This window comes from Flavobacterium sp. DSR2-3-3 (assembly GCF_049896585.1).
Classification (GTDB): domain Bacteria; phylum Bacteroidota; class Bacteroidia; order Flavobacteriales; family Flavobacteriaceae; genus Flavobacterium.
Genome location: NZ_JAFCUP010000003.1, coordinates 230,686 through 346,028, shown reverse-complemented (window position 1 = coordinate 346,028; position 115,343 = coordinate 230,686). Strand labels below are relative to the sequence as shown.

General features: G+C 34.3%; 96 protein-coding genes, 1 other RNA gene and 2 pseudogenes (2 of these 99 only partly in view). 49 read left to right on the top strand and 50 right to left on the bottom strand.

What is annotated here, in order from left to right; all coding sequences use genetic code 11:
* The 6 genes from ACP7AQ_RS06310 to ACP7AQ_RS06285 all read left to right on the top strand — a co-directional run.
* Positions 1 to 1,153, top strand: the 3' portion of a protein-coding gene (locus tag ACP7AQ_RS06310) for an MFS transporter (RefSeq protein WP_426094833.1). Its footprint begins 17 nt before the window's first position; 1,153 of the gene's 1,170 nt are visible here — the last part of the coding sequence; the start codon falls outside the window, past its left edge; the stop codon is at positions 1,151 to 1,153.
* A 479-nt stretch (positions 1,154 to 1,632) separates the two neighbouring features.
* Entirely contained in the window at positions 1,633 to 2,262 is a 630-nt protein-coding gene (locus ACP7AQ_RS06305; RefSeq protein ID WP_426094832.1) for a PIG-L deacetylase family protein, read from the top strand.
* A gap of 16 nt (positions 2,263 to 2,278) precedes the next feature.
* Positions 2,279 to 3,424 (top strand): glycosyltransferase family 4 protein, encoded by a 1,146-nt coding sequence (locus ACP7AQ_RS06300; protein ID WP_426094831.1) that lies wholly within the window; start codon positions 2,279 to 2,281, stop codon positions 3,422 to 3,424.
* Complete coding sequence (locus ACP7AQ_RS06295; RefSeq protein ID WP_426094830.1) at positions 3,421 to 4,650, top strand: glycoside hydrolase 100 family protein; 1,230 nt, start codon at positions 3,421 to 3,423, stop codon at positions 4,648 to 4,650. Before ACP7AQ_RS06300 ends, ACP7AQ_RS06295 begins: the two co-directional genes overlap by 4 nt.
* Positions 4,651 to 4,782, top strand: a complete 132-nt coding sequence (locus tag ACP7AQ_RS06290; RefSeq protein ID WP_426094829.1) for a hypothetical protein — start codon at positions 4,651 to 4,653, stop codon at positions 4,780 to 4,782.
* Positions 4,783 to 4,810: 28 nt separating this feature from the next.
* Positions 4,811 to 5,152 carry an alpha/beta fold hydrolase gene (locus ACP7AQ_RS06285; RefSeq protein ID WP_426094859.1) on the top strand — a complete coding sequence of 114 codons (342 nt, stop codon included), beginning with the start codon at positions 4,811 to 4,813 and terminating at the stop codon, positions 5,150 to 5,152.
* Between the two features lie 223 nt (positions 5,153 to 5,375).
* On the opposite strand, the gene ACP7AQ_RS06280 is transcribed toward ACP7AQ_RS06285, so the two are convergent.
* The 6 genes from ACP7AQ_RS06280 to kdpB all read right to left on the bottom strand — a co-directional run bounded on the left by ACP7AQ_RS06280 (position 5,376) and on the right by kdpB (position 12,635).
* Positions 5,376 to 5,588, bottom strand: a complete 213-nt coding sequence (locus tag ACP7AQ_RS06280) for a hypothetical protein (protein ID WP_426094828.1) — start codon at positions 5,586 to 5,588, stop codon at positions 5,376 to 5,378.
* A gap of 179 nt (positions 5,589 to 5,767) precedes the next feature.
* Entirely contained in the window at positions 5,768 to 7,492 is a 1,725-nt protein-coding gene (locus tag ACP7AQ_RS06275) for an ATP-binding protein (RefSeq protein WP_426094827.1), read from the bottom strand.
* A 1-nt stretch (position 7,493) separates the two neighbouring features.
* Positions 7,494 to 8,621 carry a sensor protein KdpD gene (locus ACP7AQ_RS06270; protein ID WP_426094826.1) on the bottom strand — a complete coding sequence of 376 codons (1,128 nt, stop codon included), beginning with the start codon at positions 8,619 to 8,621 and terminating at the stop codon, positions 7,494 to 7,496.
* A gap of 24 nt (positions 8,622 to 8,645) precedes the next feature.
* Complete coding sequence (locus ACP7AQ_RS06265) at positions 8,646 to 9,728, bottom strand: porin (RefSeq protein ID WP_426094825.1); 1,083 nt, start codon at positions 9,726 to 9,728, stop codon at positions 8,646 to 8,648.
* A gap of 191 nt (positions 9,729 to 9,919) precedes the next feature.
* Positions 9,920 to 10,474 carry a K(+)-transporting ATPase subunit C gene (locus ACP7AQ_RS06260; RefSeq protein ID WP_426094824.1) on the bottom strand — a complete coding sequence of 185 codons (555 nt, stop codon included), beginning with the start codon at positions 10,472 to 10,474 and terminating at the stop codon, positions 9,920 to 9,922.
* Positions 10,475 to 10,577: 103 nt separating this feature from the next.
* Positions 10,578 to 12,635 (bottom strand): potassium-transporting ATPase subunit KdpB, encoded by a 2,058-nt coding sequence (gene kdpB / locus ACP7AQ_RS06255; RefSeq protein ID WP_426094823.1) that lies wholly within the window; start codon positions 12,633 to 12,635, stop codon positions 10,578 to 10,580.
* A gap of 86 nt (positions 12,636 to 12,721) precedes the next feature.
* On the opposite strand from kdpB, the gene ACP7AQ_RS06250 reads away from it, so the two are divergent.
* Positions 12,722 to 13,081 carry a four helix bundle protein gene (locus ACP7AQ_RS06250; RefSeq protein WP_426094822.1) on the top strand — a complete coding sequence of 120 codons (360 nt, stop codon included), beginning with the start codon at positions 12,722 to 12,724 and terminating at the stop codon, positions 13,079 to 13,081.
* Between the two features lie 85 nt (positions 13,082 to 13,166).
* On the opposite strand, the gene kdpA is transcribed toward ACP7AQ_RS06250, so the two are convergent.
* From kdpA to ACP7AQ_RS06230, 4 genes are all read right to left on the bottom strand, one after another.
* Positions 13,167 to 14,885, bottom strand: a complete 1,719-nt coding sequence (kdpA, locus tag ACP7AQ_RS06245) for a potassium-transporting ATPase subunit KdpA (protein WP_426094821.1) — start codon at positions 14,883 to 14,885, stop codon at positions 13,167 to 13,169.
* 104 nt (positions 14,886 to 14,989) lie between these two features.
* A complete protein-coding gene (gene kdpF / locus ACP7AQ_RS06240) occupies positions 14,990 to 15,067 on the bottom strand; it encodes a K(+)-transporting ATPase subunit F (protein ID WP_426064039.1) in 78 nt (25 codons plus the stop codon).
* A gap of 106 nt (positions 15,068 to 15,173) precedes the next feature.
* Positions 15,174 to 15,455 carry a DUF7674 family protein gene (locus tag ACP7AQ_RS06235; RefSeq protein WP_426094820.1) on the bottom strand — a complete coding sequence of 94 codons (282 nt, stop codon included), beginning with the start codon at positions 15,453 to 15,455 and terminating at the stop codon, positions 15,174 to 15,176.
* Between the two features lie 162 nt (positions 15,456 to 15,617).
* The gene (locus ACP7AQ_RS06230; protein ID WP_426094858.1) at positions 15,618 to 16,961 is read right to left on the bottom strand and encodes a sigma-54-dependent transcriptional regulator; all 1,344 of its coding nucleotides are present in this window, start codon (positions 16,959 to 16,961) and stop codon (positions 15,618 to 15,620) included.
* Between the two features lie 496 nt (positions 16,962 to 17,457).
* Between ACP7AQ_RS06230 and ACP7AQ_RS06225 the strand changes: the two genes are divergently transcribed.
* Positions 17,458 to 18,642 carry a PAS domain-containing sensor histidine kinase gene (locus ACP7AQ_RS06225; RefSeq protein ID WP_426094819.1) on the top strand — a complete coding sequence of 395 codons (1,185 nt, stop codon included), beginning with the start codon at positions 17,458 to 17,460 and terminating at the stop codon, positions 18,640 to 18,642.
* Between the two features lie 526 nt (positions 18,643 to 19,168).
* Here ACP7AQ_RS06225 and ACP7AQ_RS06220 read toward each other — a convergent pair.
* The 6 genes from ACP7AQ_RS06220 to ACP7AQ_RS06195 all read right to left on the bottom strand — a co-directional run bounded on the left by ACP7AQ_RS06220 (position 19,169) and on the right by ACP7AQ_RS06195 (position 27,703).
* Positions 19,169 to 20,080, bottom strand: a complete 912-nt coding sequence (locus tag ACP7AQ_RS06220) for a DUF6268 family outer membrane beta-barrel protein (protein WP_426094818.1) — start codon at positions 20,078 to 20,080, stop codon at positions 19,169 to 19,171.
* Positions 20,081 to 20,293: 213 nt separating this feature from the next.
* Positions 20,294 to 22,927, bottom strand: a complete 2,634-nt coding sequence (cphA, locus tag ACP7AQ_RS06215) for a cyanophycin synthetase (RefSeq protein ID WP_426094817.1) — start codon at positions 22,925 to 22,927, stop codon at positions 20,294 to 20,296.
* A 142-nt stretch (positions 22,928 to 23,069) separates the two neighbouring features.
* Positions 23,070 to 23,636: a DUF72 domain-containing protein gene (locus ACP7AQ_RS06210; protein WP_426094816.1), complete on the bottom strand. Its 567-nt coding sequence runs from the start codon at positions 23,634 to 23,636 to the stop codon at positions 23,070 to 23,072.
* A 187-nt stretch (positions 23,637 to 23,823) separates the two neighbouring features.
* On the bottom strand, positions 23,824 to 24,444 hold the full coding sequence (locus ACP7AQ_RS06205) for a ferritin-like domain-containing protein (protein ID WP_426094815.1): 621 nt from the start codon (positions 24,442 to 24,444) through the stop codon (positions 23,824 to 23,826).
* 2,195 nt (positions 24,445 to 26,639) lie between these two features.
* Positions 26,640 to 27,194, bottom strand: a complete 555-nt coding sequence (locus ACP7AQ_RS06200) for a hypothetical protein (protein ID WP_426063995.1) — start codon at positions 27,192 to 27,194, stop codon at positions 26,640 to 26,642.
* A gap of 47 nt (positions 27,195 to 27,241) precedes the next feature.
* Complete coding sequence (locus ACP7AQ_RS06195; RefSeq protein WP_426094814.1) at positions 27,242 to 27,703, bottom strand: DUF6799 domain-containing protein; 462 nt, start codon at positions 27,701 to 27,703, stop codon at positions 27,242 to 27,244.
* Between the two features lie 1,458 nt (positions 27,704 to 29,161).
* Here ACP7AQ_RS06195 and ACP7AQ_RS06190 point away from each other — a divergent pair.
* The 4 genes from ACP7AQ_RS06190 (at position 29,162) to ACP7AQ_RS06175 (ending at position 34,194) form a co-directional block, all read left to right on the top strand.
* A complete protein-coding gene (locus tag ACP7AQ_RS06190) occupies positions 29,162 to 29,443 on the top strand; it encodes an ATP-binding protein (RefSeq protein WP_426094857.1) in 282 nt (93 codons plus the stop codon).
* Between the two features lie 413 nt (positions 29,444 to 29,856).
* Positions 29,857 to 30,252 carry a hypothetical protein gene (locus ACP7AQ_RS06185; protein WP_426094813.1) on the top strand — a complete coding sequence of 132 codons (396 nt, stop codon included), beginning with the start codon at positions 29,857 to 29,859 and terminating at the stop codon, positions 30,250 to 30,252.
* A gap of 408 nt (positions 30,253 to 30,660) precedes the next feature.
* Positions 30,661 to 32,130, top strand: coding sequence for a glycoside hydrolase family 130 protein (locus ACP7AQ_RS06180; RefSeq protein ID WP_426063991.1), 1,470 nt, complete (start codon positions 30,661 to 30,663; stop codon positions 32,128 to 32,130).
* A gap of 873 nt (positions 32,131 to 33,003) precedes the next feature.
* Entirely contained in the window at positions 33,004 to 34,194 is a 1,191-nt protein-coding gene (locus ACP7AQ_RS06175) for an NAD(P)/FAD-dependent oxidoreductase (RefSeq protein ID WP_426094812.1), read from the top strand.
* Positions 34,195 to 34,272: 78 nt separating this feature from the next.
* Here ACP7AQ_RS06175 and ACP7AQ_RS06170 read toward each other — a convergent pair whose 3' ends face one another.
* From ACP7AQ_RS06170 to ACP7AQ_RS06160, 3 genes are all read right to left on the bottom strand, one after another.
* The gene (locus tag ACP7AQ_RS06170) at positions 34,273 to 34,656 is read right to left on the bottom strand and encodes a DUF3037 domain-containing protein (RefSeq protein ID WP_426094811.1); all 384 of its coding nucleotides are present in this window, start codon (positions 34,654 to 34,656) and stop codon (positions 34,273 to 34,275) included.
* Positions 34,634 to 35,428 (bottom strand): HipA family kinase, encoded by a 795-nt coding sequence (locus tag ACP7AQ_RS06165; protein WP_426091461.1) that lies wholly within the window; start codon positions 35,426 to 35,428, stop codon positions 34,634 to 34,636. Before ACP7AQ_RS06165 ends, ACP7AQ_RS06170 begins: the two co-directional genes overlap by 23 nt.
* A gap of 77 nt (positions 35,429 to 35,505) precedes the next feature.
* Positions 35,506 to 36,360: an NAD(P)H-hydrate dehydratase gene (locus ACP7AQ_RS06160; RefSeq protein WP_426094810.1), complete on the bottom strand. Its 855-nt coding sequence runs from the start codon at positions 36,358 to 36,360 to the stop codon at positions 35,506 to 35,508.
* A gap of 284 nt (positions 36,361 to 36,644) precedes the next feature.
* Between ACP7AQ_RS06160 and gcvT the strand changes: the two genes are divergently transcribed.
* From gcvT to ACP7AQ_RS06135, 5 genes are all read left to right on the top strand, one after another.
* Positions 36,645 to 37,727, top strand: coding sequence for a glycine cleavage system aminomethyltransferase GcvT (gene gcvT / locus ACP7AQ_RS06155; protein ID WP_426094809.1), 1,083 nt, complete (start codon positions 36,645 to 36,647; stop codon positions 37,725 to 37,727).
* 6 nt (positions 37,728 to 37,733) lie between these two features.
* Positions 37,734 to 39,776 carry a carboxy terminal-processing peptidase gene (locus tag ACP7AQ_RS06150; protein WP_426094808.1) on the top strand — a complete coding sequence of 681 codons (2,043 nt, stop codon included), beginning with the start codon at positions 37,734 to 37,736 and terminating at the stop codon, positions 39,774 to 39,776.
* A gap of 15 nt (positions 39,777 to 39,791) precedes the next feature.
* The gene (locus ACP7AQ_RS06145) at positions 39,792 to 40,826 is read left to right on the top strand and encodes a hypothetical protein (protein WP_426094807.1); all 1,035 of its coding nucleotides are present in this window, start codon (positions 39,792 to 39,794) and stop codon (positions 40,824 to 40,826) included.
* A gap of 61 nt (positions 40,827 to 40,887) precedes the next feature.
* Positions 40,888 to 41,601, top strand: a complete 714-nt coding sequence (locus tag ACP7AQ_RS06140) for a YebC/PmpR family DNA-binding transcriptional regulator (RefSeq protein WP_426063982.1) — start codon at positions 40,888 to 40,890, stop codon at positions 41,599 to 41,601.
* A gap of 623 nt (positions 41,602 to 42,224) precedes the next feature.
* On the top strand, positions 42,225 to 44,297 hold the full coding sequence (locus tag ACP7AQ_RS06135; RefSeq protein WP_426094806.1) for a hypothetical protein: 2,073 nt from the start codon (positions 42,225 to 42,227) through the stop codon (positions 44,295 to 44,297).
* An 87-nt stretch (positions 44,298 to 44,384) separates the two neighbouring features.
* On the opposite strand, the gene ACP7AQ_RS06130 is transcribed toward ACP7AQ_RS06135, so the two are convergent.
* Entirely contained in the window at positions 44,385 to 45,425 is a 1,041-nt protein-coding gene (locus tag ACP7AQ_RS06130; protein ID WP_426094805.1) for a PLP-dependent cysteine synthase family protein, read from the bottom strand.
* Between the two features lie 70 nt (positions 45,426 to 45,495).
* Positions 45,496 to 47,631, bottom strand: coding sequence for a S9 family peptidase (locus tag ACP7AQ_RS06125; protein WP_426094804.1), 2,136 nt, complete (start codon positions 47,629 to 47,631; stop codon positions 45,496 to 45,498).
* A gap of 70 nt (positions 47,632 to 47,701) precedes the next feature.
* Between ACP7AQ_RS06125 and ACP7AQ_RS06120 the strand changes: the two genes are divergently transcribed.
* Entirely contained in the window at positions 47,702 to 48,022 is a 321-nt protein-coding gene (locus ACP7AQ_RS06120) for a YbaB/EbfC family nucleoid-associated protein (protein WP_426063978.1), read from the top strand.
* A 66-nt stretch (positions 48,023 to 48,088) separates the two neighbouring features.
* Here ACP7AQ_RS06120 and ACP7AQ_RS06115 read toward each other — a convergent pair whose 3' ends face one another.
* Positions 48,089 to 49,111: a threonine aldolase family protein gene (locus ACP7AQ_RS06115; RefSeq protein WP_426091452.1), complete on the bottom strand. Its 1,023-nt coding sequence runs from the start codon at positions 49,109 to 49,111 to the stop codon at positions 48,089 to 48,091.
* A gap of 190 nt (positions 49,112 to 49,301) precedes the next feature.
* Here ACP7AQ_RS06115 and prfB point away from each other — a divergent pair.
* The 6 genes from prfB (at position 49,302) to ACP7AQ_RS06085 (ending at position 57,347) form a co-directional block, all read left to right on the top strand.
* Positions 49,302 to 50,400 (top strand): peptide chain release factor 2 gene (gene prfB / locus ACP7AQ_RS06110; protein ID WP_426094803.1). Its coding sequence is split into 2 segments (ribosomal slippage): positions 49,302 to 49,364 and positions 49,366 to 50,400, totalling 1,098 coding nucleotides; the frame shifts between segments, so codons are not numbered across the junction.
* A gap of 663 nt (positions 50,401 to 51,063) precedes the next feature.
* Positions 51,064 to 52,446, top strand: a complete 1,383-nt coding sequence (locus tag ACP7AQ_RS06105; protein ID WP_426094802.1) for an NAD-dependent succinate-semialdehyde dehydrogenase — start codon at positions 51,064 to 51,066, stop codon at positions 52,444 to 52,446.
* A 113-nt stretch (positions 52,447 to 52,559) separates the two neighbouring features.
* Positions 52,560 to 53,558 carry an NADP-dependent oxidoreductase gene (locus ACP7AQ_RS06100; RefSeq protein ID WP_426094801.1) on the top strand — a complete coding sequence of 333 codons (999 nt, stop codon included), beginning with the start codon at positions 52,560 to 52,562 and terminating at the stop codon, positions 53,556 to 53,558.
* A gap of 214 nt (positions 53,559 to 53,772) precedes the next feature.
* A complete protein-coding gene (lpxD, locus tag ACP7AQ_RS06095) occupies positions 53,773 to 54,771 on the top strand; it encodes a UDP-3-O-(3-hydroxymyristoyl)glucosamine N-acyltransferase (protein ID WP_426094800.1) in 999 nt (332 codons plus the stop codon).
* Positions 54,772 to 54,936: 165 nt separating this feature from the next.
* The gene (locus tag ACP7AQ_RS06090; RefSeq protein WP_426094799.1) at positions 54,937 to 56,565 is read left to right on the top strand and encodes an acyl-CoA carboxylase subunit beta; all 1,629 of its coding nucleotides are present in this window, start codon (positions 54,937 to 54,939) and stop codon (positions 56,563 to 56,565) included.
* A 149-nt stretch (positions 56,566 to 56,714) separates the two neighbouring features.
* Entirely contained in the window at positions 56,715 to 57,347 is a 633-nt protein-coding gene (locus tag ACP7AQ_RS06085; protein ID WP_426094798.1) for a hypothetical protein, read from the top strand.
* Positions 57,348 to 57,840: 493 nt separating this feature from the next.
* Here the strand turns inward: ACP7AQ_RS06085 and ACP7AQ_RS06080 are convergent, their stop codons facing one another.
* Both ACP7AQ_RS06080 and ACP7AQ_RS06075 read right to left on the bottom strand, forming a co-directional pair.
* Complete coding sequence (locus tag ACP7AQ_RS06080) at positions 57,841 to 58,890, bottom strand: AMP-binding protein (protein WP_426094797.1); 1,050 nt, start codon at positions 58,888 to 58,890, stop codon at positions 57,841 to 57,843.
* Between the two features lie 37 nt (positions 58,891 to 58,927).
* Complete coding sequence (locus ACP7AQ_RS06075) at positions 58,928 to 59,839, bottom strand: CPBP family intramembrane glutamic endopeptidase (RefSeq protein ID WP_426094796.1); 912 nt, start codon at positions 59,837 to 59,839, stop codon at positions 58,928 to 58,930.
* A gap of 97 nt (positions 59,840 to 59,936) precedes the next feature.
* Here ACP7AQ_RS06075 and ACP7AQ_RS06070 point away from each other — a divergent pair, with 97 nt between their 5' ends.
* Positions 59,937 to 60,281 carry an arsenate reductase family protein gene (locus ACP7AQ_RS06070; RefSeq protein ID WP_426094795.1) on the top strand — a complete coding sequence of 115 codons (345 nt, stop codon included), beginning with the start codon at positions 59,937 to 59,939 and terminating at the stop codon, positions 60,279 to 60,281.
* A gap of 96 nt (positions 60,282 to 60,377) precedes the next feature.
* A complete protein-coding gene (locus ACP7AQ_RS06065; RefSeq protein WP_426094794.1) occupies positions 60,378 to 62,831 on the top strand; it encodes a TonB-dependent receptor domain-containing protein in 2,454 nt (817 codons plus the stop codon).
* A 124-nt stretch (positions 62,832 to 62,955) separates the two neighbouring features.
* Here ACP7AQ_RS06065 and ACP7AQ_RS06060 read toward each other — a convergent pair whose 3' ends face one another.
* Positions 62,956 to 63,210 (bottom strand): hypothetical protein, encoded by a 255-nt coding sequence (locus tag ACP7AQ_RS06060; protein WP_426091505.1) that lies wholly within the window; start codon positions 63,208 to 63,210, stop codon positions 62,956 to 62,958.
* 165 nt (positions 63,211 to 63,375) lie between these two features.
* Between ACP7AQ_RS06060 and fumC the strand changes: the two genes are divergently transcribed.
* On the top strand, positions 63,376 to 64,773 hold the full coding sequence (fumC, locus tag ACP7AQ_RS06055) for a class II fumarate hydratase (RefSeq protein ID WP_426094793.1): 1,398 nt from the start codon (positions 63,376 to 63,378) through the stop codon (positions 64,771 to 64,773).
* A 161-nt stretch (positions 64,774 to 64,934) separates the two neighbouring features.
* On the opposite strand, the gene ACP7AQ_RS06050 is transcribed toward fumC, so the two are convergent.
* Both ACP7AQ_RS06050 and ACP7AQ_RS06045 read right to left on the bottom strand, forming a co-directional pair.
* Positions 64,935 to 65,942 (bottom strand): LLM class flavin-dependent oxidoreductase, encoded by a 1,008-nt coding sequence (locus ACP7AQ_RS06050; protein WP_426094792.1) that lies wholly within the window; start codon positions 65,940 to 65,942, stop codon positions 64,935 to 64,937.
* 171 nt (positions 65,943 to 66,113) lie between these two features.
* Positions 66,114 to 67,316 carry an NAD(P)-dependent oxidoreductase gene (locus ACP7AQ_RS06045; protein WP_426094791.1) on the bottom strand — a complete coding sequence of 401 codons (1,203 nt, stop codon included), beginning with the start codon at positions 67,314 to 67,316 and terminating at the stop codon, positions 66,114 to 66,116.
* Positions 67,317 to 67,566: 250 nt separating this feature from the next.
* Here ACP7AQ_RS06045 and ACP7AQ_RS06040 point away from each other — a divergent pair, with 250 nt between their 5' ends.
* Positions 67,567 to 68,766 carry a serine hydrolase domain-containing protein gene (locus ACP7AQ_RS06040; protein ID WP_426094790.1) on the top strand — a complete coding sequence of 400 codons (1,200 nt, stop codon included), beginning with the start codon at positions 67,567 to 67,569 and terminating at the stop codon, positions 68,764 to 68,766.
* A 108-nt stretch (positions 68,767 to 68,874) separates the two neighbouring features.
* Positions 68,875 to 69,271, top strand: a transfer-messenger RNA (tmRNA) gene (ssrA, locus tag ACP7AQ_RS06035).
* Here the strand turns inward: ssrA and ACP7AQ_RS06030 are convergent.
* On the bottom strand, positions 69,226 to 70,782 hold the full coding sequence (locus ACP7AQ_RS06030; RefSeq protein ID WP_426094789.1) for a recombinase family protein: 1,557 nt from the start codon (positions 70,780 to 70,782) through the stop codon (positions 69,226 to 69,228). The two genes, ssrA and ACP7AQ_RS06030, sit on opposite strands and share 46 nt — an antisense overlap.
* 1,075 nt (positions 70,783 to 71,857) lie before the next feature.
* On the opposite strand from ACP7AQ_RS06030, the pseudogene ACP7AQ_RS06025 reads away from it, so the two are divergent.
* Both ACP7AQ_RS06025 and ACP7AQ_RS06020 read left to right on the top strand, forming a co-directional pair.
* Positions 71,858 to 72,249 (top strand): annotated as a pseudogene (locus tag ACP7AQ_RS06025) (single-stranded DNA-binding protein).
* Between the two features lie 44 nt (positions 72,250 to 72,293).
* Positions 72,294 to 73,361: a DUF932 domain-containing protein gene (locus ACP7AQ_RS06020; RefSeq protein WP_426094788.1), complete on the top strand. Its 1,068-nt coding sequence runs from the start codon at positions 72,294 to 72,296 to the stop codon at positions 73,359 to 73,361.
* 75 nt (positions 73,362 to 73,436) lie between these two features.
* Here the strand turns inward: ACP7AQ_RS06020 and ACP7AQ_RS06015 are convergent, their stop codons facing one another.
* The 10 genes from ACP7AQ_RS06015 to ACP7AQ_RS05970 form a co-directional block, all read right to left on the bottom strand.
* Entirely contained in the window at positions 73,437 to 73,610 is a 174-nt protein-coding gene (locus ACP7AQ_RS06015) for a hypothetical protein (protein WP_426094787.1), read from the bottom strand.
* A 74-nt stretch (positions 73,611 to 73,684) separates the two neighbouring features.
* Complete coding sequence (locus ACP7AQ_RS06010; RefSeq protein WP_426094786.1) at positions 73,685 to 73,960, bottom strand: molybdenum ABC transporter permease; 276 nt, start codon at positions 73,958 to 73,960, stop codon at positions 73,685 to 73,687.
* Positions 73,961 to 74,124: 164 nt separating this feature from the next.
* Entirely contained in the window at positions 74,125 to 75,036 is a 912-nt protein-coding gene (gene traN, locus ACP7AQ_RS06005; protein WP_426094785.1) for a conjugative transposon protein TraN, read from the bottom strand.
* A gap of 25 nt (positions 75,037 to 75,061) precedes the next feature.
* Positions 75,062 to 76,321, bottom strand: a complete 1,260-nt coding sequence (traM, locus tag ACP7AQ_RS06000; protein WP_426094784.1) for a conjugative transposon protein TraM — start codon at positions 76,319 to 76,321, stop codon at positions 75,062 to 75,064.
* Positions 76,322 to 76,547: 226 nt separating this feature from the next.
* Positions 76,548 to 77,171: a conjugative transposon protein TraK gene (gene traK / locus ACP7AQ_RS05995; protein ID WP_426094783.1), complete on the bottom strand. Its 624-nt coding sequence runs from the start codon at positions 77,169 to 77,171 to the stop codon at positions 76,548 to 76,550.
* A gap of 20 nt (positions 77,172 to 77,191) precedes the next feature.
* Complete coding sequence (gene traJ, locus ACP7AQ_RS05990) at positions 77,192 to 78,184, bottom strand: conjugative transposon protein TraJ (protein WP_426094782.1); 993 nt, start codon at positions 78,182 to 78,184, stop codon at positions 77,192 to 77,194.
* Positions 78,185 to 78,186: 2 nt separating this feature from the next.
* Positions 78,187 to 78,801: a DUF4141 domain-containing protein gene (locus ACP7AQ_RS05985; protein WP_426094856.1), complete on the bottom strand. Its 615-nt coding sequence runs from the start codon at positions 78,799 to 78,801 to the stop codon at positions 78,187 to 78,189.
* Between the two features lie 42 nt (positions 78,802 to 78,843).
* Positions 78,844 to 81,348 carry a TraG family conjugative transposon ATPase gene (locus ACP7AQ_RS05980; protein ID WP_426094781.1) on the bottom strand — a complete coding sequence of 835 codons (2,505 nt, stop codon included), beginning with the start codon at positions 81,346 to 81,348 and terminating at the stop codon, positions 78,844 to 78,846.
* Positions 81,345 to 81,677 carry a DUF4133 domain-containing protein gene (locus tag ACP7AQ_RS05975; protein WP_426094780.1) on the bottom strand — a complete coding sequence of 111 codons (333 nt, stop codon included), beginning with the start codon at positions 81,675 to 81,677 and terminating at the stop codon, positions 81,345 to 81,347. Before ACP7AQ_RS05975 ends, ACP7AQ_RS05980 begins: the two co-directional genes overlap by 4 nt.
* Positions 81,678 to 81,688: 11 nt before the next feature.
* The gene (locus ACP7AQ_RS05970) at positions 81,689 to 81,991 is read right to left on the bottom strand and encodes a DUF4134 domain-containing protein (RefSeq protein ID WP_426094779.1); all 303 of its coding nucleotides are present in this window, start codon (positions 81,989 to 81,991) and stop codon (positions 81,689 to 81,691) included.
* A 721-nt stretch (positions 81,992 to 82,712) separates the two neighbouring features.
* On the opposite strand from ACP7AQ_RS05970, the gene ACP7AQ_RS05965 reads away from it, so the two are divergent.
* From ACP7AQ_RS05965 to ACP7AQ_RS05945, 5 genes are read left to right on the top strand one after another with little or no spacing between them, the layout of a single operon-like run.
* The gene (locus ACP7AQ_RS05965; RefSeq protein ID WP_426094778.1) at positions 82,713 to 83,858 is read left to right on the top strand and encodes a hypothetical protein; all 1,146 of its coding nucleotides are present in this window, start codon (positions 82,713 to 82,715) and stop codon (positions 83,856 to 83,858) included.
* Positions 83,855 to 84,907 carry a GTPase-associated system all-helical protein GASH gene (locus ACP7AQ_RS05960; RefSeq protein WP_426094777.1) on the top strand — a complete coding sequence of 351 codons (1,053 nt, stop codon included), beginning with the start codon at positions 83,855 to 83,857 and terminating at the stop codon, positions 84,905 to 84,907. Before ACP7AQ_RS05965 ends, ACP7AQ_RS05960 begins: the two co-directional genes overlap by 4 nt.
* Before the next feature lies 1 nt (position 84,908).
* Entirely contained in the window at positions 84,909 to 85,928 is a 1,020-nt protein-coding gene (locus ACP7AQ_RS05955; protein ID WP_426094776.1) for a TRAFAC clade GTPase domain-containing protein, read from the top strand.
* Positions 85,918 to 86,772, top strand: coding sequence for a TRAFAC clade GTPase domain-containing protein (locus ACP7AQ_RS05950; RefSeq protein ID WP_426094775.1), 855 nt, complete (start codon positions 85,918 to 85,920; stop codon positions 86,770 to 86,772). The genes ACP7AQ_RS05955 and ACP7AQ_RS05950 overlap by 11 nt, the downstream gene beginning before the upstream one ends.
* On the top strand, positions 86,756 to 88,837 hold the full coding sequence (locus ACP7AQ_RS05945; RefSeq protein WP_426094774.1) for a hypothetical protein: 2,082 nt from the start codon (positions 86,756 to 86,758) through the stop codon (positions 88,835 to 88,837). The genes ACP7AQ_RS05950 and ACP7AQ_RS05945 overlap by 17 nt, the downstream gene beginning before the upstream one ends.
* Before the next feature lie 372 nt (positions 88,838 to 89,209).
* Here the strand turns inward: ACP7AQ_RS05945 and ACP7AQ_RS05940 are convergent, their stop codons facing one another.
* The 3 genes from ACP7AQ_RS05940 to ACP7AQ_RS05930 are packed head-to-tail and all read right to left on the bottom strand — an operon-like array spanning position 89,210 to position 91,049.
* On the bottom strand, positions 89,210 to 89,842 hold the full coding sequence (locus ACP7AQ_RS05940) for a conjugal transfer protein TraD (RefSeq protein WP_426094773.1): 633 nt from the start codon (positions 89,840 to 89,842) through the stop codon (positions 89,210 to 89,212).
* 22 nt (positions 89,843 to 89,864) lie between these two features.
* Entirely contained in the window at positions 89,865 to 90,269 is a 405-nt protein-coding gene (locus ACP7AQ_RS05935; protein WP_426094772.1) for a DUF3408 domain-containing protein, read from the bottom strand.
* A 12-nt stretch (positions 90,270 to 90,281) separates the two neighbouring features.
* Complete coding sequence (locus ACP7AQ_RS05930) at positions 90,282 to 91,049, bottom strand: ParA family protein (RefSeq protein WP_426094771.1); 768 nt, start codon at positions 91,047 to 91,049, stop codon at positions 90,282 to 90,284.
* Between the two features lie 709 nt (positions 91,050 to 91,758).
* Between ACP7AQ_RS05930 and mobA the strand changes: the two genes are divergently transcribed.
* The 8 genes from mobA (at position 91,759) to ACP7AQ_RS05890 (ending at position 100,727) form a co-directional block, all read left to right on the top strand.
* Positions 91,759 to 92,205: a conjugal transfer protein MobA gene (mobA, locus tag ACP7AQ_RS05925; protein ID WP_426094770.1), complete on the top strand. Its 447-nt coding sequence runs from the start codon at positions 91,759 to 91,761 to the stop codon at positions 92,203 to 92,205.
* On the top strand, positions 92,202 to 93,518 hold the full coding sequence (gene mobB, locus ACP7AQ_RS05920) for a conjugal transfer protein MobB (protein WP_426094769.1): 1,317 nt from the start codon (positions 92,202 to 92,204) through the stop codon (positions 93,516 to 93,518). Before mobA ends, mobB begins: the two co-directional genes overlap by 4 nt.
* A gap of 104 nt (positions 93,519 to 93,622) precedes the next feature.
* The gene (gene mobC / locus ACP7AQ_RS05915; RefSeq protein ID WP_426094768.1) at positions 93,623 to 95,623 is read left to right on the top strand and encodes a conjugal transfer protein MobC; all 2,001 of its coding nucleotides are present in this window, start codon (positions 93,623 to 93,625) and stop codon (positions 95,621 to 95,623) included.
* Positions 95,624 to 95,716: 93 nt separating this feature from the next.
* Positions 95,717 to 96,007 (top strand): helix-turn-helix domain-containing protein, encoded by a 291-nt coding sequence (locus ACP7AQ_RS05910; RefSeq protein ID WP_426094767.1) that lies wholly within the window; start codon positions 95,717 to 95,719, stop codon positions 96,005 to 96,007.
* A 97-nt stretch (positions 96,008 to 96,104) separates the two neighbouring features.
* Complete coding sequence (locus ACP7AQ_RS05905; RefSeq protein ID WP_426094766.1) at positions 96,105 to 97,307, top strand: type II toxin-antitoxin system HipA family toxin; 1,203 nt, start codon at positions 96,105 to 96,107, stop codon at positions 97,305 to 97,307.
* Positions 97,308 to 97,474: 167 nt separating this feature from the next.
* The gene (locus ACP7AQ_RS05900; protein ID WP_426094765.1) at positions 97,475 to 97,912 is read left to right on the top strand and encodes a type I restriction endonuclease; all 438 of its coding nucleotides are present in this window, start codon (positions 97,475 to 97,477) and stop codon (positions 97,910 to 97,912) included.
* 6 nt (positions 97,913 to 97,918) lie between these two features.
* Positions 97,919 to 100,477 carry a type I restriction endonuclease subunit R gene (locus ACP7AQ_RS05895; RefSeq protein ID WP_426094764.1) on the top strand — a complete coding sequence of 853 codons (2,559 nt, stop codon included), beginning with the start codon at positions 97,919 to 97,921 and terminating at the stop codon, positions 100,475 to 100,477.
* On the top strand, positions 100,470 to 100,727 hold the full coding sequence (locus tag ACP7AQ_RS05890) for a hypothetical protein (protein WP_426094763.1): 258 nt from the start codon (positions 100,470 to 100,472) through the stop codon (positions 100,725 to 100,727). Before ACP7AQ_RS05895 ends, ACP7AQ_RS05890 begins: the two co-directional genes overlap by 8 nt.
* Before the next feature lies 1 nt (position 100,728).
* Here the strand turns inward: ACP7AQ_RS05890 and ACP7AQ_RS05885 are convergent, their stop codons facing one another.
* From ACP7AQ_RS05885 to ACP7AQ_RS05875, 3 genes are read right to left on the bottom strand one after another with little or no spacing between them, the layout of a single operon-like run.
* Positions 100,729 to 101,607: an IS3 family transposase gene (locus tag ACP7AQ_RS05885; RefSeq protein ID WP_426094742.1), complete on the bottom strand. Its 879-nt coding sequence runs from the start codon at positions 101,605 to 101,607 to the stop codon at positions 100,729 to 100,731.
* Positions 101,604 to 101,903 (bottom strand): transposase, encoded by a 300-nt coding sequence (locus tag ACP7AQ_RS05880; protein ID WP_426094741.1) that lies wholly within the window; start codon positions 101,901 to 101,903, stop codon positions 101,604 to 101,606. The genes ACP7AQ_RS05885 and ACP7AQ_RS05880 overlap by 4 nt, the downstream gene beginning before the upstream one ends.
* A gap of 44 nt (positions 101,904 to 101,947) precedes the next feature.
* Complete coding sequence (locus ACP7AQ_RS05875; protein ID WP_426094762.1) at positions 101,948 to 104,347, bottom strand: SusC/RagA family TonB-linked outer membrane protein; 2,400 nt, start codon at positions 104,345 to 104,347, stop codon at positions 101,948 to 101,950.
* A gap of 1,681 nt (positions 104,348 to 106,028) precedes the next feature.
* On the opposite strand from ACP7AQ_RS05875, the gene ACP7AQ_RS05870 reads away from it, so the two are divergent.
* Positions 106,029 to 106,208 (top strand): hypothetical protein, encoded by a 180-nt coding sequence (locus ACP7AQ_RS05870; protein WP_426094761.1) that lies wholly within the window; start codon positions 106,029 to 106,031, stop codon positions 106,206 to 106,208.
* A 273-nt stretch (positions 106,209 to 106,481) separates the two neighbouring features.
* Here ACP7AQ_RS05870 and ACP7AQ_RS05865 read toward each other — a convergent pair.
* Positions 106,482 to 106,646, bottom strand: a pseudogene (locus ACP7AQ_RS05865) (IS91 family transposase); the annotation flags it as partial.
* Positions 106,647 to 106,968: 322 nt separating this feature from the next.
* On the opposite strand from ACP7AQ_RS05865, the gene ACP7AQ_RS05860 reads away from it, so the two are divergent.
* A complete protein-coding gene (locus tag ACP7AQ_RS05860) occupies positions 106,969 to 108,048 on the top strand; it encodes an alpha/beta fold hydrolase (RefSeq protein ID WP_426094760.1) in 1,080 nt (359 codons plus the stop codon).
* A gap of 671 nt (positions 108,049 to 108,719) precedes the next feature.
* On the opposite strand, the gene ACP7AQ_RS05855 is transcribed toward ACP7AQ_RS05860, so the two are convergent.
* Together ACP7AQ_RS05855 and ACP7AQ_RS05850 are read right to left on the bottom strand one after the other, a co-directional pair.
* Positions 108,720 to 109,121: a transposase gene (locus ACP7AQ_RS05855; protein WP_426094759.1), complete on the bottom strand. Its 402-nt coding sequence runs from the start codon at positions 109,119 to 109,121 to the stop codon at positions 108,720 to 108,722.
* Positions 109,103 to 109,342, bottom strand: coding sequence for a hypothetical protein (locus ACP7AQ_RS05850; protein WP_426094758.1), 240 nt, complete (start codon positions 109,340 to 109,342; stop codon positions 109,103 to 109,105). The genes ACP7AQ_RS05855 and ACP7AQ_RS05850 overlap by 19 nt, the downstream gene beginning before the upstream one ends.
* Before the next feature lie 102 nt (positions 109,343 to 109,444).
* On the opposite strand from ACP7AQ_RS05850, the gene ACP7AQ_RS05845 reads away from it, so the two are divergent.
* The 3 genes from ACP7AQ_RS05845 to ACP7AQ_RS05835 all read left to right on the top strand — a co-directional run bounded on the left by ACP7AQ_RS05845 (position 109,445) and on the right by ACP7AQ_RS05835 (position 111,139).
* Positions 109,445 to 109,705: a hypothetical protein gene (locus ACP7AQ_RS05845; RefSeq protein WP_426094757.1), complete on the top strand. Its 261-nt coding sequence runs from the start codon at positions 109,445 to 109,447 to the stop codon at positions 109,703 to 109,705.
* Between the two features lie 324 nt (positions 109,706 to 110,029).
* On the top strand, positions 110,030 to 110,224 hold the full coding sequence (locus ACP7AQ_RS05840) for a YqiA/YcfP family alpha/beta fold hydrolase (protein ID WP_426094855.1): 195 nt from the start codon (positions 110,030 to 110,032) through the stop codon (positions 110,222 to 110,224).
* 351 nt (positions 110,225 to 110,575) lie between these two features.
* Positions 110,576 to 111,139: a hypothetical protein gene (locus tag ACP7AQ_RS05835; protein ID WP_426094756.1), complete on the top strand. Its 564-nt coding sequence runs from the start codon at positions 110,576 to 110,578 to the stop codon at positions 111,137 to 111,139.
* A gap of 332 nt (positions 111,140 to 111,471) precedes the next feature.
* Here ACP7AQ_RS05835 and ACP7AQ_RS05830 read toward each other — a convergent pair whose 3' ends face one another.
* From ACP7AQ_RS05830 to ACP7AQ_RS05820, 3 genes are all read right to left on the bottom strand, one after another.
* Positions 111,472 to 112,122, bottom strand: a complete 651-nt coding sequence (locus tag ACP7AQ_RS05830; protein WP_426094755.1) for a 4'-phosphopantetheinyl transferase family protein — start codon at positions 112,120 to 112,122, stop codon at positions 111,472 to 111,474.
* Positions 112,123 to 112,149: 27 nt separating this feature from the next.
* The gene (locus ACP7AQ_RS05825) at positions 112,150 to 113,520 is read right to left on the bottom strand and encodes a hypothetical protein (RefSeq protein ID WP_426094754.1); all 1,371 of its coding nucleotides are present in this window, start codon (positions 113,518 to 113,520) and stop codon (positions 112,150 to 112,152) included.
* Between the two features lie 73 nt (positions 113,521 to 113,593).
* A protein-coding gene (locus tag ACP7AQ_RS05820; protein ID WP_426094753.1) for an alpha/beta fold hydrolase crosses the window boundary here: on the bottom strand, positions 113,594 to 115,343 show its 3' portion. It continues 188 nt past the right edge of the window; the window shows 1,750 of its 1,938 coding nt (coding positions 189-1,938); its start codon lies off the right edge, out of view; its stop codon occupies positions 113,594 to 113,596.

Sequence of the window (115,343 nt, the reverse complement as noted above, 5' to 3'; positions counted from 1 at the left end):
TACAAGAACCGTCTGGATACTATCTTTAGTCAGTTTGTTTACTGATATGGCTAGCGAAATGCTTTATCCAATAATGCCTATTTATTTAAAAACAATCGGATTTTCTATTGTTCTAATTGGTGTTTTAGAGGGTTTTGCCGAAGCATTAGCAGGATTAAGCAAAGGCTACTTTGGGAAATTATCTGACAGTTCAGGAAAACGTGTACCGTTTGTGCAAATCGGTTATGCATTAAGTGCATTGTCAAAACCAATGATGGCAGTTTTTTCTTTTCCACTATGGATTTTCATTGCACGAACGATAGATCGTTTCGGAAAAGGAATTCGCACTGGAGCAAGGGATGCTATTCTATCAGATGAAGCCACAGCAGAAACAAAAGGAAAAATTTTTGGTTTTCATCGGTCAATGGATACTTTAGGTGCAGTTCTTGGACCAGCATTAGCACTGATGTATCTTTATTTTTATCCACAGGATTACAAAACCCTATTTTATCTTGCTTTTATTCCAGGAGTACTTGCAGTTGGAGCAACCTATTTTTTGAAAGACAAAACAAAATCCTATTCAAAAGAAAAAAAACACATTCCCTTTTTCTCCTTTCTTCATTATTGGAAAAAAAGCTCAGCACAATATCGGAAATTAGTAATCGGACTATTATTATTTACATTATTTAACAGCTCCGATATTTTTTTGCTGCTAAAAGCCAAACAAGCAGGTTTGAGTGACACAGCAGTAATTGGAGTTTATATTTTTTACAACTTGGTCTATGCAATTTGTGCATTCCCATTAGGAATTTACGCTGACAAAATAGGACTGAAAAAAATGTTCGTTTTCGGACTTTCGTTATTTGCAATGGTGTATTTTGGAATGGCTTTCAGTACAGGTTTTTACGCAATAGCATCGTTGTTTTTTATTTATGGCGTTTACGCAGCTGCAACTGAAGGGATTTCAAAAGCGTGGATTACTACTATTTCAGACAGAAAAGATACAGCCACCGCGATAGGAACCTATTCAGGATTTCAAAGCATTTGCACTATGTTAGCAAGTACGTTAGCTGGATTAATTTGGTATCAGTTTGGGGCCAGTGCTACATTTATAGTTACGGGAATAGCAACACTAGGTATCATTGTTTACTTCTCATTTCAATCATTCCGGTAAATTTTTGTTTTACAAATCATATAGTAAACTAAACTTCTCTCAAAATCATCACGCATTTGTTTTACAATATCTTTCGTTCCTCTTATAAAAAAGTCAACTAATTCTTTATTCATTAGGGTATTTTTGATTTCTATTTTCCCGTAACCTAAAATGAGTACATTCCCTCGTTTTAGGATTGCCTCTGTATTTATTACGTTAAATTATCATCAGTACTTTAAAGATGGCCAAAGTGCGTCGCGCTTGCGTCAACCGCTATTATATTTAAAAAAAATTGCTTTAACTGCTGAAAATCAGTACATTTAGATTCGAATTCAAGAAGCAGCGACATTTAAATATTACATAATTCATTTGATTTCTGGAAAAATTTAATTTGTGGCTGTGCAAGGCAAAATCGAATCTGCCTTTAATGCCCTACTAATTAAATTCTTGCTTCTCATTGCTCCATATAATTATTCAGGTTGCCACAAACAATTTTGAAAATGAAAAGTACAGCAACTAAAACAGTAGCCATAATAGTCGCACATCCTGATGACGAAATCCTTTGGGCCGGTGGAATTATACTGAATAATCCCCAGTGGCAATATTTTATTACCAGTCTTTGCCGAAAATATGACGAAGATCGTTCCGCAAAATTTTATAAGGTTATTAAAATTCTTAATGCACAAGGTACAATGGGCAATCTCGATGACGAACCTGAACAAAATCCTATAAATGCTGCACAAGTGGAGCAAAAAATATTGCATTTATTACCCAATGAACATTTTGATTTAATCATTACTCATAGTCCTTTTGGAGAATACACCAAACACTTAAGACACGAGGAAGTAGGTAGAGCTGTAATTACACTATGGAATAAAGGTAAAATTGCCACAAATAAACTTTGGGCTTTCGCTTATGAGGATGGTAATAAAAATTATTTTCCAAAAGCAATTGAAAATAACACCTATTTTGAAACGCTCAAAAAACGGATTTGGAATAAAAAATACAATTTAATAACCGAAACCTATGGCTTCGAGAAAAACAGTTGGGAAGCAAAAACAACACCAAAAACAGAGGCATTTTGGGTTTTTAATAACCCAAATGAAGCAAATATGTTTTTGAATAGATAATATTAAAATTATATTTATGAAAGTATTGGTGCTTTATGATTATCCACCATCACCAGGCGGATTGGCAACTCAAGGCGATCTTTTGTATAAAGGCCTGCTCGAATTAGGAGTTGATGCCAAAGCAGCTCATTTTGGATCAACACAAGAAAAAGAGTGGTATTATCGCTGGTTTCAACCCGATGTAGTGGTCGGTATTGGCTACTGGGGGCATACGCCACAGTTAATTTTACACCCGCAGCAGTTTGGTGTTCAGCCCATTCCCTGGTTGGTTGCAGATGGCTACATTGCCAATTATCAGGAAGTCTTAAATGAGCTTCCTTTAATATTGGTCACTTCACATTGGGTAAAAGAAATGTATGTCAGAGACGGAATTAGTGGAGATAAAATTGAAGTTTTGCCTGTGGGTTGCGATACCAATTCTTTCAAACCTTACGATAAAAACAATCCTAAAATACTGGCTGTTCGTGAATTTTTAGGTATTTATCCTGACCAATTGATGATTTTAACCGTTGGTGGAGATGCCGCATCCAAAGGTGCTCAAGAAGTCATGCAAGCCTTGGCAATTATTAAGACTAAAGTTCCAGATTGGAAATATGTATGCAAAGTCTGGCCTCAACAACGAACAACATCGCAAAATTCTCTGGATCTACAGATAGCATCCGATTTGGGCATCGAAAAAAACGTAATTTATGAAACAAATACTATTTCTAGAAATTTCATGCCTTACTTCCTTGCTGCTTGTGATATTTATGCTGCTCCATCTCGTCTAGAAGGATTTGGAATGTCACAAGTAGAAGCGGGTGCGTGCGAAAAACCAGTTATTGGCATAAAAGCAATGGGAATGCTGGACACTTTAGTTGATGGCGAAACCGCATTTTTAGCTAATGTTGCACAAAAGATTGTGGTAAATGAAGTTACGCTCGGCCACGAATCAGGATTTGAAAATAATTACAAAGTTCAATTTAAAGAAGCTCGAACCGTCGATTACCGCGCAAATGTTGAAGATATCGCCGCTGGATTATTGAAGTTGATGAATGATCCAGAATTAAGACAAAAAATGGGTGCAGCAGGCAGAAAACGAGTAGTCGAAAATTTTGATTATAAAATTGTTGCACAAAAATTTATAGATATAATGAATGATAAATTAGGTATAAAAAAATGATAAATTCACAAAAAACTACAGTAATAAATGCGGCCAAAAAAGCAGCTATCGAAGTGCTTTTACACAATATGCATGGCCCATTTCACGAACTTCCCCGAACTGCGGGCTGGGGTTATCCGGAACCGTATACTAGAGATTTATTGATTTCGATTCTAGGAATTGCCGTTTCTGGAAATGAAAAACTACTAAAAAGCATTAGGAAGGTTTTGAAAACTCTGGCAAAACACCAAACCGAAAGAGGACATATTTCATCATTGGTTCATGATGGTGATGATAGAGGCGCAAGCGATACAACGCCCTTATTTTTATTGGGAGTGGGTATTTACAGAAAAGTAATCGATGAACCCAATTTTTTAAAAGAGGCCGTACAAAAAGCATTAATTTGGATGGAATATCAAAGTCCATCCGACATGTCTTTAGTTGCACAACAACCTACCAGCGACTGGCGCGATGAACAGTGGGTATTGGGCTACGGATTGTTTGTTAACACGTTGGTTTACAGTTTTCTGAAAATTTTAAATCAATCTCAAAGAGCCGATGAAATACACCACGAAATGAGTCAATTTACCATTACGGGAGGTGTAATTCACGGTCATGTACACGAGGGTTTAGTATTAAAAGACAAACCTTATTATGCCTTTTGGTCGTATAAAGTTTATAGTAGTGAGCGCTTTGATTTATTAGGAAATAGCCTTGCTATCTTATCGGGAATCGCTTCACCCATTAGAGCTAATGAAATTGTTTCCTGGATAGAAAGCGAATGCGATGCAATGAAAAATAAAGGATTATTGGCAGTTGATTTACCTCCTAATTTTTTCCCTTTTACCAACCCGGGCGATCCTGATTGGCACGATAGATATTCCGAATTCAATACCCCAGGCAACTATCACAATGGCGGAATTTGGCCATTTATCTGCGGTTTTTATGTTGCCGCCTTAGTTGCAGCAAACAGATTTGCATTAGCAGAACAGAAATTAATAGTATTAACTGAATGCATGAAAAAAACGAATCTTTTGACAGAATCAGCAGCTGAAAATAACGATATATCCAATAAATATATAACTGCCGAAAATCAGGAATTTGGATTTAATGAGTGGATAAAAGCGCAAAACGGGGAACCCAAAGGTCAAAATTGGCAAACTTGGAGTGCCGCAATGTATTTATACGCCGCGAAATGCGTGGAAGGAAAAAGAACGCCTTTCTTTGAAGAAATGCGACAGAAATAAATGAGTAATCTACACTTCATTTTAGATACAATTTCACCAGTTAATATCGCAGGAACAAGACCTGAAGATGTTTTTTGGGCAGGTATTGCCGCCAAATCCTTACGGAAAAGTCATATTGCCCTTTCACAATAAAAATTTCAGTGGGGTGTAATGCGAGTAGATTATAAAAGTACTAAGTAAAGAAGGCTTTCATGTACTTGCTACTGACCAAATTGGCTTTGGAAAATCCACCAAACCTGTGAACTACCAATTCAGTTTTCAGCAAATGTCTCTTAATATTAAATCAATTCTCGACAGTCTGAACATCAATAAAATTATTCTTTTATTACATTTTATGTGTAAAATGCTTGTTATTGGATTTGCATCGTCCAATCCTGAAATAACAGACAAACTCATTCTAGAAATGGAAAAAACGAAAAAACCAACTAGAAACGCTCCTCAAAAAAATAGTATACACAATCCTCTATTAAATCCCGTTTCAAACTTTACGACAACTCCCTAATTTGAAAAACCTGCAATGCTTCTCTTCCGCACAGGTTTATCTCATTTGTTTAATATTTGTTTTGGTATTCAGTGATTGCATTTCATTGTTACTGCTGATCATGGAACGAAACCTTAGTTGTTAACAGCCGACTTTATAATTGTGCGCATCTTCCTCCAATAAATTTCCAGTTTTCGTCATCCGATTTGCAAATTTGGATTTGTTTAAAGAAATATTTAATCGGTTAGTTTAGCATTTTCCTTCTTTTCTCACTTGTTCTTATAGCTTCTGCTTTATCCCCAAATATATTTATAAAATCTTTATTCGAAATAAAAACTTCGATCTCCATCTTTCCAGCGCAATGCAAATCCTCATACATTTTTTTTGCAATGGTGTATCTCTCCCGAATGATAAATAATAATCGATTTGGCAAGTAATATAAATCTAATAAAATCATTTCCAATTCATTTTCTAATCCTGAATGCGTATTTTAAAATTACGCGTCACATAGAATAACTATCGATTGTTAAAGTTTTTTGTTGTTTAGTAAATCATAACTCTTGGATACTAATTTGTTTTTGATTTTATGGTTTGTGTATGTGTGTTGATTGGTTATTATTCCTAAAAAATAGTAAATTACACGGCTGTCAATTTAAAATAAAAAGTACTGCCCACGCCCAATTCACTTTCCACTCCAATAGTTCCGTTTTGTGCTTCTATAAATTCTTTGCTAATAGCTAAACCTAGCCCCGTTCCAGACTTATGACTTCCTGGAACCTGAAAATATTTATCAAAAACTTTCGTTTTATAACGGTTATCAATCCCTTTTCCGGTATCAATTACTTGAAAAACAACCTGATTATTTTCATTTTTAAGTTTTACAATTATTTTGCTGTTTTCTGATGAATAAGTAATTGCATTGGTTAAAAAATTAACTAGCACCCAGGCAGTTTTTTCACTATCCGCTTTTATGTCAGGTAAATTTTGTTCGGTCTCGATAATTAGATCAATTTGTTTTAGTTCTACTTGCACTTTTACGGCTTCGGTAGCGTAACTAATAATTTCATAAGGGTTACTTTTCTCAATAGTAAGCTTAATATTTCCTGTTTCTAACTGCGATAATTCCAACAACTCCCCAGTAATTTTTAATAACCGTTGACTGTCGTCTTTTATACTTTCGATCAATTGCTTTTGATCTTCATTAATGTTTCCTGTTTCTGCTTTTTCAAGCAATTGCAAACTTAATTTTATCGATGAAATTGGAGTTTTTAATTCATGAGAAACAGTGGCTATAAAATTGGTTTTGGCAAAATCCAATTCTTTAAAAACAGTAATGTTTCTTAAAATAATAACATTGCCAATATCAATAGTTTGATCTTCTCCTGTTGGTTTAATCGTAATATTGACGATCTCTTTCTCAAAATAACTTTCTTTTCCATCTGCAAAAATTTTCATTGGAAGTACTTTTCTACTTTCGTTTTGAAAATCGCTGACGATTAACGATTTCATCAAATCATTTGTCAGAGCGAGTGTTGCTATAAGTTTTCCAATCACTTCCTCCGTTTTTAATCCAATTATTTTTAAAGCCTCGTCATTGGCAAATAAAATTAAACCCTGATTGTCTAACCCGACAATTGGGTCGTGCATATTGTTGATCAAGGTTTCTAGTCTTTTCTTTTCAAATGACAGTTTATACAAATTACTATTGTTATATTCCTGCAATTTTTCTGCCATGGTGTTGAAAGATTTGGCCAGATCTCCAAATTCATTGTGATTCATGAAGTGCACGCGTTGCGAATAGTTTTTATTGGCTATTTCCTTGATACTGGCCGTAAGCTCTTTTATCGGGTTGGCAATATTGTTGGGCAAATTCACCAGAAGATTAAAGGCAATCAGAAAACAAAGTGTTCCGGTAATAGCGATCCAAAAATTAGCCGCCTCTGCCGTGTGTTTGGCAATATCGCTTTTTTGTTTAATCGCATTCATATTCAGTTTCATAATCTCGAAAATGTCCTGACGAATTTGACTTTTTAGGGTTTCGTCTGCCTTGTTTTTTTTCAAAAAATTAAAAACTTTCTTTAAATTATAAGTTGCGTTATCCTCGCCAGCTTCAGTAATATTGGCAATTTGTTTTATGAGATTTGTTTCAAACACTACAATTGCTTTTTCTTCGTCAGCATTCATTTCATCCAAAGAAAGCAACATATTTCGAGAATATTCTAATGTATTGTAATTGGCCTTCAGAATATTTTCGGTATCTTTTTTTATAGAAAAAATATAAAAAGCGCCAACTAATGAAAGAATTATTATCAATAGAAAAAGCAAGCCGACGCCTAGGTTTAATTTTGTTTTAATTTTCATTTTAAGATAGTATTACAAGGTCAATATTGGATGACGATAAGCTGTTAAGCAATTTATTAAAAACAGTTGTCGATAAAATTACTTTAAATAAACTCAAATGCGGTTTCCCGATACAAACGGTGGTAATTTGCTTTTGGGTGACGACCTCTAAAATAGCATTCGTAATATGTTTGCTTTCCATTCGAATCACTTCAGCACCCAGCTGTGTAGCTAATTTGAAATTATTTATCAGATGTCGTTGTTTGTCGAGTGCAATTTTGTCGCTGCTTTCTTTTGGTGTTTCCACGTACAAAACATACCATTTACTATTGTAATAACTCGCTAATCGAGCCGTCTTTCTTATGATTGTCTTGGCGATTTTGTCGTTACTACTGATACAAGCCAATAATTTTTCATGTTTTATTGAGGCGTTTTTGGGCACTTCACTTTCCACTTTCCGATTAACTTGACTCGCTACTTCTTTCAAAGCCAATTCCCGCAATTGTAATATTTGATCCGATTTAAAAAAATTACTCAAGGCAGTTGAAATTTTATCTTCGGTGTAAATTTTACCTTCTTTCAAACGGGCAATCAATTCATCTGAGGTCAAATCAATATTGACCACTTCATCCGCTAATTTCAAAACACTGTCTGGAATGCGTTCCTGAACGTCAATATTCGTAATGTTTTTTACGTCCGCATTTAAACTTTCTAAGTGCTGAATATTAACTGCCGAAATAACATTTATTCCTGCATCCAGAATTTCCAAAACATCCTGCCAGCGTTTTTCGTTTTTGCTTCCTTCTATGTTCGTATGCGCCAATTCATCAACAATAACCACTTCAGGTCGCAAATTGATTATGGCTTGCAAATCCAGCTCTTCAAGCAGTTTCCCTTTGTAAAAAAGCGTTCGTCTTGGGATGACTGGTAAACCCGATAACAATTCGTGTGTTTCTTTACGATTATGCGTTTCGATATAGCCTATTTTTACATCGATCCCATTTTTCAAAAGCGTGTGCGCTTCTTGTAGCATCCGGAAAGTTTTACCTACACCGGCACTCATCCCAATGTAAACTTTAAACTTTCCTTTTCGTGATTTTTGAATTAAATCGAGAAAGTGTTTGACATTATTTTCTTTTTCGTTGTCCAATTAGATTTATATTTTAGAAAAAAATTAAAATGAAATCGCTACTGAAGTCGTTAAAAATACATTTTGATTGCTGGGCAAATTATCTTTTAAAAACACCTCATCTTTACTTTTTAAATTTCTGGCTTCTACTCTAAAAATTAAATTTTCAGTCACTAAATAATCAAAGTTAGCCGAGAAACCATAGGTTTTAAATCCGTTTGGTGTTGCTGTGGCGATGATTACCCCTTTTTCATCTGCATAATATTCGCCTCTTGCTGCCAATTGAATTTTAGCTGTAGGTTTGTATTGTGCAATTAAAACAGGTGAAAACCAAACATCATATCGATCACTTTTGACTGCAGTTTGTTGCGCTCCGATATCAAAACCGGTATGAATATTTACTTTTTCAGACACTTTGAGCAAGGCGTAAAAATTATTGAAATAACGCCATTTTTTTTCTGTACCCGGTTGTTCATTCCCCACATACGTACTCCAGTTCAAAGCCACTGAAGACGAAGGTTTGAAAGTCACTTGCGTCCCAAAAGCTGGGGTTTGATTGCCATCAATTTTCTGGATCCGTTGCCATCCGTTCAGATACATCGCAGCCAAATACCATTTCTCACTTTTTGAAGTATACCCAATTTTTACTCCCGTTTCATAATACGGTGAATTATCAGCCAAAATACTTCTGGTCAAAACCATACAATCTTTACCAATGGCGCTTTCAAACCCAATGTGCGAAGGCATAATTCCCGCATCAACCCAAAGATTATGAGTTGCCGAAATTTTTACGCCTATATTGGCTTCATACACATTTCGCAACAAATCCGGTTCGGCAGCCAGATTGTATTGCGCATACGTTCCGGCCATGAGTGCAAAATTCCCACGAATATTATCTTTAATATAATTCACTTTTGCCAAACCTAAATTCAGATTGACTTCATTATGTTTGTTATGACTGTAAATAAATCCTGGCCTCACATGATTGTCGGGTTTGCCAAAATCATAACTGTAATACGTTTCTATATAACCCGAAAACGTGAAAGGACTTTTTTCTTTCTCCACTTCCTGAGCATTAATTGTTGTACCTGCTAAAGCTAGTAATGCTATACCTACTATTTTTTTCATTTTTATTATTTTTTATTTGAAGCTAATCCCGCTATTCGTTGCAATCTTATATTTTTAAACAAAAAATATAAGGATTTTCACTGCTATCGGGGCTAAAAAGTATTATTCAATAATTTAAAAATCTATTTTTAATCAACTCTTTTTTAATCTTTTAAAAATTAAAATCTAAAATGTTTAAATTATAATTATTTTTATTTTAACTCATCCAAAGCGACATTCAACTCTAAAACATTGACTGTTGCCGTCCCCACCACTGCAGGTGTATTGATTTTAGTTTCGACTAAAGCTTTTACTTTTTTCATCGATAATTTTCTTTCTTTTGCTACTCTTTCCACTTGAATTAAAGCTCCTTGCGGTGAAATATTTGGATCTAAACCACTCCCGGAAGCCGTCACCATATCCGATGGAATTTCTCCTTTTTTCAAATATGGATGAACCATTAAAAAAGTATCAATTCTTTTTTTAACTAAAGCCAAATATTCCGCATTGCTAGGTCCTTTGTTGCTTCCCGCACTTCCCGCTGCATTGTAATCCACAGCAGAAGGCCTTCCCCAAAAGTAGTTTGATTTATCGAATTTCTGTCCAATTTTTTGGTAACCCACAACTTTTCCGTTTACGGTAACCGTTTCCCCTCTTCCTTTATTTGGAGCCAATTGCGCTATTCCGAAAATCGACATTGGATAAATGATAGCAAACAATACCATTATGAAGAGTGTGAATTTTAATATTGAAAATATATTTTTCATTTTTTTATTATTAAATGTTATTTTAAATATGTGAAATGTGAAAGTATGTTGAATTGAAATTATGGGATTCTCTTTTTACTTATCACATTTCACTTCTTACTTTTTAAATAAATATTGCTACAAACAAATCAATTAATTTAATTCCAATAAAAGGTACAATCAATCCACCAAGTCCGTAAATCAATAGGTTTCTTTGTAAAATAGCACTGGCACCGATTGGCTTATAATCAACGCCTTTTAAAGCTAGCGGAATCAATATCGGAATAATAATCGCATTGAAAATCACTGCAGATAAAATGGCACTTTCCGGACTATGCAAACGCATGATATTTAATCCTTCAAGGGCAGGAATTGCCGTGATGAAAAGTGCTGGAACAATTGCAAAATATTTGGCTACATCATTCGCAATCGAGAACGTAGTCAGCGTTCCTCTGGTCATCAATAATTGTTTACCTATCTCGATAATTTCAATTAACTTGGTGGGATCATTGTCTAAATCGACCATGTTTCCTGCCTCTTTTGCTGCTTGTGTTCCGCTGTTCATCGCCACACCTACATCGGCTTGGGCAAGAGCGGGAGCATCATTTGTTCCATCACCCATCATGGCGACAAGTTTACCCATTTGTTGCTCGTTTTTGATGTAATTCATTTTGTCCTCTGGCTTGGCTTCGGCGATAAAATCATCTACACCGGCAGCTTCAGCAATGAATTTGGCTGTTAAAGGATTATCTCCGGTGACCATGACCGTTTTAACACCCATTTTTCGCAAACGGTCAAAACGTTCTTTCATTCCCGTTTTGATAATATCCTGCAATTCAATAACGCCTTGCACCTGATTATTTTTAACGACTACCAATGGCGTTCCTCCTTTAGAGGAAATATCAATTACTTTTTGAGCGGTATCGTCTGGAAAAATGTTTCCGGCCTGAAGAGTAATATTTTTTACTGCATCCTGAGCTCCTTTTCTAATATTGGTACCGTCTTTTAAAACAACACCGCTTGTTCTGGTTTCGGCAGTAAATTTTATTGTGTGTGAAATGTGATTTGTAAATTGTGAAATGTCCAGTTGCATTTTACCATTCACATCTAACATTTTACTGAGCTCAATAATACTTTTTCCTTCAGGAGTATCGTCGGCAAGTGAACTCAAAACTGCTGATTTAATAAAATCGTCTTCCGAAACACCTTTTGCCGGATAAAAATGGGTTGCTTTTCGGTTTCCAATCGTGATCGTCCCTGTTTTGTCTAAAAGCAATACATCAATATCTCCGGCAGTTTCCACCGCTTTTCCTGATTTGGTAATTACATTGGCACGCAACGCCCTGTCCATTCCCGCAATTCCAATGGCTGAAAGTAAACCGCCAATGGTTGTTGGAATCAAACAAACAAAAAGCGAAATAAAAGCTGCTATTGTTATCGGTGCGTTTGCATAATCAGCAAACGGTTTCAAGGTTACGCAAACAATTACAAATATTAAGGTGAATGCCGCCAAAAGAATGGTTAGAGCAATTTCATTAGGCGTTTTTTGACGGCTTGCTCCTTCGACCAAAGCAATCATTTTGTCCAGAAAACTTTCTCCTGGTTCATTAGTTACAATAACTTTAATTTTGTCTGATAAGACTTTAGTTCCACCGGTTACAGACGATTTATCACCCCCAGATTCCCGAATGACAGGAGCACTCTCACCGGTAATCGCACTTTCGTCTATCGTGGCTAAACCTTCGATGATTTCACCATCTGTGGCTATTAGATCACCGGCTTCACAGATGAAAACATCGCCTTTCTTCAATTCAGAAGAGCTGATATTTTTAAATTCACCATTGGGTAAAACTTGTCTCGCTGGTGTTTCTTCACGTGTTTTTCTTAAACTGTCTGCTTGTGCTTTTCCTCGGGCTTCGGCAATTGCCTCTGCAAAATTGGCAAACAACAGTGTCGCTAATAAAACTAAAAATACAATGAAATTATAAATAAAACTCCCTTGATCCTGCGCGCCAAATAATATGGCAATACAAACGGCAAGCATAATAGCCGTTCCGATTTCTACGGTAAACATTACCGGGTTTTTGAACATTATTTTAGGATTAAGTTTTACAAAAGACTGCACTAACGCATCTTTTACCTGCTTGCTCTCAAATAATGAATTGGATTTATTTTGAGTCATTTTTTTATAAGTAAAATGTTAGATGATAAATGTGAAATGTCGTGAGATTGAATATATTTGATAGTCAATTAAAAATATTTAAAGTTATGAAACCACATAAAAATTTGAATTCTTGGATTAAAAGTTTTGAATTTGTTAAAGAAATTTACTTAGTAACAAATCGATTTCCCTCTGATGAAAAATTTGGATTAATCTCACAAATTAGAAGAGCTTCTGTTTCAGTTCCGGTAAATATCGCTGAAGGTGCAGCTAGAAGAGGTACGAAAGAATTCATTCATTTTCTGTATATTTCATTAGGCTCTTTATCTGAACTTGACACTTTAATTTTATTGAGTAAAGAATTAAACTTTATCAATGAAAAAGAATGCGAACAACTGATTGAAAAATTAGACATTATTGGAAAACTTATTTATGGATTAATTAAAAATCTCGAGGGCAGATTGTGAAATGCAATAAGTAAAAATGTCAGATATGAGTTAGTAAATATTTTACTTTTTACACCTCACTTTTTACTTTTTTACATTTTACATTTTACATTGTAAAATATTCTGCCAATGGTCCTAAAGCTAATGCCGGAAAGAAAGATAACGCTGCTATAATTGCAATTACGGCAAAAACCATAACTCCAAAAATGGTCGTATCCGTTTTTAAAGTTCCCGCACTTTCAGGAATGTATTTTTTATTGGCTAATAATCCTGCAATAGCCAAAGGTCCAATGATCGGAAGGAACCGACTTAATAACAAAACAATTCCGGTGGTTATATTCCAAAAAGGATTATTGTCTCCCAAGCCTTCAAATCCACTTCCATTATTGGCGGCGCTCGAAGTATATTCATAAAGCATTTCCGAAAAACCATGATGACCCGGATTGTTGAGCCAGCCAGTTGCATTTCCGCTAAACCAATAGCCCATTGCGGTGTCATGCGCGGCAAAATAAGAAGCCAATGCGGTTCCCGACAATATCAATAAAGGATGGAGAATAGCGATGAAAGCAGCAATTTTGACTTCGCGGGCTTCGATTTTCTTTCCTAAAAATTCAGGGGTTCTTCCGACCATTAATCCCGAAATGAAGACAGCGAGAATGATAAAAATATAGAAGTTCAAAAAACCAACACCACAACCTCCATAAAAGGCATTAACCATCATAGCCAGCAATTGCATCGAACCGGAAATCGGCATCGAACTATCGTGCATACTATTGACCGAACCAGTGGAAATTACCGTTGTTGCGATACTCCAAAATCCGGAAGTAGCAGGCCCAAAGCGAACTTCTTTGCCTTCCATAGCACCCGTAGACTGCATAATCCCCATTTTTTCGATGGCAGGATTTCCGTTGATTTCGCTGATCACTGTTGGTATTACTAAAAGTAAAAAACCAATGGTCATTACCCCAAAAACTACGTAGGACAATTTTCTTTTCTTTAAATAAAAACCTAAAGCAAAAATCATCGCAAACGGGATTATTAATTGAGCCCACAATTCCACAGCATTTGTAAAATAAGTAGGATTCTCCAGCGGATGCGCCGAATTGGCTCCAAAAAACCCTCCACCATTTGTTCCAATATGTTTAATACCGATAAATGCTGCGGCAGGACCGCGGGAAACTTCAACATTTTCACCTTGTAAAGTGGTGATGCTGTCTTTTCCTTCAAAAGTCATCGGTGTTCCGCTAAATAACAAAGCAATCGCTACCATAGCAGAAAGCGGCAGTAAAATACGGGTACAGCTTTTGATAAAATAATTGTAAAAATTCCCTAATGCATCAGTTGTTTTCTCTTTCATTGCAGTGAAAACCATCGCTGCTGCAGCCATCCCGACACCCGCTGAAACAAATTGCAGGAACATCAAAACCATTTGCGAAAGATAGGAAACGCCCGTTTCCCCAGAGTAATGCTGCAAATTACAGTTTACCACGAATGAAATAGCAGTATTGAATGCTAAATCGGGTGACATGTTTGGATTATTGTCGGGATTTAAAGGCATTGAACCTTGAAATAACAAAACAAAAAAGCTAAGAAAGAACCATACCATATTCACGCTTAAAAGCGCTTTTAAATGCTGTTTCCAGTTCATTTCTTCCGTGGCATTGATCCCGCTGATCTTAAAAATAAATTTTTCAATTGGATTGAAAATCGGATCTAGCAGTGTTTTATCGCCTGAATATATTTTAGCAATATACCGTCCTAAAGGAATAGCCAAAACTATGGAAACAATAAAAATACTAATGACGCCAAATAATTCTGTGTTCATAATTTGTTTATTTTTTAGTGAATTGTAAAATGTGAGATGCGTGGTCCAATATTTTTTTATTTTTTAACCAACTTTTTACATTTAACAGATCACATTTTACATTATTAAAATTCTTCGGGTTTGATTAGTACATAAACCAAATAGCCAAAAACGGCAAGTGCGATAATAAATAGTGCTGTCATGATTTAGATTTTTTCAAAAAATTCGACGGCTTTAAAACAAATCGCAAATAACAAAATGGCTAGCGCGATTAAAAGGATAGTAACTATCATGGATTAAAAATTAAGATTATACTCCGGTTGCATTGATTTGTTTGATGTATTCTGCCTTCAATGTTTTTGGAAACAGATTAGAAATGTTACAGCGACGCAGTTCCATAAAAGAAGAAACAGAAAAAAGATAAACATTCGAAATAGCAATTTTTGTTTCGTTGCTTCCTGTTATCAATAATTGTTCAGCAAGTGCTAAGCATTTTTTTGCTCTAGAAATATTTCCCGTAATAATTGCTGTCTTGGTGATTTCGGCAAAGCGTTCTGCTTGTTTGTAAATTGTGGTGACTTGATTTTTCATAAGAATGTTTTTTATGTTCTTCATCGCTTACGCCAAAATATATTCCAATAAATCGTAATGACTATCAAATCATTGTCAATTAAAGCTTTGTGGTTTTTATGCCAAAAAAAGCCATAAAAAAAGCCTATCAAAATGATAGGCTTTTCTCAAAATAATATGATTTTAATGAATGCTGTATTCGTCTAATTTTCGATAAAGTGTTGCAATACCTATTTCAAGTAGGCGCGCTGTTTCGGCTTTGTTGCCTTTGGTATAATTCAATACTTTTTGAATGTGCAATTTCTCTACACTTCCCATCGAAAAAGCGGATACTATTTTATTGGCTTTGTCGGTTTGATTTTGTATTTCGTAAGGCAGCAATTCTTGGGTTAACAGCTCCCCATTAACCAAAATAACGGAACGTTCAATCACATTTTTAAGTTCCCGAACATTTCCTGGCCAGTGATAGGTTTCTAGTTTATGGAGAAATTCAGGATCAATACTCACTGTTTTTTTATTGGTTTTAGCCGAAAACTGAGATGCAAAACTATGAGCCAATGGCGCAATATCTTTTGTTCTTTCTCTTAAGGCTGGAATTTTGATTTCAAATATATTTAACCTAAAGTAGAGATCAGAACGAAAACGGTGTTCTTCGCTTTCAGTTTTTAAATCGCGATTGGTTGCTGCAATTAGGCGGAAATTAGACTTTTTTGGGGTGGTATCACCAATCTGAATAAATTCGCTAGTTTCTAAAACCCGCAATAATTTAGCTTGCAATTCAATAGGCATTTCCCCAATTTCATCCAGAAATAAGGTTCCACCATTGGCTTCTTCAATAAATCCTTTTTTATCTTTTACTGCACCGGTAAAAGCCCCTTGTTTGTGTCCGAATAATTCGCTTTCCAGAATTTCCTTACTGAAAGTACTACAATTTAACGCAACAAAAGATTTCCCAACCCGATTGCTGCTTTCATGAATGGCTTGCGCAAAAACTTCCTTTCCGGTTCCGGTTTCACCTGTTAAAAGTACGGTGGAATCTGTTTTGGATACTCTTTTAGCCAAATCAATTACCTGTTCCAGTCCTTTTGATTTACCAATGATACTGTCAAAGGAATATTTATCAGAGATTCTTTTTTCGAGTTGTTTGACTTTCTTTTGCAACTGCGCTTTTTCCAATGCTTTGTACAATAGCGGAATAATTTTGTCATTATCATCGCCTTTCACTATATAATCAAATGCTCCATTTTTCATGGCTTGAACACCATCGGAAATTTTTCCGAAAGCAGTCAATAAGATGACTTCGGTCAAAGGAAATACTTGTTTTATTTTTTGTACAAAATCAACGCCGTTGCCATCTGGAAGTTTGACATCGCAAAGAACTACATCAATATCCTTGATTTCCATTTTTTTGAAACCCGATTTTAAATCCGATGCTTCATAAGCTTCAAATCCCTCAGATTTTACAATTCTAGCGAGAAGTCCGCGAAGTTTTTCTTCGTCGTCAATAATTAGGATGTTTTTCAAAATGGTAAAAATGAAATTTTAGAGTACAAAAATACATCTTTGCCTACTCCAAAATAACTATTTCCTCGATAAATATTAAATGTTAAATAAAAAATTACTTAGTAAATTAGGAATATTTTTTAGTTAATTAGCATTATAAATTCTACAATAATCGTTGAGTAAAAGAAGAATTTCTTTTTGATTATTGAACATTTAGCCATTACCCATCTATTTGCAGCCTCGATTTGCGTCTCCCGCATCATAGATTTGGATACTATTTAAAGGATATTATAAAGTAGTTTTAAATAAAAATAGGAGTTACTTTATCGAGTTAGCAAAAATCTATCCATGAGAAAAAAAGTTGGAGCTGGTCCGTTAGCAATTATGTTTTTATGTAAATTTTCTACAACTTATCATTAAATTTTGCAACAAATAAAAATAATTATGTAACACATTTTACGGTGAAAAAAAGATAATTTGCGCCTTGATTCTTCATACAGTATTTTTAAATCCAAAAAAAATGTCTACAGCAAAAACTACGAAAGGTCTTAAGGAGCAATACGTTCCTACAGCAGAATTTTATAGCCAAATAATTGATAGTTTATTGGACTATTCCATTTTTACGGTTGATACAGATTTAAATATTAACAGTTGGAATTCAGGGGCAACACATATATTTCAGTATGAAACAGATGAAATTATTGGGGAACCATTTGAAACTATTTTTACCGAAGAAGATAAAAAAGCTGGAATTCCGCAAAGGGAAATTGACATTGCTCTAAAAGAAGGACGATCTGTAGATGTAAGATGGCACTTGTGCAAGGACGGAAAAACATTTTTTGCAGATGGTTTGGTATTCCCACTTAAAGATGAAGATGATGCAGTTATAGGATTTGTAAAAATATTGCGTGACATTACTGCCAAAAAAGAATCAGAGGACTCAATAAAAAAATATGCAAAAGAGTTGGAAGATCTCAATGCCCACAAGGAAAGTGTACTTGCGATTTTGTCCCACGATTTAAGAAGCCCACTTGCCGGAATTATTCAGGGTGCTCAATATTTGGAGACAAATTTTGATAAAATTAATCCTGCTTTAGCCAAAGATTTGTTGAAAGAATTTCACATTGCGGCGGTAAACGAATTGAACATGCTAGATTATCTGGTAGAATGGACAAGGATAAAGTATGCTGCCGAAGCGTTTGTTCCGTCCAAAATAGAACTTGTTCATTATGTAGAAAAAGTTTTTGAATCATTAAAAGAAACCGCATCCATCAATACCATAAATCTTCACAGTGAAATAGAAGAAAATTGTACCGTGTTTGCTGATGAGAAAATGTTGCTTTCTATTCTTCAAAATATAATTTCGAATGCGATTAAACATTCGCATAAAGGAGGCCAAATTACCTTGTCAGCAAAGCAAAGTGATGATATGATGATTGTAGCAATCAAAGATTCAGGAAAGGGTATGTCCAAAGAAATAATGGATAAACTTTTTACTCCTCAGGTTAAAGCACTTTCAAAAACGGTAGAAGAAAATAAAGGAGCGGGCATTGGTCTATTGCTTGTAAAAGGATTTTTAGAAAAAAATAACGGAAAAATATGGGTTGAAAGTGAAGAAGGCGTAGGATCTTCCTTTTATTTTACCTTACCTCTCAATAAACCTTTAGATAAGAAGGATATTTCGAAAAAAGAAGACATTGAATAATACATCAAAATACACATAGTGGTAAATAAATCAGCGATGAATTTTACTGCTCCGTTGCCCAATGGATGTAATTAAAGTTTTTTTTGGTCTATGGAAACATTGTTTTATTACGCCTGAACTCCTTTTAGATTAAAGTATTAAAGGTTACGAATTGTATCTTTAGTATGGATTGATTTTGTCTTTTTGAGCAATAAGAAATCTCACTTTATGAATCAATCATTTGATTCCCACTCTGTAGGATTGACAAAATAAAAACTTTAACGAGTTGTGAGTAATTAATCCAAATTTCAATAAAAGAATTGAATCACATAAAAACTTAGAAAAAAATAGTTAAACATTACATTTTTTGGGTTGACACAACTACGGTTTTCTTTAAAAAAGTGCAACGAATTCCAAATTTTTAAAGTCTTCGTTTCTTCTATGTGGTCAATAAATTAAACAAAGAGAAATATACTTCACGGGTAGTTTAATTATCTTTTGGTCCAAAATTAATCTGCGCACCGTAAACATATTCTCGTGATTCGACTTATTTTTTAACAGTATTCAAATCAAAGCGATAAATAGCTTCCAACTTCAATAGGAGTGTGTTTGATTTGTTTTCTAACACCAAGGTTCGGTTATCACCAAATTTTAACGCTAGAATTTGTAAGTCAAGTTTTTCATCTATTGGATACACTCTAAACTGATTTAAAGAATAGCCCATTTTTATACGTAAAAGAATTTTTTTGTCCAAAACGCTTCTTTGTACGTAAGTCGAAAGGTCTATCGAATTATTTTCGACATAATTCGAACGAACGTTATCAGTGGTCAGTTTGTAACTGTTTCCGTGACCCAGAAAATCCACGCCCACTTTAGTTTTATCAGTTAAACTATAATTAATATCAGCGTCATTTGGCATAAACGCATTTATTTCAAAACGTTTATCCGGACTATGATAATAGAAAGTAATAATGGGAACTACGGACATACCGTAAGCTTCACTGCTGCCGTAAAGTCCCAAACCGTAACCAAAACTTTCGTTTCTTTTATATTTTAATAAAGCCAATCCGCCCAGGTAAATATCGTCACTGCTGAGATTGATATAATCAGATGCCACTTTTGGCAGAAAAAGGTATATTCCACTCCAGTGTTCAGAATGTTTTACAGTCAAACCTGCTCTTAAATTTGTTGTGTACAAATGATTTTTATCAGAATCAGGAAACAATTGTAATTTGTAGCTGCTGAAATTTACACCCGTAACAGCAATATATTTTTCATTTAAAACAATTGGTAAAATAAGATTTGTTTGAAATGTAGTTATGTCGGTGTTAATGGATGAATTTGCGAAAGTTGTTTTTTGTGATTTCCCATAATTGATGGAAAACAGATCGATGTATTCTTGCGCACTGCATAAAAAAGGCAGTACTAAAAATAACAATGGTATTAATTTTTTTTTCATTTTACAAAGTTTATATTGTTTAATTATTTGAAATTTGTTGAATATGGTTTTTTCATTTTTGACGACCATTTAAAGTGTTGTATTTTAGAACAAAACCACAGCACAAATTTAGTAGTATAAAGCATTACAGTTGGTACAGCAATGAACTAGCTGTTTCTATTTTATTTGTACTTCCAGTTGCTTCGGCGAGCATGTGAAACTAAACTATTTCCATCAGGACTGCGGAACTAAATTAACCGCTGCATTTTCTTTTTCTATTTGTTGTTGTACATAGGCAATCGTATTTTGAATGTCATCAACACACACAAAAATAAATTCACCGCTTTGCGCATGATTAATGGTATATTGTACGGATTCTATTTCATTTGAGATGATACTTATCTTAATGCTGCTGTCAATTTCCCGAATACCATCAGAAAGCATTGTGCTGAGTTCTTCTGTCGTTCTTCCTCTGTTGTCTCCGTGTCTTATTATTATTTCATCAAACATTTGAGCAGAATACCTGCCAATGTTCTTAATATCTTCGACACGACGGTCTCCGGTGGCTGAAATTATTCCTGTCTTCTTTGTTGCATCAACTTGCTCCATAAATTTTTGCATCTGAAGGTATCCGTCCGTATTATGAACATAATCAATCATTAATCGGAAATTCTTAAACTCAAAAACATTCATTCTGCCGGGAGTTAATGTTGGCGAAGGGATAAAAGAATTAAGCGCAGCCTTAATTGTTTCGATAGGAAAATTACTTATTGTTGCAGCTAATAAAGCGGGCAAAACATTTTTAATCATAAACTCGCAGGTACCTGAAAAAGTAAGGGGCACTTGATCAACTGCTACTATTTTTATTTTCGATTCGCCTTTACTTACGACAAAATAATTATCTTCGACAAAAGCCGCTAATCCTCCGTCACTGCAATGTTTTTTTATCCGTTCATTATTGGCATTCATGCTGAATAATGCAATGGTGCAAGCAAGAGTATTTTTCATTTGATAAACCAAATCGTCATCCGCATTCAGAATTGCGGTTCCGGTATCAAAGGTACTTTGTGCCACCACTGCTTTGACTCGAGCCAATTGTTCAATAGTGTCAATATCATTTAATCCCAAATGATCCTCAGTAACGTTGGTTACCACACTGATGTTGCACTTATCAAATCCTAAGCCGGCTCTAAGTATTCCGCCTCTGGCACATTCGAGAACTGCAAAATCAACAAGTGGGTCACGAAGCACGGTAGCTGAACCGCCGGGTCCGCTACAATCTCCTAAACGAATTGTATTTCCGTCGATATAAATTCCATCCGTTGTCGTATATCCTGTATGATGTCCTGCCGCTTGCGCCAAATGGGCAATCAATCGTGTAACCGTAGTTTTTCCATTGGTACCTGAAACAGCAACAACCGGAATACGTCCGTTGGCATTATTAGGGAAAAGCATATTGACTAAAGGCTCAGCCACATTTCTTGCCATTCCTTCGGTGGGAGAAAGGTGCATTCTCAAACCAGGACCTGCATTTACTTCAATCACAGCTCCGTTTTTTTCGGTGATCGGAATTGCAACATTTTCGGCCATGATATCAATACCACAAATGTCTAAATTCATCAGACGTGCAATACGTTCTGCCATAAAAACATTCTGTGGATGCACCAAATCCGTTATATCCATTGCTGTTCCGCCAGAGCTTAAGTTGGCTGTGTCTTTTAAGAATAAAATTTCTCCAGCGGATAAAACCGAATCCAGTCTAAGTTCTTTAGCCGCTAAAATGGATTGTGTTGCCGCATCAATTTTTATTTTAGTGAGTACTTTTTGATGGCCTTCACCTCTGTTTGGATCACTATTAGTTTTAGTAATCAGTTCTTCAATAGTGGATATACCATTGCCTAAAATTAAAGCCGGTGTTCTTTTCGCTACGGCTGCCAGTTTGTAATTGATAACCAGAAAACGATAGTCATTTCCTGGTATAAAACGCTCCACGATTACATTTTCTGAAATTTTTTGGGCATCATAAAAACCTTTTTGTGCTTCATTTAGAGTTGTTAATTGTGTAGTAATTCCTCTGCCGTGGTTGCCATTTACTGGTTTGGTCACAAGCGGAAATCCAATTTTTTTGACAATTTCTTCCAGTTGCGATATGTCATCGATTAGCATCCCTTTCGGTACGGGAATGTATGACTGGGACAATAAGTTGCGGGTTGCATCTTTATCACAAGCCATATCAACTGCTATGCTGCTTGTAGTTGATGCAACGGATGCGCGTATAATTTTTTGATTGCATCCCTGTCCGAGCATTAATACAGAATCATCATTTAGTCTAGTGTACGGAATATTTCTGCTTTCCGCTTCTTTTACAATGGCAAACGTACTGGGACCCAATTTTTCTCTATTGTACAAGCGTTGCAATTCTTGTACAGCAGCTTCCACATTATACTCTAATCCAATCAACAAATTTTCCACTAAATCAACCGCAGCTTTAGCAGCATATTTCCCAGATCTTTCAGTGCTATATGAGAAAACAACATTATATATGCCGTTTACATTAGTAGGGAGTGTTTGTCCGAAACCACACTCCATTCCTGCAAGGCTTTGTAATTCGAGTGCAATTTTTTCTATTACATGTCCTACTGATATTCCTGTTTTTACACGTTCTAAAAAACTGTTTTCAATTCTTTCTGAACATTTGCGACTTTTTAAAAACGGCAACAGTTTTTCCAATACTTCGCCAAAACCTTTAATCGTGTTTGTAGGCCTTTGCTCCCACTCTCCAATGTCAAGTTTCATAACGATAAGTTTTTTCCTGTTTCCAGACCAGTAATTGGCTCCACGCATCACCTTAATCTCTATTATTTTCATTGTCTTTTACTGTTTTTTAAAACGTATTATCTTATTATTTAAATCCATCGGCACTAAAATTATCGACTTTATATACCCTTTAAAAAGAATCGAATTCCATACAGGGCAACTTGGTACAAAGTGAATAAATTGAGAATTAAGATTAAAAAAGTGTTTTTAGTTCCTGTGCATTTAAAACTCCGGCTTTGCTTGCGGTAGTATTGACTAATATAAAGACTTTTGCAAATAATTTTTTGTCAGTAAAATCATGAAGCTTTATGAGATCAATGCGGCTATATTTAGAATGAAACATTTTTAAAATTCCGTGAAGCCTGATAGCTTCTATTATAAGAGCAAGCTTTTTAGGGCTGTAATGCAAACTTGGAGGGGACTGGAATAAGGTGCAACCCAGTTTGTCATTGAGTCCATTTCTGCAAAGCGAAAAGAATTCATCTATTTTAGGTTTGCAGTAGACGAGCTTTTTTACATACTTTATCAGTTTTGGTGCTTTAACGCAATTTATAAAATCATCAGGGCTTTTTTTACACCAAATGGTGAGGATTAGCAATGTGGGGAATTTATAAAATGTAGCATTTATTTCAAAACTGTTGAAATGCATGCAATAAAACGCAAACCATTTGGCTGATAAAATATTTTCAGGATAAAAAACATTCTTCCGTTTAGCGATGTAATAGGAAGAACAAACGATATGTAAATTTTTAGCGAACATAAAAATAAGAATTATGTTTATGAAAAGGAATGCTGAATCGTTGTCAGATACACTTAACAAAAATTTCTTCACCAAACATTTTGACTGCAGTACAGAAGATAAAAATTTAAAAACTAAAAATACAAGTCCCCAAATCTTTGATTAGGGCACATAAACTCACAATAAAATCAGTGGAATATTTATTTATTTATTTACCACCTTCGTACGCAGCACTAACACTGATATGTGATTCAGCAATTTCTGTTAATTTTACGTCAGCGTTTTTCTGTTCTTCAAGTGTTTTTGCAAGAAGTAAGGCAGCTTTTGTTTTACCAAGAGTAACAGCATGAACACGCAAAGTCCCATAAGTAGCGATTTCATAATGTTTCACATTCTGCGCTGCAGCAATCATCGCTGCATCGCGAACATTACCAACTTCAGTTCCCTCGATTATGCCATTGACCTCATGCAACAGTTCTGCCATTGCATCACATTTATTAGCAACTGCTTTGAGACCCAATGATTCAAAAACGTGCTCCAAACGTGTAACATGTACTTCGGTTTCTTTCAAAGATTCCTTAAACGTCTTTATCAATTGAACAGATGTAGCATTTTTGGCCATTTTAACCAGTGCTTTTGTCAACGCTTTTTCTGCCCAATAAATAGCTTTTAATTCTTCTTCTAAAAAATCTCTTAAGTCTTTCGATGCCTCAGGTTTTGCTATTATCGCTCCGTCTTTTGCGGTACGATTTGAATTTTTGGTTGTTTTTCCTGTCGTATTGTTTGGTGCTTTAATGGCTTTTGCAGATTCGTCTTTTGTCGTTTTCATAACTTTTGATTTCCGAAATTGATTCTGATATTATTTCAGAAACAAATTTAAAAATTAGTCAAATCTATTCTGTACACAATTATTTTTAATAGTTACAAAATTCACAGTCTCGTAAATTTTATTAACAGGACATCATATCTATTTTGGAATTTATAAAAAAATTGAATGATGTTACCATGCAAAGAACAAGAAATAAAGAAAATCAAATTTTCAAAAATAACCGACTAAAATCATTGTCATGAAAATGGAAAATTGCTTTTATAGGTAAGGTTTATTTTAATGATTAAAGTGCATAATCGCTTTTTAAGTACAAAATCTGTTAATTCTTTTTTGATTCGCACATCGGTATTTTCTATATCAATGGATTTGGAAACAAAAATAAAAGGTATTTGTGGTATTAGTTTCTCTCTTATTTTTTAAAGCCGGAAAACCATCAAAAGCCGGAAAAATACAATTGGAGAGGATGATATCATGCTGGAATATAAAAGTGCTTTTTTTCGTCTGTTTTTTTATGCACTGTTTCCGCAATATAATTAACACCACCTTTTGTTAATTATTTTTTAATCAAGTCCAAATCGTTGGAGCCATGTTTTATCATTAAATTGTTGCTTTTCATGTGCGGAATTAATTTTAGAAGTAATTTGGATTAGATAATTCAAATCTTAATTCTTGGTTAAGAATTACTATAAATGCACTACTCTTTTAATTATAACTTTATTAAAATCCTCTCGGCTCCTTTTTGTGACAAGTAAAATAATTTCATTTGAAAATTCATAAAAATAACTATCCCCTTGCTTTATTTTTCATATGTTTCGCAGATTAATACAATCGGAATAATGGATTAAAAAAAATAGTTACTGTCCAGCAGCATAATGTATTTTCTTAAATTTTTGTTAGAAATAACCATTATACAATTTAAGAGAAAAAAATTAGTATGTCTCCCATTAACCCGACATAGTTTAATTTCCGACATTAAAATAATTTCTATTTTTTCCAACGATGCAATGGCAAAATAGTCATTTAAGTGATCTAAAGAGTCTAAAGCGTAACATTCTTGACTTTTTGATTCTAATAACTGCGTTCCATTTCAGTTTTTTTGATGACTCTATAAACGGCTAAAACAATAGCATTAAAATCAATTGTCTTCAAAATAAAATCACTTGTACTGTATTTAACTGCTTTTAAAGCATAATTTTCTCATACTAAAATAAACTTTAGTTTTGGAACGCTAAATTCACATTTTTTAAACATTACAAAAAAAGATCAACTATGAATAGGAAATTGAAGAAAGTGACATCCGGTTTTTTCTGTTTTACAAAGCCATACAATTGATTGTGGAAAGCGCATCACCGATTGATTTTATAGTCAGTAAGTTCTACTATTCAATTTTTTTTAAAATTTGAAGAGTGTCTTTTTCATGAGTTATCTTTATGGCATTAATTTGCGTCATGAGTTTCAAAATAGTAATTAATCGATTCCAATACAAAATGAAATAAATAACATCAATTCAAACAAGATATATAATAAAAATGAATTAATAGAGAAGACAATTACTATGTTTTTTCATAATTAGAAGTAATAATTGTGCAGAAGATTAGTATTATTGACAGAAACACCACTATTTGTATATTTATTGAAAATGTTTAAACTTTGTATTAGAATGGAAAATAAAGCGAATTTAATACCAAAGTTATTCTATTGATTTTCACCGGGAGTAAAATACCCAGAAAGTATTTAAAACAGTTTTATTTTTACTCGTGCTTTATTAATATAATACTTGGCGTCCATCGTTATAAGGATAGTCTTTGATTTTTCCTCGAATAAATAAGTCTGGTCATCCCCAAATTTTAACATTAAAACCTGTTATTGAAGATTTTGATGTATTGGATAAACTCTGAACTGGTTTAAATTTCAGCCCTTTTTAAGACGTAAAATAACTTTGTTATCGAAAAGGTCTTGTTGATATAAGAACAAAATTTATCGAATTATTTTCAAAATAATTAAATGGAATAGTTTAAGCAGTTAGTTTGTAACTATTGCGATGACTCAGGAAATCAATACCGATTTTTGTTTTATCAGTCAAACTATGATTGATATCAGCATCATTTGTCGTAAAAATTCATCTCGAAACGTTTCTCCCGTAAAATAAAAAAAGGTTGACATCTAAAAATGCCAACCCTTGTAAACCTGTTGTACTACCGGTAGATTTCTTCTCCCTTGTTTTCGCGCCACGAATTTTCAATGTGATTCGCATCGTCATCGTTTCTCGGATTTACACCCATCACAATTCGCCCATCTTTTACCCCGGATTCATATATTTTTGCTCGTTCTTCCGGAATTCCAGAACCCACTAAGGCTCCTATTACTCCGCCTGCGATACCACCTGCCCCTGCCCCAGCAAGACCTGCAGCTAAAGGACCAGCTACCAGCAAACCAAGACCCGGTATGACCAAACTCGTCCCTAATGCCGCAACAACACCTACAATTGCACCTACAGTTCCCCCAATTGCAGAACCTTTTCCTGCACCTTCAGCTGCTTTTGTACCTATTTCTGTTTCTTCTACATCTGAGAAATGTTTTTTACGGGTTTCGTCTGACATTATTAGATTTATATCATCCTTGCTATACCCTCTTTCATGAAGGGAGTTGTAGGCATTCTCGGCGCTTTCACGATCAGCAAACATTCCTGTTAGCATTTTTTTTTCCGATTTAGTCTGTTCTGGCTGGTTTTGATTTCCTTCCGTTTCCATTGTTGCTTTATTTAAGATTAGAATTATTAATTACTTTGTTACGCTGATTATTTCAAACTATCTTTTTTAATTTTTTCATTTTGCATCAAATACATATCTTTCTTTTTGTTGTTATTAGGTTCCTTAACAGTGGTTTTTTTAGTAATACCTTTTTTTGTTTGAGGATTTCTGAAATTACCAGCCATATTCATATGTTGGCCTTCTTTCATCATCATCTTTGTACCGTCCTTTTTCATAATGGTCCCGTTGGACATCACTTTCGTCCCGTTACTCATTGACATTTCGTGATCCATTAAGGTCATTTTTCCATTTTTGACCATCATCAACTTCCCATTTTTCATCATTACGCCATCGGGAAAAGACTTATCAGCTGTTTGATAATTCCGTTCTCTAGTCATTTGATTTTTTCCATTATTAATTTGCTGCATTTTTTTGTTCGTTGAATCTGTTTGGGCGAACAAACACATTGAAAAGCAAAGTGCCACACTTACAAAAATTACTTTTTTCATTTTAATTGATTTTAAAAGATTAATATAAAAATTACTTTGAATAAGATTAAAAAATAACATCGTGGTACATCTCATTTTTTTAGATACACAGTCGAAAAACAACTTAGCTGGAATGTAATTTCTCTTTCAATATGGTTTCATAATTATCACGCAACAGCATTTTAAAATATTTTACCACTATAAAGATAAAACACAAATAACTCATTTACAAGTATTTAAAATAAATTTAAGATTAATAATAAAATTTTGTAACTGTTAATTTTATTTAAATAATGCGTCAAATCGATGAAGTAATAATTAAACAGGGAGCCGCTCCACTAAAATTAACCTGCCGCAATTTCCTGTCAATAATCGCATTAATTTTAAACCTTCCTTTATTATTTAATTGGAATATACACGCTAAACTGCTCTACAAATCGTTTACAAGATATTGGAGCGCTGACTGACAGAGCTTAGAAAAATTATATTAATTTATACGATCTCTAAAAAATCACGATTTTAGAAGATTTCGAGAATGGGACTCTGGAATTTGGATTAGTTTGAGAATTTTTAAATTAATTAATCGGATCTTTCTTCTACAAATGAAAACGTTATTTCTTATTATACTTTCTTTCCCACCAATGACAATAAATTATTTAAATTTCCAGAAGTATTCTTTATTATTAAGTTCTTCTATTTGATTTAATTTTTTTCGTCCAAAAACCTAATCTCAAGTTGGTATCTGAGAAAGTTTAGTTTTTAAAATTCAACATTGTGTTAAAATCAAAAAAAATACTAATCACTCATTATTAAGTAATTATATTATTTTTTTTCAATTATAAACATTATAAGTGATTAAAAATATTTAACTTTAGTAGCATTTACTTGACGTATGTGTAATCTAAAAAAAATGATTAAATATATAAATCTGATCCAAAAAGGTAACAATTAACGCAAATTAAATTTCCAAAATCCCTAAAGCGCCTTTGGATTACGGATAATATTACAAAAAGAGGGCTTATTGCCAACGCTGATGCAAAAGACCTTGCAGAATTTATAACGCACAAAAACAGCATGCTGGCTATACTTTCCCGGGATTTAAGAAGCCATCTTGCGGGAATTGTAGGAACGAAGGAGTATCTGAAGTAAAATTTTGAGAAAATGGACATTTCTTCGGTAAAGGAAATGCTCAGTATGATTTACGAATCCTAAATAAAGGAATTACATTTGTTAGACTATCTGGTGGAATGGGTTAGAGTAAAATATGCGGTTGACGTATTTTCTCCCTCAAAAATTGAGTTGGTACAATATGTGGATAAAGTTTTTGAAATATTAAAGAAAAACGCTCTTCTAAACACAATTAGTCTTCATCACAAAATTCAAGAAAATAACTGTGTTTTTGTCGATGGAAAAATGTTGCTCTCGATACTTCAAAACATTGTTTCAAATGCTATCAAATATTCATAACTTAATGGAAAAATTACCATTACAACCGTTAGAGAATGTGATAAAATTATTGTGGAAATCTGGAATTTTGAAATTGGCATGTTTAAAGAACAACAAAAAAATATTTTTACCCCACAAATGGAATTTTTTTTAAAAGAAAGAACAAAAAATAAAGGTCAAGGTATCGGATTATTATTGGTAAAAGATCTTTTACAAAAAAAAGGTGGTAAAATATGGGTCGAAAGCATGCAGAGTGTCGCCTCCTCTTTCAATTTTACAGTACCTATTTATAACTATTATGACGACGAAATATGAATTTTTTTATTGGGTAAATTGCGTGAAGAAATTTTAAGGCATTGACAACTTCAAATCTTAATCAATGAAAAACAATGATTTAAGTTTCCTGAAAAGTATGAAGAAATCTTAAATAAAATATTACGCAGACCATTTACCTGAACATATTTTTTTTAAAACCGAATCTTTTTAAAAAGTAAATAAATGAAATGTAGCGGAATTTATCAGGACTTTTATATAAAAAGGGAAGGGGAATTTGTAAGTCGTAAAATTGATACAGCAGATTTTTGTGAAAAATACATAAAACCAGCTCGTCCTAAAGTTGGGACTGGTCACAAGGAGATCTTCAAAATCTAAAAAATATTCCTGCTATTGAAGAGGCCAGAGCTAAGGACTTGAATGACTGAAAAAAAACTTTCGTAAATTTATTAACTATGAATAATGCGAAGGCAATCCAGGCTTATTTAAATCCGAAAAGCAAACAGGAAACATTTAATATGCAAGAATTTGAATTTGCAGTCAAAGTGGAACTTGAATGCGGAAAATTAAAAGCGGCTAAAGTAACTAACAATTATCCATTTCTAATCATGATGATTGCTCCCTCACATAGTTCAGAGAGCCTCATTTACTGCAAACGAATACAAGTAACTAAAGCAGAAAGTAAAATTCATGAAATTATTCCCAATCTGGGGAAATTAAACAAAGAAAAAGAAATACTGCATTTAGATTTGACAAATATGGAGACCGAACTAAATGACTTTAAAAGAGAACTTACAAAACGTCTGGAACAAGTACAAAAAATTCCTGTGCTAAAAAAATTTGAGGATTAAAGTTTTAGAAGCCGGTTAGAGAGGTTTCGAAAAATGCAAGGTTCGATTCCCTTGTTAAAACACATCAATTTATTAAAAACATCTTGGAAAGGAGATAAAAGCTTACAATATATTCATCCTTAGATTACTAAAAAATTAACATAAAATTGACAAAACGTTAAGATCGAATTTACACAGAATAAATTTTAATACTATTTTTTATTTTGCATCAATTTAAAAGCACGATATAATCTAACGTTTGATAAAAGAAATATTCAAGATGAAGCTTAAATTGCTAAGGGGATGAAGACATCAGCACAATTATCGATGGTTTTTATACATTGGTGCTAACGCCTTTTATAATACTTAGACGACTTTTCATCACTTGATAAAAAACGTACTTATTTAATTAAATTTAAAAATAAATCTATGCGAGTTCCTGTCATACGAAAAAATGTAAAATTTATTCCTGATTGCAGTAGGGTTGTTGCCCGCTATTTTATGAATGGCGATGAACGGACCCAAAAAATGGTGAGTCACATCATGACATTAAATGAAAAACAAGTCAGAGAGACCTTGGAACATACACTTCGGGATTTTGCCCGACGTCATAGGAATATTTCAAATACATTTTATAAGCATTGCGAAAAAATCAGAGGGATAATTGAAGGGATGCAAATCAATTATGATAGCCTTTCAGCGGAACGAAAATTGCTCATCGGTTCTTACTGTACTATGGAGTACGCCATAGAATCAGCAGCCTTTTTCAACCCTTCTATTGTGGAAGATTTTGATCAGTCAAATCTTGAAAAGGGAGAAAAACGAGTCATCATTTCTTTCCGTGCCACGGGGGAAGGTCATATCTCATCAATCGTTTTTAGAAGGGGAATTCTCGATAAAAATAACGATCTCCAAATGGTAAAAATTGGTGACAACATTGATAAAGCTGAAATTATTCACAAATCATTATATAACAAAAAACGATTTATACAGAAATTGACAGAAATGCATACTCAGGACAAATATTCAACTTGTATTATGCAAGACTTACCAGATGAATTTGGATATTATGCTTTAAAAAATATTGTAAATCAAGCCTTGAGCGATCAAACAATAAGCCTTGATAGGAGAACCGCGCTGGAAGAAGTGATCTGGTTAGCAGATTCGTTTTATGATTTGCATTTCAAACATGATTCTGACATCACCGAACGTGTTATATTTCCAATATCAGATTCTGAAAGCCGCGGTATTGAAGATGCCCGTTTTGTTCGCTTTGTGGATGATGATAAATCAGAAAAAGTTATTGCTACATACACCGCTTATAATGGTCATGTAATTCTTCCGAAACTGATTTCTACTGAAGACTTTTATACGTTCCGGGTAATGCCTTTACATGGAGCTGGTGCTCAAAATAAAAACCTCGCAGTATTTCCTAGAAAAATTAAGGGCAAGTATGCTATGCTATCTAGAGTTGATGGTGTTAACAATTACCTTATGTATTCCGATAGAGCTACCCAATGGGATAATCCCGTCATCATCCAAGAACCGCGTTATCCATGGGAATATACACAAATTGGAAATTGTGGATCGCCACTTTGGACTGATGAAGGCTGGTTAGTGATTACGCACGGTGTAGGTGCCATGAGACGATATTGCATAGGTGCTTCGCTGTTTGATCTTGATGATCCTTCGAAGGAAATTGGAAGACTTAGTGAGCCCCTACTCTCACCGCTTGAGGATGAACGGGAAGGTTATGTACCTAATGTAGTGTATTCATGCGGTTCAATTATTCACAACAACAGTCTTATCTTACCTTATGCAGTCTCAGACTATATGTCTACTTACGGTGTAGTCGATTTGGTGGAATTAATCGACGCTTTGAAGAAAAGTAAATTATAACATAATAAGTAATCTGGTTAGATTTGATATTGTAGCGTTAAAATTATTGTACTAATTGTTTTCCGTTGGATGTAATTATTTTTCTTCAATAATTACATCCAACGGGTTAATAATAATAATAATAATCTAAATGCTGCCAATAGAATGATGTATGCAATTTAGTCAGGCATTTTTTGACAGCTTGTTCCTTCGGCGAAAGTAATCATTATATCTAAAAAAAATTTGCCTGGTTGATTATTCCAAATATGTTTAATCTTGTCCGATCACACTTTAGTTCCGTTGTTTACAGACGATTTGTCGCCTTCAGTTTCCCAACTAACAGGAGGAGCGCTCTCAACAGTAATTTGTCGTTAAGCAATAATCGTTAAACCTACAATGGATTCAGCACCTGTGGTTATTGCATCAACCGCTTCAAAGATAAGAACATCGCCTTACTTCAATTTCGAAGAACTGATATTCTTATTTTCGCCATTGGCTAAAACTGTTTTGCCAACGTTTATTCACTTATTTTGCTTAAACTATCCGCTTACAATTTTACTCTTGCCTCGGCAAAACCCCAGCGTTTTTTAAAGAACCTCTTTGTAAAAAGTATTCAAAGTATTAGAAAATCTATTTCTTCATAACCGCTCCAATTCAGTTAAATCGCAAGAATAGACTTGAAGTTAGAAATTAAATTAAGCGAATAAGACGCGCTGTATTTATAAATTAGAAAGATACAACACAAAATCCCTTTACATAATTATATCGAGGCACAGACGCCAAAGCTGTAGATACGGGAATGAAAAATGGAATTTTCTGCTTTGGGATTGCGCCAAAACTCTAATATAAAACCCAACATCAGGGGTTATAGGTAAAAAAACCTATTTTTGTGGCGTGAAAAAATCAGTTTCAATCATTGGAGGAGGACCTGCAGCGCTTATACTTGCAGCATTATTGGATCGTGAAAAATTCAAGGTTACAGTTTACGAAAAAAATAAAACATTAGGACGAAAATTTCTGGTGGCCGGAAAAGGAGGTTTCAACCTCACCCATTCGGAACCCATTGCAGAATTAATTGCGCGCTACACACCACCTCATTTTTTAAAAAAAGCACTCCTTGATTTTGACAACGACGACTTTAGAAAGTGGATTGGTACAATCGGTATTCCAACATACATTGGCAGTAGCAAGCGGGTATATCCTGAAAGTGGCATCAAACCAATAGCTGTACTCAACGCAATTTTGGAAGTTTTATATAAGCAAGGTGTTACTATCCAATTCCAACACACTTGGACGGGTTGGACAAGTAATGATGCTGTGGTTTTCAATTCGGATACAGCAATAAAATCCGACTATACCATTTTTGCGATGGGCGGCGGGAGTTGGAAAGTCACCGGTTCTGATGGTACTTGGCTTGAGTTATTTGAAAGGGAAAATATTCCTGTCATTCCTTTTCAATCTTCGAATTGTGCGTACCGTGTGGACTGGTCGGAAGATTTTATTTTAGAACATGAAGGCAGTCCACTCAAAAATATTGCGATTAGCTGTTTGAACAAAAAGCAAAAAGGGGAAGCGGTTATTACCCGTTTTGGTTTAGAAGGCAATGCCATTTATGCGCTTAGTCCACAAATTCGAAAAGAACTGCAAAGCCAACAAAAGGCGATTGTTTTCTTGGATATGAAGCCAACTTTGAGTTCTGCTGATTTACTTCAAAAAATTAAAAAATCGACTTTCAAAAAGACGAGTGAAACACTGCAAAAAGAAATTAAATTGAGTCCTGCGCAGATTGGGCTTTTGAAAAAATACCTTTCGAAAGAAACCTACCTAAATCCGGAACTATTGGCTCAAAATATTAAAAAATTAAGTATCGAAATAACTGAGTCTGCGCTATTGAACGATGCAATATCTACAACAGGCGGTATCCAACTGAATGCTGTGGACGAAAATTTTCAACTAAAAGATAAAAAAAGTAATTATTGCATTGGTGAAATGCTCGACTGGGATGCGCCCACCGGCGGCTATCTTCTGCAAGCTTGCTTTAGTATGGGCATGCATCTTGCGCGTCACCTGAACAGCCTTCCTTAAATTTTATGGATGCTATTGTTGACTACGAAAAAATATTTTGTCCGAACGAAATAACTTCCTAACAGTTTTAAAATTTATTTACAATACCATTTCTTCAAACAAGCGTTGTGTTGTTTGTTCCAAATCATGACACAAACCCGGATGTGGTCTTGAGGTTTGAATGGCTGAACTGCGGAGCGCGGTCAACCAACGGAAACGCGATGGAATATCAAACTGCCCGATGGGTCCACCTGATTTTTCGCCATGTGCCACTTTTGCAAATGCCTGTACATTTAAATGTAATTGTTCTACATCCAAATCATCTGCAAAAAGCTGGATTTTCGCTTCATTTACCGAATACAGCACCTTGATAAATTTTGCTTTTTTACAAAAAAGAACAATACCTACATTGAGGAATTCTTCGCGTTCTACCCTTGGCACAACTCGGATAACGGCATACTCATATAAGTGTTGCTCTTGCATTTTGTGCTTCATTTATAAAAATTTCGGAATGGTTTAAACGTGTGGATAAAAACTGAAAATAGACTTCCCGTATCGCTTCAGGAGTTTCATCGGTATCTTCCCAATTCAGCCATACTCCCGGAATCAGATTTACAATACTTTGCAATACATTGTCAGTTAATATTTTTTTGAATATTGTATCCGTTTCTGGCAACAAAGAAGCCTGAGGTAATAAAACATGGTCTTTTATTAGTGCAAAAGGACTTTGCGCATGCTTTTCCCAATTGGTCCACGAATGATGAAAATAAAGACTGGCGCCGTGATCGATCAGCCATAATTCTTTGTGCCAAATTAACATATTGGTGTTTCTAAACGTTCTGTCCACATTTGTAATAAAAGTATCCAACCAAACAATTTGAGAAGCTAGTTTTGGGTCAACCAACGTGACAACAGGATCAAAATTTATGGCTCCCGATAAATAATGTAACGCTAAATTAAGTCCTTGACTTCCCTGAAGCAAGTCCTGAATTTCTTCATCGGCTTCACTGCGTCCAAAAGCTTCGTCGAGATTGGCATAAACCAATTCCGGCACTTTCAGGTTTAAAACACGGGCAATTTCTCCACCGATTAATTCGGCAATCAAAGCTTTTACGCCGTGTCCGGCACCTTTGAATTTCAGTACATATTTAAAATCATCATCGGCTTCCGCGAGCGCAGGCAAAGAACCGCCTTCCCGCAACGGAGTGATGTATCGCGTAACATTTACGGTTCTGAGATGGGGTATGTTTTCCATAATCGAATTGGACAAAGCTATTTTGCTTGGATACAAACTTACAAATAAGTGGGATAAAATTCATTTATGAGCGCTATTTACTCCATTTTCTTCAAACTCAAAAAAGCTTTTCCAATATTTGCAATCACATCTGAAGCGATAAACGATTGATAACCCGTTTCGGACAACGCAATATCAGCGGTTAATCCATGAAGATAAACGCCTAGAATAGCGGAATTTATCGGTTCATAGGATTGTGCCAATAAACTGGTAATCATTCCAGTCAAAACATCACCTGTTCCGGCGGTAGCGAGAGCAGCATTTCCGGTGGAATTTTCATAAACAGTTTCACCATCTATTATTCTGGTTGGGGCACCTTTCATTACGATAATAACTTGGTGTTGTTTAGAAAAAGAGATTGCTTTACTGATTTGTTCCTCTTCGGAATCCCATTTTCCAATCAATCGTTCCAGTTCTTTGGGATGTGGCGTGATAACGGTTTTGGGTTGCACTAAAGCCAATAATTTTTTGTTTTTGGAGATTATATTCAATCCATCAGCGTCTATAACTAAAGGAGTTCTATTTGTTTTCAAAAATTGATGCAGCGCATTTTGGGTTTCAACGGCCTGACCTAACCCCGGACCAATTCCTATGGCTTGCGGGGTGAAGTCGAAAGTGATATTAGAAATCATTTCCTCCTGAATATCCGTCAGAACCATCACTTCTGGGATTGAGATTTGTAAAATATCATACCCACATTTTGGAATGAAAACGGTGACCAATCCGCAACCGGTTTTCAAACACGCTTTCGAGGACAAACTCACTGCTCCTATTTTGCCGTAACTTCCGCCAATAATCAATGCGTGTCCCTGAATTCCTTTATGGGTCTGTTTGTCTGGCTGTTTGTAGCGTTTCAGAATTTCTTCTTGGTCGATGTAAATGTGATTCGTCATGGAAATTTGTTTGTTTAAAATTACGAATTTAATAGGAAACAAATTCGTTAATTGAACCGAAATTCCATAGCCCTGATTGCAACGGAAATCCTTTTTAGCGCCTTTTCGGCAAATAAAAAGATTGCAGTGAAAAGCAGGAAATAGCTCCTAAAAATACTTATTATAAATCCTACAGTACAGATTGTTCCGAAAACGTTTGAAACTTTAAACTTTGCTTGAATCCGCCTTTGTCACCCGAAATAAAATCAATAAATTAGCGACTTCAAACTTTATAGAAAAACACAATGAAAAATACTGCGCTTACGCACATACACGAGACTTTGGGAGCAAAAATGCTTCCTTTTGCCGGATACAACATGCCCATTTTATATGAAGGAGTGAATGCGGAACACGAAACGGTGCGCAATGCCGTGGGTGTTTTTGACGTTTCTCACATGGGTGAATTCCTGCTTACGGGTCCAAATGCATTGGCCTTGATTCAAAAAGTGACTTCAAATGACGCATCGACTTTGACTATTGGAAAAGCGCAATATTCTTGTTTGCCAAACAATGATGGTGGAATTGTAGATGATTTGCTGGTTTATAAAATGAAAGATGAGCAGTATTTATTAGTCGTAAATGCATCGAATATTGACAAGGATTGGGATTGGATTTCGGCTCATAATGATTTGGGTGTGGAGATGAAAAACCTTTCGGATGATTATTCATTATTGGCAATTCAAGGGCCAAAAGCGGTTGAAGCGATGCAATCCTTGACTTCAAAAGATTTATCTGCGATTCCGTATTACCATTTTGAAGTGGGTGATTTTGCCGGTATAGAAAACGTAATCATTTCGGCTACAGGATATACCGGTTCTGGAGGTTTTGAGATTTATTGTAAAAATTCCGAAGCAGAACAAATTTGGAATAAAGTTTTTGAAGCGGGTGCGGCTTTTGGTATCAAACCAATTGGTCTTGCGGCTCGTGATACATTGCGATTGGAAATGGGTTTTTGTTTGTACGGAAATGATATCAGCGACACCACTTCTCCACTGGAAGCTGGTTTGGGATGGATTACAAAGTTCACAAAAGAATTCACCAATTCAGAAAATTTGAAAAAACAAAAAGAAGCAGGAGTTTCTAAAAAACTGGTTGCTTTTGAAATGCAGGAACGTGCGGTGCCAAGACACGATTACGAAATTGTAGATGCATCAGGAAATGTAATCGGAATAGTAACTTCGGGAACGATGTCCCCTTCAATGAATAAAGGAATAGGAATGGGTTATGTAACTGTAGAAAACAGTGCCTTGGACAGCGAAATATTTATCAGAATCCGTAAAAATGACGTACCTGCCAAAGTGGTAAAATTACCTTTTTACAAGAAATAAAAATAAATGAAGAAACTTTCACTCACATTTTTGCTGACTACATTTTCACTTTTTGGTCAAAATGACGCAAAAACATGTGAAACACTTTCTAAAATAAATGCGTTATTACAACGCGAACATTACCAACCTAAACCGATAGACGACAGTTTATCGGTTTTTGTTTTTGATGGTTTTTTGGATGTTTTGGATTCGAATCGAAACTTATTCACCAAGATTGAATACAAAAAACTATGCGAACACAGACTCCAACTGGACAATTACATTTTGCAAAATAATTGTTCTTTTATGAATGATTTTGTTGCTGTCTACACCTTGGCCTTAAACAGAAAAAAGAAAGTTTTAGAGAAAATACAAAAGGATTCTTTTGATTATAATTCAAATGATTCTGTAAAATTTTCGAAGAAAAAATTTCCTTTTGATTTAGTTGCCACTGATTTAGAACGTGTTTGGAAAAAAAGAATCCGCTATGATATTCTGGAAGATATTTCTAAATCAAGCACTAATTTAGATTCTTTGAATCAAAATTTCTTAGCCCTTGAAAAAACAACCAAAACAAAACTATTTGACGCTAATTTGTGTCAGGTAAACAGTATTTTGGAAACCAAAGACCGAATCGCAAGTGATCTGCAAAACACTTTTATGAATCTCTTTTGCACTTATTTTGACCCGCACTCTAATTATTTTTCGTTGGCCGCAAAATCCAGTTTCATGTCGGGTTTGTCTACCAGCTCTCTCTCACTAGGATTGAACGTTGGTTTTAATGACAAAGAAGAAATCATTGTACAGGAAATTGTTCCGGGCGGACCAGCTGCGAAAACCAATAAATTTGACAAAAACGATATCATCTTAAAGGTTTCCGATACAAAAGGAACCACTTACACTGTTTCATGCTCTTCTATTGAAAAAATTGGAGAATTGATTTTTTCAGATTCCAATACTGACATAGAATTAACCATTCAGAAAAAAAATGCCGCCATCGTTACCGTATTTCTTCGAAAACAAATATTGAAAGCAACTGATAATGCCGTTTACAGCTACATTGCCGAAAAAGAATCGAAAATTGGCTACATCAATATCCCAAGTTTTTATTCGAATTTTGATGGAAACACCGTTCAGGGTTGTGCCGATGATGTTGCGAAAGAAATTGTAAAACTGCAAAAAGACAACATTAAAGGTTTAGTTATTGATCTTCAGAATAATGGTGGTGGCTCTATCCAAGAAGCGATTAAATTAGCCGGAATGTTTATAGATGTCGGTCCTTTATCCGTTTTGGTAGACAGTAAGGACCAACAGACAATACTAAAAGATTACAATCGTGGCAGCGTTTACAGTGGCCCTTTAGTGCTATTAATGAATGGGAACTCTGCCTCAGCAAGTGAATTTTTTGCGGCGGCGATACAAGATTACAACCGCGGAATCATCATCGGAAGCACCTCATTAGGTAAGGCAAGCATGCAGGCAATAGTACCACTGGATAAAAATAATCAAGAAGACTTTGTGAAAGTAACGATTGAAAAATTTTATAGAATTACCGGTGACAGCAATCAGATAAAAGGAATAATACCAGATATTATGCTCCCCGTTTTATTTGACAGTGTAATTCCTCGTGAAGGCAGTTATAAAACAGCTCTGAAAAACGATGTTATTAGTACAAAAGCCAGATTTAGTCCTTTGCCAAAAACCTATTTCCCCCAACTAACAGCATTAAGTCATACGAGAGTAAAAGAAAATATCCGTTTTAATGAAATCAATGTGGCTAACCAACAGATTAATGCACTTTATAACAATCCTAAAAAGCCAACCCGATTAGTTCTCAAAGATGTATTTGATGAGGTGCATAAAATTGACTCCCTTTGGGAAAAGGTAAAAAAAATAATTGACAGTGAAAGTAATTTTACGCTTTCGAATACCACTTATGATGTAGAGAAATTAAAATTTGATACTTTTCAGCAAGATAGTAATACGTACAAAATTAAGAATTTAAAAAACAGTCCGTATTTAGAGGAAGCAATTGCAATACTTAATGATTATAATACTTTAACCAAATAAACCAACCCACAAAACATGAAAATAACCTTTATTTTGCTCTTATTTTTGCTAACTGTAACCATTACAAATGCTCAGGAATTCAAAACTCCAGTTGATTATTTGAATTACATCAGCAAGGAAACTGATGTAATTTCCCGAACTACATGGAAATACACTTCGGCTGTGGCACACAGCAAGAACGCCCGAAAAATTGATGTTACTCGAAAAACATTGGTAAAAAGCATACAAACCGCGGCTAAAAAAATAGAAGCTTTGAAAGAAGGTTATAAAGGTGATGTGGAATATAAAAACCAGCTTCTGGCTTATCTAGCAATTTCTGAAAAGCAAATTAATCAGGAATATGACAAAATAATAAACATGCAGGAGGTTGCTGAACAATCGTATGACTTTATGGAAGCTTTTATTATGGCAAGAGATTTAGTCAATGCTAAAATCAATGAAGAAGTCGATAAATTGAATGCCAACCAAAAAATATTTGCCAATAAATATGGGATTCAAATTGGGGAAGATAAAAGTGAATTGGGCAAAAAAATGAAAATATCCAACGAAGTTTTCGAAAATCACACGCAATTATATCTGATCTTTTTTAAAGTAAATTTTACAGAATCGGTGTTGATGAAAGCGATTGCTGAAAATAATTTGAACGCGATTCAACAAAACAGCAATGCACTGGAACAATATTCGAATGAAGGTCTGGATAAACTAAAAACATTTAAAGCTTACAAAAATGACGTAATGCTTGTAAATGCTACTAAAAAAGTATTGGAATTCAGTAAAAAAGAAGCGTTAGAATTCGCACCTGGAGTTGTTGCTTTTATAATGCTAAACCAAAAATTTCAGGAAAGCAAAAAAATAATGGACGATAAAAAAGCCAACACCAGATCAAAAGCAGAAATTGATAATTTCAATGCATTGGTAAATACACTGAATAAAGAGGTAGGAACGTATAATAAACTAAATACAAAGTTCAACACAGAACGATCCCTCGCTATCAATAACTGGAATACAACCGGAACAAATTTTATTTCAAAACACGTTCCAATTGATTAACAAAAATATTTGAAAAAATAACTAATAACTGTATTTTTGCAGTTCAAAATAAGAAATAGAAATGGGAAGAGCGTTTGAGTTTAGAAAAGGAAGAAAAATGAAACGTTGGTCAGCAATGGCCAAAGCATTTACCAGAATTGGAAAAGATATTGTAATGGCCGTAAAAGAAGGCGGACCTAATCCTGATGCCAACTCCAGATTAAGAGCCGTTATCCAGAACTCTAAGGCCGTGAACATGCCTAAAGAAAATGTGGAACGCGCCATTAAAAAAGCGACTGATAAAGATACAGCCAATTATAAAGAAGTTTTATTTGAAGGATATGCACCTCATGGAATTGCAATTTTGGTTGAAACTGCCACAGATAATAACAACAGAACGGTGGCTAATGTCAGGAGTTATTTTAATAAATGCAATGGTACAATGGGAACTCAAGGTTCCGTTGAATTCATGTTTGACCATACCTGTAATTTTAGAATTCCAGCAAACGGAATAGATCCTGAAGAACTGGAGTTAGAATTAATCGATTTTGGTGCTGAGGAAGTTTTTGAAGATGAAGACGGTATATTGATTTACGCCCCTTTTGGAAGCTTTGGAACCATCCAAAAAGAATTAGAAAACAGAGGACTGGAAATTCTCTCTTCCGGATTTGAAAGAATACCCCAAATCATGAAGAAAGTAACAGAATCTGAAATGGCTGATATCGAAAAGCTGATTGAAAAACTGGAAGAAGATGATGACGTGATGAACGTGTATCATACAATGGAAGAAGCTTAGACTTCATTTAAATTATATTTAAAACTCTAGCTTTAGCTGGAGTTTTTTTGTTTCACAATTATAAATTAAGAATTAAGCCTTTTTTATTTCTTTTCTTAATTATCCTCTGCTGCGTGACTGCTGCGTCATTATTTAAAATCGGTTTAAAGCATATTTTAAACATAAAGTAGATAATTACTTATAATTATGTGTTTGCCTTCTTGCCTGTCCCTTTCTATCAAGTTTTCTTATAATAAATTAATTTATATCGATACAATTTTTTAATAAGCTTTTACCTCTAAATTATTATATCAATACAGTTTAAATATCGGACTAAGATGAAAGACAGAAAATTTAGCAAAAGAGTATTTTTTGATATCTTTTTTACTGCTGTCAAGTTTCTTATATTTGCTAACTTTTACTAAATGTAAAGCCTTAAAAACAAGCGATACATAAAACTATTGGGAGCACAATTATTTTACAAACTAAATTTCCTTATTTGAGACAAAAAATGCTTAAGAAAAATTTAGTTTTTGTGACGATTTTTTACAAAATTTAGTCCGTAATTAAATACGTTTTGTTAATTAGCTAAATATTCCTAATACAGAATGTCGTTCCAAGGAACGTATAAAATTATAATACATATGACAAACAACATCCTGATTGAAAATCAATATAAAAGAACAAGTTTATTTGAAAAAGAAAATGTAAACTATTTAGTTCGCGTTTTAAAAAGATTTAATACCGTACCAAAGATAAATAATATCAATATTATCACCTCAACTAGTGAGCCTACTATTTTCAAAATTGTACCCAACAAATCAATTATAATTGGTTCATCCTTTTTGAGTAAACCCATTTTAGCTTTAGTCTATTTAAGATATGGAATCGAGTGGCAGCTATGGTACAAAGCTTTGAATACCGAAAAACAAGATGTAGTTTTATGCGATATTGCAGCTCTTGAAGTAACTCGAATATTTTATAATTTACTACCTAAAGATGATAAAGAAAAATTAGAAAATCTTGATTATGTTCTAATTAATTTAATTAAAAATGATATCGATTTAAATACTGAATCTTCATTAATAAACGAAGAACTCCAATCATTTCATGGTTTAAAAAATTCGAACACTGAACTTAAAGAATCTTGGAAAGCTATTGTCGAAAATCTTGCAAAACCTACAGAATATATGTTGATGTCTGGAGGAGATCTTCGTTTGAATATCGATGAAATTCATTTGCTAAACAAATACGGATGTCGTCCATTCCCAAGACCTGATGCATTTACTTTTGCTTCATCTACGGCGTCTAGCGTTTCTAATTTTGCTTTTGATAAAACAGATAAAGTGAGAAGTATATTAATTAGAAATAGCTTGAAAAATGGTTTTAAAAATACTACTATCGAGTTTTCTGAATTACTAAAAAATAACCTTAGAAAAATATTCAGATTAAATGAGGAATGTGAAATAATTTTTTCACCATCAGGTACTGATTCTTCACTTCAAATAGCAGCTATAACGCAAATTATTTCCGATAGAGAAATCACACATATTTTAGTGGCCTCTGATGAAACTGGTAGCGGTGTAGCTGCGGCTTTAAAGGGATGTCATTTTGAAAATACTACTGCTTTAAATTATCCAATTAAAAAAGATGCTAAAATTGAAGGTTTTAGAGATGTTGATTTAGTACAAATACCTTTTAGAGATCAAAATGGCGCATTAAAAACTTCCGCTCAATTAGATGAGGAGGTATTCGATGCCGTTATTAGGACCAAAAATCAAGGCAGGCATATAGTATTACATACTATGGACCAATCAAAATTAGGGTATCAATCTCCTAGTGACGAATTTATAAAAAAATTAAATAGACTTGAAAACTTATCAATTCAAATAATTGTTGATGGATCACAGTTGAGATTAGATCCAAAAGACATACAAAATTATTTAAATAAAGGATATATTGTTACCATAACGGGGAGTAAATTCTTCACTGGCCCTCCATACTGCGGTGCATTAATTTTACCTCAAAGTGTCAATAAATTAATTCAATCTGTAAAAAACACATTACCAAAAGGCTTAAACAAATATTACAACAGTTCTGATTGGCCGACTTCATGGTTTTGTTCCAATGAATTATCTGACGGATATAACTATGGTTCTTATATGCGCTGGAATGCTGCCGTTGTTGAAATGGACAGGTATTACAAAACACCTGTATTATATCGCAATATGGGTATTGAGATGTTTTGCAATTTTGTTGATGACTCCATAAAAGAGGCCACATTTTTAATGCCTATTTATAGTGATGAAACAAAAACAAAGAGCTTTAGCAGTAAAGAATTTGGAATAAGAAACATCCGTACAATTTTTCCTTTCTTTATTTTTAAAAACAATGAGGTCTTAACTGTTGATAAAGTAAAAAAATTGTACACTTTATTAAATTCTGATTTATCCGATCAGTTTGAAGGTTCTTCGTTAGAAATTATTCGACTTGCTGCCCAAAAATGTCATATTGGTCAAGCAGTTAATGTCAAATATACTACTGAAATTGAAAGTGCTATTTTAAGAATTAGTTTGGGCGCAAGAGTTATTTCTGAAAGTTGGGTCAGTAGAGATATCAGTCTTTTTTTTAGAAATATAGAATTACAAATGAGTCAGATCACAATCACTATTAAAAAAATTGAATTGATACTTAATAATTCTGAATTATTGGATTAAATTAAAAAGTGTTTATCTTTGTATTCAATAAAAAAGTCCCATTCGCAAAAGCAAGTGGGACTTTTTTATTTATGTATAATTTTTAACTTATTTTATCATTTCAATTTTTTGAACTTCTTCTTCGTTGATGCTATCAAAGAAACCTTGTTCATTCATCCAATCATCGCTAAATACTTTACTCATGTAACGAGAACCGTGATCTGGGAAAATTGCGATTACATTACTATTTTCGTCAAATTCACCTTCTTCAGCATATTGTCTTATTGCTTGCATCACTGCTCCTGATGTATATCCAACAAATAACCCCTCTTTTCTAGTAATCTCTCTTGCAGCATGAGCACTTTCCTCGTCGGTGACTTTCATGAACTTATCGATAATATCAAAATCAGTCGCTGATGGAATTAAGTTTTTACCCAAACCTTCAATTCTGTAAGGATAAATTTCATCGTTATCAAATTCCCTCGTTTCGTGATATTTTTTTAATACTGATCCAAAAGCATCTACTCCAAGCACTCTAATATTAGGATTTTGTTCTTTTAAGTATTTTGCAGTACCAGAAATGGTTCCACCTGTTCCACTACAGGCAATTAAGTGCGTAATTGCACCATTAGTTTGTTTCCAAATTTCCGGACCGGTAGATTTATAATGCGCATCAACATTCAACTCATTAAAATATTGATTGATATAAATCGAGCCCTTCGTTTCTTCGTGCAAACGTTTGGCTACATTATAATAAGAACGTTCATCATCAGCAGATACGTGCGCCGGACAAACATACACTTTAGCGCCTAAGCTTCGAAGCATGTCTATTTTGTCTTTAGATGATTTGGAACTAACCGCAAGAATGCAGTTGTATCCTTTTATAATACTGACCATTGCTAAACTAAAACCCGTATTACCGGAAGTTGTTTCAATTATCGTATCGCCAGGAGATAAAACACCTCTCTTTTCAGCTTCTTCAATTATGTATAATGCTATTCTATCTTTTGAGGAATGTCCTGGATTAAAAGCTTCTACTTTCGCGTAAAAATTTCCTTTTAAATCTTTAGTAACTTTATTTAGCTTAATAAGTGGAGTATTACCTATCAATTCTAAAACATTATTACAAGCAGTTATTTCTTTTTTCATAAAAAAATAGTTAGTCGTACCAATTTTTAATCAGACCACGAAAGTTACAAATTTAACAAAAAAAATCTAATTAGTTTTTAATTCCTTCTAAATCTAATAAAAAACTATATTCCTTTGCTAATTCCTTTAGGGCTTCAAATCGACCGGAAGCACCACCGTGACCCGCATCCATGTTAGTATTTAGGTACAAAACAGTATCATTTGTTTTTAGAGTTCGTAGTTTAGCAACCCACTTTGCAGGTTCCCAATACTGTACTTGCGAGTCGTGAAGTCCGGTGGAAACAAACATATTAGGATACTTTTGAGCTTTTACGTTATCATAAGGCGAATACGATAACATGTAATCATATGATTTTTTCTCGTTCGGATTTCCCCACTCATCATATTCTCCAGTTGTAAGCGGAATAGTGTCATCAAGCATCGTGGTTATTACATCCACAAAAGGCACTTGAGCAATCACTCCGTTGTACAATTCCGGAGCCATATTGACTACTGCTCCCATCAACAAACCCCCTGCTGAACCGCCTTCGGCATATAAATGCTTTGGTGAAGTAAACTTTTCCTGAATTAAAAACTTGGAACAATCAATAAAATCAGTGAATGTATTTTTCTTTTTCAATAATTTTCCGTCTTCATACCATTGTCTTCCTAAATCTTCGCCACCGCGAATGTGTGCTATTGCAAAAACAAAACCACGGTCCAAAATAGACAGACGTGTTGATGAAAAGTACGTGTCCATCGTAACTCCGTAGGAGCCATACGCATAAAGCAAGACAGGATTATTTCCGTCTTTTTTTAATCCTTTTTTGTACACCATTGAAATTGGCACTTTGGTTCCATCTGTTGCAGTGGCCCAAACACGTTCTTCGATGTAATTATTTTTATCAAATTTTCCGCCAAGAACCTGTTGCTCTTTCTTGGTTTCTTTCTCTTTGGTTTTCATATTAAAATCCATAATCGAAGATGGTGTAGCCAATGATTGATAGCTGTAACGCAAAATATCAGTGTCAAAATCAACATTTGTAGTCGTGTATGCATTATAGGTTTCACTGCCAAAAGGCAAATAATACTCCCCTTCCCCACTCCAGGGCATGATGCGAATGTGATTCAAACCATTGGAACGTTCCTCGACAACCAAATAGTTCCTGAAAATTTCAATATCTTCTAATAAAACGTCTGTTCGGTGCGAAATTACATCTTTCCAATTTTCTTTTGCAGTACTGTTTTCAGGAGTTTTCATCAACTTAAAGTTAGTCGCTTTATCCTTATTGGTCAAGATATAAAAAGAATCTCCAAAATGAGATATACTATATTCCAATCCGCGAACTCTTGGTTGAAAAACCACAAATTCTCCATCCGGATCATCTGAATTTAAAATTCTGTACTCGGTTGTTAATGTACTTCCGGAACCTATAACAATGTATTTTTTTGATTTTTCCTTTCCCACAGAAACGTTAAACGTATCGTCTTTTTCATTAAAAACCAATACATCAGCAGCTGAATCTGTCGCTAACTTATGTTTGAACACTTTATCAGAGCGCAACGTTACTTTGTCTTGTCGGGTGTAAAAAATCGTTTTATTATCATTTGCCCAAACGGAACTTCCGGTAGCATTTTCAATCTTATCCGAAAAAATTTCTCCTGTTTCCAAGTTTTTGATCTGTATCGTGTAAATACGTCTTCCTACGGTATCAATTCCAAAACTCGCAAATTTATTATCCGGACTCACACTTAAACCTCCCAATTGAAAGTAGGTTTGTCCTTTGGCCAAGTCATTACAATTGAATAAAATTTCCTCATTTGCGGCAAGACTTCCTTTTTTTCTGGAGTAGATAGGATAATCTTTTCCAGTTTCAAAACGGGTAATGTAATAATAGCCATTGTACAAATAAGGAACTGATTGGTCGTCTTCCTTGATGCGGGCTTTCATCTCTTTGTATAATTCTTTTTGAAAACCCTTCGTATCCGCAGTCATGGCGTCATAATAGGTATTTTCTTGATTCAAATAATCAATGACATCCGGATTTTCTCTATCGTTCAGCCAGAAATAATTGTCAACACGTTTTTCGTTGTGTTTTTCTAAAGTTTTTGGAATTATTTTAGCTACTGGAGTAGAAATATTTTTTAACATTTGTTGTGCTTTAATTTTAGTAATTGATGGTGCAAAAATAACACAAAGACAACTTAGGATGAGTTTATTTTTCATGAATATTTTATTGATTATGACTATGCAATATAGTAATTTTGTAAATCAAATTAATTTAAAAAATTAAAACATGGATTTAATGGGAATGATGGGAAAACTAAAAGAAACCCAACAAAAAATAGAAGACACAAAAAAACGCTTGGATACGGTTCTTATTGACGAACAAAGTACTGATGGCTTATTGAAAATAACGCTGACAGCGAACAGAACTATAAAATCAATCACTATTGACGACTCATTGTTAGAAGATAAAGAACAGTTAGAGGATTACATGATCTTAGTAATGAATAAAGCGATTGAAAAAGCGACTAAAACCAATGAGGCAGAACTTGATGCTGTTGCAAAAATGGATATGCCAATGATTCCGGGTATGGATAATTTGTTCAAGTAATTATGAGTTATGAATTATGAGTTTTGACAATTTGAGAAACTCATAATTCATAACTTATAACTTTTTTTAAACCAGTTTTTGCAGCGTTTCCAAAACATACGTATGCATAACTTCCTTATAATCAAGATGTGTAACGATTCTCAGTTTTCCATGACCCATGGAACTAATTAAAATATTTTTTTGTTTCAACAATTCAATTAAATTCTTTTCGATACAATTTGGAACCAACGAGAAAATCAAAATATTAGTTTCCACCGGTTCAACTGATGCAACCCAACTTACCTTTTTCAAAACTTCTCCAATTTCTTTCGCTCTTCGGTGATCTTCAGCAAGGCGCTCTACATTATTATCTAAAGCGTATATTCCCGCTGCCGCCAAATAGCCTACCTGACGCATTCCGCCACCTAAAATCTTTCGGATGCGTAACGCTCTGTGAATCGTCGCTTTATCACCCAACAATACGGAACCAATTGGTGCTCCCAAACCTTTTGACAAACAAACAGAAATAGTGTCGAATAATTTACCAAATGCTTTTGGGTCTTGATTTTTGGCTATCAAAGCATTCCAGATTCGGGCACCATCAAGGTGAAATTTTAAATTATTGGCATCACAAACCGCCTTTATTGCTTTTAAATCTTCTAGTTCATAACAAGCGCCACCGCCTTTATTAGTTGTGTTTTCGACACAAACTAAACTTGTTAACGGACTGTGGTAAAATTCTGGATCATTGATAGCTCCCGCCACTTGTTCTGCAGTTATCATACCTCGATTTCCGTCTAATAAGCAACAAGAAACACCGCTGTTGAACGAAACACCACCACCTTCATAATGATAGACGTGCGCATATTTGTCGGCAATCAATTGTTCTCCAGGCTGTGTATGCAATTTTATTGCCGTTTGGTTCGCCATCGTCCCCGAAGGAAAAAAAAGTCCTGCTTCCATTCCAAACATTTCAGCAACTTTGGCTTCAAGTTCAATAACGGTAGGATCTTGTTTGTAAACATCATCTCCTACCTCAGCATTTAGCATGTGTACCAACATTTCGCGTGAAGGTTTTGTGATCGTATCGCTAACTAAATTTATTTCCATATTATTTTTTATTGTTGATAAGGAGAAGTCACGACTTGTCCCTGCGTAAATTTTTTTTACTTTTGTGCCACAAATTTACACAATACCGTTTGTTAATTCCAACTAGTTCCGTTAAAACTAAACTAATTGTAGTACAGAACGGAATTTTTGATAAATATTGAAAACAGATCTATCAAATTAATATAATTTTATGACAACTACCGAACAAATTAAAGGTATTGTAGAGCGCCTTGGTGCGTTGAGGAGGTATCTTTGACGTTGATGCCAAATTAATTGAGATTTCAAATGAAGAAGAAAAAACTTTTGCGCCTGATTTTTGGAACAATACAAAAGAAGCGGAACAAATTGTAAAAAACCTTCGAAACAAGAAAAAGTGGATTGAAGATTACAATAAAGCGGTCGAAATGACCGATGAATTGCAACTCGCTTACGATTTTTACAAAGAAGGTGAACTTACCGGAGAAGAATTAGACGAACATTATATCGCTACTCAAGCTCATATTGAAGCCATCGAATTCAAGAATATGCTTTCTGATGAAGGTGATACTTTGAGTGCTGTAGTACAAATAACCGCCGGCGCAGGAGGAACAGAAAGTTGTGATTGGGCAGAGATGCTGATGAGAATGTACATGATGTGGGGCGAAAAATACGGCTTTAAAATAAAAGAACTGAATTTTCAGAAAGGAGAAGCAGCAGGTATAAAAACCGTAACACTCGAATTTGAAGGCGATTATTCTTTTGGATATCTAAAAGGAGAAAACGGCGTTCATCGATTGGTGCGTATTTCTCCATTTGATAGTAATGCTAAACGTCATACTTCATTTGCATCCGTTTATGTGTATCCGTTAGTAGATGATAGCATCGAAATTGAGATTAATCCTGCTGATATCGAGATAACCACTTCGAGATCCAGTGGTGCAGGTGGACAAAATGTTAATAAGGTGGAAACTAAAGTGCAATTGTTTCACAAGCCAACCGGAATTCAAATTCAATGTTCCGAAACGCGTTCACAACAAGATAACAGACAACGCGCCATGCAAATGTTACGCTCTCAATTATATGAAATTGAGTTAAAAAAGAAACAGGCACAACGCGCTGATATTGAAGCCGGAAAAATGAAAATAGAATGGGGATCCCAAATCAGGAATTACGTGATGCAACCCTACAAGTTAGTCAAAGATGTTCGTACCGGTTACGAAACCAGTAACGTTGACGGCGTTATGAATGGAGAAATTGATGAATTCCTGAAAGCCTATTTGATGATGATGGGACAAAAAGCAGAGGAATAATTTGCATTGAGTATTTCCCTTTAAACATAAATAAAAACAAATCCTACTAGCTTCAAAACCGGTAGGATTTGTTTTTTTATAGCGTCCGAATTGTCTTTAAAGATTTAAATAAAAAGCAAAAGTTTGCAATATTCATCACTAAGTATAATTAATTAGACGAGCAAAAAAACTGTTTAAAAAAGTGTCCTGATTATACTAACTTTAACCCGTTGCGTGTAATAAATAAAAATTTCAATTAATCTTACATAAAAAATTGAACCACATAGAAACACAGAAAAAAAAGTGGGTTAGCCTAATTCTTGGATTCACGTAGCTATGGTTTTCTCTAAAAAATTCAACGCCATACATAATTTTAAAATCTGTGTTTCTGCGTGATTAAAAAATTAAACAAATTGAATTACGCCCAACGGGTTAAATTTAAACATAAAAAAAAGTTAATGTGGAAATTGTGTAAGTCCCATTCTTTGTCATCTTTTTATCTTTGTTATTCAATAATTAGTTAACAAAAATTAAAACAAATTTACTTTTCAAAAAATAAAAATATACTTTTTCAAAATTCACTTAATTAATTACTGAACATTACATACGCTAAAATAATGTGTTTTGCATACTAAATTTATTTTGGCTGATTCCAAATTAGTAATCTTTTTTAAACATAAAATTATGTCAATACAAACAATTAATCCCGCAACCAATAAAGTAGTGAAATCATTTGAAGAAATGACAGATAAACAAGTAGAACAATCTCTTGAACAGTCCGATCTTACTTTTCATGAATGGAAAAAAACATCTTATCCCGAGAGAGCAGCTGTTTTAAACAAAGTCGCATCACTAATGCGAGAGAAAAAAACAGCCCTAGCCACATTAATTACCCTTGAAATGGGAAAAATATTTTCCCAGGCTGTAGGTGAAGTAGAATTAAGTGCCAATATTTTAGAATATTACGCTAAAAATGGCGAAACATTTTTAGCCGATAAAAAGTTAGAACCTGAATTAGGTGAAGCCTTTATTAGATCAAGCCCAATTGGAGTTTTACTAGGAGTGCAACCTTGGAATTTTCCTTTTTATCAAGTGGCGCGTTTCATTGCGCCAAATATTATGGTTGGAAACACCATCTTACTAAAACATGCTTCCATGGTTCCTCAATGTGCCGTTGCAATTGAGGATTTATTTAAAGAGGCTAAAGCGCCAGTTGGATTATATACCAATTTGTTATTATCAGGAAAAAAAGTCTCAACCCTAGTTTCTGACAAACGAATTAAAGGAGTTTCGCTTACCGGCAGTGAAGCCGCTGGTGCGAGTTTAGCTGCAGAAGCGGGAAAAAACCTTAAAAAATCAGTGTTAGAATTAGGAGGTAATGATGCCTTTATTGTTTTAGAAGATGCCGATATAGATAAAACAGTTGAATGGGCCGTCGTAGGTAGAATGAACAACAATGGACAAAGCTGTATTGCCTCTAAAAGAATTATTGCTGTTGAGGCTATTGCCGATGAATTTATCGAAAAATATACCGCTAAATTAGCACAATTAAAAGTGGGTGATCCAATGGATCCAGCCACAGAATTAGGCCCTTTAAGTAGTGAAGAAGCTTTATTACACTTGTTAGATCAAGTAGAAAGATCCGTTGCAGCCGGAGCCACTGTTTTGTTAGGAGGCAAACGGGTAAATGGACCGGGAGCATATATGGAGCCTACTATTTTATCTGATTTAAACCCAGAAATTCCTGCTTATCACGAGGAATTATTTGGTCCAGTTTCCTCTTTTTACAGAGTAAAAGACGAAGCGGAAGCAATTATATTGGCAAATGATTCTGATTTTGGTTTGGGAGGTTCCATATTCACACAAGATATTGAACGTGGAAAACGAGTTGCAGATCAAATTGATTCTGGAATGATATTTATCAATCACCCAACTTGGACACAAACCGATCTGCCTTTTGGCGGAACCAAAGGTTCAGGTTATGGTAGAGAACTTTCAGAAATTGGAATTCATGAATTTGTAAATAAAAAATTAATTCGTGTAATTGGATTATCTGATCCGTTCTAGAAATTATTGATTATCCAAAGCCTAATTATTATATTACTAATTTTAAATTAGTAGAATAGATAGGCTTTGGCTTTTATAAATATATAAAATGCTTACTGTTAAAAAAGACAATTATGACAACTAAACAAATCGTGCTTGCAGCGAGACCTAATGGAAGTCCAATATTGAATGATTTTAGATTTGAAAATATAGAATTAGATGCACTGGAACAGGGCGAATTACTGTTGCAAGGAATGTATTACTCCGTAGATCCTTACATGCGTGGACGAATGAATGAAGGAAAGTCTTATGTACCTCAATTTGAATTAAACAAAGCCATAGAGGGAGGAGTTCTAGCAACTGTATTGGAATCAAAATCTGATCTTTTTAAAACGGGAGATGTTGTACTGGGAGGTTTGCCTTGGAGCGAAAAAATGATTGCTTCGGATAAAAATCTGCAAAAAATTGAATCAACAGTCGAATCCTTGACGTATTATTTAGGAATATTGGGAATGACCGGATTAACCGCTTATTTTGGTCTCCTACACATTGGTAAACCAAAAGCAGGTGAAACTGTTGTAGTTTCAGGAGCAGCAGGGGCCGTTGGAATTGTAGTTGGCCAAATTGCAAAAATCCATGGAGCCCGTGTAATCGGAATTGCTGGTTCTGATGAAAAAGCAACAATGTTAAAAGAAAAATTTGGTTATGACGATGTCATCAACTATAAAATAACCACCGATATAAACTCCGCAATAGCTAATTTATGCCCAAATGGAGTTGACGTCTATTTTGACAATGTGGGCGGAAGCATTTCTGATGCGGTAATCCAAAACCTGAATTTTCACGCTAGAATTGTGCTGTGTGGGCAAATTTCTTTATACAATAGTGCTGAAATTCCTATGGGGCCCCGAATTCAACCGTTGCTATTAACCCGAAGTGTATTAATGCAGGGTTTTATCATTAGTAATTTTCAAAAAGACTTCCCAGAAGGAATTGCTCATTTATCAAAATGGGTAAATGAAGGAAAATTAAAATTCACAGAAACAATAGTAGATGGTTTTGATCAATTACCGGCTGCCTTACTTGGTTTATTTAAAGGAGAAAACAAAGGAAAAATGATTGTTAAAGCATAAAATTCGAATCAAATAAATAAAAATTAGCCGATACTTTTAATTAAGTATCGGTTTTTTGCTGTAAAATTAATTACAACCATTTAATAAAATGAAATTTAACTGCAACGGTAGTCGTACATATTCTGAGTGTTAAAGAAATTGATAGGATTAGGAATTTCAACCCTAAATTCTTTTATTTGAAAAATATTTAATAACAAAATCCTATATCTACGTAATGAAATCCTACACCATTCAAGAAATAAATGAGATACTACAGGGAGAAATAGTCGGGAATACTTTTCAACGTATCATTGCACCTGAACAACTTGAGGCCGCTAATGAATCTGAAATTTCATTTATTGGAAATAAAAAATACGAAAAATTTTGGTCAGCATCAAAAGCCTGTGTCGCAGTTGTCAACGAGGATATTGCCATACAACCCGGAAAAGAAAGGGCTTTTATAAAAGTAAAAAATGCTGATTTAGCAATGTCTCAAATATTAGATCTTTTTGCACCTCCAACTCCACTATTTAGAGTCGATATTCATCCAACCGCAACAATAGACGAAACTGCAACTATTTGTAATGGTGCCCGAATTGGTGCAGGATGCTACATAGGTCCTAAAGTCATTATTGGTGATTATTCTACTATTTATCCTAATGTAACCATTTTAGATGAATCAACGATAGGAAAAAACACTGTGATTTGGTCAGGATCAGTTATTAGAGAACGTTGTCAAATAGGAAACGACTGCATTATACATCCCAATGCAACTATTGGCGCAGATGGTTTTGGTTTTCGTCCGGATCCACAGAGAGGTTTGGTAAAAATTCCGCAAATTGGAAACGTAATTATAGGCAATAATGTCGAAATCGGTGCCAATACCTGTATTGATAGAGGAAAATTCAGTTCTACTGTTTTGGGTGACGGTTGCAAAATTGATAATTTGGTCCAAATAGGTCATAACAGCAAATTAGGTAAATTTTGTATAATGGCCGGAAATAGTGGACTTGCCGGTTCAGTAACATTAGGAAACGGCGTTATTATTGGCGGAAGCGCTTCCATAAAAGACCATACCACTATAGGTGATGGTGCTATTGTAGGTGCCGGTTCCGGTGTAACAGGAGATATCCCTGCCGGAAAAACCATGTTGGGTTATCCGGCTGTAGAGGCTCGAGATGCATTGAAACAATGGGCAATTTTGAAAAGACTTGTAAAAGAATCCAAAAAATAAACTTTCTCTTTTTTATTAAATTCGTAAAAAACAGGAGTTTATTTCTGTTTTTTGGTTTTATTAGTAAAAATATATTCAATTATCATTATATACGATTTAAATTAATAAAATTTATTTCGTTGGATTTTGTATTTTTGACGCAAACTTTTTTAATATTATTTCATCATGGATTTGAACTTCAACAAAAACGAAGACCACAATAAACTTTTACTTTCCGCATTGCGTCAAAAATTAAGCGTAGTTAAATTAGGCGGCGGCGAAAAACGCATTCAAAAATTACATGGCGAAGGCAAAATGACCGCACGCGAACGAATCGATTATTTATTGGATCCAAAAGCGAAAAGTATTGAAATTGGGGCATTTGTTGGTGAAGGAATGTATGCCGAACACGGTGGCTGCCCATCAGGTGGCGTTGTTGTAAAAATAGGATACATCCGAGGAAAACAATGTATTGTAGTGGCTAATGATGCCACTGTAAAAGCAGGAGCTTGGTTTCCGATAACGGCTAAGAAAAATTTACGCGCACAGGAAATCGCAATGGAGAATCGTCTTCCAATAATCTACTTGGTAGATAGTGCCGGAGTTTATTTGCCTTTACAAGATGAGATTTTCCCGGACAAAGAACATTTTGGACGCATTTTCAGAAACAATGCTCAAATGAGCAGCATGGGAATTACCCAAATTGCTGCCGTTATGGGAAGTTGTGTTGCAGGTGGTGCCTACCTGCCAATTATGAGCGATGAAGCAATGATAGTGGATAAAACGGGAAGTATATTTTTGGCAGGAAGCTATTTGGTTAAAGCGGCCATTGGCGAAAGCATTGATAACGAAACTTTGGGCGGAGCAACAACACATTGTGAAATTTCAGGTGTTATAGATTACAAAGCTAAAGATGACAAAGACGCATTAGACAAAATAAAAAACATAGTTGACAAAATAGGTGATTTTGATAAAGCCGGATACAGCCGAATTAAAGCGGAAAAACCAGCGCTTGATGAAAAGGAAATCTATGGTATTTTGCCAAAAGCCAGAAATGAACAATACGATATGATGGAAATCATCAATCGTTTAGTGGATAATTCCGAGTTTGAAGCGTATAAAGAAGGTTACGGTCAAACCATTATTACCGGTTATGCCAGAATTGACGGTTGGGCAGTAGGAATTGTTGCCAATCAACGAAAAGTAGTGAAAACTAAAAATGGCGAAATGCAATTTGGAGGCGTAATTTACTCCGATAGTGCTGATAAAGCCACGCGTTTCATAGCCAATTGCAACCAGAAAAAAATCCCATTAGTATTCGTTCAGGATGTTACCGGATTTATGGTTGGATCTAAATCCGAACATGGAGGAATTATAAAAGACGGTGCCAAAATGGTAAACGCTGTATCTAATTCAGTTGTTCCAAAATTTACTGTTATCGTAGGGAATTCATACGGAGCCGGAAATTATGCCATGTGTGGAAAAGCGTATGATCCCAGATTAATTTTTGCATGGCCAAGTGCAGAATTAGCTGTTATGGGCGGAACACAGGCTGCTAAAGTATTGGCACAGATTGAAGCTTCTTCGCTTAAAGCAAAAGGAGAAATAGTGGATGAAGATAAAGAAAAAGAATTGTTCGATAAAATAAAAGCTAGATATGATGAACAAGTTTCACCGTATTATGCTGCATCCCGATTGTGGACAGATGCCATTATCGATCCTTTAGATACCAGAACTTGGATTTCAATGGGAATCGAAGCGGCCAATCACTCCCCGATTGAGAAAAAATTCAACCTTGGTATTATTCAGGTTTAACACTGATTATCAATTGCTTAAATAATTATTTTGTATATTTAGGACTGTTTTGTTGCTGCTTCTTTGGAGCAGTAAAACAGCCTCATTGACTATATAACACTAACAAATCTTAACCTAATTCATTTTAATAGTTTAAAATTGAATAAGAAATGAAAAAGATTTTTGTTTTACTATTTAGTATATTGATATTGTCAGGTCAGTCTACATTGGCACAAAATAAATTAGATAGTAATAGCACAAAAAAAGAAAAAAAACCTATTTATTTTGAATCGGGAATCAATACTTCGTTACCGGTTCATATCGAAATGTATCGGACACACAGACTGGCAATTGGTTTAAATGGAAGAGTTGGGAAAATAATTTCAAGGAAATTAGAAGTAGGAATCCGATTTGATTATGACTACCGATTCATCCGCAAAAACACTCGACCTCTTACTCCTGAAAGTACGACGCAAGAAAGAGCCAGCCACAATAATTTCAGCCTTTTTAGCCTTAGACCGAACATTCAATTCAATATGAATTCGCATTGGTTTTGGGGTGCTGAAACAGGCGTTGGTTATGTTTTATCAGATGAAAACAGTAAAATAGGAATGGGTTTTGTATCAGAATACGCCAATGATCAACAATTTGGTGTATGTTCTGGATTGTATGTGGGTCGCTATTTTAACATTAGCCCTAATAAAAATAAGTTAGGATTTTCGATGAATTTAACACAATTTTTAGCTCTTGGCCATGCCGAAAATAGTCTTGGCTTTAAAGTAAATTATCGATTTTTAAACTAATTTTTAATAAACAAAAGAGTATGAAATTCAAAAAAAGGCTTTTATAAATAAGGTAATTTTTAAATTTGATACCTATAAGAATTAATGATTCATTGCCTTGTTGTACAATGGTTTAAAAATAATGTAAGGTCGCAATGTTATCATTGCGACAGAAGAGGAATTACATTATCAATTCACGACATGAGATTTCTCGTCCCTCTAAATGAAAAAATCACTACATACTAACAATACAATTTGTAATTCCTAAAACTTAAGTATAATAACACCTAACGGGTTAATTTATTTCATTTGGTCGCTGTTGTAGTTTCTTATTTTAGAACAAATAGAAACAAATATTTTTTTTATTTCTTCACGATGTTTCACTTTATTGGAGAAAACCTTAGCTATGTTGACCCGAGAATTGGGCATCCAACTCTTTTTTTAAGTTCCCATTTAGCTGATTTTGTATTTACGATCAATCACAATTTTTATTAATTGCACCAGATGGATTGAATTACATACTTTCCAGTACTTCTTTTCTTTTCACCTTGCCATTTTCGGTTTCAGTAAATTTTGCTACATAAAATACTTCTTTTGGTTTTTCATATTTATCCAAATCATCAAAAATAGTATCTTCTAATGTTTGATTTTCACCTTCAATTATCAAAACTAATTTTTCGCCCAAATCAGAATCTTGAATCCCAGTTACAAAAAATCTCGAATTAATTTTATGGGATAACTTTTGTTCTATTTTCTCCGGAATTAATTTAACCCCGCCGCTATTGATTACATTATCTATTCTCCCTATAAAAACAAACTGGTTTTCGCCAACTATTTCGACCAAATCATTCGTTACAATAGATTTTTCTGAAATTTTTGGAGCATCAATTACTAAGCAGTTTCGATCATCAATGGCAATTTTTATATTGGGTAAAACTGAGAAAGCCTGTTCTCCTATTTTCTTGGCAGCAATATGAGTAATGGTTTCAGTCATACCATAAGTTTCATAAACTGTAGTTTTTAATTTGGACAGGCCTTTTTCGAGAGCAGTATTCATTTTCGCGCCTCCAATAATAATCTTTTTTATGTTATTTAACTGCGGTAAAGAGTTTTGCGCTTGCAAAGGAACCATGGCTGCAAAATCATATTTGGTATCATTTAGCATCAAAGGATGTGAACTTGGTGCCACAAAATCTACATCAAGACCAAGTATAAAACTCCTTACAAACATCATTTTCCCTGCTATGAATTTAGTCGGCAAACAATGCAGTGCTTTATCACCGGGATGTAAATCAAAAAAATCACCCGTAGCAATCGCTGAATCAACCATCGCCTGTTTTTCTATTCGGATTAATTTAGGCGCTCCTGTCGTTCCTGATGTGTTGAATTCCACATAGGATTTATTGTCAAACCAATCAAGTATAAAATCGCCCACAGACTTTTCATGCTCATCTCCTTCTTTAATAAAACTGTACGCTACTCGGCATAAATCATTTCGATCTAAATGAAAACCGTTCAATTTAAAAAGATTATGAACGTTCTGATATGTTATTGTAGTGGTCATGAGTAGTCTTTTTTTTATTTTTTAAAGCTTAAATCAACTAAATTTTACCAGTCAATTTTTCTTTCCAGTTGCTCCAATTGTATTTTTTACTAAAGATAAATAAAAGTATCGGGAAAATTATGACAACAGGAAAAATAACATCTAATCCTGCTGAAGGATCTGAAATATCTTTGAAAATAGAATGCGTTTGAAAAGCAGACCAATCCGAAGTGACCAATAAAGCACCAACCAAATTATTAGCAGCATGAAATCCCAGCGCTAACTCCATTCCTTCATCCATAAGGGTAATAATTCCCAAAAATAATCCGGTGCCAATATAATAAACCAAAATTACAGGGCCAATTTTTACAACTTCCGGATTAAACCAGTGCATTCCACCAAAAATCAGCGAAGTCATTAGTAATGGAAACCATTTGTTTTTAGCAAGATTTGCAAATCCCTGCATCAAATAGCCTCTAAAAATAAATTCTTCGGAACTGGTTTGTATCGGAATAAGAACTATTCCGATTAGTGCCAAGATAGCAAATGGAATAGGTTTGAAATTGATTACAAAGTCATTTGGACTAAAATAATAGAAAAATAAAGTGGATACAATTGTAAATGCAGCCCAAATCAAAAATGAAAATACAATTCGGTTCCAGTCAACTTTTGCTCTTGAAGTAGTTACGGAAAGTACCGTTTGATGGTGCAGGTGTCGGATCACCAAAATGATGCCGATCATAATAAACACAAACGAAATCAGCATCAAAAACAAGTTCAGATTCGGTTCAAAAAAACGCATAATTGATTCATTACTGGTAGGATACAGTTTTCCGTTTAATACTGTTTCATAAATTAAAATGACAAGAAATGGAATCTGCCCAATCAAAGAAGCAAAAAAGATTAATATTGAACCGCCAATATATTTCCAAAACGTATTCTCTGATTTTAAACCTTGTTCTATAAACATGTGTTTTTTAATTTAATTTTACAACTGATTAGATTTACAAATATATATTTTTGTTACAACTGATATAACGCATTTACAACCATTGAAAACAAATTACATGATACAAATATACCATAATTCACGCTGCGGAAAATCCAGAAATTGTCTCGCACTTTTAGAACAATCAGAAAAAGAGTTTGAAGTCATCAATTATTTGACAAACCCGCCTTCTTTTGAAGAACTATCTACTATTATTAAAAAATTGAATATGAAACCGATTGAATTGGTGCGCCAAAAAGAAAAAATCTGGACAGACAATTTTAAAGACCAAAAAATGAATAATGAACAAATTATTCAGGTCATGATTGCTAATCCAATTCTAATTGAAAGACCGATTGTTAGAATAGAAAACAAGGCAATCATTGGCCGAGATTTAGAAAAAATAAAATCTTTCATTTCATAAAACAACTGTTTTTAATTAACATTATTTTATGATTTTAACTATTAAACCAAACGTTACTTTTGCAATCTAACGTTGGTAACTAAAGTTTTTTTAAAAATGAAAAAAATAAAATCCGCATTAATTCTTGTTCTCTTTTTCATGACTCTATTGAGTTATGCCCAACAGGCAGCTGTTGTTCCAAAAATTAAAATTTCAGGAAAAGTAGTAGAAAAAATAAGTAAACAACCCCTGGAATATGCTACAATTACTTTTTTAGAACCTAATAATCAAAAACCTGTTGCTGGTGGAATTACAAATCCAAATGGAGAATTTGATATTGAGGTAAAACCGGGAGTTTATGACATAAAAATTGAATTTATATCTTTTAAATTATTTGAAATAAAACAGAAAACCCTACAGTCTAACAGTAGTTTAGGTTTGATTAGTTTAGAAGAAAATCCCAATCAATTGAATGAAGTTATCATTCGTTCTGAAAAAACAACGGTTGAAATTAAATTAGATAAAAAAGTGTACAACGTAGGAAATGACCTTATGGTAAAAGGCGGAACTGTAAGTGATGTTTTGGACAACATTCCTTCTGTTTCTGTAGATGTAGAAGGAAATATTAGTCTTCGTGGAAATGAAAATGTACGCGTTCTTATTGACGGTAAACCCTCGAATGCAATTAATATCGCGGAAGCACTTCGATTGATTCCGGCAGATGCGATTGAAAAAGTAGAAGTGATTACCAACCCATCGGCACGATATGATGCTGAAGGTGGTGGAGGTTTATTGAACATCATCCTGAAAAAAGGAAAAAATCAAGGTTTAAACGGAACATTTATTGCCACTACCGGATATCCTAAAAATTATGGTTTGAGTGGTACATTAAACTACAAATCAAAAAACTTTAATCTTTTTACTACGCAAGGATACAATGATCGTAGCAATCCTGGAAATGCATTTACCGATTCAAGATATTTAAATGCGGACAATTCAACTCGAAATTATGTAAATGAAACGAGAGAGAACGAAAGAGACAATAAAGGATACAATGGAAACTTTGGGATGGAATTGTATTTAAGCGAAAGCCTCTCTTGGACCAACACCTTTAACTACAGAAAAAGTGATGGAAATAATGTCGACAATGTTTTTCAGAATAATTATGACGCAGGATTTAATTATGATTACACCCGCAATCGTATCAATTTAGAAAATAGTGATAGTGAGAATGTAGAATTTACTACAAACTTTACTAAAAAATTTAAAAAAGATGGTCATAAATTAACATTTGATGGTTCGTTCTCTACAAATGATGACATTAATAATGCATTAATTACGGATACGGCCACAAATACAAGTGTGGTAAAATTTGATACGACAATCAACAATCAAAGCCAAAGCAGAAATTTACTTCAAATGGATTATGTGCTACCTGTAGGTAAAGGAAGCCAGTTTGAAGCAGGATACCGTGGTGATTTCTCTGAATTACTTACGGATTACAGCGTTAAAAATGATGGAGTAACCAATAACAACTTCACCAATACATTAGAATACAAAGAGAAAGTTAATGCAATTTACACACAGTATGGTGTGAAAATTAATAAATTTTCTGCCCTTTTCGGATTGCGTTTTGAAGATTCCAATATTGAAATCAATCAATTAGCAACTAATGATTTTAATACTAAAAAATACAATAACTTTTTTCCAAGTGCTTTCTTCACTTATGAAATCTCCGATAAAAGCAGCGCTTCTGTAAGCTATAGCCGAAGAATTCAAAGACCAAGAGGAAGAATGTTGAATCCGTTCAGTAATTTGTCAAGTAACATAAATATTTTTGTTGGAAATCCAGATTTAGATCCTGCATTTTCAGACGCAATTGATTTCGGTTACATCAAAAGATGGGAGAAATTAACCTTTAATACTTCGCTTTATTTAAATAAAACTACAGATGTTTTTCAATTCGCAAGAAGAGAATCAGGTGATTTCGTAAATGGAACTCCCATACTTATTAGTTCTCCGATCAATTTGGCTACGGAATACAGAACTGGATTTGAATTCACATTAAATTATTCTCCATATAAATGGTGGAAATTAAACAGTAATTTCAATTTCTTCAGAAACGAAACGCAAGGTGATTTTACTTATACTGACTTTAAAAATAATGAAATTGTACAGAATTTTGATAACGTAGCAACTTCATGGTCTACAAGACTGACTTCAAAAATCACGTTGCCATACAAAATTGATTGGCAGACTAATGCAAGTTATAACGGTCCGCAAAATAATGCCCAAGGAAGAAGCTTAGGTATTTTTGCAGCAAATATAGCGTTCAGCAAAGACATCTTGAAGGATAAAGGAACACTTTCATTCAACGTGAGTGATGTATTCAACTCCCGAAAAAGAATGATGGAAAGTAATCTTCCAGGAATTGTAAATTCGTACAGCGAAATGCAGTGGCGAGAAAGACAATTTAATTTATCATTCACATACCGTTTCAATAAACCTAAAAACGAAAGAGAACAACCTAAGCGAAATCAAGGAGATAACGAAGGTGATTATCAAGGATAACAAAATTAAGGACTTATGAAAATGGGTCCTTTTTTTTATAAATCATTAGAGCTAATAAGATTGAAAAGTATAAGCATAAAAAAAAGGGCCCATAAATGAGTCCTTTTTTTATTTAACAAAAAGATTAAACTGATTGTTCTTGCTTCTTTTTTGCTCTTTTCTCCTTGTATGCTTCCCAACTAGCTCCACCTACCCAGTAGGATACGAAACCAACTAGAAAAAACATCAACCAAAATCCTATAGTAAGAATGGTTAAGAAAAGTAAAAAGCCTAAGTACTGTGAAAATTCAAACATGTTTTCCGGAATTTTGAATGTAGCCACAAATGTAAGTTTATTTCCTTTTCGCACCAATAAAAAACCATAAAAACTATCAATCAATTTTTATAAAAAAGGAATTATCCGTATTTTTGAACTCAGAATTTGGAGCTGTTTCCCGCTGTTCACTCCAATCTTTTCTTTTTTAAAGAAAAAAAGAAAAGGATTTCCATTTCCATCGGGGCTAAAAAGTAGTATACGACATAAATATTCCTAAATAACAACAAAATGAAATTCAGAATAGAAAAAGACACCATGGGTGAAGTGCAGGTTCCAGCTGACAAATATTGGGGCGCACAAACAGAACGTTCAAGAAACAACTTCAAAATAGGTCCATCGGCTTCGATGCCAAAAGAAATCATTGAAGGTTTTGCTTATCTTAAAAAAGCAGCCGCTTATGCCAATTGTGATTTAGGAGTTTTACCAGAAGAAAAGCGTGATGCCATTGCTGCTGTTTGTGATGAAATTCTTGCCGGAAAATTAGATGCTGAATTTCCATTGGTAATTTGGCAAACCGGCTCCGGTACGCAAAGTAACATGAACGTAAATGAAGTAGTTGCAAATCGTGCGCAAGTATTAAAAGGATTCAACATTGGCGAAGGCGAACAATTCATCAAAGCGAATGACGATGTAAATAAATCACAATCTTCAAATGATACGTTCCCGACAGGAATGCACATTGCAGCTTATAAAGCAGTTGTTGAAGTTACTATTCCCGGTGTTGAAAAACTAAGAGACACACTACATGCAAAAGCAGTTGAATTCAACAATGTGGTTAAAATAGGTCGTACGCATTTAATGGATGCTACACCGCTAACATTAGGACAGGAAATTTCCGGATATGTAGCGCAATTAAACTACGGTTTAAAAGCGGTTAAAAATACGTTGGCTCACTTATCAGAAGTGGCTTTAGGGGGAACTGCTGTTGGAACCGGATTAAACACTCCAGAAGGATATGATATAAAAGTAGCGGAATATATCGCTGAATTTACAGGACACCCATTTGTAACTGCCGAAAACAAATTTGAAGCATTAGCAGCACACGATGCCATCGTAGAAACGCACGGTGCGTTAAAACAATTGGCGGTTTCATTGAATAAAATTGCCAATGATGTACGTATGCTAGCTTCTGGACCACGTTCAGGAATTGGAGAAATCCTTATTCCGGAAAATGAGCCGGGATCTTCCATCATGCCAGGAAAAGTAAACCCAACACAATGTGAAGCATTAACGATGGTTTGCGCACAAGTTATGGGGAATGATGTTGCAATCTCTGTTGGAGGAATGCAAGGTCATTACGAATTGAATGTTTTCAAACCATTAATGGCTGCAAACTTCTTACAATCAGCGAGATTATTAGGTGATGCCTGTATGTCTTTTGACGAACACTGCGCACAAGGAATTGCACCCAACTACAAACGTATCAAAGAATTGGTTGACAATTCATTGATGTTAGTTACCGCTTTGAATACTAAAATTGGATATTACAAATCCGCTGAAATTGCTCAGACAGCGCATAAAAACGGAACAACATTGAAAGAAGAAGCTGTTCGTCTGGGGTACGTAACTCCAGAAGATTTTGAAGCTTGGGTAAAACCGGAAGATATGGTAGGAAGCCTTAAATAATGAATTGTTAATGATGGGTTATAAATCAAGAAACCCTGCAATTTAACGTTGCAGGGTTTATTGGTTTAAATTTCTTTCAGTAGCAGATTTAATAATTTAGCTTTGTTCACAAAAACTTGTATTACTTATATGGTACAAAAAAATTTAACGTTTCGTCTATTCTATAAGGAATTAATTGCATCCATTACTTCCTTCATGATTCTAATGCTTTTCAATTTATCATCATGATCAAAAATTGGACTGGTAATCATCAGTTCATCTATTTTAGTGTAATCGATAAACTGTTTCAATTCGGTAACTAATTTTTCATTACTTCCTACAAAGGAACAAGAAGTCATTTGGTTGACATGAAAATGCTCTTCTTCGCTCATAATTCCGTCTAAGGAATCAACAGGCGGTTGCAATGGTCTTCTATCATTGCGAATCAAATTCAGAAACATTTGAGTTAAACTGGTCGACAATTTTTCGGCTTCTTCATCGGTATCTGCGGCTATTGCGTTTACGCAAGCCATCGTTTTGGGTTGGTTTAAATATTTTGAAGGCACAAAATTATCCCGGTAAAACTGAAATGCCTGGTACATTTGTTTTGGTGCAAAATGTCCAGCAAAAGCGTATGGCAATCCATTGGCAGCAGCCAAAGCAGCACTATCCATACTGGAACCTAAAATCCAAATGGGAACTTTCGTCCCTTCGGCAGGAAAAGCACGCACTGCTGCAGTAGCATTATCTTCTGAGAAAAATTTCTGTAGCGCAGCCACATTTTGAGGAAATCGTTGTGATTGCTCGTAAAAATCTTTTCGAATCGCCTGTGCGGTTAATCCATCCGTTCCCGGCGCTCTTCCTAATCCTAAATCAATACGGTTTGGATGTAAAATTTGAAGAGTTCCAAATTGTTCCGCTATAATTAACGGAGCATGATTTGGTAACATGATACCACCAGAACCTACGCGAATATTTTGGGTCTGACTGGCAATATACCCAATCAGTACAACCGTTGCAGTGCTGGCTACATGCGCCATATTATGATGTTCCGCCAACCAAAATCGTTTGTATCCTAAACTGTCAGCAAGTTGCGCCAGTCCTTTTGTTTTTTGTAATGTTTCACTTGCATTACTATTTTCGGTAATTATCGCTAATTCTAATAGGGAAATCGGAATATTTTTTTTCATTATAAATTTCTACTTTTGACAAAATTAATCATTTCCTGTCGAGCCAAAAATTCTGTGCTGTTAATTGATTTATAATGTTTCTAAAAAAAGGAGTTTTTTATTACTTTAAAGTCCATAAAAAAACCTGCAACAGTGTATGGCAGGTTTTATTAGTATTATAAGTGATCAAAATTATTTTCCATCAACATAATCTTGCAAATAGCTAAATCGTGGCGTCAGTTTTCCTTTTATGGTAATTTTTGCTCGTTGTAAAACACCGTCTTTATCTCCGTTAAAAAACGCTGGAATAACGTGCTCCAAGAACATTTCTCCAAAGCCTTCACTCGCGTCTTTGGGTAATTCACAGGGTAAATTATCAACTGCCATGACCACCACTGCTGCAGGATGAAAGACATCAACTTCTTTGTTTTCACTTGGAAAATATCCGTATAACGGCTCCGCAATTGTTGATGATCTGAGTGTGCAGGCTATTGGACCATTGACATCGCATGAAACATCAGCAACTACTTTGATCTTGCAATCATTTGATTGCAGCATTTCCCGGGTAAGAATTACCGGCGCTTCATTGGCATGAAAGTGCCCCGTGATATAAATATCAGATACTTTTGTAAATCTTTCGAAATCAGAAACATATTCTTTAGGATTGTGATAAAAATCAGTAAAATCTAAAACCTGTTCGTCCTTGCGTTTGTTGTATTCCAAAACATCAATCTGAGTATAAACGGGCTGGGTGTAGTTTTTTGTTAAATAATTCTCAACCGAAACTTCTTTTATTTTTATGGCATCCAGAACTTCTTTCGCACCATTCCCCACTTTTCCAGTTCCTGTAATGACCAATTTTAAAGGAGGTAAAACCAATCGTTTTAAATGGGTAATTAACGCCTCTTTTCCTGAAAGTGTTTCTGCTTTTGGCAATTTAAACAATTCGAATTTGATTCCGAAGGCGCGAATACTATTGTATGCACCTACTATTCCTGCATAACGCCCAAAACCAATTAATCTGCGATTGTTAGCATCTACAATTGTTTCGTAATCGTACAAATCAATATTTTTTTCTAAAATAGCCTGTAACAATTTTCTGTTGTACGGTTGTTTTTTAATAGTATGCGAAAAAAAGAAATAGGTTTTGTTTGGAATCAAATGTTCTACCGGTACTTCTTTTACCCCAAACAAAATATCGCAATCACTTACATCATCTGTCATTTCAATTCCGAGACTTTCATATTGATCATCGGTGAAAACCCTAATATCAGAACGCTCGACTTGTACCGTAATATTTTGATGGTATTGTTTCAATCTTGTCAACTCTTCAGGCGAAAAAACAACTCTTCTGTCCGGCGGATTTTTTCTTTCTTTTAAAATTCCAAATTTCATAAGTATGATAGGGTTTTGATTTGTTTTATTATAACTTTAGATTGTCAATTTGTTACAAATATAACATTATAAACTAAATTGAATTTATTTTTTAATTAAAAACCGCAGGCAAAAAATTACTATTCTCTGACGTACAAAATAATACAAAAAGCATGCTTCCTACCTATTGATAAAATAGTGTTAAGGTTTGAAAAAAACAACGTCTGAAAAGACATTGATTCTATATATTTGCCTTTCTAGCATTAAAGAAATGATTTTTATAAAAAAAACAAAGATACTACATATATTTCTCCTCTTTTTGGTTTTGAGTTCCTGTAACAAGGAGAAAAAGAAAGTTGAGTTAAGTGATGCCCAACTCCCAAAGAGTACATTGCCTAAAATGAAGCCGTTAACTAAGCCAGAGCCCAAACTAACTGCTGAATACATCAATTCAAAAAAACAAGAAATAGATTCTTTTTACAAAAAAAACTGGCCCAATAACAGCGCAAACGGAAGCTTTCTTGTCGCTAAAAACGGCCAAATTATCTACGAAAAATATGAAGGCTATGCGAATTTCAGAGATAAAAAATTAATTATTAAATCCACTCCGTTACACATTGCATCAGTTAGCAAGGTTATTACAGCGACTGCTATTTTAAAATTAGTAAATGCAAAACGAATCGAATTGGATCAAAAGGTAAACACAATCTTGAAAGAGTTTCCATACCCGGATGTGACCATACGGACATTATTGAATCACAGGAGCGGCATGCGTAATTACGCCTATTTTACAGATCGTGACAAAACGATTTGGGATAGACACAACATACTTTCCAATCAAGATATCCTGACGATCATGGCTACTAAAGAAATTGGTTTAGAATTCAAAACCGATACCCGTTTCAGTTACTGCAATACAAATTATGCCATGTTAGCATTAATCATTGAAAAAATCACAAAGCTTCGGTACAAAGATGCCATGAAACAAATTATTTTCGAGCCACTTGGCATGAAAAACACCTATGTTTTTGAGTACGAAAAAGATAAAGATACGGCAGTAACTTCTTATAAAGGAAATAAAGTGGAGATAGGAAAAGATTACTTAGATGCCGTTTACGGAGACAAGAACATCTACTCTACACCGCGTGATTTATTGAAATTTGACAGAGCCAGAAACAATTCTACTTTTTTAACGGCCGACCTGCAAAGTCAAGTATACAAAGGTTACAGCAATGAACGTAAAGGAACAAAAAATTACGGACTTGGAATTCGAATGGTTAATTGGGAAACGGGACAAAATTTTTATTTTCACAATGGTTGGTGGCACGGGAATACGTCGTCGTACATTACTTTGAGAAAGGAAGGTGTTACCATTATTGCACTTTCTAATAAATTTACTAGAAAAACGTATGACGTTCGGAAACTGGCAGTTTTATTTGGCGACTATCCGTTCAAATTAAAAGACCAATAAAAAAGGAATGATTTTTAAAATAGTGTTTCCAGTTCTGCAATAGTAGTTCAGATAAAAAGTGTACATTTGCAAACTCAAAATTCAGATTTGGATTTTGAAACAAAAAAAGGGGTCGACTGGTTTTGACAGCAAGTCGAATTGATAAGTAAGCACGTCGAGCATTGAGACCTTGCTCGTAAATATAAGATCTTACAATTTTACACGGCGAAAATAACTACGCTTTAGCTGCATAATCCGAATTATAGTACGATTAAGCCACGTTCCTATCAGATAGGAAAGCTGGATTCTCCTTGAAAGCCTTGGTTTGTGGCGTTCAGTTCAGGGGAACCGTAAAAATAAACCTAGATTTCCATGAGCTTCGGGTGGATTTCAAAATTAAGAAGATAAGTAGCGTGTGGCTGTTTCTGGCCTAGCACACTATCGAAAAATCAATCAGAAAATAAACGCGTAGAAAGCTTTTTAGTTGCTTGTTTGGACCCGGGTTCGATTCCCGGCGACTCCACTGGATGGGATGATTGAAAAATCATCCCTTTTTTTATTATATAAAAGCAAACCTTTTTCCTTCATTAACAGGTGATTACGAGATAATAAATCAATCATTGTAGGTGTTCGATAGATACCATCCTGATAGTATAAGTTACTGTCGAACACCAGCTTTACAAATTCTCTCTTTTGGGTAATAGTAGCTCGATTATATAATGATTTTAAATCAACAAGTAAATCCAAGTTTTTTTGTAAAATTGTAAATGCATGTTTATCTACATGGCTTAGACGAGTGATAGAATCTTTGCAAGATGTGACTTCGGTATTATAAGTGGTATACCATCTATCATATGTTTCTTTAGATATCTCATTTTTAATCCATTTCTCTTCAACAGAAAACATTTTTTCTTGAGCTGCATCTAGTAGAATTTTCTTTTGGTTTATTACAAGTTTATTAGATTTTAAATTCTCTTCCATTTTTGTAACAGATGACTTTTTAATATCAGATATTATATTTTGTGGCAAACTCATCAGCTCAAAAATTTCAGCAAGCTGATTGTGTGCTTTGAGTGCGCTAATATTATTATGTTTAGACGTTTTACACTTGTAGTAGTTAAAATACTTTCCAGATTTTCCTCTTGATGGAGCACCTGTAAGTATGTTTCCACAATGACATTTTAAAATCCCCCGAAGTGGTAAGTTTTCATCCAATATTGTCCTGATTTTTTCAGGCTTCTTCATTTTATTTTGCACCAATTGCCAAGTTGTGTTATCAATTATTGCCTCATGTATTGCGGGAAAGATTCCTCCAGGATACTCTTTATAACCCTGTACCTGCAACATACCTGCATAAACAGGATTTGTCAAAATCCTCTCAACTGCAGTATTCCCTCTCGCTTTAAACCCTAGTTTAAACGCTTGTTCTTTAATTATATAAAGTGGAATATCATGCATATAAGAATCGTACATAAATTTAATTGTCTTGGCCTGAGACTCTTCAATTACTAACATTCTAGCTTTTCCTTCACCAGATTTAACATAGCCGAAGGGAGCCTTAATTCCAATATATCGTCCTTCTTTTGCTCTAGCCGTATATAAACCACCTCTGATTTTAATACTTCTATTAATATTATCTTCTTCTGCTAGTAGAAGCTGTAGTCCCGCTCTAAAAAAGCTTCCTGGCGTATCATAATCGAATGTTATTCCTTCAGTGACACTTACAACTTGAATACTGTATTTTCGTTGAAGCATCTTAACCATACTCATTGCTTCACCGGCATCTCTACTAAACCTGTCCATCTGATCTACCAGAAGATAATCAACACTTTTAAAATGTTTGGAAATAAAAGCTTGAAGCTTTATAAAATCGGGGCGATCAAATGTTTTTGCACTTCTTCCGCGGTCAATAAAAGTATCAGCTAATTCAACATTGTTAAATTGTAGCCACTGATCTGTATAAAGCTCTTGCCTTTCAATTGAACCATTACTTTGCCCCAATTGACTGAACCTTAAATATCTAATCGCTCTTTTCATTTAATTCGTTTAATGTGATTGTGATAATAATATCGACCATCAAATTTACAAATTTTTGTTCTTTCTCAATATTATTTATATCTTTTAACAAGTCTATATCTATATTAATCAAGTCTTTAACTTCATCCTCCATAAACAACCTCCCTTTCTTCGTTAAGCAACTAAATGATAATTGTAATGTTAACAATAAAAATTAGTTGATTAAATTTAAAGAGAACCATTTCATAAACTGTACACTGTCATCTAAAGACACAATTTGACTACAAATGTCTATTATTTAATACAATCTTGACTTTATACTACTTCTGTTTACTAGTAAATCGTAATTCCTTATGCCTAAAAGACTACCAATAAAAGGCTGATGATTTAAGTTGTATTCTTTAGTTATTTCACACTAATCTAAAACATTAAATCACTTAATAGATTTTTCATTTTTATGAAATTGAAATTATAAACAATTTAAAGAGCAGCAATTATAATTCACTCCAATCCTCAAAGCACATTTATACTTCCGCTCTGCTTCAGCATAAAAGAGCTTAGTCGGATAATCAATAAAAGAATCTTGAAAATTTAAGCCGCTACCGAGACATAATTTTCAAGATCCTTTTACATGGCTTATATAGCCATAGCATTATCTTGGAGAAATAGTGGATGGATAACATTACACAGTATTTGTTTGAAGAGTCACTTTTTTCTTTATAATCCCAAATAATCCTCTTTACAACCTTGCTTCCAGCCTATTAATATTCAAAAACCAGTATGCTAAATTGTCCCATTTCAAGAGCAAAGGTATTCTAGTGTTTTTAACGCAAAAAAAAGGTCAAGCCCTACGGGTTTATCAAAAAATCTCCACCCATACGCGTTGTATTTATTTGATAAAACCTTGTTTTTACTAAACACTAACCTTTTATGCTCTCGAAACGAAACATAGCATACTCCAGCTCTTTGGACGAATAAAAAAAATGTCAACAATGAAATTTAATACTATTTATATTGGAATTAGAGTGAAACAAAACAGCAACTCCTCTCATTACCGAATAAATTAATTTAAAAAATAATCCTAAAAGTAAAAATTATGAACATCATCGGAAGAGTGACAAGGGATGCGGAAGTACACACAACACCGCAGGACAAAAAAGTGGTAAATTTTTCAGTAGCTATCAATGAAAGTTATCGAAATAAGCAAGGCGAACGCATAGAGCAAACAAGCTATTTTGATTGCTCCTACTGATAAGTCCAAATGTAGCAAAAACACTCATTAAAGGGGCTTTAGTAGAGCTAACAGGAAGAGTGAGCACAAGAGCCTGGACTGCTAATAACGGAGAATTAAGATCTAGTTTAAATTTTCACACATCGACTATAAAATTACACGGAGGTAGTAGGAAAATAGAACAGGCACAGACTATCGTAAAACAAGAAAACACAAAGATCATTATACAAGAACCTATTGATGATCTACCATTTTAACACTAATTATTTAATCATTTTTTCAACTTTAAAATTTTAATATCATGGCACACAATTTAAATTTCAACGAAAGAACAGGACGTTATTCCTTTTTTAGCGTACAAGAAAAAGCTTGGCACGGTTTAGGTCAAATAGTAACAGACTATCCAACAAGCGCGCAAGCAATTAAACACGCAGGACTTGATTATGAAGTGATAAAAAGTCCTCTTTATACCAACGCATCAAATACAATTGATCTTACTGACAGTTTAGAAATAAGGGACAACGAAGTAAACGTACCCAATTATTTTGCTACTATACGCACGGATAACAATGCTGTTTTGGGTGTCGTAGGTAAAGAGTATCACATTGTACAAAATCATGAAGCATTTAGTTTCTTTGATGCTATTGTAGGTGGTACTGATGGGATTTTGTACGAGACTGCAGGCGCTTTAGGAAATGGAGAACGTATTTTTATCACGGCTAAATTACCGGACTATATTCGTGTTGGCAATGGTGATGATGTTACAGAAAAATATATTTTTCTCACTACTTCTCACGATGGTAGCGGAAGCATTACGGCAGCATTTACACCCGTTAGGATTGTTTGCCAAAATACCCTAAACGCATCGCTTCGTAATATGAGTAATGTAGTACGAATACGCCATACTTCAGGAGCAAAACAACGTTTGGAGAATGCGCACAAAGTAATGGGATTAGCAAACGAGTTTAGCAATCAATTAGAGGACATTTTTAATAATTGGGCAAAAGTAAAGGTCAACGACAATGAGGTTAAAAAAATGATACAGTTCGCACTATGCCCTAACAAAGAAACCTTACAACATCTTAAGACTGGAAATGATGACGAAATATCAACCGTATTTAAAAACACCGTTGAAGATGCTTTTGCCTATGCTATGACAAGCGACTCACAACAAATGAACACGACAAAAGGAACTTTGTTTGGAGCATACAACGCTGTAACAGGCTACTACCAAAATGTGCGTAGCTATAAGGATAACGAACCCAAATTACAATCAATTATTTTAGGTGGTACTGCTCAATTAAAATCTCAAAAAGCTTTTGAAATCTGTACTAATTTTCAAAAACTGGGTGTGAATTGCTTTAATTAATAAATTCTAATTAAAATTATAGACGGCCCAATTTGATAGTGGCCGTCTATTTTTTATTAGTTTTAAATTCTTGTTTTATGGAATACATATCTTGAAATCTTGAACTTCAAAAAGACCTTCCCTTCCAAATGGTCGGGAAAGTCTTTTTGAAGAAGTTGGTTGAACCACTTCAGAAAAAGTAATCAGTACGCAACGCTCCCTTCTATTTTTTCTGAAAAGGTTCGCGTTAAATGATAGGATATTCTTCATCCTATTACTTATTTCCGCCTTCTTTTCTTTCCACAACAGCGTCAAAAGAAAAGAAGCAAAAGAATGCCGCTACATTATTTCACATTTTCAACTTTGATTTGAGTTAGTTTCTTTTCGCTTGACTTCTTTTTTGAATAACTCCATAACATAAGTAGTCCAAAAATAATAAATCTAATAGAAATCCATTTGGTCACTCTTTCAAAGAATGCTATTACTACTGCTTTTTCATAGCTCGAAAACCCCTCTACTCCCATCGGACTCCGTCTGTAAAACTTTCGTCTGTTGATCCAATATCGAAGGCTTACACCTATAATTAGAGCAATTATACCTAAAAACAATGCAGGATTCATAATCAATATTTATGAATTTCACGTGATAAATTTACAAAAAAAAGCAACAAACTAATAACAAGTCATTAATTTAAAGATAGTTACATTTTTTTATAATTTTTAAAATCAAAGTGACTGCTAAACTAGATCTAGTAAAGCAATCACTTGCTATTTAGTTTTGATCACTACTCTAAATCTTCCGCGGTATGTTGCTTCTTAACTAACTTGGATTTAAGTAAGTGGCTGTTTTTGATCTCCAAAACTTGTAATCGGCTACCATTTTTTTCATGGAATTCTAAGCGCAGTAATTTGTCATCAGCTATCGTAAATTGGTCCAAAACAAAAACATTTCTGGAAACCGTTTTTCCATGCACCTCATCTAAAGATTTATATACTCTTATTGGATGTTTAATTACTTCCTGTACAACCGTGCGTTTCGCTTTCTTTTTATCTACCACTTTAAAATTAATGAAATCGATCGGAAATGAAACGAAGCTTGAGTTCTTAATCTGTGTATGAAAATAAAATTTGTCATCGTCAATATAAATACCTTTCAATAGAAATTCTATTCCAAATTTTCTGGTACCAATTTGTTTTATAAAGTGCTTGTTTTGCTTATATATCTCACCCATTAATTCGTCGACGAGGTGGGGAGCATTCTTTCCAAGCTCCTTAAAAAAAACTTGTTTTGAATTCCATTCACAATTACTTTTTTGGATTTTAGTTAAACTGTAATTAGTAACCCTAGGACACGAATTGTAGGATGCATTAAAACTATAGAAAGTTCCGTCTTCGGTGATTACTGAAAAATTAGTTTCCTCTTTAAAATCCCGAACAGCTGCCTTAACTCGCAAAACATTACCAGCATCATCAGCCTTACTCGCAACCAAGTTAGTACTACCTAAATCTACATAACGAATCACGGAGGGAAATATTAGATGTGAAGTTTTATCGAATGTTACTTCTATATCGTAGGATTCTATTACACTTAAGTTCTCCTTTTGACTCAGGCACAGGGCATCTTGCCCGTGCGTAATTGATGTGTATCCTAACATTAAAATTAGTATCATCAAAGTATTTTTTACAGCTGTTTTCATTTTATACAATTTATTTTTTGAATAATTATTTTTTTGATACTAGCAGCACTTGTAGTCCTGCTTTTAGAGTTACTTTTGGAGTTTTAATTTTTTTTGAGAAATAATTTGAAACCCCTTGGACTAGTCCTCGGCTCAAATCCCCTGCAATCTGTTGTCCAGCAGAAGTTGACAGCATTATACTGCTACCGGATGTTTGTCCCATACTGGCTGCCATGTCGGTCATCGCGGTACGTTCTGCAGAATAAGGGACTTCAAGTCCTTGCTGTGCGTCCAAACCATATGCAGTAAGCTCGATGGGCAGAATATTTCCTTCCAACTCAATAGAGCTGATCTTCAGTTGTAACCTACCTTGCTGAAACTTTGAATTTGCCGTTACTATAGTTCCGACAGGGATCGTTTTGTTCTGTATCCTTGCGGGCTCCAATAAACGCAGGCTCACACTAGTTTCTTCAGAGACGAGTTGTGTTTCTTGAACAACAGCACGAATACTATTCTTTGCTTGCTGTTGTTGATTAGTACTGGTGAATGTGCTATTGCTAACCGCTACTAATGGATGTTCCTCAACTTTTTGCTCCAGGTTAGAAACGACATTGTGCCTTTCTGGAATTATGGAAACAAAGGCTTCTTTTGGTGGTGTAGAAGTTCCAGTTGCCTTGGTTTCGGGCGCGGCTGAATTGATCGGCAAATATTTAGCCGCCATCTGATACGATTTCTCCATCAACTCCAATTGACTATCAACAATATTAGTTTTTGGTTCTTCCTTTCTTGCCAGTTCTTCTTTTAGCTCCTCTAGTTGTTTGCGTAATTCCTGCGTTTCAGAATTATCATTATTGTAAAAACTGCCCAATGTATTTTGTGCATTGCGATAACTATTTAATGAGGCGTTAGTATTAGCTTCTTTTTCAGGAACATCTTGCAAAGATTCTTCTGTACTCCCTTCATTCCAGTAATCAGATAGCGATGTCAGGGCATTTTGTTTTTCTTCATTTTTCTGTTCTACTAATTCCTGTTCATAGGCTTTTTGTTTATCATTTTCTAAACCAATAGTTGTAGCCTCAGGAACTGAGTCGTTAAGTCCTAGAATCTCAATATTTTTTATATTTTCTGCTGGTTTAAATATCAAATACATACAACCAAAAAATACAATTGCCATCAATCCAAAAATGATTGGCTTTTTAATTTTTTCGGCTTTACCCTCCCTACTCACTTCCAGTCCATCGGAAGCTGCATTTATACTGCCATCTGTAACATAGACCGCATTTTTCTTGTTTTCACTTTCTTTCATGTCTTTTCTTTTTTATAATTAGTACAAATGATCCCTCTAGGGATTGCACCCTACAGAAACTAAAACAAACTGATAAAAATACCAACTATGCTGATCATTAGATAGACGGCAAAACAAACCATGATATATTTATACTGCTTCTGTAATGGAAGCATCCTCCATTTCACCTCAACTTCATTGATCCATAGATCAATATTTGTTCGAATCTCTTTCATCTTTGTTATTTTTAACGTTCAATAATTTCTAGATCTTTATTTTCCAAAACCGTAAACTTCTCCATATTGAATCCTTGTGGATTGTTATCTGAACGAACGGAATTCACTAGGTAGCAGGAAGTGACGAGATTCCTTTTTGTTACATTACTTGATCGGATGATGAACTGCTTAGAATAAGTTTTTACAGCATAAGGATAGGTTTCAAAATCACATACCACACTATCAACTTCAAGTCGCTGTTGTACATTACCTGAAATGATCCGATTGTAATATCCTTTTTCTGCTAAGTCTTTGTAATAATCAAAAGCACTTTTATCAGCAAGATTAAATGCTCTTTTCATATTGTTCTCAATTGCATTTTTATCTGGAGCTAGTGTAAAGAAAAGCTCATGGAACCGACGTACATGCTCACGAGCCTCTACAGGCCGATTGATAGAAGCATCCTGAGCAAGAGCCAACATTAGCGATTTTCCATTATCTAATACATAGACTTTCTGACGTTGTAATTCAGCGAACCGGTAAGACTCCCAAACAGCATATCCCGATATACCACAACACAGTACTGCAAATACAAAAGCGTAAAGCCTAATTTGACTGAAACTATTTTCGATATTTCTTAAAGTTTTAAATTCCATTTCATCATATTTTTAAATTGTTACTTCATTAGTTTACCGCCAATAGTGCCTACAATTGTGGTAGTTCCTGCCCCAACAACATTCCCTGTTTTAGTACTCGTTTGATTTATATTGCGAACAAAATTCCCTGCGCCACCAGCCTGAATTATCCATCCAGTCACCGTAGGTATGGTAAAGTACCCTATGATGCCAATAATCATAAATATGATATAAACAGTACTCGATGAATCAGGAATAAAATTGGGATCGGATAAACTGTCGATATCCTTTTGGAGTATTAAGGATTGGATTTTGGACAACATCGCACTAAAGAGATCTGAAACGGGTAACCAGAGGTACACACTAATATACCGAGTCAACCACTGCGTTAATGTAGACTGAAATCCATCCCAGACTGAAATCGCAAATGCTAAAGGACCCAATATTGAAAGCACTATTAAGAAGAACGTTCGAATCGTATCTATGACTAGTGCAGCCGTTTGAAAAAGAACTTCTATAAATTCACGAAATCCATCGCGTACCATTTTCTTTAGACTGTAGATCTGTCTTTCCGCGTACATGCTTGACATGGTTACCAAATCGGAGGGCGTCCATCCGAGTTCTTCCAACTTTTTATCAAATTCTTCATCCGATGCTAAATAGGCGGTCTCAGGATTACGAAGCATCGCCTCTCTCTCCAATAGGTCTTTCTGCTGTTGTAAGGCATTCAAATCTAAAACTTGACTTTCTAATATGCTATGCGTTCCCTGCACCACTGGACTAAGTACTCCGTTAAGCGTTCCTAAAACAATCGTGGGGAAGAATGTAATACAGATGCCTAAAGCAAAAGGCCTAAGTAACGGGAAGACATCTATTGGTTCGGCACTACTCAGCGCTTGCCAGACTTTTAATGCTACATAAAACAAAGCACCTAATCCAGCCAAACCTTTAGCAACCGCTGCCATTTCTGCTGATAAAGGCATCATCTCGTCATAGAGCGAACGTAATACTTGATGAAGATTATTAAATTCCATGATTACCAATATTTTTGGTTCGCTGTTCCGTATAAATCCAAAACTCTTTGGCTGTTGTTGGCTTTCTTGGCTCGCAAATAACTAACCGAAATATTTTTATTCGTGAAATAGCGAACCAAACTGTGGTACTCTTTTACTTTTAGATACACTTGGTCAATAATGTCCATTCGCTCTTTATCATTGAGCGACAAGCTGGAAGAGTTTACAATTTGTTTTAAATCTTTCAAAAGTTCTGTGCTTTCATTAAGTAAGGTTGAATACCCATTAGCAATGGCTGTTAGTTCCTGCTCATTGAAATTGGGATCGTTCAACATTTTTCCAAAATTGTTTACATACATTTCAGAAACATCGCCAACAAGTAACACAGTCTGTTGCACTTTTCGAGCATCTTTCACTAAATTGTTTACCGCCTTTAGCTTATCATAGTATTCTTTACCTTGATTATAGACTTTTTGGACTTCTTTAAAGTTGTTAATCATATTGGTAGCTGTGGTCGAAGTTTGTATAATCTGTCTTGCAGAATTGACTATTCCTTGTGCCAAATTTGTAGGATCTGTGACCACCCACTGTGCTTTAGCATTCGGCATGACAGCAAATAGTATCACCATGCACGCCATAATTTTTAAATTTTTCATTGCTATTCGTTTTTAAAATTTTTACTAATTGTTTTCTTTTTCCCTTTTCTCAAGGGCAATCCTTTTGATAGCCTTTTCTACATTTCCATCTAATTGTCCTGCAAGTTGCATGACTTCCAACTTTTCTGTTTCTTCAGTGGTATAAGCTAAATATTCCTCGAAACTAACTTCTGTAGCATATACTGCCGAATGCGTGCCGCCTAGTCCAATCCAAACTTCTTTGTAAAGTCGCTTGGGATCATTGTTCATATTGATGGAAAGTACTTGCGCTTTTTCTTTTTCAGTCAGACCAAGCATCGCTTGGATATCGTCAAATTTGTTCATGTACTTTCTTTGATCCAGCAGTATTTTGCAATCCGAATTATTGATAATACTTTCCTTTACAATAGGTGATTGAATAATATCATCTACTTCTTGTGTTACAACAATGGCTTCTCCAAAAAACTTTCGTACCGTTTTAAAAAGGTATTTGATGTACTCTGCCATCCCTTCTTTCGCGATAGCTTTCCAAGCTTCTTCAATCAGGATGAGTTTTCGTACGCCCTTCAAGCGACGCATCTTATTGATAAAAACCTCCATAATGATGATAGTCACAATTGGAAAAAGGATTTTATGATCCTTGATCGCATCTATTTCGAAAACAATAAATCGTTTAGAAAGTAAATCCAGTTGTTTTTCGGAATTCAATAGATAATCGTATTCACCTCCTTTGTAGTAAGGTTCTAATACATTTAAGAAGTTGGCAATATCAAAGTCTTTTTCTCGTACCTTTTTATCTTCTAAAACTTTTTTATAATCTCCTTGTACAAATTCATAAAACCCATTGAAAGAAGGAAATTCATCAGTTTGCTTGATTCGTTCAATGTACCCGCTCACCCCATTTGCAAGTGCCACTTCTTCGGACCTTGTTGGTGGTTCATCATCCCTTTTCCATAAAGTCAATATCAAAGTTTTAATGCTTTCTCTTTTCTCAATATCGAATACGCCATCATCCGTGTAGAAAGGGTTAAATGCTATAGGATTGTCTTCGGTATAAGTGAAATAAACGCCATCTTCTCCTTTGGTTTTTCTCTTGATTAATTCACACAATCCTTGATACGAATTACCTGTATCCACCAACAGCACATGCGCGCCTTGTTCGTAATATTGTCTCACCATGTGATTGGTAAAGAATGACTTTCCTGAACCTGATGGACCAAGTATGAATTTATTTCTATTCGTGATAATACCGCGCTTCATGGGCAAATCAGAAATATCCAAATGAATGGGTTTTCCGGTCAATCGGTCGGCCATCTTGATTCCAAAAGGAGAAGGTGAACTTTTATAATTGGTTTCTTCAGTGAAAAAACAAAGCGCAGGCTCTATAAAAGTGTAAAAGCTTTCTTCACTCGGAAAGTCTCCTCCATTGCCTGGCATTCCTGCCCAATAAAGCGTTGCAACATCTGTACTGTTGTGCCTTGGTTTACATTCCATCAGTGCCAAAGCGCTACCGGTGTCGTTCTTTAGCTGTTTTAATTCCAATGGATTATCTGACCATGCCATAACATTGAAGTGTGCCCGAATAGAAGCATGTCCAAAAGAATGGGCTTCATTCAAATAGCGTTCGATCCATTCCTTATTGATTTGATTAGCCCTGCTATATCGTGCCAAGGAATGCATATTTCTTGCGGATTTTTCGAACTTGCGCAGATTGTCTTCGCTGTTATCTAAAAAAAGATACTGGTTGTAGATGTGATTACAGCTTAACAACAATCCAACTGGCGCAGCAAAAGACAAAAGACAGTCACTTCTGTCGGTAGACAATTTTTCGTAACGGGTTTCTGCAGACACCGAACTAGGCAAATCATCGGTATCGGACAAGGTGTGCAGACAAAGCCTTTTATTCCCAACTCGAACTTCTTCTGCCCCCAATGCAATATCCTGCATTGGTGTTCCCTCCTCTCTTGAAAGGCTTAGGTATTGTTCCAATAATCCTTGTTTGCTGGGTGTTCCAATGATATCTTCCTCACTTAATCGTTCCAATTTTATAAAATCGGAATCGTTCACAATTCGCTCTAATTGCGCCACCGATTCCATAAAGCGAGAAAGGATTTCTTTATCTCTTAATTCTTTTGGGATGAGCACTCCTTTGCAAAGCGAAGAAAAATTACTCTGCATTCGCATACGCTCTTTGGACGTTTTAGTTAAGAACAGATAGCAATAATGATTGAGAAACGGACGCTCATTAAAATGTTGCTGGTAGGACTTTGCCAAAAAACTCAAATCTTCTTTGGCAATATCAGGAGCATAATTTTCCTTGATGTACCAATCCTGTTTGTGTACCACCGTATAATCAGGCAAGGTTTTTACAGCCTTGTGCCAAGCCGAATGAATGGCTTCATATTCCGCAGAAGCAACTGTAAAAAGCTCTGGAAGCTTTACTCGAAAGCAAGCGGTGATATCAGCATCCTTAGAGATAATACAATTATTTTCTACTGCCAGCAACGGAAACTTACTTTCCAATGTAGTCGATTTTGATTTATTTCTCATTGCTGATACATTTTGGAATTTAACTGAAAATAGCGATGCACTGACTTACGACAGATAATATATCGCGGGTGTCGCTTGTTCGCTCCCACTTTCATCAAACCATGTTCACCGTATTTTTTGTTCAGCGAAAAAGTTTGCCATACTAATAGCGATCCCCCACCGATTCCTATAAACAGACACAGATAAGAATTGACGCCAGTCATGTACAAGATCATTATCAGGATAAGCATCCCGAGCAAACCACCTGCGAAGATGAACAGGTACTGCGCTTTCAGTCCTTTGAACTCTACCGTTCTACCAATACCTTTATTTATATTATAAGTATTCATAAGGCAAAAACTTATAGGAAGAAAGAACGTAAAACGGTTGCCGCTACAATCAAAAAGATACAAGCACCAAACCAACTTGCTGCCGTCTTGCTCGTATCTGGATCACCGCTACTAAACTTGTTATACACCTTCACTCCACCAATGAGACCTACTACTGCTCCAATAGCATAAATAAGTTGGGTAGCAGGATCAAAATAAGAGGTGACCATTTGTGTCGCTTCGGTGATGCCTGCTGTTCCGTTTCCTTGTGCCATCGCTCCCAAACCTGCCAGCATCGCTGCTGCCAGCAGAACTTTTTTTCTTTGTTTTTCCATGATTAAAATACATTAAATTATTGTTGTCTTCCCGCACCTTGCGGGCTTGTGGAACAAAGGTCTCCCAGAATAGGAAGTGTTAAAATGAAATAGCTTTTAGAGGAATTATTTGACTTCAAGTGGCATTTATAAATAGAATTTTAATATCTTAATACTCTAATTACATGTAGTTAACATAGTTCATCTTCTGAATGGTAAGAAGGCTAAAATGATTTGGGCAGATATAATAAGTAGCGTAAAAGGAAGTCGGAAGATTTAGAGAGGCGTATCAATGTTTTATGAATTGAATATAAGGTCAACTTTCACATTTAGTGATTTAATATAATTGGGTATAATAATAAAATCTTAATTAGATGTTTTGAATAAATTCTAAATCATCTGTAAAATCATCAATTCCCACTATTTTTCTACTCTCCTATATTTCTTGAGTAATTCTTACATCTTTTCCTGTAGCTTTTTAAAATGTTTCGGCTTTTTAATATTTATATTATACTCTGCAAGTCCAAATTTAATTACTGTTTTTTCTTCTAAAACTGAAATTCTTAAATTGATGCTTCTTAAAGATTATCTTTTATGAATTAACTGAGTTAAGAATATTGAAAATCATAAATTATTTATATGATTTCATAATATGTTCGGATGTCTCTAACTTATTATGTTATATTTGTAGGTATATATTGTAAAATTGTCTGTAAATATTAATTTAATAAAGTATGTTAATTTGGAAATAGAAAAATCATTTGATGAAGTCAGGGAATTAATTCCACAAATCAATCTACTCTTAATAACCGCAAATGAAATTGAAACGTTTCATGTTAGGCAAGCTTTATTACCTTTAAATGACGAAACGGATGTAATAAAGGTCCCTCACGGATTGCATACGTATTTCATTGGGATTTTTGGAGAATATGTAGCTGTTCATGTTCAATTGGGTAAGATGGGATCACTCAGCTATGCTGGAGCAGCATTAACTGCTTTCGAATCTATTAATGATTGGAAACCCAAAGTAGTACTAATGATTGGAGTGGCTATGGGAGTTAATGAAGAAAAGCAACGAATTGGAGATGTTTTAATTTCCGATGCAATTATATCATATGAAATTCAAAGGTTATCAAAAGATGGAATTACACAACGTGGATCAATTGTAGATGCAGGTGCAGTACTTTTAGATAGATTTAAAAATATAGCATGGACCAATCCTATTGATAATGGATTATTTTCTAAAATTTTGCCTAGCCAAATCCTATCTGGCGAAAAACTTATAGATAATCTAAAGGAAAGAAATAAAATATTAAAAGTTTTTCCACAAGCAGATGGAGCTGAAATGGAAGGTGCTGGGATTTATGCAGCTTGTAAAAGGGCTAATTTAAATGAATGGCTTCTAGTTAAAGGCATTTGTGACTACGGAGATGGAAATAAAAATGTAGATAAGGAACAAAGACAAAATTTGGCCGCACAAAGTGCAACATCTTTATCTTTAAGAGTTTTTAGTTCGAGAGTCGGATTCGTAGGTATTGGTTTGGAGCCAATAATAAGAGTCAATAAGTCATGCAATATCGGGAGTAAAGTGAATTCCGATAAATTTGAAAATGAAATTCTTGCAATTGTTGAAGTAAATCAAAAACCAGAAATTATGCATTCCGCAGTTCAAATAACCGTAGCAGCATTTCTAGAATTAAGTTCTTATCAAAAAGCCAAGGTGATTGACACCCTTGATCTTCCCTTTAATACTATGATAAATTTAAGTGCTCATGAGATGGATAAAGAAGTTTTTCGTCAAGTTAGAGAGAGAAATCTTTTACCAGATTTATGGGAAGCTATAAACAATATAAAACCTTTTCAAAACAATATTAATCCATTTGTATGAGCAAAAATCACACCTGCGAAGATCTCTTTCCAACTTGGTACAGAACTATAGAATTATCATTAACTCAAGAAACTCTTCAAAAAAGAATTAGAGCTATAAATAAAATAATTGATGAAGAAAATGTGGAATTGTGGTTGGATATTGCCAAATTGGCACATGGAATAAGTATCGGCAATCCAGAACATGAAGAACTTTTTGTAAGTATATTTAAAGAGTTTGACCTTTCGTTTCCAATTCAATCAAATGAGAATATTGTAAAAGTATTGTCAGAGATTTCTCTTTGTTTTTTATTTGAATCAACCACTGATTTACGATATATTATTAGTCTTGCAGTTATTAATCTTAACTTTTTTGAACAATATTCCGCGACGGATATCCCATTTTATAAATTAGCGCACAAAATGGATGCTACTAATGAACCAAATCCAATTTTTAATGTTAATGAAGCTGTAGAAAATTTAAGGGATAGAGCTATAGCTATTGAAGAAGGCGAGGAGGGGGAAGAAACATTAGATAGTGAAGACTCTGTAAATTTAATAAATTTAGTCACTCATATTAATAATGAAAATAATAAATTAAAGGAAGAAACAAATGTTCTATGGTGGCTATTTACACAGTACAGCACATCAAATAAAGCATATTTTTATGAACTTGGTTTGTCTAAAATAGTAGTTTCTAGTGCTTATGAGCTATTTCAAATAACTAAGTTTACTGGTTTTTTAATTTCTTCTAAGCATATTTTGCATAAAGCTTTAGTGATAAGCAATGGCAATAAAAGTAAACTAAAAGAATTGTCGCTAGTAGATATTATTAATGACACAGTGCAAAAAGTAAAGGGAGAAATTCTATTACTTGGACAGCTTAATGAATTTACACCTTTTTTGCATGCTTTAAGTTTAGAGGAATCATTAGGAGATGTGCACATATGGAAAGGTGCATTTAACAAAAAATTTGGTGCTGGAACTTGTGAAAAAAAGTTCGAACCAGAAGATTTAGCATTCCAATTTTATACTGAAATGACGTTTCTCAAATCCTATCAATCTCTATAGTATGAGTGAGGTAAAAGCATGCTCACAAGTTGGCTGTGATATTCGAAATGACGGCAAATGTTTGGAAGGACTTGATCAAGAATGTCCTCATTTTTATTGGGATGACAATGCGGATGATGATGAAGAGATCGCAGAAAATGAAAGTCCGTCAGTGGTAAAAAAGTCTTCAACGAAAATCGAGGTTTTTAAAGGTGCAGAACTGAGTCTTAGAGAAATGTTATCAGTAACACAAAGATACCCATGCGATTTTGTGACAATTTTAGGGGATTTAGATTGTGGAAAAACTACTCTTTTGGCAACGATTTTTGATCTCTTTCAAATTGGACAATTTAAAAAGCACTTATTTGCGGGATCATTAACTCAAAAAGCATTTGAGGTAAGAAGTCATCTTTCTAGAATGTCATCGGGTTCAATCAAAGCAGATACAGAGCGAACAAAAACTCTTGATTTTAGAATTTTGCATATAGCAATTTCGAATTTCGATTTATCTTTAAAAAAGCATTTTTTACTATCTGATATATCTGGTGAAACTATTCAGTTGGCAAGAAGTTCTGGATCAGCAATGAAAGAGCACCTTGGAGTGGTAAAACTAGCTAACCATATAATTTATATAATAGATGGGGAGAAACTAGCAGGTTCCGAAAAGACCGCGGCATTACATGATGCTCAATTATTTATTCAATCAGCATTAGATAATAAAATCTTTAATAGCGAGACAGTTCTGAATGTTCTTATTTCCAAATGGGACCTTTTAGAAAATTTGGCCACTTTTAATTTAGAGGAGTTAGTTGTAAATAAAATTAATAGACGTTTTTCAGCAAAGCTAAAGGCAATCAACTATAAAAGAATAGCTTCTAGGCCACATGACGAAAACGTGACAGCAGTTGATATGGGATTTGGATTACAAGATTTAATTGAGGACTTGATGAACTTTCCTTTACTTCAAAAAAGGTTAACTTTGCAATCGGAAGTTTCAGAACGATTTATCAATAATTATAAAGTAAATGAAAATGAACGATAAAGGGATATTGTTTTCAGGTTTGCCTGAATCAGGTAAAACTACGTTTTTAGCTGCTTTATGGTACTATGTTTTCAATGCTGTTGATGAAGGAGAATTTGAGTGTGATAGTCTTGAAAATAGTGAATTAGAGTACCTGAATCTAATTAGTAGGAATTGGGCAAGCTGCAATAGTGTTATTCGAACAAATCAAAGTAAAATTGAACATGTTAATATTAAACTTGTTAATAAAGTTACCGGAAGTTCCATGATATTAAATATCCCGGACATTTCAGGTGAAACTTTTAAAACACAGTTTACTGACAGAGAATGGGACGAAGAATTTGATAATCTGCTGCAAAATGTTCACGGTATTTTACTTTTTATTGATCCAAGGGATGTGAAAAACAAGCCAAGGTTTATATATCACGAAAATCAAAATTTTAAATATTTTGGAGAGGATATGATTAATACTACCTCGGAACAGCCATGGACAGAGGATTTAGTTCCAAGTCAAGTAAAATTAGTTGATTTTTTACAAATGGTTGATTTTAATACACCAGATGTTTTACGCAAAATTTCGGTTGTTATATCTTGTTGGGACTTAACGGATGGTAAAGAAGACCCTGAAATTTGGTGCAAAAATGAGTTACCACTTTTACATCAATATCTCACAACGAACAAAGATCTTTTTAAAGTAAAATACTTTGGGGTAAGTTCCCAGGGAGGAGATTATGAAAATTCTAATATTAAAGACTCTCTTCTTTCTAAAGATGCACTTGAACGAATTAAAATTGTTGAAGGTTCAGAAATTTCAAATAATATTTTAAGTCCGATACTTTGGATAACGAATGAAGATACAGATTGATCAAACGCTCCATGGCTACCAAAATGGCCATCAATTACTAATGTCATCTTCGCCACTGTCTAGTGAAGCGAAGAAGACCCTATTGGTCCAGTCTGATTTATCAGGTTCAAATATTGATGATGGATTTAAAGTATATATTAGTGGATACCCATTAGCAACTCACTACGCATTTAGTAAAACGTGGTATGCAGATGAAATGAAAAGACCTGGATGTGTTTGGACGCACACTTTACTAATTCAATTTTCGGATTTAGGAAAAATACCAGATTTAGATCAACTATTGGCGTATTTTGTTCGTCCATTGAAAGATGAATATGGAGATTATTCAATGCCTATATTGTTTGAAAAGGATGAATTTAAAAACTCAAGTACGTTTTTTGATAACTATTTAAATGCTAAACCGTTATTAACTGCTTTATACGATTATCCTGAAAAAACTATTATTTGTCCGGCCTATAATTCTATGGATTTTGAAAAGGATATAGTACAGGTGTGGAGTAATCAATGGCCCCGTTTAAGAAGGAATTTTTCTTTTTGTACAGGATCATTAAATTTAAAAATTATTGATGGTGCTGAATTTGATTTTCAAATTGTACCTGCACGAAATATAAGCTCAATCGAAAAGCAAAGTTTGAACTGCTATACTATCAATAAAGAAAATGACCAAATAGAGGATAAATGGTCTGATCTTTTTCGTAATAGTTCAAAAAATAAGTTGCGCAAATTTCTTTGGTTTTATGGATCAGATATTAAAGGTTTAAGAAGAAATTACAAACCTTTGCTTGAATTATTTATGTTTTCAAATATAAAAGATTCCCCATTCTTTTCGATTAATAAGTTAGTTTCAGAAGTATTCGAGGATAATGAAGGCCTATTAATCAAAAAAGAGGTTTATAATGATGGACAACTTTTTAATTTCGAAGAGAAAGATCTTTTGCATTACTTTGCTTCACAAATAAATACTGATAATAACATTAATATTAGTGAAAGGTTGCTAAATGCTGTTAAATCTGGTAAGATTACTATTGATGAATTTATTGATTTTTATTTTAGTTTTGGACCTGAATTAATTAGCCAAAATATTTGGAATACCATATCAATTGAACCATCAGAAATTATTAATCTCATACTGAGAGATTCTCGTTTAATTTCAGTGTTTTCAAAAAAAATACCTGAAATTGCGACTAACTACAAAACATGGAAGTTGCCTAATGCCATTCAGTTGCAACTGATAGAAGTGTTAGAAAATTCAATTAATGTTAACTGGGAAAAAATAATTCAGTCAATATTAGAATCTAAAAGTTCGATTCTTTTTCATTTGTTAAGGAATAATGATCCAAGATTATATTATTTAATAAAAATTTGTAACAATAATAAATTTATTAATTGTTCAGCAGATGTTGTATCATTAGTTTTTAATAATAAAACCGTTTTAAAGGATTTTATTCGGAAGAATGTTGAGATATTGAGTGAGCAATTTTGCTGTAAGATATTTCAAAATCTAAACTATCATCATCTACATTCTATAAACTTAGATTCAAGTCAATGGATAATTATTTACAAAAAAATTAATGATGACCATACGAGAATTTTCGCATCATGTGCATTACTTTCTTTTGGTTTTAATAGAAAAATTTCCAATCCTGCACCAATAATTTCAGCATGTTTTAATGACGTTTATAACTTTGCCAAAAATTCAAAGATTAACTATAATGAATGGCAAATGATTCCTATCGATGCATTTGAGCAAGATGATCAAGACACTTTGTCCTCATTTTTTAGCTATTTATTTGCACCAAAGAAACCTGATGTGCCGAGCTGGGATTATTGTGAATTATTGATTAGAACATTAGTAAATAAATTTATTAAATTTCGTTGGCCATTAAATTACTTTGTTGACAGTCTGAAGACATTTGAAACAACTAAAAGTGCATTTAGTTATGCTCTTGCTTTTAAAAAAGGTCGAAAATTTCTTAAAGATATTTTGGTTAATACCGATAAAAGAAAGATAACTGTAAGCAGAGATCAGATTGAGTTAGTCAATTATTTGAGAAGGGAATTATAGGTTTTACAAGCAAAATTTTCTAAGTCTAAGTGATTTTATGTTATTAATGTTCTTAAAAATCAAATAGCTGCAATGTTTTATTTTACTTCGTACTATAAGTTGGAATTAAAATTTTATAAAGTTAGATAAATTCTGGATTATCGAAGAATTTACGAAGTCTAGAGATTTGTTTGGTTCGATTTTTCCTAAAGACTCAACAATTCTGGAAAAGGAGCTACAAACCACGTGAATAAATGAAGTTGCGAGAATTATTTATACGTTTAAAAAGGGGTTAGACCCGAATAAAAATGAAACAACACAGGATATTTCTTCTTTGTCCCATTATGTGACCATGATTGGCTTTGAACTAAATTAATTTTATTTACAAATTACTCAAACAAACTCCCCAATATCAAAATCCTCCAAATCATTTTTCCGCAAAAAAGAAGAACCAGAATCCGTCTCTGAACAAAGTGTACCGTCAAGCAGCTTGGCTATTTTTTGAGAAGCATCTTCGATGGAATTTTCCAATAGATCGAATAATTCGGTTCCCTGTATTTTCTGAAGTAGGACTGTTGCCGTTTCCTTTTGAGAGGGTCTCATTTTCTCTTTTTTTAACAACTTTTTTACAGTGCTTAATTCTTCAAAGGTAACCCCTTGGGCAAAACCATTATCGCCATCGGATAGTCCATAACTATTCCATTCTTCTTCTTCATTCTCAAAATCAGGTACATTCCCAAAAATATCCTCTAGCTCTTCTTGTGGAATTTGTAATTCGACTTTATCTTCGTCGATTTCTATATCAAAATTATCATCATAATGATCTTCTTTTTGCACTTGACCGTCATAGGTCTTCTTTGGCACAGAAAGGCTTCTTTGAGGCTTAGGCTGTCCCATAATATCCGGGAGACTAGAGTTAACTTTCTCTTGATTTGGTTGATGCTTATGATATTTTTTAATGACAATTTTATCCTTTGCCAAAAGGAAAATGACGATGAGCAGACAAATTACAATTACAGTTTCCATACTATTTAGTATTATACATTGTTTAAAAAATCGGCTTGTTTCTCTCATTGAAAAATTCCTGGATTTCGGTTCCAAAATCACTGAAATGCTGTTCTAAAATGTTATCGATATAAGAATACAATGTTGTTTTCTCTTCCCTTGTCAATTGAACAATCCGAAGGAGTCGTTCGTGATATTTAGGTCTTATGTACACTACTTTTCCACTACGACCAGACGGATATCTGTTAGTGAGAAATACTTCTTCATAATTCCGTTTTTTTGGAGCGCTCACACGAATTTTCTCTTTAGGCTTATTTTCCGTAACTTCGACACTTTGGCTTGTGTTTTTATCATTGTTAACCACTTCATTCCCACTCATAATATTCATGAGGTAATCCTCATCTACAACTGGTTTTTGAAAACCCTTGTGCATTTTATCAGATTCCATACAAGAAAAGATTTAAGTTTTTATAATTTTCAAAAATTCATTTACAAAGAGATCAAGCTTAGTTATCTTCATCAAATTAGGCTCAGCAGGAAGCAAGCTAGATCTAAAGATATAATTAGTAGTATCATCCGTTTCCTTGCGGAAACGTTTACTATCCATTATTTTTGACTCCATCATGGAAAGATCTAAATCATCTATTACACTTTGATAGGCCTTATACAAACTAGTCCTTTCCCTCCTATCTACTTGGTTCCAAAACAACCAAAATTTCAAGTTCTTGTTCCCTCCATCTGTTTCTGGAAGTTGTAGAAATGCTTTGGCAAATCCCAAAGTGCTTTCTACTACCAAGCGATCGGCAGTAATGGGTGAAAAGATGAAGTCCATTGCTTTTAATGTGGTCAAAACTCCCTTGGTATTAGCAGTTCCTGGAAGATCAAACAAAATAATATTCCAATCACTATTGGATTGATCTATATATTCTGACGCTTTTTCTAGCGCATTCTCGGCCTTACAGCGAATGACCGGAAATGCTTTCTTATCAATCGACTGAAATTGTTTCATAGCCGCTCTCTTATGATGTTCATTTTGCATCACCGTTTTAAGATCTCTGTCTCTCATATTGCCAAGACTATGCTGCGGAAAATCACAGTCCAAAACCAGTACATTAAATCCCAATCGATAATGAAGCACACTAGCTAACAAGGTTGTCATTGTAGATTTCCCTACTCCACCCTTTTGGGTCGAGAAACTAATTTTTAAAGTTTTATTTATTGTTTCCATTACTTATAATTTTAAAGTTATCTATTTACTAAATTGTTTTGCTGTAAAGCAGTATGCCTTGTTGTATTTATATACAAGGTTCTGCTCTATTTATTTGCTTTAAATATGCACTTATCTACAATTGCATGTTCATACAATTTCCAACAACTATTCCTTGTTTATTGGTAATAGGTAAGCTCATTTATACTACTGCTTTTATGCTTTTACATTTTTATAGTTTCACAACTGTATCGTTTTACACCTTACCATTTTACTAAATACTTGCTTACTCCTAAACCTTGGTATTTGTGTTTAAAATTGGATATAGAGTCACTTATAAATATCCTTTTACAACTTTGAAACAAAGAAAGCTGGTAACTCCAAAACATCTCAGAACCATGAACTCGTTGGCGTTACATGGCCTTATTTGGCAACACTTACTACTATACCATTCTAAAATTCAATGATTTACTTTGTTAAAGAAGTAAATAAACTAGAATATGAAAGTCCCAAATCTATATTTGAATAAGAACTGGAACGGCTTAAAGCCGTTTTTCCCTGCTCTATTAAATCTGTTCCGCCGACAGGCGGACGGATTATCTGTTCACCAGAACAGAGCAAGTTGTGTTTTGAGGCACTCGAAATGAATTCCGTGCCTCAAAACAACTTGCCGCCGCCGCGGGGCTAAAACCCCCTCCGAAGTCGGGGTTTTCTATAAATTAAAATTGGAATGATGATGGAGAATCAACAAAGCAAAAAGCAACACAAAGGCGGTAGGAATCCTAAAAAGGATCCTAGCATCCACCGTTATGTTTTTCGATTAACGGATCAGGAAAATGCTAAATTCCTTTCTCTTTTTGAAGCTTCGGGAGCAGATAATAAAGCCCTATTTATCACTTCCCTCTTATTTGAAAAGCAAATAAAAACAGTAAAAGTAGATCTGGCAGCAATGGATTATTACATGCGCTTAACTACTTTGTACGGTCAGTTTCGTGCTGTTGGTGTTAATTACAATCAAATTGTCAAAATATTGTACCGTAATTTTTCTGAAAAGAAAGCGGCAGCCTATCTCTTTAAATTAGAAAAACAAACGATCGAGTTGGCGCAATTATGTCGTGCCATAACGCAATTAACAGATGAGTTTGAAGTAAAACATTTGAAAAAAGAAGAAAAATGATAGCAAAAATTGGTCGTGGAGCAAATATAATTGGTGCACTTTCTTATAACCAACTAAAAGTAGATCATGAAAATGGATCAGTTTTATCGACTCATAGAATAAGAGAAACAGTCAATGGACAATTTACTGTTAACCAATTATACAGTTCGTTCGAAACGTATCTAATGGCAAACAAGCGAACAGAAAAACCTGTTTTACATATTTCTCTTAATCCAAACCCAAAAGATAGTGTAAGTGATGAAGACTTTAAAAAAATCGCACAAGATTATATGGAACTGATGGGCTATGGAGACCAGCCTTATGTTGTTTTTAAGCATACCGATATTGAACGAACTCACATTCATATCGTTTCGACTTGCGTGGATCGTTACGGAAAAAAGTTATCTGATTCCTATGAAAAATTACGTTCTATGAATGCCTGCCGTGCATTGGAACAAAAATATCAATTACTCCCTGCAACTGAAAAAAATCAAAATCCGAAGGAAGTGATCTTTAAGCCTGTTGACTACAAAGAAGCCAATGTGAAAAGTCAAATAGCATCTGTAATTCGACATCTGCCAAAGTATTATCAGTATCAAAGTTTAGGAACTTATAATGCGCTACTTTCTCTTTTTAATATTACTGCTGAGCAAATAACAGGTGAAATACACGGTCAGTCTAAGCAAGGTCTTGTTTATTTTGCTCTGAATGAAAAAGGAGAAAAGGTAACGAATCCGTTTAAATCCTCTCTTTTTGGAAAACAGGCTGGCATGGAAAGTTTGCAAAAGCATTTCGAACAATCTAAAGAAAAAATGAAAACAGAACCTTCTAAAGACATCCTAAAAAATTCAATAGAGCTTGCCATGCATACCACTAATAATGAAACCGATTTTAAGAAACAACTAGTCGATCAAGGAGTTAATACAATTGTTCGAAGAAATGATCAAGGTCGTATATACGGAATGACTTTTATTGACCATGAATCTCGCAAAGTTTGGAATGGATCCCAATTAAGTAAAAATTTATCTGCTAACGTTTTTAATGATTTATGGAAAAATGGAGGGACTCAAAAAGTTCAAAATGAGAGACAGCATACCAAAACAATTTCATCCACAGCTAGTAAAAATGAATCCACAGCAGAAACAGAAAAACCACATGCACTTTTTGATTTTCTTAATGGAAATTATTCAACCCATTCTATACCTGACTTTGGACTTATAGAAAGCCTTGTAACTTTCTTACCAAATGCTCAAGGTGAAGATTATGAAGAGCAAGTATTTGCTAATCAAATAAAGAAAAAGACAAAACGTAACAATCATCACGGAAAGAAATAGTTTAGCGAGACAAGCAACGCCAATTGATGCCAACGAAAGTCAATTGACTTAGATTCTTTTACGTTCGATCTACTTTCGCTCGTTACATTTTTAACTTTTCAATTATGCAAGGAGAAGACGACCTAAGAGGACTAGCCAAAATCATGGCTTTCATGCGCGCTGTAAGTATCCTTCTAGTACTCATGCACTTTTACTGGTTTTGTTATAGTTTTTTCTTAGAAAAGGGCTGGACGCTACAAATCATTAACAAGATGCTGGGTAATTTTCAACGGACTGCAAGTCTATTTTCTCACACTTTGTACACCAAGTTTTTTGCATTGGTATTGTTAGCTTTAAGTTGTTTGGGTACAAAAGGAGTCAAAAACGAAAAAATTATTTGGTCTAAAATAGCTATTGCCTTAATCGTTGGATTTATACTTTTCTTTCTGAACACATCATTGCTAAAGTTATCTGCTGGCACAGCTATTTCTTTATACATCTTCACTACCTCAGCGGGCTATATATCGTTAATGATGGCTGGAGTTTGGATCAGTCGAATACTACGAACCGATCTTATGAGCGATGTTTTTAATAATGAGAATGAAAGCTTCATGCAAGAAACCAAATTGATGCAAAACGAATATTCCGTTAATCTGCCAACCAAATTTTATTACAAAGGAAAATGGAATGAAGGTTGGATTAATGTTGTAAATCCATTTCGAGCCTCAATAGTTTTAGGAACGCCAGGATCTGGAAAAAGTTATGCCATTATAAACAACTATATCAAGCAGCATATCGAAAAAGGATTTTCGATGTACATCTATGATTTCAAATTCGATGATCTTTCTACCATTGCGTATAATCATTTATTAATACATTCGGACAAGTATACCGTTAAACCAAAATTCTATATTATCAACTTTGACGATCCTAGCAGAAGTCATCGTTGCAATCCAATCAATCCAGATTTTATGACAGACATCTCAGATGCTTATGAATCTGCCTATACCATTATGTTGAATCTTAACCGCAGTTGGATACAAAAGCAAGGCGATTTCTTTGTGGAATCTCCCATTATATTACTAGCCGCTATTATTTGGTTCCTGAAAATTTATGACAATGGAAAGTACTGCACGTTTCCACATGCCATTGAATTGCTCAACAAGAAATATGTTGATGTTTTTACCATCCTTACTTCCTACCCTGATCTCGAAAATTATTTATCTCCGTTTATGGATGCTTGGCAAGGTGGCGCACAAGATCAATTGCAAGGACAAATCGCTTCCGCAAAAATTCCCTTGTCTCGAATGATTTCACCTCAACTCTATTGGGTAATGACTGGCGATGACTTTTCATTGGACATCAATAATCCGGATGAACCTAAAATTCTTTGCGTGGGAAACAATCCCGATAGGCAAAATATTTATTCTGCTGCCTTGGGTTTGTACAATTCTAGAATTATAAAACTAATCAACAAGAAAGGAAAATTAAAAAGTTCTGTGATAATTGATGAGTTGCCAACGATCTACTTTAGAGGACTAGATAATTTGATAGCCACAGCTAGAAGTAATAAAGTAGCGGTATGTTTGGGATTTCAAGATTATTCGCAACTGACTCGTGATTATGGTGATAAGGAAAGTAAGGTTATCCAAAATACGGTGGGCAACATCTTTAGTGGTCAGGTTGTGGGAGAAACGGCCAAAAGCTTATCAGAAAGGTTTGGCAAAGTATTACAGAAACGTCAGAGTCTAACCATCAATAGAAATGACAAATCAACCTCAATATCTACACAACTAGACAGCTTGATACCAGCATCAAAAATCTCTACGCTTACGCAAGGTGTGTTTGTGGGAGCTGTTTCAGATAATTTTGACGAACGCATAGAACAGAAAATTTTCCATTCTGAAATTGTGGTAGATAATGAAAAAGTAGCTTCCGAAACCAAAGCTTATAAAAAGATACCCGTTATTTTATCTTTCGTTGATGAACATGGCGAAGATCAAATGAAAGTCGAAATTGAAGCTAATTATAAACAGATTAAGCGTGATATTGTTCTTATTATAGAAAGTGAATTAGAACGCATTAAGAATGATCCTGATCTGCAACACTTGGTGCAAGAGGGTTGAAATCAATGACCCTAAATAGAATAAACCTTTATTAAATGTTTGTTATTATGTACATATTCGCTATTTTTGTTCATATTAATGAACATTTTTAAAATGAGTACAAAAAAGCAAGTCTTATTCCCTAAACACCAACTCCTTTTAGAGCAAATGGGTGAGAATATTAAATTGGCACGAAAAAGAAGAAAGCTCACTGCAGTACAAATTGCTGAAAGAGCCGATATTGCTAGAACCACTTTATACCAAATAGAAAAAGGAAACTCTAGTGTTGCAATAGGTGCCTATTTTAATGTTCTGAGAGTACTCGGTTTGCAAGACGATTTTTTAAAAATAGCTGCTGACGACGAACTAGGAAGAAAACTTCAAGACCTTGAATTATTAAAGTAATCCCTTGCTAGAAACAAATTAAACAGATCACTTATTCAAAACACACAACATGTCACAAAGTAAAACCGACATCTACGTTTACGCCCATTGGCAAGAAATGCAGGAACCTAAATTAATTGGTGTCTTATCTGCACAACAAGCCAAAGGTAAAAAAGCATTTAGTTTTGAATACGATAGGAACTGGCTCAAAACAGAACAAAAATTCCTTTTGGATCCAGACATCCAATTATATGGTGGTCCACAATACCCAAACCAAAAAGAAAACTTCGGTATTTTTTTAGACAGCATGCCTGATACTTGGGGACGAACTTTAATGAAACGTCGAGAAGCCCAGCTTGCTAGAGAACGGAACGAAAAGCCAAAAGCACTCTATGATATTGATTTTCTATTAGGTGTATATGATGAAAGTCGTATGGGAGCATTACGATTTAAAACCGACCCGAATGGAGATTTCTTAGATAACAATAAAACTACTTCTACCCCGCCCTGGTCCTCCATTAGAGAACTCCAAAATGCATCCGCTATATTCGAAAATGACAACAACAATGAAGAAGTGAATAAATGGTTATCGGTTCTTATGGCACCTGGATCTTCATTAGGTGGAGCAAGGCCCAAAGCCAATATTTTAGACAACGATAAAAGTCTTTGGATTGCTAAATTCCCCTCTAAGACAGATACTGTAGACAAAGCAGCTTGGGAGTTTCTGGCCTATAAATTGGCTATCAATGCTGGAGTTGATATGGCACCCTGTCGAATAGAAAAAATCATGGGCAACCATCATACTTTCTTTACCAAACGCTTTGACAGGGAGAATGGCGATAGAATTCATTTTGCTTCAGCTATGACAATGACAGGCAACAATGAAGATACTATAAGAGACAATCCCGCAAGTTATTTAGATATTGCCGAATTCATCAGTAATCAAGGTGCAAACGTAGAAGAAAATCTTCACCAACTATGGCGCAGAATCGTTTTTAATATAGCCATTTCTAACACCGATGACCATTTGCGTAACCATGGATTTATTTTAATCAATGAGGGCTGGATACTCTCACCTGCTTACGATCTTAACCCATCCATAGACAAAGATGGTTTGGCTCTTAATATCGATATGGATAATAATGCGCTGGATTTTGAATTAGTTAAAAGTGTTGGAGAATATTTTAGATTGAATATTTTACAAATGGGATATATTATTCAAGAAGTTATACAAGTGACAAGTCACTGGAAAACGATTGCTAATAAAATCGGAATATCAATAGCAGAACAAGAACTGATGGAAAATGCCTTCAAAATATAAAAGATTCTATAATCCTAATGCAAGCATTATAAATACTGAACAGCTATACCAATAAAGTATTTAAACTTGTACCTAACAAAAGCGAATCGCACTACATTTAATGAACATATTTTGTTACTTTTGACAACTAGCAAATCTTTTGTTTCCCTTTCATTTTAAAAAAATAAATGAGCAAAGAATCCCATATAGAACAAAACCTGATAAAGCAACTTACGGATCTGAAATATAATTATCGAAAAGATATTATTGACAGAAAAACACTGGAACAAAACTTCAAATCCAAATTTGAAGCATTGAATCGCGTGAATTTAACCGAAAGTGAATTTATACGTTTACGAGAGGAAATTATAAATCCTGATGTATTTGCAGCATCTAAACTATTGCGTGAAAAAAACTATTTTCAACGTGAAGATGGAACGCCTTTGCATTACACTTTAGTAAACATAAAAGACTGGTGCAAAAATGATTATGAGGTTATAAATCAGTTGCGCATCAATTCAGAAAATAGTAATCACCGTTACGATGTCATTTTATTGCTTAATGGCTTGCCTGTAGTCCAAATTGAATTGAAAAAGTTGGAAATTTCTCCCCGAAAAGCCATGTAGCAAATCGTGGATTACAAAAATGATTCTGGAAACGGTTATAACAATACATTAATGTGTTTTATGCAGTTATTCATTGTGAGTAATAGCAATAGAACTTATTATTTTGCTAATAATAAAAACCAACATTTCAGTTTTAATGCTGATGAACAGTTTTTACCCATTTATGAATTAGCTGACGAGAAGAATAAGAAAATTAATTACTTAGAAGAGTTTGCCGATAAATTTCTTAAAAAATGTACACTTGGTGAAATGATAAGCAAGTATATGGTTTTAGTGGAAAGCGAACAGAAATTGCTTGTAATGCGACCTTACCAAATATATGCGGTTAAAGCTATTGTAGATTGCATCCACCAAAACCGAGGGAATGGTTATATATGGCACACTACAGGAAGCGGAAAAACCTTGACATCTTTCAAAGCGTCTACACTGTTGAAAGACAACCCAGATATTGAAAAATGTCTTTTTGTCGTGGATCGTAAAGATCTTGACCGTCAGACTCGTGAAGAATTCAATAAGTTCCAAGAAGGAAGTGTGGAAGAAAATACCAACACTGAAACATTGGTAAGACGTTTATTATCTGCTGACTATGCAGACAAAGTAATTGTTACCACCATTCAAAAATTAGGTTTGGCATTAGACGGCACGAATAAAAAAAATTACAAAGAACGCTTAGAGCCTTTGAGCAAAAAACGTGTAGTTTTCATATTTGACGAGTGCCACCGTTCACAGTTTGGCGATAATCACAAAGCTATAAAAGAGTTTTTTCCGAATGCTCAATTATTTGGTTTTACGGGTACACCTATCTTTGATGAAAATGCCACATATCAAATAAGAGAAGGAGAAGAAGCTTCCTACAAAACCACTGATGATATATTTCAACAAAGGCTACACGCTTATACTATTACTCACGCCATAGACGATAGAAACGTGTTGAAGTTTCATATTGACTATTTCAAAGGTAAAGGTTCGTTGAATGCCAAGCCAGGCGAAGCTATTGCACAACAAGCGGTAGTTGAAGCGATTCTCGAAAAACACAATGCAGCAACAGCTTCAAGACGTTTCAATGCGACATTGGCAACAGCTTCAATTAATAATGCTATAGAATATTATCAGTTATTCAAAACCATTCAAAAACAGAAGCTAGCAGAAAATGAAGATTATGTGTCACTTAATATTGCTTGCGTATTCTCTCCTCCTTCTCAACTAATTGCAAAAGAAGGCGACCAACAAAGTCAAAAGAATGCAGCAGATATAAAACAATTACAAGAGGATTTAACTCAGGAAAAAGAAGATAACAAACAAAATCCTGAAGAAAAGAAAAGAGCGTTAATAGAAATTATTAGCGACTACAATTTGCAGTTTGGAATGAATCACTCTATTAATGAATTTGATTTGTATTACCAAGATGTACAACGACGCATCAAAGACCAGAAATACTCCAATAAAGAAGTTCCGCATAAAGATAAAATTGACATTACCATTGTAGTGGATATGCTACTCACAGGTTTTGATTCTAAATACCTCAATACCTTGTATGTAGATAAAAACTTGAAATACCATGGTTTGATACAGGCTTTTTCAAGGACCAACCGTGTGCTAAATGACACCAAGCCTTATGGTAACATACTAGACTTCCGTTCTCAACAAGAAGCAGTAAACCAAGCCATTGCACTTTTCTCAGGTGAAAACAGTGGAAAAGCAAAAGAAATTTGGTTGGTTGATCCTGCTCCTGTGGTGATTAATAATTACCAAAAGGCCGTAGAAGCTTTGGGTATTTTTATGAAGGATAATAATTTAGTAAACGAACCTCAAGAAGTTTATAACCTAAAAGGCGATGCGGCACGAATTGATTTTATAAAGAAATTTAAAGCGGTTCAAAAATTAAAAGTCGAATTAGACCAATATACAGACATTACCGAAGAACAAAAGCTGAAAATCGAAACAATCTTACCTAGCGAGAGTTTACAAGAGTTTAGAAGTTCTTACATAGAAACTGCAAAAAAATTACGAAAAATACAACAAGAGGAAGGCGAAGATGCACCAGATGAAGTGCAACAACTCGATTTTGAATTTGTACTTTTTGCCTCTGCCGTGATTGACTATGATTATATCATGGGTTTGATTGCCGACAGTACACAAAAGAAACCTGCCAAACAAAAAATGACCAAAGCACAAGTAATTAGCTTACTGAGTGCCAATGCCAACCTGATGGATGAACAGGAAGATTTAGCGGAATACATTAATAACTTAGACTGGAACAGCGGACAAGATGTAAATACCTTAACCAAAGGCTACGAAACTTTTAAATTTGATAAAAACGAAAAAGAATTGGCTACCATTGCCAACAAGCACGGCGTAAAAACAACTGACTTGAAGGTCTTTGTAGATACCATTATGAGCCGAATGATTTTTGACGGTGAAAAACTGACTGACCTTTTAGAACCACATGAACTAAGTTGGAAAGAACGCAGACTAAAAGAACTAGCTTTGATGGAAGACTTAGTGCCTCAATTAAATAAAATAGCCGAAGGGCGTGAGATTTCAGGATTAACAGCTTATGAATAAAAAGACAAATACATTGACACCTAAAATTCGCTTTCCTGAGTTTATGAATGAAGGGGAATGGGAAGAAATTAAATTAAATCAATTTGGAACTTTTTATAGAGGTTTAACATATGGGGCAAATGATACTTCTAGTAAAGGCTTACTAGTTTTAAGGTCTGGCAATATTCAAAATGACACACTTGTTCTGAATAAGGATTTAGTTTTTGTTGAAAAGGACTGTCTGGATCTGCAAATAAAAGGTGCACATTAAGTTAAGCTACATTTTTGTAATTAATTTGATTGTTAAATTCTTCAATAGTTGCATAATTCAAAGCAGAATGTCTCCTTTTTCTGTTGTACCAAATTTCAATGTATTCAAAGATTTCCAGTTTCATTTGTTCTTTAGAAATCAGTTTGTTTCCATAAATCAATTCAGTTTTAAAGGATTTAAAAAAGCTTTCCGCTACTGCATTGTCCCAACAATTTCCTTTGCGGCTCATACTACGGGTTATTTTTTTATAGGAATCAAGAACATTTACAAACTTTTTGCTGGCATATTGAACACCTCTGTCGGAATGAAAAATCAAACCTTCCTCAATATTTCGGTTTTTAACCGCCATTTTCCAAGCCTTAAGCGAGGTTTCATCTGTACTCATTCCATCGCTTAAACTCCAACCTATGATTTTTCTATCGTACAAATCCATAATAGTTGTCAGGTATACAAATCCCTCTTTGGTTTGAATATAGGTGATATCAGAAACCCAAGCTTTTGAAGGTGTTTTTACAATAAACCCTCTGTTTAATATATTTTCAACGATTAAATAATTATGATTTGAGTTGGTCGTTACTTTGAATTTCTTGCTTAATTTACTTCGTAAACCTAGCTGTTTCATATATTTTGCTACTGTAATTCTTGAAATTTTATAACCAATACTCCAAAGTTCTAAGGTTATTCTAGGACTTCCGTATCGTTGTTTGGATTCAAAATAAATCAATGTTATCTTTTCTTTTATGGTGATTTTTCGTTGCTGTCTTGCAGTGATTGTTTGTTTTTTCCATCGGTAATAACTGCCACTACTCACTTGTAGAACTTTGCACATTTTTTCAATCGGGAATACTTGTTCATTGTTTTTAATGAAACCATAAATCATCGACCGCTCTTGGAAAAAATGCCGATTGCTTTTTTTAATATATCACGCTCTAACTCGGCATCTTTGAGTCTTTTCTCCAATTCGTAAATTTTTTCTTGTTCAGGACTTAGTTTTAAATTCCCTTTTCCAGGAAAACTTCCCTCTCCAAACTCCTCGAACTCTTTGCGCCATTTGTACAACTGTGGTGCTGTTACTCCCAGCTCTCTGGCCAGTTCTGATACGTTGGTTCTCTCATAACTCAATTGGACGGCTTTTTCTTTGAAAGCTTTGTCATAAACTTTGCGGACTTGTTTCATAGGTTAAAATTAAGATTATTTCTTAACTTTCTGTGATGGCTAAGTTAGCATGTCCACCTATTTGCAAAAGTGGAACCTGAAAGATTCGGAAAAGAAAGTAATTTATTTTTTGCAACGGCCACATTGAAGTTCGTTGACCATATAAAAGAGTTTGAATCAATATTTAGGGTTCTTACGGAAAATTCAAAACCTGAATTTTCAACGGTAGCATCAAGATTCGCATTCAGTGACAAGAAACCTGTTGTAGCTGGCATAGGTATACCTACCAATTGATCCGACGAACGATTCCTGTAAAATGCAAGCGTGCTAAAAATTCTGTCTTTAAAAAAAGCAGTTTCTAAAGCTAATTCTAGTTTACGATTGGTTTCCCATCCAAAGTTGGCATTATAAAGACGTGTAGGTTGTAACCCAATTATGCCCTGATAATTAGCACCAGTTGTACCGTAGGTATCATAAAACTGATAATCTCCAATTTGATCATTGCCCGTAGTTCCATAACTAAAACGGAGTTTTCCAAAACTCATTTTACTATTTTCTGGATTGAATTTTTCTTTGCTAAAAATCCATGCAGCACCAATAGCTCCAAAATTAGCATATTGTTTGCCTGGTCCAAATCGGCTGGAGCCATCCCGACGACCTGTAAAGTTTAAAAAGTATTTTTCCTTGTAACTGTAATTGATGCGACCAAAAAAAGCTTGATAACGGTATAAAAAGGTATCGCTATTGGTTGTATTTTTTGTAATTGCAGAAGCTAAGTTGTTAATCAGATTGTTGTTTGCAAAACCAATACCCGATTGGAATAGGCGTTCTGTACGTTGCTGTTGGCTTGTCATCCCCAGTAGTACATCAAATTTGTGGTTTCCAAAATTTTTGAAACCTCTTAGTTGTGGCTCTATAATCCATGATTGTCTGCTGGTCTGGTTTAAGTACATTAAGGAATTGTCACTACCAACTTCGTAAACGGGATTGTAAATGGTGGATGGTATCGTACGAACTTCTTTGGTTTTTAAATCGGTAAAACCAAAATTTGATTTTATTTCTACACCTGGAATTAGTTCATAAGACAACACGCTGTTGGCCACCAAGTCATTAGTATTTGCACTGTAGGTGCTTTTTAGGGGTGCCAAAGGATTTTCAAAGGTATCATTTTCCCAGTTTATATTACCATTTGAATCGTAGAGTGCGGGAGCGTTTGGTGCCAAATAACGCGCTGTTAACGTCAAATCTGTCGCTGCTTGTAGATTATCTTGTGCCGTGTAATTTCCCGAAAAAGAGATTTTGAATTTCTTATTTAAAGAAGTGTGGTTTATTGAGCTAAGAATCCCTCCTTTAATGTACCTGAAATCTCCCGGAAGTACTGTTCCCTCGGTTCTGTAGTTCCCACTAATCAAGAATTGTGTTGTTTCACTACCACCAGAAATACTGGTTCTAAAGTCATTGATTGTTGCTGAACCGCCTAATAATTCCTTTTGCCAATTAGTATATCGGGTTTGATCCCAAGCCCCATTTACATCATAATCAATATCCGATATTGGAATTCCATCATTGATAAATGCTTGTTTACGCATCGACAGATACTGCTGCGTATTCATCAGATCTACAAATTTAGTCGCTGTACCAACGGCTGTTGAGGCCGTTACTGAAATGTTTGTTTTACCTGATTTTCCTTTTTTTCGAGTAATTAATACCACACCATTTGCTCCTCTCGAGCCATAAATTGCAGTCGCATCGGCATCTTTTAATACTTCGATGCTTTCAATGTCATTGGGGTTAATACTGTTGAGCGGACTGGCTTGGCTTGGTAATGCCGTTGAAGTATTCGCGCTGCCTATAGATTCGTTTGAATAGGGAACTCCATCAATAATGTATAATGGTTCATTTCCATCAAGACGAATGCTGTTGCGACCTCTAATTTTAATTTGGAAACCACCGCCTGGAGTTCCCCCATCTTGAATGATATTGACACCTGCCAATATTCCTTGCATTGCGGCTAGTACGTTTGTGACAGGTTGCTTGTCGATGTCTTTTGCAGTCATTCTTGCAATGCTACCGGTTTGCTCTTTTTCTTTAATAGAATAATATCCGGCATTTATTATGATTTCTTTTAAAGTCGTTGCATCTTGAGTCAATTTTACATTGATAGTTGCTTGATTTGCAACTACTATTTGCATCGTTTTATAGCCTAAATAGGAAAAAACCAAAACATCATTCTCCGCTGCTAGTATGGTGTAATTTCCATTTTCATCAGAAAATGTTGTTGTTGTTGTTGGCTTGTCGTTAACCTTGATGGTAACGCCGGGAACTGTGCCGGTATCATCGGTAATCTTACCTTTGATAGATCGTGTTTGAGCATTTAATCCTGTTATGAAGCACAGGAAAAGGATGCAGTACAGTTTGGACAGTTGTGTTGTTGTCCAAAACTTCAAAAATGATTTTTTTTTCATACTTTTGAATTGGTTTAGTTAGACTTCGGTTTAGTTTGCTTTGGTCCTCTATTCGTCCGGCAAGAAGAGTTAGAGGGCCTTTTTTTCTGATTAGCCTCGAAAGTGCTAAGGCATAGATTTTTATTTTTAAGTCATAGGCGTCATCCGAATTTTATTAGATGTTGTCACATCGAAGCAAGCTGTGTGATGTGAAAATAAATAGTTATTTTTCTTAGTTATTGCTGTTTATATTAAACAATTGCAACCATAAAGCCAACAAATTATCAGTGTAATTAAAGCTAGAATTAAAGTAACTTTTATAGTTTTATAGTATTTCATCTATTCGTTGTTTGTTTACTGTTTTTCAATTTATTATTTCGATTTTCGCTATTGCTGTTACCACAGATCTTGAAAGCACTCTTTTTTGGGTGCAAAGGCTTTTGAATTTATGTTTTTTTTTTAGGAAAATACACTGCCTTTGCCAGTTGCAGCCCTACGCAGGCAGTGCGTTTCCAAACAAACTAATTCAATTAATTAATTAATTGATTTACGATACTGTAAAAAAGAAGATTTGCTAAGAATAAAAGGGAGTAACTTTTGCGCATAAAAAATGGCATGGAACTCAGCTTACTGCCTTAGAGGTACTGGTATACCTGGGAACAATAAGTGAGCCCACGCCATGGGACGTGAGCATCTAACTTATTATTTCGTTCCTTTTAAAATTACCAGTTTTCTAAGACGAAATTCAAAGCGAATGCTTCAAATATTTTATATGAAGAATCGCAAAAATACATTACATATTTGTATTAATATAACAAATATAACAAAATACTTTTAAACGCGCACTAAAGTACGCGCTATTTTTTGATCATTGACTTTTCTTTGTTAAAAATGATAGAGGCTAGCAACATTATTTGTAATTATATTTTCAATAACTGGATTAAATCTTATAAATCTCAGAGGTCATTTGCATTGGATCATAATATTGAAGAAAGCATAGTTAGAAAAATTAAAAACACTTCGCTTAATATCAAAGGTTCAAATTATAATATTCCTGTAAATACTCTTAAAAAAATTTGCGAATCAAGAAATATCAAGCTGTTTGAGTTTTTTAAATTATTGGATTTATAAATTTTAAATAGATATAAAAAATGCCTATGCATCTTTTTTATTTTATTTGTAGTTAAGCCTGGCAGTAGTTTTATATTACTTTTTCATCATGAGTCAATATATCACTAAAAGTAGGTATTGCTATTAAAATATAAAAAGCTGTTATATGCTAGGTAATATGTAAAGCTTAAGTATTGCTAAAACTTAAAAAAAAGCAAAACTTATTCATGTTATTTAGTAGTATTGCAACACTTTTCAACCCCGCTTATCAGAAGACAAAATGCAAGAAATAGACAAACAAAAGATTCTTAAAGCATTTCCGAAAGATATCGAAAAAGACGTGACGTAAGTAATCGAGTTTTTGTCAGACAGGAAGTTTGAAATTCATCCAGAAGTGTCGCATGATGTGATACTAAACAATGAAAAATTGTATATTCCTGAAAGATTATATTTTGACGAAATTACCAATTCTGAAAGTGTTTTATCAGATTTGCAAAGTGTGATTTTAAATTGTCTTTGTTTGAGTAATCATGACGGTTATATTCGATAGCGAAGTCTGGAAAAATTAATTAATAGAACAGAATATTTTATAATGCCTTTTATTTTTCAAGTTTTGGGTGAATATGTAATTGAAATATTAGAAGTTTTAGAAAGACAAATAAATGAAATCACAATTTCTAATTATCAAAAATTTGTGGCTGAAAAATTCAAGTTTGTGGCAGAAAACGGAAAAGCGAATTGTAAGCTATTGGAATGTTTAGTACAGAAGTGAATATCCGAAACTTAAGGATTATGTTGGTGCACAAATTATTAAGAAAATAAAGAAAAGCGTTGCATAACAGCTAGATCTTCGTTGCGGCTGCAAGCCGAACAATGAAACCTGTGTTGAACGGAACCGGTCACTGGCAGGTACTATGCACTTATCGTAAAGTTTAGAGAGAGAATATCAAGAGGATTGAGTGTCCTCTTTTTTTGTGCAATAAAATCAAGATGGTTTTTACGTGTTTTTCTTTACTTTCGGGCATAAATTCCCTTACCCATAAAATTAACTTTTACAGGAATTCGTAATTTGGCTTCCGCCAAGATACCATTCAGGCGGACCACGCTGGTCAAAAACCGCTATTCGGTGTAAATTGCCCGTTTTACAACACGGACATTTACGCATAAAGGTCTTTTTATCTTCTTTTTTTTGCACTTTTATTATTGCTTTACTTTAAAATTTTGAGTTTAACAATTATTGAAAACGCCTCGGAAGATGTTAAAGTTATCTTCACAGCCTAAAACTTGCGCAGACTCTTGAACCTGATTTACCCACTTAAGTTAAAACAGTACGTCAAAGCACTGCCCTTGTTTTTTCATAATTATGCGGTGCATTTTACAACTCTGTTTTTTGGGCTGCACAACAAACTACTTTTTACAGGAAGTTATTTCTTTGTAGTTTAAATCGACTATATTTACGCTGCAAAATAAATTAACGGAGGTTTTAAGACAAACTGATGTTAGCTGCAATTTAATAAAAACAATAATTAAAAATGAAACAATTTCTTTTATTTTCCCCAATAATCACTTTTTTATTTTCAACTTTTTGTGATGCACAAACTCAAACCGAGAAAATAGACACCGAGTTTTTTATACCCATTGAAAAAACAAATCTCTATACAAGAGTTGTGGGGAATCCTGGTAAACCAGTAATTATTACGCTTCACGGTGGGCCAGGTGCTTTCAATGTAGACCACGAATTTTATAGAAATGTTTTTGAAAAAGATTATTTGATGGTTTATTTTGACCAACGAGGAAGCGGGAAATCTGATGAATTCAAGGATCAAACAATGATTACGACTGACCAATTCGTGAAAGATTTAGACCTTGTTGTAGAGTATGTAAAAGCTAAATATCCGAACAAAAGAATCAATCTTTTGGGTTCTTCTTGGGGAGGAATGTATGGGTATTTGTATTTAATAAAACATCAGGAAAAAATCAATTCATTTATCAGCAATTCGGCGACTGCAAATCTGCGTCACAGCAGTCTTGCGTTAATTGATCACGAAAAAAAATTAGCAAAAAAACTCATTAAGTATACGAAAGATGCAACCAAAATCACCCGGTATAAAAAGATTTTGCAAAAGTTAGATGTCATCGAAAAAAGTGGATTTAAAAGTTTTTTTGCAGATTTACATACGATAAGATATGAATTTCCAAAAGATTTAGATTTTGATGTTTACTGGGCTCAACCCGAAAAAAAATCAAAAATCGATGATCTCTTGAAAGACCCAGATTTCTATGCCAGAAACAATTATACACCCGAACTATTAGAAAAAGTGATGAAAAAATTCGAGTATGTCAACGAAGTATTTCACGGTCAGAAAGCTTATAATAATCTCGATATTTTAGATAAAATTGCTGCCATAAAAACACCAATTTTGGTTATTCAAGGCGAATTCGACTATGCAATTGGGGTAGAATCTGGCAAAATGATTTACAAAGCACTAAAAAATATTCCCAAAAAGAATAAAGAATTAGTTTATATCAAAAATGCGTCTCACAATTTACCAACGGAAGAACCTGAACAATTATATAAGTCATTAACGACTTTTTTTAAGAAACATAATTAAAATAAACTGACAGCCAACAGATAAGGCTCCTATGTAAAGCAGGCTTAAGTTATTAACAACTTTTTAAACTAGGTGATATGTTGATATTTTTCGAGTGAAAAAGGCCATCCCAGCGGCTTGTTGGAAAAGTTGGAAACAACTTTTTGTCCGCCTTAGGATTAGGACAGAAAAAGTTATTCAGACTTTTTCAATAATGTCACGATTAATTTTGCTACTCTTTCATTCCATAATTTTTCATTTAAATTCTTAAATCTCAAGCTCCTATTTGTGGTTCTCGTTTTGAGAACGAGACCACCAGAATCTGTTTGGTTGTAAGAATAAAAAAAATAGCTGCCTGCTTCGTATGTGACCCATGCTTTTGCACATGGCTACCACCCTAGCTTTGCAGTCTATTTTTTCTTATTTCATTGTGAGAACTTTAAGAAAGTTATTTTGATCTTTCGCTACTCTAATTTTTAATTTCACACTTCTTGTTTTTCTAGAATCATATTTTTGTTAATTTAATAAGGAGTTTGGGTCTTAATTACCGATAGTATTCTTCTAGTCATTTTATGAGCTACTTTTATAATAATGTTTTTTACATTTTTACCCTGATGTTTTCTATAATACTGTTGCGTCTCTAGATCTTTTCGCAGTACAATCCAAGCGGCTTCAATCAGATAACTTCGTAATTAGCTTTTGCTTCGAGGGGTAATTCCTAAACATTTTTCGCTACCACCACTGTTGTGCATTCCAGGTACAATACTTATAAAACTAGCAAATTGTCCTTCGGTATTAAAACGTCTCAAATCACCGCATTCAGCTATGACAACAGAAGCTAAAAAGCCCCAAAAACCAGGAATACTCTTCAATAAATTGTAATCTTCTTTGTGCTCTTTACGGCAATAAGCTCGCATTAGATTGACAATTTCTAAATATTCTGATTTAATAAATTTTAATATTCTGATTTTTCCTTGCAAAGCTAAATCACCACAAATAGTGCTAAAGTTGAGCTTTTCTAACCATTCTAAAAATCCAGTAGGACAATTGGCATTATCATATTCTACGGGAATTTCTATGACATGAAATAACATAAACTCTTTATTTGCAATTTAGTTGTCCTCAATTTTTTGGTAACCTGCGTTCGATGTAGTGCCAAACTCGTGAACTGATCTTCCATCTCAGTTGGAATATTGATACCTTTTAAAGTGCCATATTTCAAGTGATTGCATAAATTTTTAGTATCCAGTGCATCTGTTTTTTGATAGCGTTCTTTATTTCCTGTTTTCAAGTCAACAAAGAATATGTTTCTCATAAAGATGCAGTAACTGAACTTCAAGATTTTCTAAAATCCGGCCAAAAACATAAAATAGTACCACAAATGGTTGATATGGATGCTATGAGCTTAAGTATTTATATGGTAAAAAAGATACCTCTTGCCTTTCAGAATGTCTTTGGCGAACCTGATTATCAAGACAGATGGCGAATTCATTACATAGATAATAAACAAGAAGACTGGAGTGCCTATGTATTGAAGTCTTTGATATATAAATATTCAATTTATGTAGCGAATGGGTATAATTACAAAAATTATGTGATAGAATATGATACGCAAAACTTTTTCAAAAAAAGAAACATCCAGCCCATTCTCAAAACACCTTTGTTTATGGATTTCTAATCTGTATTTTTAGGTGTTTTCTTAACTAGATACCGCCTCTATTTTGACTAGGGCACTAACAAGATGTTAAATATTGAGTACTTTCGGCAGGATACAAATTCTTTGTCAAATTTACGTCAACCTTTAATGGTTGAATGATTCAATGATTAATATTTGGATCATGTTTCCGCACGAAAGAACTTTTTTTAAAATATAAAACAAACCATGAACATCCTATTTCTCCACGTACTTGAAAGTAAATTAAGTCCTGTAAAAAGAGTAATTCTCGAAACTGACGGAATGGTAATCGCTCCTGATATAGAATATAAATAGAACTTAAAAGCCATTCAAAATCTATACGACGAATTTAAAAATCAAAATATAAACGTAATAATTGGCAGTAGCATGGGAGGTTTTGCTGCCTATCATCTGGCAAATAGTCTAGGTATTTGTACACTATTGTATAATCCTGCACTGCCTTACAGAACTAGTATCATTCAAATATTTCTTCCCTTCTGCCCCAAAAACAATCTCCCCTGATGCGGGCCGTTTTGGTAGCTCAGGATGATGTAATTAAAGCCAAAGACAATCTTGCTTTTCTGGCACAGAATTTTAGCGGGCTAAAAGAGTGTACAATCCACATAATAAATGAATTGGCACACCAAATTCCAGTAGTTATATTTGAAAAGCAAACTGAATACTTTTTTCAAGGGCTCTGCTATTGAAGAATATTAAATGCTAATAACTTAATAGCTAATAAACCTGCAACAATACATTATATTAAATTTAAATTTAAGTTTGGGCTTTTTACTAAATGAGAAATGAAACAAAAAAGTATAGTAAACTGTTCTATTAACGAATTACATCCTCTCTTTTCAACCATTAGTTTCAATGCAAAAACTCAAAATAAATTTTCATGGGGAAAGTTGGACCCTAAAAAAATTCGAATGCAATGATGATGACCTCGAAGAGTGTATGAACCTGGCAGCCAAAATGAAACTTCCCTTTGAAAAAGACTTATTGGACCCATTCTTTTATTATTACCTTAAAAGAACTGCTATTGCTTCGACAGAGCACCTGCCAGGCAAAAAATGGTCTGGTTTATTGGACTCGCCAAAAAACCAAATCGAGATTTGGTACAACGCCAAGAAAATCAAAAAACTACAAATCGCCCATATAGATCAGGATTTGTTGCTTTTCCCCTATTACAATAAAAATAAAATCGAGATTAATAAAGAATATAGTGCCGGCATTTATGTGGAACAGCAAGCAATAGGTTTTGTCGGCAGCTACGAAATAAATATAGAGAATTTCAATTTAGAAGATTTACAGTTCAACTTAATCCAATTTAATGACAAACTGTTATTGCAACAAGCTTCCTACTCCAGCCAAAACCTGCGTTTTAGACAAAAGGAGACTTTACTAATATACCAGAATAGTTTTGAGGTTAAATAAGCACGAAATATTATGCTCACTAATGGTTCGACCTAGCACTTGAAAAACTAGATTTATTACCACAATTTAATTCTTAATTTATTTTCACCCTTTTCGGTTTCCCGTAAGGATTCAATTTTACATTGTATTAATTTTACATTTTACCTTAATATTGATTTTGACAAAAAAGTATTGATTTACTTTTTATTTTTTTTTTTATAAATAACAAACTATAAAGAAACAGCACTAACAACGAGGCGACAATTGACATTCTCAGTAGATTAATCTCAAAGCTTTGGAATAGTATCTTCAAAATATATAAATTTAGAAAAGAAATTAAAAAGTAGAAATAACTATAATTCATGAATCATAACTATGTTAGGACCAACAATCATTACATCTATCTTATCTTTAAAAGCCAAATGACATTTATATTTTTCATCTAAAAAAATTTCTTTAAGAAAATAATCTTCATCATTTATTTTGGCATAACGGTTAGTTACTTCAAAGGATTTTAGAGGAACAGAAAGTCCTTTTCCATCTGCTTTGATGACAGCTTCTTTTTGTGTCCAATAATCAAAAAAAGCCGATTTTCTATCACCCATGAGCGTCATATTATTCCATTCACTTTTTGTCATTTGTGACTCAAAATCTTCAATGTTTATTTCGTGAATTATTTCAACATCAATCCCAACATCATTCATATCCGATAGAACACAAACTACTATTTCTCCTGAATGAGATATATTGAATTTAGTATTGTTATCGATTAGGAACGGTTTACTGTAAGAAGTATAGTTAAGACTTTTCTCCTCATAATTTTTGCTCATGTTTTGTAGACCGCGGCGTAAAAGTAATCTTCCCAATAGCGATAATTGACCATCTTGCCATTTTCTATATTCTAATACTTTTTTTTTAAAATCATCTGGGAATTCATTTAGGTATTTTTTTATAAGGTAATTATGATTTTCTTCAGAAATGTATGAGTATAAAATTTGAGTCATTTTTGTATAAGTATTTTGTCTTTAGCATTAATTAGCAATCTCAAACACTATTGCCTCAACGGCACCTGTTGCAGAGTTTATAACACCTACATCCGTTCTTTCTTCTGACATTCTTACCCAAACACCTCCATAGCAATCACCAAAACCAAATGCGCCCCAAATAAGTTTATGTGGTGTCCATTCATTTTGTCTGTTAGGAGCAGAAAAGTCCAATGAATCACTAAATTCCTGAGCAATAAACGCATCATTTTTCAATGCAATTTCCAAAGCTTCTTCCCATTCCTTTCCGCTTGAAAATTTACCTATAAAAACATCTTTTCCCTGATATCCTCTTGCTACTTTTATCACAAATTTATCTTTGTCAGTTTTTAGCAAGTCGAGAAGATTATACTCTTTGTCTTTGAAGAATATTTTTTTATTTTCGATAAACGAAGTCCATGGGATATTTTTTAGTATTAATGCATTTTCTTCTGGTGAAAATTTTCCGTTATGCGCTAATTCCAACAATATAGATAGGTTTCGCTTATCACCGAGCATACTAAGGCCAAGATGGTCTGGAAGATAAATTTTATCCATCATAAATGCTCTAAATATTGATGGCGTAACATTCATATCCATTGTTAAAATTACTAAACCATGTATAAATTTATCGCCAAGACATAAGTTTCCGTCTATCAATATTAATGAATTTATATCTCCGGTATACGCTCCTCCTATTACCCCGTAATTTGCAAGTTCTTGTTTAAATAGATCGTCAAAAAAATATAAATTTTGTCGCTTTTCAGATTCATCACCTACACTACTCATCTCCATAAATATGTTAATGATACTATTTTCACCAACCTGCTTAATTATTTGTTCTATAAGGAATTTCATATATATCTGTAATGTATTCCTTCCCATATAATTACAAACTTTGTCTTTATTTATTAATTCCGGATGATTATTCCTTATAAGAGATTCAAAACTTTGTATTTGCCATCCTCCTATTGAAGATCCAATATTGGCTTCTAAAACTTTAAATCCATCTTCGGTATAGGTCAGATCTAATCTACAACCTATTTCAAGATCTTTTTTATGACATAACATTGCAAATTCTGTCATCATTTCGTCTCCTTCGAAATAAAACTCAGCTATTTTTTTAATATCTTCATTAAAATACAAAGAGGGTATTTGTTTTAATAAGCCAGGAATTTTTACAGATAGTTCTTTTAACTCTTGAGTCATTTGTTTATTGATGAGCACCGGCCATCCGCTTACAGGATACTTATAACTTTTAAAGACATCAGGAACGGAATCATGATTGGTATTTATTCTTGCAGGAATGTCTTTATTGCCCTCAAATTCTAAAAATTTTTCAGAAAGGATTGTATATTCTTCAGTAGTATTTTTTATCATAAAAAAGTGGTTTTATTTAAATATATATTCTTTTAATTGAAACAAGACAGGCTATTAATCCCGCTCAAACGTGTTATATTATTCCCCAATAAAACAGATAGGTTGCTAATAATATGTTTGAAAAAATCGCGGAGAAAACGACGCTTCTTGCATCGGTTTTTTTTATAGTTAAGATGAAATACACCAAAGTCAAAATCAGGCACGTAAAAAATACCATTACCAACATAAATATGTAGTTGAAGGTTTCCGGAAGACCAAATGCTAAAATGAAATAGTTCTGCTCTGAGACTTTTATAATTGCCATAAGCAAACATCCAAAAAGCACCATTCCAATAATAGAAGTAATCGTTACACCAATCCTTACAATTTTATCGTGAATCGTGGTATATCTCTTTTTTATTAACTTTACAAGGTACGTAAAAACAAATGCCAGCAATAATAGTAAGGCAGTTACTAAAGGAAATAGAAAAATAGGATCTTGGTCTCCAATACTTTTACCTGTTTTAGAAACTCCTTTGTTAATCGTAATTCCGGTAACAAGCTTAACTTTATCGGCTTTATTAAACATATCGAGATCTAGTTTCTGTTCCGGATTATCGATAAAATTTTCCACAACCTTGTATCCAATTTTTGTAAAACTAGGAACGTGCCCGTATGTTTTAGCTTTAATATAATTGGCTTTACCGAATCTTTGTGCCACTTTTTTTCCGTTATCCAGCGGCGTAATTGGGTCAAATTCACCCGAAAAAACCAACACAGGATATGTAGCAGTCGAAAGGTTAAAAAGATTAGAATCTTTTTTTGCTACTGTACGATTATTATTCCATGCATCACATACTTTAAAATCAGATTTGTAAAATGAAATCCCTCCATTTAATCCCTTGAATTGCGCTGCATTTTTTTGATATTTAAAAAAATTATTGTTAGGAAGCGTCTCATTACAACTCACACAATAATACACGCCATAATCCATCGCCAACAAAGTGGAGAAAGCGCTTGTAAGGTTTCCTAAAGATTCTACTTTTCTTTCATAAAACTGATAAATTAACAACGGAATAACTTCTACCAATTTTTTATTGTATAAGGCTTGTTGAACGGCCACTTTAAAATCTTCCGCATTATATGTAAATGTACCTGAAGATATTAATGTTTTATCTACAGCCACTCTTAGAGGATTTTTCTCTAAATCGGCAATTACTTCATAGTATATTTTTTCTAAATTAGGATATTGCTTATCGTATGTCTTATCGTTTTTACAGATTTTAAATACTTTCTGCAAACTATTCATATAATTAGAAGTATTTTCTACATAATAGGTCGAAATATCATAAACTGGAGAATCTAATAGCAATGATTTTATATCTCCGCCAAAATTATTTGCATATACTTGTGCCATATATGTTCCGTATGACACCCCGTATACATTCCAGTTTTTGTATTTTAAAGCTGCCTTTAATGCATGAAGATCATTTGCAACAGCTTGGCTATTATAAGCATTGATATTAACACCTCTATTGAAAAGATCTTGTTTGCAGATCATTGCAGCATTTGTTTTTTGCTTTTCATCTTCTTCCTTCGATTGGTTCTTTGCCAGAATTTCCAAAAATTTCTTTCCTAATTCCCCATCCAGCCTTGGCTTCGAATATCCTGTTCCGCGAACATCAAATAATACGATATCATTATGCTCGCGCAGCGGATGATTCAACCACAACCAAATATTGTCAATGCCACTCGCTCCGGGGCCTCCTTGTATAAAAACGACTGCATTCGAATCTTTCGCTGTTGAATTCTTTTTTAATACGGTTACTGCAATTTTTATTGTT

Coding starts and splice junctions, on each gene's coding strand:
- ACP7AQ_RS06290 (WP_426094829.1), top strand. CDS start 4,651: ATGAGTAATCTACACTTCATTTTAGATACAATTTCACCAGTTAATATC.
- ACP7AQ_RS06105 (WP_426094802.1), top strand. CDS start 51,064: ATGTCAATACAAACAATTAATCCCGCAACCAATAAAGTAGTGAAATCA.
- ACP7AQ_RS05860 (WP_426094760.1), top strand. CDS start 106,969: ATGAAACAATTTCTTTTATTTTCCCCAATAATCACTTTTTTATTTTCA.
- ACP7AQ_RS06125 (WP_426094804.1), bottom strand. CDS start 47,631: ATGAAAAATAAACTCATCCTAAGTTGTCTTTGTGTTATTTTTGCACCA.
- ACP7AQ_RS05930 (WP_426094771.1), bottom strand. CDS start 91,049: ATGGAAACAATAAATAAAACTTTAAAAATTAGTTTCTCGACCCAAAAG.
- ACP7AQ_RS05935 (WP_426094772.1), bottom strand. CDS start 90,269: ATGGAATCTGATAAAATGCACAAGGGTTTTCAAAAACCAGTTGTAGAT.
- kdpF (WP_426064039.1), bottom strand. CDS start 15,067: ATGACAGCACTATTTATTATCGCACTTGCCGTTTTTGGCTATTTGGTT.
- ACP7AQ_RS06070 (WP_426094795.1), top strand. CDS start 59,937: ATGATACAAATATACCATAATTCACGCTGCGGAAAATCCAGAAATTGT.
- traJ (WP_426094782.1), bottom strand. CDS start 78,184: ATGGAATTTAATAATCTTCATCAAGTATTACGTTCGCTCTATGACGAG.
- ACP7AQ_RS05960 (WP_426094777.1), top strand. CDS start 83,855: ATGAGCAAAAATCACACCTGCGAAGATCTCTTTCCAACTTGGTACAGA.
- mobA (WP_426094770.1), top strand. CDS start 91,759: ATGATGATGGAGAATCAACAAAGCAAAAAGCAACACAAAGGCGGTAGG.
- ACP7AQ_RS05835 (WP_426094756.1), top strand. CDS start 110,576: ATGCAAAAACTCAAAATAAATTTTCATGGGGAAAGTTGGACCCTAAAA.
- cphA (WP_426094817.1), bottom strand. CDS start 22,927: ATGAAAATAATAGAGATTAAGGTGATGCGTGGAGCCAATTACTGGTCT.
- traM (WP_426094784.1), bottom strand. CDS start 76,321: ATGAAAGAAAGTGAAAACAAGAAAAATGCGGTCTATGTTACAGATGGC.
- ACP7AQ_RS06115 (WP_426091452.1), bottom strand. CDS start 49,111: ATGGAAATAAATTTAGTTAGCGATACGATCACAAAACCTTCACGCGAA.
- ACP7AQ_RS06275 (WP_426094827.1), bottom strand. CDS start 7,492: ATGAAAATTAAAACAAAATTAAACCTAGGCGTCGGCTTGCTTTTTCTA.
- ACP7AQ_RS06210 (WP_426094816.1), bottom strand. CDS start 23,636: ATGTTCGCTAAAAATTTACATATCGTTTGTTCTTCCTATTACATCGCT.
- ACP7AQ_RS06265 (WP_426094825.1), bottom strand. CDS start 9,728: ATGAAAAAAATAGTAGGTATAGCATTACTAGCTTTAGCAGGTACAACA.
- ACP7AQ_RS05855 (WP_426094759.1), bottom strand. CDS start 109,121: ATGTTATTTCATGTCATAGAAATTCCCGTAGAATATGATAATGCCAAT.
- fumC (WP_426094793.1), top strand. CDS start 63,376: ATGAAATTCAGAATAGAAAAAGACACCATGGGTGAAGTGCAGGTTCCA.
- ACP7AQ_RS06150 (WP_426094808.1), top strand. CDS start 37,734: ATGAAGAAACTTTCACTCACATTTTTGCTGACTACATTTTCACTTTTT.
- mobC (WP_426094768.1), top strand. CDS start 93,623: ATGCAAGGAGAAGACGACCTAAGAGGACTAGCCAAAATCATGGCTTTC.
- ACP7AQ_RS06170 (WP_426094811.1), bottom strand. CDS start 34,656: ATGCAAGAGCAACACTTATATGAGTATGCCGTTATCCGAGTTGTGCCA.
- ACP7AQ_RS05885 (WP_426094742.1), bottom strand. CDS start 101,607: ATGATTTATGGTTTCATTAAAAACAATGAACAAGTATTCCCGATTGAA.
- ACP7AQ_RS06080 (WP_426094797.1), bottom strand. CDS start 58,890: ATGACCACTACAATAACATATCAGAACGTTCATAATCTTTTTAAATTG.
- ACP7AQ_RS06200 (WP_426063995.1), bottom strand. CDS start 27,194: ATGGAAACGGAAGGAAATCAAAACCAGCCAGAACAGACTAAATCGGAA.
- ACP7AQ_RS05950 (WP_426094775.1), top strand. CDS start 85,918: ATGAACGATAAAGGGATATTGTTTTCAGGTTTGCCTGAATCAGGTAAA.
- ACP7AQ_RS06030 (WP_426094789.1), bottom strand. CDS start 70,782: ATGAAAAGAGCGATTAGATATTTAAGGTTCAGTCAATTGGGGCAAAGT.
- ACP7AQ_RS05905 (WP_426094766.1), top strand. CDS start 96,105: ATGCAGGAACCTAAATTAATTGGTGTCTTATCTGCACAACAAGCCAAA.
- ACP7AQ_RS05830 (WP_426094755.1), bottom strand. CDS start 112,122: ATGACTCAAATTTTATACTCATACATTTCTGAAGAAAATCATAATTAC.
- ACP7AQ_RS06040 (WP_426094790.1), top strand. CDS start 67,567: ATGATTTTTATAAAAAAAACAAAGATACTACATATATTTCTCCTCTTT.
- ACP7AQ_RS06295 (WP_426094830.1), top strand. CDS start 3,421: ATGATAAATTCACAAAAAACTACAGTAATAAATGCGGCCAAAAAAGCA.
- ACP7AQ_RS06280 (WP_426094828.1), bottom strand. CDS start 5,588: ATGATTTTATTAGATTTATATTACTTGCCAAATCGATTATTATTTATC.
- ACP7AQ_RS06260 (WP_426094824.1), bottom strand. CDS start 10,474: ATGAAAAATATATTTTCAATATTAAAATTCACACTCTTCATAATGGTA.
- ACP7AQ_RS06050 (WP_426094792.1), bottom strand. CDS start 65,942: ATGAAAAAAAATATTCCGATTTCCCTATTAGAATTAGCGATAATTACC.
- traN (WP_426094785.1), bottom strand. CDS start 75,036: ATGAAAACAGCTGTAAAAAATACTTTGATGATACTAATTTTAATGTTA.
- ACP7AQ_RS06195 (WP_426094814.1), bottom strand. CDS start 27,703: ATGAAAAAAGTAATTTTTGTAAGTGTGGCACTTTGCTTTTCAATGTGT.
- kdpA (WP_426094821.1), bottom strand. CDS start 14,885: ATGAACACAGAATTATTTGGCGTCATTAGTATTTTTATTGTTTCCATA.
- ACP7AQ_RS06145 (WP_426094807.1), top strand. CDS start 39,792: ATGAAAATAACCTTTATTTTGCTCTTATTTTTGCTAACTGTAACCATT.
- ACP7AQ_RS05870 (WP_426094761.1), top strand. CDS start 106,029: ATGCCTTTTATTTTTCAAGTTTTGGGTGAATATGTAATTGAAATATTA.
- ACP7AQ_RS06065 (WP_426094794.1), top strand. CDS start 60,378: ATGAAAAAAATAAAATCCGCATTAATTCTTGTTCTCTTTTTCATGACT.
- gcvT (WP_426094809.1), top strand. CDS start 36,645: ATGAAAAATACTGCGCTTACGCACATACACGAGACTTTGGGAGCAAAA.
- ACP7AQ_RS06300 (WP_426094831.1), top strand. CDS start 2,279: ATGAAAGTATTGGTGCTTTATGATTATCCACCATCACCAGGCGGATTG.
- ACP7AQ_RS06220 (WP_426094818.1), bottom strand. CDS start 20,080: ATGAAAAAAAAATTAATACCATTGTTATTTTTAGTACTGCCTTTTTTA.
- ACP7AQ_RS06085 (WP_426094798.1), top strand. CDS start 56,715: ATGAAAAAGATTTTTGTTTTACTATTTAGTATATTGATATTGTCAGGT.
- ACP7AQ_RS05985 (WP_426094856.1), bottom strand. CDS start 78,801: ATGGCGTGCATGGTGATACTATTTGCTGTCATGCCGAATGCTAAAGCA.
- ACP7AQ_RS05900 (WP_426094765.1), top strand. CDS start 97,475: ATGAGCAAAGAATCCCATATAGAACAAAACCTGATAAAGCAACTTACG.
- ACP7AQ_RS05945 (WP_426094774.1), top strand. CDS start 86,756: ATGAAGATACAGATTGATCAAACGCTCCATGGCTACCAAAATGGCCAT.
- ACP7AQ_RS06015 (WP_426094787.1), bottom strand. CDS start 73,610: ATGAAGAATATCCTATCATTTAACGCGAACCTTTTCAGAAAAAATAGA.
- ACP7AQ_RS05955 (WP_426094776.1), top strand. CDS start 84,909: ATGAGTGAGGTAAAAGCATGCTCACAAGTTGGCTGTGATATTCGAAAT.
- ACP7AQ_RS06205 (WP_426094815.1), bottom strand. CDS start 24,444: ATGAAAACGACAAAAGACGAATCTGCAAAAGCCATTAAAGCACCAAAC.
- ACP7AQ_RS05975 (WP_426094780.1), bottom strand. CDS start 81,677: ATGAATACTTATAATATAAATAAAGGTATTGGTAGAACGGTAGAGTTC.
- ACP7AQ_RS05940 (WP_426094773.1), bottom strand. CDS start 89,842: ATGGAAACTGTAATTGTAATTTGTCTGCTCATCGTCATTTTCCTTTTG.
- ACP7AQ_RS06120 (WP_426063978.1), top strand. CDS start 47,702: ATGGATTTAATGGGAATGATGGGAAAACTAAAAGAAACCCAACAAAAA.
- ACP7AQ_RS05910 (WP_426094767.1), top strand. CDS start 95,717: ATGAGTACAAAAAAGCAAGTCTTATTCCCTAAACACCAACTCCTTTTA.
- ACP7AQ_RS06305 (WP_426094832.1), top strand. CDS start 1,633: ATGAAAAGTACAGCAACTAAAACAGTAGCCATAATAGTCGCACATCCT.
- lpxD (WP_426094800.1), top strand. CDS start 53,773: ATGAAATCCTACACCATTCAAGAAATAAATGAGATACTACAGGGAGAA.
- ACP7AQ_RS06250 (WP_426094822.1), top strand. CDS start 12,722: ATGAAACCACATAAAAATTTGAATTCTTGGATTAAAAGTTTTGAATTT.
- ACP7AQ_RS06225 (WP_426094819.1), top strand. CDS start 17,458: ATGTCTACAGCAAAAACTACGAAAGGTCTTAAGGAGCAATACGTTCCT.
- ACP7AQ_RS06020 (WP_426094788.1), top strand. CDS start 72,294: ATGGCACACAATTTAAATTTCAACGAAAGAACAGGACGTTATTCCTTT.
- ACP7AQ_RS06165 (WP_426091461.1), bottom strand. CDS start 35,428: ATGGAAAACATACCCCATCTCAGAACCGTAAATGTTACGCGATACATC.
- ACP7AQ_RS06045 (WP_426094791.1), bottom strand. CDS start 67,316: ATGAAATTTGGAATTTTAAAAGAAAGAAAAAATCCGCCGGACAGAAGA.
- ACP7AQ_RS06130 (WP_426094805.1), bottom strand. CDS start 45,425: ATGAAAAAAGAAATAACTGCTTGTAATAATGTTTTAGAATTGATAGGT.
- ACP7AQ_RS06185 (WP_426094813.1), top strand. CDS start 29,857: ATGAATAATGCGAAGGCAATCCAGGCTTATTTAAATCCGAAAAGCAAA.
- ACP7AQ_RS06100 (WP_426094801.1), top strand. CDS start 52,560: ATGACAACTAAACAAATCGTGCTTGCAGCGAGACCTAATGGAAGTCCA.
- ACP7AQ_RS06135 (WP_426094806.1), top strand. CDS start 42,225: ATGACAAACAACATCCTGATTGAAAATCAATATAAAAGAACAAGTTTA.
- ACP7AQ_RS05880 (WP_426094741.1), bottom strand. CDS start 101,903: ATGAAACAAGTCCGCAAAGTTTATGACAAAGCTTTCAAAGAAAAAGCC.
- ACP7AQ_RS05850 (WP_426094758.1), bottom strand. CDS start 109,342: ATGAGAAACATATTCTTTGTTGACTTGAAAACAGGAAATAAAGAACGC.
- ACP7AQ_RS06180 (WP_426063991.1), top strand. CDS start 30,661: ATGCGAGTTCCTGTCATACGAAAAAATGTAAAATTTATTCCTGATTGC.
- ACP7AQ_RS06010 (WP_426094786.1), bottom strand. CDS start 73,960: ATGAATCCTGCATTGTTTTTAGGTATAATTGCTCTAATTATAGGTGTA.
- ACP7AQ_RS05980 (WP_426094781.1), bottom strand. CDS start 81,348: ATGAGAAATAAATCAAAATCGACTACATTGGAAAGTAAGTTTCCGTTG.
- mobB (WP_426094769.1), top strand. CDS start 92,202: ATGATAGCAAAAATTGGTCGTGGAGCAAATATAATTGGTGCACTTTCT.
- ACP7AQ_RS06090 (WP_426094799.1), top strand. CDS start 54,937: ATGGATTTGAACTTCAACAAAAACGAAGACCACAATAAACTTTTACTT.
- traK (WP_426094783.1), bottom strand. CDS start 77,171: ATGGAATTTAAAACTTTAAGAAATATCGAAAATAGTTTCAGTCAAATT.
- ACP7AQ_RS06235 (WP_426094820.1), bottom strand. CDS start 15,455: ATGAAAAATCAAGTCACCACAATTTACAAACAAGCAGAACGCTTTGCC.
- kdpB (WP_426094823.1), bottom strand. CDS start 12,635: ATGACTCAAAATAAATCCAATTCATTATTTGAGAGCAAGCAGGTAAAA.
- ACP7AQ_RS06140 (WP_426063982.1), top strand. CDS start 40,888: ATGGGAAGAGCGTTTGAGTTTAGAAAAGGAAGAAAAATGAAACGTTGG.
- ACP7AQ_RS05845 (WP_426094757.1), top strand. CDS start 109,445: ATGGTAAAAAAGATACCTCTTGCCTTTCAGAATGTCTTTGGCGAACCT.
- ACP7AQ_RS05825 (WP_426094754.1), bottom strand. CDS start 113,520: ATGATAAAAAATACTACTGAAGAATATACAATCCTTTCTGAAAAATTT.
- ACP7AQ_RS05890 (WP_426094763.1), top strand. CDS start 100,470: ATGAATAAAAAGACAAATACATTGACACCTAAAATTCGCTTTCCTGAG.
- ACP7AQ_RS06075 (WP_426094796.1), bottom strand. CDS start 59,839: ATGTTTATAGAACAAGGTTTAAAATCAGAGAATACGTTTTGGAAATAT.
- ACP7AQ_RS06160 (WP_426094810.1), bottom strand. CDS start 36,360: ATGACGAATCACATTTACATCGACCAAGAAGAAATTCTGAAACGCTAC.
- ACP7AQ_RS05875 (WP_426094762.1), bottom strand. CDS start 104,347: ATGAAAAAAAAATCATTTTTGAAGTTTTGGACAACAACACAACTGTCC.
- ACP7AQ_RS05970 (WP_426094779.1), bottom strand. CDS start 81,991: ATGGAAAAACAAAGAAAAAAAGTTCTGCTGGCAGCAGCGATGCTGGCA.